This is a genomic window from Qipengyuania intermedia, from assembly GCF_019711615.1.
GTDB lineage: Bacteria > Pseudomonadota > Alphaproteobacteria > Sphingomonadales > Sphingomonadaceae > Qipengyuania > Qipengyuania intermedia.
This window is the reverse complement of sequence record NZ_JAIGNS010000002.1, coordinates 297501-412843: the sequence shown is the minus strand read 5'-3', so window position 1 is coordinate 412843 and position 115343 is coordinate 297501. Positions and strand designations below refer to the sequence as shown.

The window sequence follows — 115343 nt, the reverse complement described above, 5'->3', positions numbered from 1 at the left end:
CTCTCCTCTTCCTGCGCGGGCGGGAGCACGACCTCAACATTCGCGGCGCGTTCTTGCACATGGCAGCCGATGCGCTGGTGAGCCTGGGCGTGGTCCTTGCCGGGATCGCAATCCTTCTCACCGGAGCGCTGTGGATCGATCCTGCGGTCAGCCTGCTCATCGTCGCGGTCATCGCCTGGGGTACCTGGGGTCTCCTTAAGGACAGCGTTGCGATGAGCCTGCTGGCGGTGCCCAAAAACATCTCCGAAAAGTCCGTACGTACCTACCTCGCCTCGCTCGACGGGGTTGAGGCTGTCCACGACCTCCATATCTGGCCGATGTCGACCACCGAGACAGCACTGACGGCGCACCTTGTAATGCCGGCTGGCCATCCAGGCGATGAGTTCCTCTCAGAAGTCGCGGACGAACTGGAACATCACCACCGGATTCACCACGCCACTATCCAGATCGAGAAAACACGGTCACAGAGATCGAATTTCTGCGCCTAGAAAACCGCAGAATTTAGCCGTTTCTCCGGAACGTCAGTCCTGCCGGGTGCTTGTGTCACTGGACGGGCAGAAAATTCGGAGAGTTTCCATGCCTATTACTAAGAAAGTCAAAGCCGCTGCTGCTGCTTCGGTCCTCGCGATGGGCGGTCTCGCCCTTGCCGCCGGCGCGCCGGCCCTCGCCCACAATCACGGCGCGAAGAAATCCCAGCCCAACATCGTAGAAGCCGCTATGAGCACCGGCATCCATGAGACGCTGGTCACCGCGGTCGACACTGCCGGTCTCGTCGAGACGCTGTCGTCGCCCGGGCCCTACACCGTCTTCGCGCCCACCGACGATGCATTCGGCGAACTGCCGGACGGCACGGTCGAAAGCCTGCTGCTTCCCGAAAACCGCGACACGCTCACCACCGTCCTGACCTATCACGTGGTGGCTGGCCGCATCCCGGCAGCACGCCTGTCGCAGGCCATCCGCCAGGCTGGCGGAAGCTATGAATTCGAGACGCTGGCCGGCGAAACGCTGACTGCCAGCTTCGATGGCAGCGCAATCGTTGTCACGGATGCCGCGGGCCGCGAAGCCGAAGTCATCCAGGCCGACGTGAAGACCACCAACGGTGTCATCCACGTCACGGATAGCGTCTTCCTGCCCGGTTAAGGCAAAGCTCCCGGCACTGCCGAGAGCGTTGCATCCCCTTCGCGCCCAGTGCCGACTGTCCCGCCCGGTTCCGCAAAGCGCCGGGCGGGACTTTTATTTGCCCCTGAGCGTCAGTGACCAGTTCTGCGGAGCGGTCGAGGCGACACCGACCGGCGTTTTCGGCGAGTAGGGATTTTCGAGGCTTTCTACCTCTTCCTGCGTCAGGTCGAGCGACATCGCTGCGACTGCCGCTGCGATGTGACCATCCTTGGTCGCCCCGATAATCGGCGCTGTGATCCCGTCGACTGCGAAATGCCATGCGAGCGCCACGGTCGCCCGCGACACGCCCCGCGCCTCGGCGATCTTGCCGACCGCCTCTACAATCGCGCGATCGGCATCGACGTTCTGCGTGTAGAGCATCTTGCCGAAACCATCGGTCTCGCTACGCACGGTGCTTTCGTCCCACGCCCTTGCCAGCTTTCCGCGTGCCAGCGGCGACCACGGAATGATCCCGACGCCCTGGTCCCGGCATAGCGGGATCATCTCGCGCTCTTCTTCGCGGTAAAGCAGGTTCACGTGGTTCTGCATCGAAATGAACGGCGTCCAGCCGTTCGCGCGCGCCACCTCCTGCGCCTTGGCGAATTGCCATGCCGCCATGGAGGATGCGCCGATGTAACGCGCCTTGCCCGCTTTCACGATGTCGTGCAGCGCCTCCATCGTTTCCTCGATCGGCGTCGTCTCGTCCCAGCGATGGATCTGGTAGAGATCGACATAATCCATTCCCAACCGGTCGAGGCTGTCGTCGATCGCCTGCATCAGGCTCTTGCGCGAAAGCCCGCCGGCATTCGGTGCCTGCCGCCATGGCAGGAAGGCCTTGGTCGCCACGACGATCTCGTCACGCTTGGCAAATTCGGGCAGCAGCCTGCCGACCACCTCTTCGGACGCGCCCATCGAATACATGTTGGCCGTGTCGAAGAAGTTGATCCCCGCCTCCACCGCCTCGCGGATGAAGGGGCGGCTCTCCTTTTCGGACAACACCCAGTCGCCGTGCCAGCCCCTGCTGGTGTCGCCATAGCTCATGCAGCCAAGGCACAGGCGGGAGACCTTGAGGCCGGAGCGGCCGAGATTGACGTATTCCATGTTCACATCCTCGCCGGGTGACGAAGGCGACACTGTGTCGCCTTTGCAAATCGGCCTTTAATCCCTGTTTTAAAACGCATTTTCAACACTTCGACCAGTTGACACCTCGATGAACCCTTTCGTCCATCCCCACTCATCAGGACTGCCATCTACCCCCCGAGTAGGAAAGGCGAAGCGTCGGCGCGGTCAGGCCAGCGACAATCCGCCATCGACGCTGATCGTCTGGCCGACGACGTAATCGGCAAGCGGCGAGGAAAGGAACAGGGCCACCCCCGCCATGTCCTGCGGCAGGCCCAGGCGGCCCCGCGGCGTGCTTTTGATAGTGGCGTCGCGGAACTTCTCGTTGCCGAGGAAAGCATCGTTGATCTTGGTATGGACATAGCCCGGAGCAATGCCGTTCACGCGGATACCCTCTGCAGCGAACGCCACGCCCAGCGATTTGACCATGCTGATCGCAGCCGCCTTGCTGGCTCCGTAAGCCGGATTGCCGATCAGTCCGCGATAGCCTCCGATGGAGCTGACGATGAGGAGCGAGCCGCCCGTATCGGCCAGCTTCATGCGCACCGCATTGGCGCAGTCGAGCAGGGAATCGAGATTGACCGCCATCACGGCGTCCCAGCCTTCGCGGGTGAATTCCTCGCGATTGTAGCGGGCGATGCCCTGGCACAGTACTACCACGTCGAGCCGCTCCGGCCATTCGAAGGCATCGACCGCAGCGCGGTCGCTGACGTCGAGCGAATGGAAGGTCAGCCCTTCCATCACGCTGCCGTCAGCCTCTGCATAATCGTCTGCCTTGGCGCGGGTGCCAGTCACATGGACGTCCGCGCCGTGATCGCGAAAGCCGTGCGCGATACCGTTGCCAATCCCGCTCGTCCCCCCGATCACGAGGACGCTCTTGCCTGAAAAATCCAGCGGGTCGGTCATGCTATTCTCCTCAGATCGCGCGGCTGACGACTTCCTTCATGATTTCGTTCGTGCCGCCGTAAATGCGCTGGACGCGGGCATCGCGCCACAGGCGGGCAATGGGATATTCGTTCATGTAGCCGGCGCCGCCATGCAGTTGCAGTGCCTTGTCGCAGCATTCCCATTGCAGGTCCGTGTGCCACAGCTTCGCCGCGCTGGCTTCGTCCGTGGTCAGCTTCCCTTCGAGATGGCGCAGTATCGCCCAGTCGAGATGGGCCCAGCCGACCTGCAGCTTGGCAGCGAGATCTGCGAGCACGAATTTCGTGTTCTGGAATTCGAATACCGTCTTGCCGAACGCCTTGCGGTCCTTGGTGAAAGCCACCGCTTCGTCGAAGGCGCGCTGGGCACCGGCCTGCGCGCCGACCGCGATGGAAAGGCGTTCCTGCGGCAATTCCTCCATCAGGTGGATGAAGCCGCGCCCTTCGCCGCCGAGCAGATTGTCCCTTGGCACACGGCAGTCCTGGAAGAACAGTTCCGAGGTATCGGCAGCGTGCTGGCCGATCTTGTCGAGATTGCGCCCGCGTTCGAAACCGGGAGTATCGGCATCCACCAGGATCAGTGAGGTGCCTTTGGCGCCTTGCGAAGGATCGGTCTTGGCGACCACGATCACGACATCGGCATTCTGGCCGTTGGTGATGTAGGTCTTCGACCCGTTGATGACCCATTCGTCGCCGTCGAGGACCGCGGTGGTGCGCACGCCTTGCAAATCGCTGCCTGCACCCGGCTCGGTCATGGCGATGGCGGTGATGATGTCGCCCGAGACCATGCCGGGCAGGTACTTCTTCTTCTGCTCGTCCGTGCCGAGCCGTTCGAAGTAATTGACGGTAATGTCGTTCTGCAGCGTGAAGCCCGCGGACGAGCCGAGGTAGCTTAATTCCTCGGCAATCACGCAGTTGAAGCCGAAGTCGAGGCCAAGGCCGCCGTTCTCTTCGGCCACCGTTGGGCACAGCATTCCTGCCTCGCCCAGGGCCTTCCATGCTTCGCGCCCCACGATGCCCTCTTCCTCGTGCTTGTCGAGGAAGGGGGTCATGTGCTCGGCAAAGACCCTGCGAACCGTGTCGCGGAAAGCCTCGTGGTCCTCGTTATAGGCGAAGCGTTTGGCGGTATCGAGCATGGCGAGAGGCTCCTAGGCGTCGACGAAACCGGCGAGGCGCTGACGGATGATCTTGTCCGCATCGGCCATGATGCCGTCGATCAGTTCCTTGCAGGTCGGGATGTCGTTGATGAGCCCTGCCACCATGCCGCACGACCATGCGCCTGCATCCATGTCGCCTTCGGTCATGATCCGCGGATAGACGCCCGCGACCTGTTCGATGATGTCCTCGAACTTGAGATCGTCGCCCTTCTGCTTCTCGATCTCGAGCAATTCCTCGACCGCGTCGTTGGTCATCACGCGCTCGGTATTGCGCAGCGGGCGCATGACGAGGCGGGTGTCGAGCTCGCTCGCCGCGACGATAGCCTTCTTCACGTTCTCGTGCACCGGCGCTTCCTTGGTGGCGATGAAGCGCGTGCCCATGTTGATGCCGTCCGCGCCCATCGCGAGGCTGGCGACGAGGCTGCGCGCATCGGCCTGGCCGCCGCTGGCGACGAAGGGGATTTCCAGCTCGTCCGCCGCACGCGGGAGCAGGATCATGTTCGGGACATCGTCTTCGCCCGGGTGGCCGCCGCATTCGAAGCCGTCGACGCTGACCGCGTCACAGCCGATCGACTGGGCTTTGAGGCTGTGGCGCACGCTGGTGCATTTGTGGATCACCTTGACGCCTGCATCCTTGAAGAAGGGCAGGACCTGTGCCGGGTTGTTGCCGGCCGTCTCCACGATCTTCACGCCGCCTTCGATGATCGTGCGCACGAGGCCGGGATAATCGGGCGCATTGACCGTCGGCAGGAAGGTCAGGTTCACGCCGATCGGCTTGTCGGTCATGTCCTTGCAGCGCGCGATCTCGTTAGCCAGCTTTTCGGGCGTGCCCTGCGTCAGCGCGGTGATGATGCCGAGGCCGCCCGCATTGGAAACCGCCGCCGCCATTTCCGCAAAGCCGACGTAATGCATGCCGCCCTGGATGATCGGATGCTCGATGCCGAACATTTCGGTGATGCGCGTTTTCATGATGGCTGCCTCTCCTGCTGGTTGCTTTTCGCAACCGGTATCGGGGCAAGGGAGCCGAGTCTAGCGCTTCGACAGGCGCTGGAGCGCTTCCATCAATTCGCGCCCGCGTTCCGTAAGGGCAAGGCCGCCGGAAGTTTTCTCGGCCAGGCCTTCATGCTCGAGGTCTTCGCCGGTGGGCGAGCGCATCACGCGCCCGTAGCTGCCCGAATGATAGATCAGCGGTTCCGCATCGCGGCGTTCGAAATCGACCACTTCGCCAAGGAAGATGGCATGGTCTCCGCCTTCGTATTCGAACCTGGCCCGGCATCCGAAGCGCGCGGCATAGCCTTCGATGAGCGGGGCGCCTTCCGGCCCGTCTGCCGCGTCCAGCCCGTCGAACTTGTCCTGCCCCGGCCGGGCGAAGCGGTCGGACATCGGTTGCTGGTCTGCGGCGAGCACATGCACCGCCCAGCTCTTCGCTTCGCGGAATACCGGCAGGCTGCCGGAATGCAGCGACAGGCTCCACAGCACCATCGGCGGATCGAGGCTGACCGAATTGAAGCTGTTCGCCGTCAGTCCGATGGGGCGCCCGTCCTCGCCCCGCGTCGTCACGATGGTGACGCCGGTTACGAAGGAGCCGAGAGCGCTGCGGAAAGCCTGCGGGTCGAACATTGCCGGTGAGCGCTAACCCGCGTCGTGGCCAAGGGCAAGGATTACGCCGGAGCCGGGCTGTATTTCTGAAGGTACTGGCCGTGTCCGGGCATTCTTTCGACCAGCCAGCGGATGGATTTTTCCATTTCGTCGACCTCGCCCGCCATATGCGTTGCGACATTGTCGGCCATCGGGCTGTTGCCTTCCATCGCGATGCCCTGCCCCATCATGACCGCCGCCCAGCTGGTAGTGGTGAACAGCTCGTCCTCTTCGCGGAAGACCTGCCCGTTGGCCTTGAAGATCTCCACCTTCTCGGTGAGCGTTTCCGGCACTTCCATCGTCCGCACGTAATCCCAGAAGGGGGAATCGGTCCGGCGGGTGGCGTTGTAATGCAGTACGAGGAAATCGCGGATCCGCTCGTATTCCTTGCGGGTGAGGCGGTTGTAGGTGCTGATCTGGGCCTCGTTCACCCCGTCGAGCGAAAGGAGGGCGATCAGCTTGTTCACGCCGGTGTTGATGAGGTGGATCGAGGTCGATTCCAGCGGCTCCATGAAGCCCGAAGCAAGGCCCAGCGCGACCACGTTCTTGTTCCAGAACTTCTTGCGACGCCCGGTCACGAAACGCAGGAAGTTGGGCTCCGCGGTAGGTTTTCCGGCGAGGTTCCTGACCAGGATATCGTGCGCCTCGTCGTCGGACATGAATTGGCTGCAATAGACATGGCCGTTGCCGTTGCGGTGCTGCAAGGGGACCTGCCACTGCCACCCAGCCGAATGCGCGGTCGCCTTGGTGAACGGAGGCGGCGGGGACCCGTCGTCGCGATTGCACGGCAGTGCCACTGCGCGATCGCACGGCAGGAGATGCGTCCATTCCTCGTACCCCGTCTCCAGGGCCTGCTCGATCAGGAGGCCGCGAAAGCCCGAACAGTCGACGAAGAAATCGCCTTCGATCTTCTCTCCGCTCTGAAGGGTGACGGAAGTGACGAAGCCGGTTTCGGGATGGAGCGCGACGTCATCGACCCGGCCTTCCTGGCGCACGACGCCGTATTTCTCGGCGTACTGGCGCAGGAAGCCCGCATAGCGCGAGGCGTCGATATGATAGGCATAGTTCATCGGCGGCAGGTCGTCGCGATTGTAATCCTGCGTGCGCGAGAACCGGCCGAAATAGGCGGCCATGGTTTCGAGGTTGAAGGCCTGGATCGGGCGCTTGTCCCCCCGCTGGCGCATGGCATGCCAGACCTGGTGGAAATTGATCCCGCCGATATCGTAACCGTAATTGCCGAAGGGGTGGATGTAGCTTTCGCCGACCTGGCCCCAGTTGCTGAACTGGATCCCCAGCTTGAAAGTACCCTGCGTCGCCGAAAGCATCTCGCGTTCGTCGATTTCCAGCGCCTGGTTGAATTCGACGAATGGCGGGATCGTCGCCTCGCCCACGCCGACGGTGCCGATCTGCTCCGATTCGATCAGCGTGATCTTCAGGTTGCGCCCCTCGCGGATGCGCGAAAGGGCGGCGGCAGCCATCCAGCCAGCCGTACCACCACCGACGATGACGATATGTTCGATAGCCATTGAAACCCCATGCCACCAAAGGGCAGCTGTTGCCAGTCTGCCACGGATGATGTGAACGTTCATATTGCATGTTGTGAACGCTCACAAGTAACGATATATGACAAAATGAATGCAGGATTCGTCCTGACATATCGCTTGGGACCAGGGAGGATACATGTCTCGCACCAAATCAGGTGGCGCCACGTTCGGGCGCCGGATTGCCGCACTGACGACCGCGTCGAGCCTTGCGCTCGTCGCCGCGCAGCCCGCGTTCGCGCAGGACGCCGATGAAGATCTCACCGAAGAAAGTGCCGGCGGCACTCCGGAAGAGCTCGACCAGGAAAACGTCATCATCGTGACGGGTATTTCCGCATCGCTCAGCAGTGCGCAGGACTTCAAGGAACGCGCCGACACCGTCGTCGACGTGATTACCGCAGAAGACATCGGCGCACTGGCCGACCGTTCGGTCGCCGAAGCGCTGCAGCGTGTCCCGGGCGTCAACATCGGCCGCTTTGAGAAGACCTCGGACCCGACCCGTTTCTCGGTGGAAGGCACCGGCGTCATCATCCGCGGCCTGCCCGACAATTTCGGTCGTTCCGAACTGAACGGCCGTGACATCTTCTCCGCCACCGGCGGTCGCAGCCTGAGCTTCGAAGACGTCTCTCCCGAACTCGTCGGCCGCGTCGAAGTCTTCAAGAACGTCACCGCGGACATGATCGAGGGCCAGATCTCGGGCCTCGTCAACCTCGTGACCCGCAAGCCGCTGGACAAGCCCGGCCTCAACATCGCCGGCTCGATCGAGGCAAACTACGGCGACCTGCGCGAAAAGTGGTCGCCGACCTACAACCTCCTCGTATCCGACACGTTTGACAGCGCGCAGGGCACCTTCGGCGTCCAGCTGAGCTACTCGAACTCGAAGCTCAAGAGCCGCACGGACTCCTCGCAGGCGATCGACCCCTGCTATCGTCCGGCAGACCTGAGCGGCGGATGCCAGCGCGTATTCGACCTCAACTCCGGCGGCTTCGGTGACGAGCCGAACTACCAGCCGAGCGAATTCCCGCCCTCCGGCTCGGTTCTCGTGCCGCAGTATGCCGGTGTTCGCACCACCGACCTCGACCGTGACCGCGAAGCGATCTCGGGCGTCGCCCAGTTCGAATCCGTCGACGGCGGCCTCTTGATGACGCTGGAATACCTGCGTTCGGAAACGACTTTCTCGACCGAGGAATTCGCGCTCATCGGCCGCATGGACGACGGCGTATCCTCGCCCGAACCGCGTTCGGACAGCACCTGGCAGTTCGCAGACGGCAAGTTCGTCAGCGGCATCCTCACCGACAATGTCGGCGATGCCTATGCAACGCCCTTCGGCCTCGGCGGCATCCCGCTCGACAGCCTGCGCTTCCTGCGTGACACCAAGAGCGTCACCCAGGACATCTCGTTCGACATCGACACGATCTTCTCGGATCGCTTCCGGGGTAACTTCGAAGCGCAGTACATCAAGTCGGACCTGACCCGCGATTCCGTCTTCGGCGCGATGAGCACCTGGGCCGACATCGACCTCGACCTCTCGGGCGAAACCCCGAACGTCCAGTTCATCGCTCCGCTCGGCGCACCGGCAGACTATTTCAGCTCGGGCTTCTACACCTATTACTGGTTCGGCCTCGACAGCCGTGAAGACAACGATGCCGACATGTTCAGCCTGCGCGGCGATTTCGAATACGACATCAGCGAAGACGGCTTCTTCAAGAAAGCCCGCTTCGGTGCACGCTGGGCCGCTCGCGACCGTACGACGCGCAACACGAATTTCAGCACCTGGGGCAATTTGTCCGCACCGTGGGCCGGCCGTGGCGGCTGTGCGCCGTGGGGCGAAGGTCCGGGCTGCTTTACCGGTCCCCAGCCGTGGACGGCCGACTGGTCGGGCTTCACTCCGGGTCGTTTCTACACCGGGCTTCCGGGCCAGGAATTCGCCATCGCCGGCGGTGCGTTCACGGATGAATTCCCGAACTACTCGCAGCTGCGTTCGCCCTTCGCGGACGGTTTCCAGCGCGGCGAAGTCGCGACCCCGATCCCGGGCGGCGAAGCCTGGTTCTACGGCGGCGACGACTTCCTGCAGGATTACCTCGACGGCGTGATCGACGGCCAGTGGGACGAAATTACGACCTTCTCGCAGACGCCGGAACGCTTCAATCTCGGCGTCAACGGTCGCCAGCGCACGCTGCTCGACGGCACGGTCGTCGATTGCGATCCGTTCTGCCCCTCGGAAATTTCCGACGTCGCCGAAACCACCACCGCTGCCTATGCCCGTGTCGATTACGGCATGGACTTCGACAACGGTTGGTCGATTGGCGGTAACATCGGCCTTCGTTATGCGGACACGCTGGTTCGGACCGACTCGCTGGTCGCATTCCCCGATCCGGCACAGTTCGATGCAGTGGCCAACGGCGGCAATGGCGACGGGGTCGTCCAGCCGGACGAAATCTCGGGCTCCTGCCCGGTCCTCCCGCCGGATGCTCCGGTCGATCCGGACACCGGATCGGCGTTCGGTCCGCAGATCCTCTATTGCGATCTGGAAGGCGCGCGCCTGGCCGAATACGCTTCGCTGTTCACCGGCGAGGTCATCCGCGACAACCGCGACATCACATTCGATCACTGGCTGCCGAGCTTCAACATAAGGCTCGACACCGGAACCGGCTTCGTCCTGCGCGGCGCGGTTTCGAAGGGTATCGTGCGGCCTGACCTGAATAACTTCAGTGCAGGCGGCGTGTTCGGCTTCAGCGGCCGTGTCGACAGCGGTCCGCTGCTCTCGATCACCACGGGTAACCGCGGCGTTCGTCCGGTGGAATCGTGGAACTACGATATCTCGGCGGAATGGTACTTTGCCGAAGTCGGCTCGCTCACCGCGGCCTTCTTCCTCAAGGATATTACCGGCCTGATCGACCAGGGTACGGGTCTGCAGACCTATACCGCGGATAGCGGCACGACTGCCGACGTAATCGTTCGCGGTCCCGCCAACGATTACGACGGCACGCTCAAGGGCTTCGAACTGGCTTACCAGCACAAGTTCGACTTCCTGCCGGGTCCGCTCGACGGCTTCGGGGTGCAGGCATCCTACACCTATATCGACGCTAACGACTTCACGAACCCGACCCTGTCGGACATCGGCAACCCGTCGGTCGCCGACGGTGCCTCGCCGCAGAATGTCGGACCGTTCCAGGCACAGCTTCCGCTGCGCGGCTTCTCCGAGCACACCATCAACGGTGTCGTGTTCTACGAGAAGGGTCCGTTCTCGGCCCGTGCAGCCTACAACTGGCGCAGCGAGTTCCTGGTCACGCCGCGGGACGATCTCTTCCCGTTCTCGCCGACCTTCCAGGAAGCTGGCGGTCAGCTTGACGCGTCGATCTTCTACACGGTCAACGAGAACCTGAAGCTTGGCGTGCAGGGCGTGAACCTGCTCGACGAGGTTACCAAGCTCTCGACCGTGGTCGATTACGACGGCACGCGCTTCATCAGCAACGCCTTCCGTAACGACCGCCGTTACACCTTCCTCGCCCGGTTCAACTTCTAAGCTCCGGGGAAGAAGGCTGGAAATGAAGACGGGCCCCGGTTGCAAGACCGGGGCCCGTTTGCCTTCCACCTCTTGAAAAGAATGCCCGGTGCATTCCCAATCGTGATCCTCGCGATTAGGTTGGCGGTGGACCGGTCGATATCGAGTTGACCATTCGGGGGTTTTGTTATGGGCAGGCGCCGTCAGGCCGTGACCATCAAGCACGTGGCAGCAGACGCTGGGGTTTCGCTCCAGACCGTCAGCCGCGTCATCAACAACGAGCCCAATGTCCGCCCCGCCATGAAAGAGCGGGTGCAGGCGAGCATCGACAAGCTCGGCTACGTCCCCTCGATCGCGGCGCAGCGGATGAGCGGCTCGCGGTCCTACCTCATCCTAGCGATCAACGACCGCGACCTGACCATCGCCGACTGGCGCGCACGCGAAGGGCGTGACTGGGTCGACCAGATGCTGCTTGGCGGGATGCTCACCTGTGCAGAACACGGCTACCGCATGCTGATCGAGCTGGTCGATACGCACAACGACCATGTGGAACGCGAGCTGGGTGCCGCCATCGCGGCCCTCCAGCCCGACGGCGTGATCCTTACCCCGCCCCACTCGGGCAACCCGCTCATCACGGGCCTTCTTGCCGAACGCGGCATACCGTTTGCGCGGATCGGCTCGACCGACCCGGGTCCGGGCATCCCCATGACCATGGGCGATACGCACAACGCACGGATCGCGACCGAGCACCTGCTCGACCTGGGCCACGAAAGGATCGGCTTCATCGCCGGCCCCGAGGAATTCAGCCTCAGCGACTGGCGTATCGCCGGATGGAAAGAGGCGATGTTTGCGGCGGACAATCCCACGAAGGGCTTGTGCGAACGCGGTGACTTCGGCTTCGATAGCGGCTTAGAGGCGGCCGAGAAACTGCTTTCGCTGCCCGAAAGGCCGACCGCGATCATTGCCAGCAGCGACCAGATGACCTTCGCGGTCCTGCAAGTCGCGAAGGACAAGGGCCTGCGCGTTCCCGAAGACCTCTCGGTCGTCAGCTTCGACAACTCGCCGATCGTTCGCTTCACGCAGCCGCCGCTGACCGCCGTCGACCAGCCGATCGCGGCCACGGCTTCGCGCGCGGTGGAACTGCTGATCGACGCCAAGAAGGGCAAGGTCCCGACCGAACCCGTACGCGTGAAAGGCGAACTGGTCGTGCGCGGATCGACCGGACCGGCTCCTGCGGCAACGAATGCAGCCTAGCCAACCGCAGGTCGCCCAGACCGAACGCTTCCTGTGGCTTTATGCGCTGGCCGTAGCAGGCGGCGCCGTCGCCTATGTGCCCTTCCTGACACTGTTGCTCCCGGTCCGGGTCGGCGAACTGGAGGCGACCGATACGATCGGCGCCCTCGCCTATATCGCCTTTGCCGGAGCCATTTCGGCCAGCATCTCGAATATCCTCTTCGGCTGGCTCAGCGACCTGACCCGCAGCCGCCGCGGCTGGATTCTCGCCGGCCTCGCGCTTTCTTCGGTCCTGCTGATCGGCGTGCGGGCGACCGACGATGCGGCGCAGCTGCTCGGCCTTATCGTCGTCTGGCAGATCGGTCTCAACATGATGCTGGCCCCGCTGGCGGCATGGGCAGGCGATTGCGTACCCGACCGACAGAAGGGCAAGCTCGGCGGGCTGCTCGCCTTCGCTCCCGCGCTGGGCGCCTTGTCAGGTGCGCTGATCACGATCCCCGGTGTCGCGGATGCAGACACGCGCCTCGTCCTGGTGGCGTTAATCGTCGCCGGCTGTGTTCTTCCCGTAGTGCTGTTCGGCAAACCCGTCCCGATGCCCCACCTGATGGGGAGCGCGGATGCGGCCACCGATACCGCGCAGGATGCCGGGAGGCAGCCGCGCACCACCGTTGCGCGCATGTGGCTGGCCCGCCTCCTGGTCCAGATCGCGGAGGCGGCGCTGTTCGCCTACCTCCTGATCTGGTTTGCCACGATAGACCCCGATTTCGGCGACAACCGGACCGCCACCGTCTTCACCGTCGTCCTGGCCCTGTCGATCCCGCTGGCCATGCTGGCAGGGCGCTGGTCCGACAGGAACGACAGGCCGCTGCTGCCGCTGTCGATCGGGTCAGGCATCGGCGCGGTCGGCCTCGTCGTGATGGGCCTTGCCGACACGCTGACAAGCGCCATCGTCGGCTATGTCGTCTTCGGGCTTGCCACCAGCGTGTTCCTGGCCCTGCATACGAGCCAGACGCTGCGCTTCCTGCCGAAGCCTGCAACGCGTGGCCGGGACCTTGGCATTTTCAACCTCACCAACACCGTGCCGAGCCTGATCATGCCCTGGCTGATCGTTGCCCTCGTACCGCTCTTCGGCTTCGAGGCCCTGTTCTTCGTCCTTGCCGCCTTGGCCGCCATCGCGATGCTCCTCCTGGTGACGGCAAAACGCCACATCTGACGGCTTGATTTTACGTAGAAGTCGTGTCACTTCTCGCAGTTGATAACGTTCTCAATCCAATGGGAGCGCGGAGGGACACAATGAAGAAGGCGTTTTGGACGGCATCGGCGGCGGCCCTTGCCCTGGCAGGTTGCTCGGCAATTCCGGCAGAGGTCGCAACCACCCCGGTTGCAAGCGCGGACATGTCGGAAGACGCGCGCGTCGCCGACCTGATTTCCCGCATGAGCCTGGAGCGAAAGGTCGCCCAGCTTATCCAGCCGCAGATCAACTCCTTCACGCCCGAAGACATGCGCCGCTATCGCTTCGGCAGCTACCTCAATGGCGGCAATGGCGGCCCCTATGGCGACGAGCTTGCCCCGGCATCCGAATGGCTTCGTTACGCGGACGAAATGTACCTCGCTTCCGTACAGCCGCAGGAAAACGGCGAACCGGTCATCCCGACCATCTGGGGCACCGACGCGGTCCACGGACATACCAATATCGTGCAGGCGACCATCTTCCCGCACAATATCGGCCTTGGCGCGACCCGCGATGCCGACCTGCTGCGTCGGATCGGCCATGCCACCGCAGTCGAGATCGAGGTAACCGGCATCGACTGGAACTTCTCGCCCACCGTGGCCGTCGCGCGCGACGACCGTTGGGGCCGCACATATGAAAGCTATTCCGAAGATCCGAAGATCGTCGCCCCGCTCGGCGCGGCACTGGTGGAGGGTCTGCAGGGCGCCAAGGGCGATCCGAACCGGCTCGGCGCGGGCCACGTCATCGCCACCGCCAAGCATTTCTTCGGCGACGGCGGGACCGACCAGGGCGTCGACCAGGGCGAGGTCAACGGCGATATCGAGGAGCTGAAGGCGCTGCACGCCTATCCCTATCCGGCGACGATCGCGGCCGGTGTCGAAACGATCATGGCCAGCTTCAATTCGGTCAATGGCCGCAAGATGCACGGTAACGAGCCGCTGCTGACCGATTTCCTGCGCGGTGAGCTGGGCTTCGATGGCCTGGTGGTGGGCGACTGGAACGGCCACGGGCAGGTCAAGGGCTGCACCAACACCGACTGCCCGCAGTCGCTGCTTGCCGGGCTCGACATCTACATGGTTCCCGACGACTGGAAGGGCCTGCTCGAAACGCTGGTTGCACAGGTCGAGGACGGCACGATCCCGATGGCGCGCCTCGACGAGGCTGTCGGCCGCGTGCTGCGCATGAAGATGCGCGCGGGGCTGCTGGACGAGTTCGTGAAGCCGTCCGACCGTCCGAACGCAGGCAATTACGCGCTTCTGGGCTCTGCCGAACATCGTGCCATCGCGCGCGAAGCAGTCGCCAAGTCGCAGGTCATCCTGACCAACAACGGCGTGCTGCCCATCAAGGAAGGGGCGAATGTCCTCGTCGCCGGTAGCGCCGCCGACAGCATCGCGCAGGCTTCGGGCGGCTGGACGCTGACCTGGCAGGGCGGCGGGGACCTTACCAACGCGAACTTCCCGGGCGCGACCTCGATCTGGTCGGGTCTCGAAAGCGCTGTCGAAGCAAGCGGTGGCAACGCCACGCTGTCGCAGGACGGCAGCTACACGGCTAAGCCCGACGTTGCAGTCGTGGTCTTCGGTGAAGAACCCTATGCGGAATTCGCAGGCGACCGTAAGCACCTCGGCTTTCCGGACACCGAAGGGCTCGAACTGCTGCGCAAGTTCAAGGCCGAAGGCGTGCCCACCGTGGCCGTGTTCCTTTCGGGGCGTCCCATGTGGATGAACCGCGAACTCAACATCGCCGATGCCTTCGTGGCCTCGTGGCTGCCGGGCGGCGAAGGCGCGGGTATCGCCGACGTGCTGACCGGCGCGATGCCGGCCACCGGCAAGCTCGGTTTCAGCTGGCCCGCCACGTGCGATTTCGGTCCGCTCAACGGGCCTGACGGAGCGCTGTTCACCGTGGGCTATGGGCGCACGCTGGCAGACACCAGCGCACTGCCGACCCTCGATGAAAGCTGCGCTCCGCTCGAACAGGGCGCTGCGAAGGACTGGTACGTCAGCGGCCGCCTGGCCGACGGCGTGCTCGCCAACACGGCAACAGGCAAGCTCGACAACCTGCGCGGCTCGGCCGGCGGCATCACCGCACGCGGGATCGACCGCACCGCGCAGGAAGATGCGCGCGAATTGACTTTCGAAGCCGGATCGACCCTCGAACTCGTCCAGGGCGATGGCGATGATGGCTATGGCTACCGCATCGTCTACGAGGTCGAAAACCGTCCGCTTGCGCCTTTCTTCGTAAAGGTCGGCTCGGGTGAGCCCCTCGACATCACGCAGCAACTGGCTGTCGCTGCGGGCAAGGGTTATCGCGAGATGATCATCACTTCGGCCTGCGCAACGGACCTCGGCCCGACGCTGGCACTGGGTTCCGAAGGCGATTTCACGATCAATATCGGATCGATCGTGCGCGAAGAATTTGCAGAGGGGACCGACTGCTCGTTCTGACGGGCATTCGTATTTGCTTTGCGCAGCGGCGCTGTGCTGGCACACCGATAGGGATAACGGGTCGCACGGCGTTTGACCGGCGATCATTGGGGAGAAAATTGAATGGCTTTGGCACCTGACGTTGCGTCAAGCACCGATCCAAATCCGATCGAAATCGACGACGACACTCCCCCGGTAAACGCACCGGGGCTGCAATATTTCGTCTTCGGACTGTTTTTCATCTTCGGCGGGATCACGTCCCTCAACGACGTCATCATTCCGAAGCTGAAAGAGCTTTTCACGCTCAGCTGGACCGAAGCGATGCTGGTGCAGTTCTGCTTCTTCGCAGCTTACCTCATCATCGGCATTCCCGGTGCAAAGCTGGTCAAGAAATTGGGCTATATGCGCGGCGCGGTGGCGGGCCTCCTGACCATGATGGTCGGCTGCCTGCTCTTCATCCCCGCCAGCCAGACAGCGACCTATATCGTTTTCCTTGGCGCGCTGTTTGTCCTCGCCAGCGGGGTCGTGATCGTACAGGTCGTGGCCAATCCGCTCATCTCTCTGCTCGGCCCGCCCAGCACGACGCATAGCCGTCTTACTTTCGCCCAGGCGTTCAACTCGCTCGGCACGACCGTCTTCCCGATCGTGGGTGCGGTGGTGATCCTCGGCAGCCTTGCAACCGTGAGCGCCGACGAATTGTCGGGACAGGCGCTGATGGAATATCGCCAGGCGGAAAGCGAAGCGATCTGGCAGGGCTATCTCGGCCTCGCAGCCCTGATCGCCGTCGTGGCCATCGCAGTCTGGCTTTTCCGCAACCGCCTGCCGCACGATTCCAAAATCATGGGCGACGGGGAGCTGGTCACCTGGGGCCGTTACCTCGTCGGCCTCGCCCTCGTCATTGCCGGCGCTTTCTCGGCCATCCAGATCAGCCCCTGGCTCGGCATGGCGCTCATCCTGGCGGCACCTGCCGTGTGGCTCTATGACAACCCGCTGCTGACCCGCACCCGTTTCAGCTTCGGCGCGCTGTGCATCTTCCTGTATGTCGGCGCCGAGGTTTCGATCGGGTCGGTGATCATCAATTACCTGTCGCAGGAGCGCGTTCTGGGTGAGCCGGAAAGCGTAATCGGCTGGATGATCGGCCTTTACTGGGGCGGTGCAATGGTGGGCCGCTTCATCGGCTCTTATTTCCTGCGCATCTTCAGCCCGGGCAAAATCCTGGCCTTCAATGCGACGGGTTCGATCCTGCTGATCATCATCAGCGCGATGACCGCCGGCGAAGTGGCAGCTTACAGCCTGCTTGCAGTCGGCCTGATGAACTCGATCATGTTCCCGACCATCTTCTCGCTGGCCTGCGAAAAGCTCGGCCCGCGTGCGGCAGACGGCTCGGGCATCATCAATGTCGCGATCTTCGGCGGCGCGGTGGTTCCGCTGCTCTACGGTGTGGTGGCCGATGCCACCGGCGGCGACCTGGCCTTTGCCATGATCATCCCGATCATCTGCTACGCCATCATCGCAGCCTTCGGCATCTTCGCAAGAAGGCCTGCCGTAGCCTGATACCGGCCATGACCGGAACAATCGGGGGTTCGCATGGAGGCTTCGGTCTGCCATGCGGCCCCCGAACTGGTTTTTACTGACGGGATTTCGCATGACCGACGCCGAACTGGCAGCCCACCTCGCCGAATGCGCAGGCAAGATCCTGCTGGAAGTTCGGGCGAGCGGCATGTTCGAGGGAAAGGCACTGGGCACTGCGGGCGACGAAACCGCGAACCAGTTCCTGTGCCACGCCCTGCGCCACCAGCGCCCCGACGACGGCCTCCTTTCGGAAGAGAGCAAGGACACCAGCGACCGCTTGTCCAAGGAGCGCGTGTGGATTGTGGACCCCGTGGACGGCACCCGCGAATATGGCGAAGAGCGCAGCGACTGGGCAGTCCACGTCGCGCTGTGCGTGGGTGGCAGGCCGGAAGTGGGCGCGGTCGCCCTTCCCGGCCTTGGCAAGGTGCTCTGCACCGGCGAACCGGGCGAACTGCCCGAAATGGCTGCAAAGCCCCGCATGGTCGTCAGCCGCACGCGCCCGGCAGCGGAGGCAGTTGCCGTAGCCGAAGCGCTTGGCGCGGAACTTGTGCCGATGGGGTCTGCCGGAGCCAAGGCGATGTCCGTCGTGCGCGGCGAAGCGGAAATCTATCTTCACACCGGCGGCCAGTACGAATGGGACAGCGCGGCACCTGTCGCGGTCGCCCTCGCCCATGGCCTCCACGCCAGCCGGATCGACGGCAGTCCGCTCGTCTATAACCAGGCGGACACCTACATGCCCGACCTGCTCATCTGCCGTGCGGAATATGCCGAAACCGTGCTTTCCGAAGTGGCGAAGCTTTCCGCCTAACCCTCCACCTGCGCCAACAACTGGCGCGCGCGGGAGAGGTGCGGACGATCCAGCATCTTGCCGTTATGGCCGATGGTCCCTGCTCCCGGGTTCGCTTCGAACAGCGCTACAATTTCGCGTGCCTCGGCGATTTCCTCGGCGCTGGGCGAGAATGCCTCGTTGATCACCGGCACCTGCGCCGGGTGGATCGCCAGCATGCCGCGATAGCCGTCGCGGCGCACTTTCTGCGCGCGGTCCTTCAGTCCTTCGAGGTTGCGGAAATCCCCGTCGATGGTCTCGATGGCCGGGACCCCGGCCGCCGCAGCGCCGAGCAGCGTGAGGCTGCGCGCCAGTTCATAGGTGAAGGTATAGGCACCGTCCTCGCCAAGGTTCGACATGGCGCCGATGGAATCGGCAAGGTCCTCTGCCCCCCAGGTCATCGCTGCGAGCCGCGGGGCTCCGGAATAATCGCCGGTAGTGAACATGGCAGCGGCCACTTCGGTCACGAGAGCGATTACAGGGGTCGAGCCCGGTTCGATCCCCAGTTCCATTTCCAGCGGCGTCATCAGCGCATCGAGCGCCTCCACATCGTGCCGCCCGCGCGATTTCGGCAGCATGATCCCGCCCGGCCTGCCCGGCAGGATTGAGGCAATGTCGTCTGCCGTATGCGGTCCGTCGAGCGGGTTGACCCGCACCCACAGGCGCGAGCGCTCCTCTTCGCTGCGCGCCAGCAGGAAAGCGCGAATTGCCTCGCGCGCGGCGGGCTTAGCGTCCTCGGCAACAGCGTCCTCGATATCGAAGATGACAATGTCCGCCTCGGCCTCTGCCGCCTTGGTCATCTTGCGCTCGCTATCGCCGGGCGCGAAGAGCCAGGAGCGGAAGCGGTTGGGAAGCGATGGCTGGGTGGTCACTTGGGCAAACCTCTCATTTCGATCGTCGTTCTACAGGCCCAGCTTGATGCCGGCCCAGACGGTCCGCGGCACACCGAGGTCGATGGAGCCGCTCTGGTTTCGGGTCACGATTTCCTCGTCGAACAGGTTTTCGCCGCGCAGCACCACGGTAAGGCGCCTGGTCACGGGCACCTGTGCGTAAACGCCGAAGGTGGTCGTGGCCGGCAGCACATCGGTCTCGAGATCGTCCTCGAACTGGTCGCCGGTGTGGCGCAGTGATGCTGCCAGCAGCCAGTCCGTCGCGGGCCGCCAGCTTAGCGTCGCCCCGCCCGCCCAGCGCGGCGTTTGCGCAGGCCGGTTGCCGTCGAAAGCGGCGCCTGCATCGCGTGCCTCGGCATCGGTATAGGCGAGCGAGAGATCGAAGCGCAGCGTGTCGAGGGAAAGGCCAGCGGAGACTTCAACGCCGCGCGCCCTGATCTCGTCGATATTCTGGCGCTGGCGGGTAGTGGCATCAAGCGTGACGTTCGCGATAGCCCCTTCCACCTTGTTGTCGAAAACCGTGGCCGACAATTCCACGCCTTCCGCCGGGGTCAGGTCGAAGCCGGCCTCGACGCCTTCCAGCCGCTCGTTACGTAGCGAGGCATTGGCATTCGTCGTGACCGGAAACACGACGAAGGGCCGGTAAAGTTCGTTCAGCGTGGGCAGGCGCAGGCCGGTGTAGGCCGCTGCGCGCAGGCGCAAGGCATCTGAGGCCTTGAACAACACGCCGCCGCGATAGGAATCCTGCCATCCGGAGCGATCCTCGAAGCGGTCCGAACGGATAATATTGCCCGAAGCATCGCGCGCCTCGTAGAAGCCGTCCGAAATCGCATAACGGTCCACCCGCGCACCGCCTGTCAGCGTGACGGGGCCGAGCAGCCATTCATGCTCCACAAAGAAGCCGAGATCGGAATTGGTCCCGCCGGCATTGCGCCGCTCGTTGACCCTGCCACTGAAGGCACTGATCGCGGTTTCGAACAACTCCCCGTCGGAGCGGCGGTAATCCACCCCCAGACGCAGCACCTGGTCCTCCTGGACCGGCGGACGCACTTCCAGCTTGCCGCCCAGCCCGGTCGAGGGCGTGTTACGCTGGTCGAGGACCGGCACGAACCGCGTCGAGCTGATGACCGTATTGGTGAAATTGCGCGCCTGCACATAGGCGAGCGCTTCATACTGCCAGTCGCCCCGCCCGACGAGGCGAATGCTCGCATCCTGGCCGGAGCTGGAACTGTCCGCGCCATCGAAGCGCAAAGTGCGGCGGTCGTCATAGACAAGGCCGCGCACCTGCAGCTCTGCGTCCTCACCCGCGGGGATTACGCCGCGAAGCTGCGTGGACCAGCTGTCGTAAGCCGATTTGGCGCTGGCATCGACGCGGTCGGCCTCCGGCGTAGTGAAGAAGCCCGGACCCCGGTCCCACCGCGCCGAGATCACCGCGAACCCGTCAGACAATTGTGAAGATCCGTGGATTGCGCTTTCCGTACCGCCGCGATCATTGACGAGGACCTGGCCGCCGAAGCCGTCGAGATCGGCACCGCCCGCGCTCACCAGTTCGATCGTCCCAGCCAGCGCGCCTGCACCGAAGGAGCCGGCACCGCCCCCGCGCGTCACCCTGATTTCGCCCAGGCGTTCGGGGGCGATGGCCGTGAAAGGGATGAAGCCGAAGAAAGGGTCGGCCATCGGCACGCCGTCGAGCAGCACCAGCGCGCGACTGGTCGCATTGCCGCCGAGGGCACGCAAGGTCGCGCCCTGTGCGCTGGGATTGGACGAGCGGCTGTCGGACCGGCGGAATTGCTGGAACCCCGCGACCGAAGACAGCACGTCCTCTATCCGACCCGAGGGCGCCGAGACGATCTGCTCGCGCTTGATGGTCTGCGTGTCGTAGGCTGGGCTGGCAGGCGTTTCCTCCAGGCCTTCGCCGGTGACTACGATCACAGGTTCCTCGGCATCCTGTGCGATTGCAGGCGATGCGGCAGCGGCTGCCGCCACGAAAAGGCCTGCACGTAGCGGGAGAGAAGCTGGAGCGAGCAATTTCATCGGCGGTGCTTTCGGGGACCCTCGCCAGCGGGTCAAGGCAATGCTCTCAGTCTTCGTCCGATTCGAGGACCGCCGCCATCGGCGAGGTGCGCGGTAGGCTTTGGAAAGGTTGCTGGTCGTCGGCTGCGACGGGCGGAGCCGCCGCCATACGCCAAAGGCCGAACAGACCGCCGAGCAGCGCCATGGAACCGATGGCAAAGAACAGGCCGGCCGGTCCGGCAAGGCTCATCGCGGTCGACCCGATCAGCGGCCCTGCTACCGCGCCTGCCGAATAGGTCAGTACCAGTCCGCTGCTCGCCCCGATCCGCTCGTCTTCTTCGAGGTGGTCGTTGGTATGTGCCACGCACAGGGGATAGAGCGCGAAGGCGAAGCCGCCGAACATCGCACCGAGCAGGATCGTCCCCTCGTTTGGCAGTTCGAGCACGGCAAGCCCCGCACAGATCGCCGCCGCAATGAGGCTGCACCACACGATCACCTTACGCCGGTCGAACCGGTCGGACAGCAATCCGAGCGGGTATTGCAGCAGCACGCCGCCCGCGATCACGCTGAAGGTGAAGAAGGCGACCTGCGAGAGGTCCATACCGATGCGCTGTACGTAGACCGCACCCATGGCGTAGAATGCGCCCAGCATTGCGCCGGTCGTCAGCGTGCCGACGATGCCGAGCGGCGATGCGGTATACAGGCGCTTCAGCGAGAACGGCACGGTGCGTTCGATATGCGGCTGCTCCATCCGGGTCAGCAAGACCGGTAGCAGCGCAAGCGACAGCAGCACGGCCGAAACCATGAAGGGCAGGTCCGGCGAATTGTCGCCCAGGTTCAGCAGGAACTGTCCCCCGGCCTGTCCGCAATACAGCGCGATCATATAGGCCGCGAGGATCGTGCTGCGGTTGTGCGGCTGGGCTTGCTTGTTGAGCCAGCTTTCGAGGCACACGAAGACGCCCGCCATCGCAAAACCGTCCACCAGCCGCAGCGCGATCCACAGATAAGGGAAGTCCACGATCGCATAGGTCAGGCTGCTTGCCGAGAATACGGTGACAAAGGCGGCGAAGGCGCGGATATGGCCGATGCGGGCAATCAGGGCTTCCACTTTGAGCGACCCCCAGGTGAGCCCCGCGAAATAGCCTGTACCCACGATACCGATCAGCAGCGCAGCCGCACCCGCCTCTTCCAGCCGGATGGCGATGAGGGTCGAGAGGAAACCGCTTCCCGCCATCAGGATGAAGATGGCGAACAAGAGGGACCGGATCGGAAGGGCCGAAGATAACATCGAATCGCCCCTAACACTCATGGCACACGCTTCAAGGTGCTGCGGAAATCGCAGGTTTGGACCTAGCATAAAAAACGCGGCCCTGCGGGACTTCCCGCAAGGCCGCGCAAGGCGGGCCGGCTGGCGTGCGAGAGCCGGCCGATCCCGTCAAAAGCGGTAGGCGACGCCAGCGCTCAGCACCCATGGGTCGAGATCGTGTTCGGTCTGGATCGCCAGCGTGTCACCCGCATACCAGCTCGCCGTGGTACCGACGAAATAGCGCTTCGCATCAACGCTGAAGGCGAGGCCACTGTCATTGACCGGGACATCGAAACCGGCCTGCAACACGAAGCCGAATTCGTCCGAGAGGTCGGTCCTGGTCACACCCAGCGGCAGGGTCGCTTCGCCGGGGTCCACATCCACCCAGAGGAAATAGGTCGCGCCGGCGCCGAGGTAGGGCTTCGCACCGCCGAGATCGAAGTGGTATTTCGCGGTGACGGTCGCCGGGATGAGCTTGGCATCCGACACCAGCTCGGCACCCGTCAGGCCCGAGACGGAGTCGACATCGTGCTGCGTCATGCAGCAGATCGTCTCCAGCGAGAAATTGGGCGAGACGAAATATTCGATCGCGAGCGTCGGCACGACATTGTCGTTGGCCTCGGTCTGCGTCCCGGCGGGCAGTCCGACGATATCGGTTTTCACCTCGGTGATCTTGCCATCGGGGAGCACGGCCGTGCCCAGCAGCTTCACCTGGATGGCGCCCTTGGCGTCCTGTGCCTGCGCCTGGGCGGGGATGGCAAGCATCGCGAGCCCCGCGACGGTTCCGGCAAGCAGTTTCTTCATTTCGCATTCCTTGGCGCGGTGCAGCGGCCACCCCATGCGGCCCAGGTTGTTGCATCGCGTGGCAAGGCAACTGCACCACCTTTCCAAGGCGCTCCTTGATCTGGATCAATGAGATACGCTTTTAGCCGCGCGATAGGGCGTGCATGCACACTTGCACCGACGCCTTCGACTGCTTCGTAAGCCGCGTTCTGCCCAAGCGCACAGGGCCGGAGACCGTGCGCCTGTTCCGCACGCTCGGTTCGCACGTCCACCTCAAAGCGGACCGTCAGCTCCACTACCCCGAGGACGAGCCGACCCTCGTCTTCCTGTGCGACGGTGCGACGAAACTGGTCGCCCATGCTTCGGACCATCGCGAACAGGTGCTCGCCTTCCATTTCACCGGAGACCTGCTGACACTGCCCGCCCATGGCGCGCACAGCTACACGCTCGAAGCACTGATCGAGTGCGACCTCATGACTTTCCCCTACGCACAGTTCCTGCAAGCTGCCGAAAAGCACCAGCAGGTCCTCACCCAACTGCTGGAGCGCAGCACCGTCTCGCTGCAGCGCAGCCGAGAGAAGACACTCACCCTCGGGCGCAAGTCGGCGCTCGAACGCGTGTCCAGCTTCCTGCTCTCCATGGCAGAGCGGATTGGGCGCGGTGATGGGTCCGAGGTGAAGCTGGACCTGCCCATGTCGCGCAGGGATATCGCCGACAGCCTCGGCCTCACCATAGAGACCGTCAGCCGCCAGTTCACCTTGCTGCGAGACCAGGGGCTGATCCGGACCCAGGGCCGCTCCGGAGTGACGCTGCTACGCGTCGACGAACTCGATCGCCGCGCAGGCCACCTCAGGGTCGCTGCGTGAAAAATCCATCAAATTTGATCCACATCAATGCCGGATCCCGGTGGCCGCGTTAGGCGCGCAGGGATTGCACGGGAGGTAATATGCAAGCGGAAACCGCACTAGGCCGCACAATGCTGTGGTTTGTCCTGTTCCTGGTCTCGATCGTGGTTGTTGCCACGGCGGCCGACGGGGGCTTTGCCGCACACGCGGTAATCGTGGCACTGGTGTGCTTCGTCCTGATGTGGATGAGCGCATCGCGATACGACCCCGCAGGCAAGCTCAACAGCTTCTTCAAGATGCCCGATACGCCGTCGAAATACGACGACGACCCCATCCGCTGGGGCGTGCTGGCGACCATGTTCTGGGGCATTGCGGGCCTTGCCGCAGGCCTTTTCATCGCCTTGCAGCTGGCCTTCCCGCAGCTCAACTTCGAGCCCTATTTCAATTTCGGCAGGGTTCGCCCGCTCCATACCAGTGCAGTCATCTTCGCATTCGGCGGCAATGCCCTGATCGCGACGAGCTTCTATGTCGTCCAGCGCACCTGCCGCGCGCAGCTGGCCTTCCCCGGCCTCGCCCGCTTCGTTTTCTGGGGCTACCAGCTATTCATCGTTCTGGCGGCGACGGGTTACCTCCTTGGCGTCACGCAATCGCGCGAATATGCAGAGCCCGAATGGTACGTCGACCTGTGGCTGACCATCGTGTGGGTCGCCTATTTCATCGTCTTCGTCGGCACCATCGTCCGCCGCCGCGAACCGCATATCTACGTCGCGAACTGGTTCTACCTCGCCTTCATCGTGACCGTTGCGATGCTGCACATCGTCAACAACCTCGCCATGCCGGTGAGCCTGCTTGGCGCGAAAAGCTACAGCGCCTTTGCCGGGGTGCAGGATGCGCTGACGCAGTGGTGGTACGGGCACAACGCTGTCGGTTTCTTCCTGACGGCGGGCTTCCTGGCGATGATGTACTACTTCGTGCCGAAACAGGCCGAACGCCCGGTCTACAGCTACCGCCTGTCGATCATCCACTTCTGGTCGCTGATCTTCCTCTACATCTGGGCGGGTCCGCACCACCTGCACTACACCGCGCTGCCTGACTGGGCGCAGACGCTGGGCATGGTGTTCTCGATCATGCTGTGGATGCCCAGCTGGGGCGGCATGATCAACGGGTTGATGACCCTCAACGGGGCATGGGACAAGATCCGCACCGACCCGATCATCCGCATGATGGTCATGGCGCTCGCCTTCTACGGGATGAGCACGTTCGAAGGGCCCATGCTCTCGATCAAGAGCGTGAACAGCCTGTCGCACTATACCGACTGGACCATCGGCCACGTCCATTCTGGCGCGCTTGGATGGAACGGCATGATTACCTTCGCCTGCGTGTATTTCCTCGTGCCGCGCCTGTGGGGCCGGGAACGGATGTATTCGCTGCGGATGATCAACTGGCACTTCTGGCTCGCGACGCTGGGCATCGTTTTCTACGCTGCCACCATGTGGGTCGCCGGGATCCAGCAGGGCCTGATGTGGCGCGAATACGGCCCCGACGGATACCTCGTCTGGTCCTTCGCCGACAGCGTCGCCGCGATGTTCCCGATGTACGTGCTGCGCGCCTTTGGCGGCCTGCTCTACCTCTCGGGCGCCTTCGTGATGACCTACAACATCTGGATGACGCTCGCCGGGAAGCTGCGCGACGAAGCGCCGATGCGCGACGCCGCCTACGACGCGGAGAAAGACCGTCCGATCGTCGAGACTCCCACCAGCGCCGTTCCGGCCGAATAAGGGCTGACTGCCATGAGCATGACCGAACGCCACAAGAAACTAGAACGCAACATCACGCTGCTGGCGGTGTGCACGCTGATCACGGTTGCCATCGGCGGCCTGGTGCAGATCACACCGCTCTTCTATCTCGACAACACGATCGAGAAAGTCGACGGGATGCGGCCCTATACCCCGCTGGAACAGGCCGGGCGCGACATCTACATCCGTGAAGGCTGCTATGTCTGCCATAGCCAGATGATCCGCCCGTTCCGCGACGAAGTGGAACGCTACGGCGCATACAGCCTCGCTGCGGAAAGTATGTACGACCACCCCTTCCAGTGGGGCTCCAAGCGCACGGGGCCTGATCTTGCCCGCGTCGGCGGCCGCTATTCGGATGAATGGCACGTCCAGCACCTCGTCAATCCGCAAGCCGTGGTGCCCGAAAGCGTCATGCCGCAATACGGCTTCCTCGCCGAAACCGAGCTGGCCGTGGGCGACCCTTCTGCGACCCTCACCGCACTCAGCCGCGTCGGCGTGCCCTATTCGCAGGAAGACATCGACAACGCCCTGATGGACCTCTTCCTGCAAGCCGATCCGGATGCGGAAGGCGATTTGGAAGACTTCCAGCGCCGCTATCCCAAGGCACAGGTGCGCGATTACGACGGCGATCCCTCGCGCATCACGGAGATGGATGCGCTGGTCGCCTATCTCCAGATGCTGGGCACGCTGGTCGATGTCGACAGCGCCGCCGCACAGCAGGAACTCGCGCAGGAGAAAGGCCGATGACCTCCTACGAAAGCCTGCGCCACTTCGCCGACAGCTATGCGCTGATCGCCACGGTCGCGCTCTTCCTGTTGCTGTGCCTGTGGCCGTTCCGCCCAGGCGCCGGCAAGCGCAACGAAGAGGCAGCCAATTCGATCTTTGAAGGAAACGACGATGGCGAATAAGCGCATCGACCAGCCCACGGGCACCGAGACCGTCGGCCATGAATGGGACGGCATCGAAGAGCTCAACACCCCGCTGCCGCGCTGGTGGCTGTGGACCTTCTACCTCACCATCATCTTCGCCATCGGCTATGTCATCGCGTATCCGGCATGGCCGATGATCGACCGGGCGACCGCAGGCATGCTGGGCTGGTCCAGCCGCGGCGCGCTGGCTCAGGAGATGACCGCCGCCGACCGTGCCCAGCAGAGCTTCCGCGAACAGCTTGCCGCGATCGACGTGGTGAAACTGCGCGACAATCCGGAACTCATGCAGCGCGCCGTCGCGGGCGGCGCAGCGGCGTTCAAGGTGAACTGTTCGCAATGCCACGGATCCGGCGCGGCGGGCAGCCAGACATTGGGCTATCCCAACCTCAACGATGACGACTGGCTGTGGGGCGGCGATCTTGCGGCGATCCACTATTCGATCGACCGCGGCATTCGCCAGCCGGACGATAACGAGAAACGCCAGAGCGTCATGCCATCGTTCGACGGCGCATTCGACAGCGCGCAGCTCGAAGCCGTGACGCAGCACGTCCTGTCGCTAAGCGGCAATGCGGATGCCAGCGCGGCGGGCGCGCAGATCTATGCCGACAATTGCGCGGCCTGCCACGGCCCGGCCGGACAGGGCGACCGTGCACAAGGCGCGCCGCGCCTCAACGACCAGATCTGGCTTCGTGGCGGAACCGCTGCCGACATCAAACGCCAGATCCTCAACCCCAGGATGGGCGCAATGCCCGCATGGGGCGAGAGGCTGGACCCGGTGACGGTCAAGATGCTGACAGCCTATGTCTATTCGCTCGGGGGAGGCGAAGAGGCGCAAGCGGAGATTTCCGACAGCGCCGAAACCCAACCCGAAGCGGAAGCCGGAAACGATGGGCAACCCTGACCAACCGGACGATGCGAAACGCGACTGGGCGGTGACCGTCGAGGACGGCATCGCCAAGTCGAACGAGCCCGTATCCAGCGCGGTTGCCGATCCGGCGGCAGCCACGCGGCGCCACGAACCGCACGAACCGCCGCGCGAAACGCTGCCGGAAAAACTCTACGAAGCGCGCAAGTCGATCCATAACAAGCGTATCGACGGGCCTTTCAGGCGCTTCAAATGGTTCGTGATGCTGGTCACGCTGGGTATCTATTACGTCACCCCGTGGCTGCGCTGGGATCGCGGGCCTTACGCACCCGACCAGGCGGTGCTTGTAGATCTCGCTAACCGGCGGTTCTACATGTTCGGTATCGAGATCTGGCCGCACGAATTCTATTTCGTCGCGGGCCTGCTGATCATGGCGGGCATCGGCCTGTTCGTGATCACGAGCGCCGTTGGCCGTGCCTGGTGCGGCTATGCCTGCCCGCAGACGGTCTGGACCGACCTGTTCCAGCATATCGACCGCTTCGTCGACGGGGATCGCAATGCGCGCATCCGGCTCGAGAATGCGCCCTGGACCTGGGGCAAGGTCTTCCGGCGCGGCTTCAAATGGTCGATCTATCTCGCCATCGGTTTCGTGACCGGCGGTGCATGGATCCTCTATTTCGCCGATGCGCCCACGCTGTTTCGCGACTTCTTCGCGCTGGAAGCAGCGCCGGTTGCGTACGCCACCGTGGCGATCCTGACGCTGACCACCGTCACTCTGGGCGGCTTCATGCGCGAGCAGGTCTGCATCTATATGTGCCCCTGGCCGCGCATCCAGACTGCGATGATGGACGAGAAATCGCTGATGGTGACCTACAAGGACTGGCGCGGCGAACCGCGAGGCAGCGTGAAGAAAGCCGCCAAGAATCCCGGCCAGTTCGGCGATTGCATCGACTGCACGCAATGCGTCCAGGTCTGCCCGACGGGCATCGATATCCGCGAAGGTCCGCAAATCGGCTGCATCACCTGCGCCTTGTGCATCGATGCCTGCGACAAGGTCATGAAGGATATCGGCAGGCCGCGCGGTCTGATCGACTATGCCACGCTCGAGGATTGCGAGCGGGAAGCGGCAGGCGAGAACCCCAAGCCTGCGTGGCGTGCCCTGCTCCGCCCGAGGACGATGGTCTATTTCACGATCTGGGCAGGCATCGGCGCGGCCCTGCTGTTCGCACTAGGCGTGCGCACGCATACGGAAATGACCGTCGCGCCCGACCGCAATCCGCCATTCATGCTGATGAGCGACGGATCGATCCGCAATTCCTTCACGCTAAAAATCCGCAACATGGAAAGCCGTCCGCGCGACATGGAAATCGCGCTCGATGGGCTGGAGGGCGGCGTCATGTGGACCGATGCCATCGGCCGTGACGAGGCAGCCGCCACGCAGACCATAACGGTCGCTGCCGACCAGGTTCGCACCATCAGGGCCTATGTCATGGCGCCCCGCGATGCCCGGACCCAAGACTTTGCCTTCACCGTCACCTCGCTCGACGAACAGCGCGAAAGCGACCGTGTCGAGACCCGCTTCGATGCACCGGAGACCCCATGATGCAGAAGGAATTCACAGGCAGGAAAATGGCCGCAATCCTTGTGGCGGGCTTTGGCGTGGTGGTAGCGGTCAACTTCACCATGGCCGCCATCGCCTCGGGCAGCTTCAGCGGCGTCGTGGTCGAGAACTCCTATGTGGCCAGCCAGAAGTTCAACGGCTGGCTCGACCAGGCAGAGCGGCAGGAAGCGCTGGGTTGGAATGCCGAAGCCAGCCGTTCGGGCGATCGCTTGGCACTCGACCTCGCAAACGTGCCCGCCAGCGCAACGGTATCCGCACAGGTGCGCCGTCCGCTCGGCCAGGCCGACACGCGCGAGCTTACCTTCGTGCACACCGGCGAAGCGCGGCTGCTGTCGAGCGAAGCCCTGCCCGCAGGTCGCTGGATCGTGCGCGTTTCGATCGAACGGGGCGATGACCGCTGGGTTTCGGAGGAGCAGATCGGGTGACCGCGCCATTCCGCCAGCAAGATCTCAAGGATAGCGCGCTCGCCGACACGCGCCTGACCGTCCCGGGTATGCGCTGTGCAGGATGCATTGCCAAGATCGAGCGCGGCCTTGCCGAGATCGAGGGTATCGACGCCGCCCGCGTGAACTTTTCGGCCAAGCGCGTTGCGGTGCGGCACAGCCCGCGGCTGGATCAGGGCGATCTGGTCGAGGCGCTGCGCCATCTTGGCTTCGAAGCGCAGGCTCTCGCCGATAATCCGCTCGGCAGTGACGACAAGGAAAGCAAGGCCCTGCTCCGCGCGCTCGCGGTCGCCGGGTTCGGCATGATGAATATCATGCTGCTTTCGGTCAGCGTCTGGTCGGGGGCGGGCGGCGTCACCCGCGACCTGTTCCACTGGCTGTCGGCAATCATCGCGCTGCCCGTCGTGGCCTATTCGGGCCGCCCCTTCTTTGCTTCTGCCTGGATGGCGCTGCGCTACGGGCGCACGAACATGGACGTGCCGATTTCGATCGGCGTGCTGCTTGCGACGGGGCTGAGCGTATACGAAACCTTCGCGGGCGACGGGCACGCCTATTTCGACAGCGCCGTCATGCTGCTGTTCTTCCTGCTCGCCGGCCGGGCGCTTGATGCGACCATGCGTACCAAGACCCGCGCAGGCATCGGCGCGCTTTTGTCGAAGATGGGCAAGAGTGCGCGCGTGCTCGGCCGCGATGGCGGCACTTCCGAGATCAAGGCGGAAGACCTCCAGCCGGGGATGGTCATGCTCGTCGCTTCCGGCGATGCACTGGCCGCCGATGGGGTGATCGAGAAAGGGCGCGGGTCGCTCGACAACTCGATGCTGACCGGCGAGAGCGATCCGGAACACGTCGAGACCGGGTCCGTCGTTCATGCCGGCGCCATCGCCTTGTCCGGGCCGATGGAAGTGCGCGTGACCGCAGCATCCTCCGATACGGTGATTGCCGAGATCGCCCGCCTCATGGACGAAGCGGGCCAGAGCCGCAGCCGCTATACCCGTATCGCGGACCGCGCATCGCGGCTTTATGCACCCGCCGTCCATTCGCTCGCCCTGCTGGCATTCCTTGGCTGGATGCTGGCTGGCGCAGGCTGGTACCAGTCGCTGGTCATCGCGATAGCCGTACTGATCATCACCTGCCCCTGCGCAATGGGCCTGGCGGTACCGGCGGCGCAGGTCGTGACCTCCGGCGCGCTCATCAAGCGTGGCTTGCTGGTCAAGGACGGGAGTGCGCTGGAACGCCTGGCAGAGGTGGATATCGCGATCTTCGACAAGACCGGCACCCTGACGCTCGGCGAACCTCAGGCCGACATTTCCATTCTCGGCGAAAAGCAGCGTGAAGTAGCCTTGGCGCTCGCACAGGCCAGCCGCCACCCGCTTAGCCGCAGCCTCGCAAATGCTCTTCAGGGCGAGGGTGCGCGGCCTGCACAGGTCGAGGACATTACCGAAGCCGAGGGTCAGGGTCTTGCAGGCACATGGCAGGGCATGCCGGTGGCGCTCGGTCGCCCCGAGGAGGAGATCACCGGCATGGCCTCCCTCCTCCGCATCGGCCCCGCACAAACGATCATCACCTTCGCAGACGGCCTGCGCGCCGATGCGAAGCAAGCACTCGCCAAACTGGCGGAACAGGGCATTGCGAGCCGCATCCTATCGGGGGATCGCCAAAGAGCGGTCGAAGCGGTCGCGAAGGCTCTCGATGTCCCCGCGACCGCCGAGGCCAAGCCGCAGGACAAGCTATCCCTTCTCGAAGACCTGCAGTCTCAGGGGCGTAAGGTCCTGATGGTGGGAGACGGCATCAATGACGGTCCCGCGCTTGCCGCAGCGCATGCCTCGATTGCGCCGGGTAGTGCCAGCGACGTCAGCCAGCAGGCGGCGGACGCGGTGTTTACCGGCAAAGCGCTGATGCCTGTAGCTCTCGCTGTGGCCCACGCGCGGCGGTGCATGACGATTGTGCGCCAGAATTTCGGCCTTGCGGTGGTCTACAACATCTGCGCCGTGCCGCTCGCCCTTGCAGGGGTGGTGACGCCTCTGATTGCGGCCATTGCGATGTCGGGCAGTTCGCTAATCGTGGTTGGCAACTCGCTGAGACTGGCGAGGGTCAAGCAATGAGCGGCCTCTTGGTCCTGATACCCATTGCGCTGGGCCTCGGCCTGCTGGGCCTTGCGATGTTCTTCTGGGCGATGCGCGACGGCCAGTTCGAAGACCTCGACGGGGCCGCACAGCGCATCCTCATCGACGAGGAGGAGGAAGAGTGAACGGCGCGGCGCTTGGCTTGCTGGCGCTGGTGCCTGCGATTCTAGGCCCACTGCCAGAGGAGCAGCAGGTCATCTCCGCGCGCATTTGCGGCAATGGTGATGCAGTGCAGATCGATATTCCCCTGCCGCCAAGGAAATCCCCCCTGAACCAGCCGTGCCATGCGAAGGGATGCCGCAGCACTTCCCGCAAGCACAATTTGATCTGACGCAAAGACGCTCGGTCCGTGGTTCGGCAATCGGGTGTCATGTGGACCTATTATCCCGAGCTGCTCGCCACGCCCGTGCCGCGCTATACGAGCTATCCGACCGCCGCCGATTTCGGCGACCTTCCCGGCGATGCCTATCGCGAGGCGCTCGAAAGTGCGCATGGCGATGTGTCGCTTTACCTGCACATCCCGTTCTGCGAGCAGATTTGCTTCTACTGCGGTTGCAATACGGGGCGCGCCAACCGGCAGCACCGGCTCGCCAGCTATCTCGATGCCTTGCATGCGGAAATCGCGGCCGTCGGCGCCCTGTTGCCGAGCGATGCGCGCGTGCGCCGCATTTCCTTTGGCGGAGGCAGCCCCAACGCCATTGCACCGGCCGAGATGCTCCGCCTTTTCGATGCCGTTGCATCGCATTTCGATCTCGACACACCGGTGCTTTCGACAGAGCTCGACCCGCGCACGATGTCGCAGGACTGGGCCGACGGCATCAAGCAAGCAGGCTTCGACCGGGCAAGCCTCGGGGTCCAGACCTTCGCCAGCCACTGCCAGGAAGCGATCGGGCGGGTGCAGGACGAAGATCTCATCGTGCGCTCGGTAGACTGGCTGAGAGAGGCCGGGGTCACATCGATCAATTTCGACCTGATGTACGGGCTTCCGGGGCAGAGCGAAAACGACTTGCTGGACAGCCTCCAGCGCACGCGCGCCCTCGGAGCCGACCGTGTAGCGCTGTTCGGCTATGCCCATGTCCCGCATATCGTCCCGCGCCAGCGCGCGATCGACGCGTCAGACCTGCCCGGACAGGAAGAGCGCTTTACCATGGCCGCCCTAGGATATCGCTACCTGGTCACGCATGGGTATACGCCCGTCGGCTTCGATCACTTCGCCAAGCCGGGAGGCGACCCGTTGGCTTCAGCCGCACTCGCCGGAACCCTGCGACGGAATTTCCAGGGTTTCACCGACGATAGGGCTCAGAATCTCATCGGTCTGGGCGCATCCGCGATTTCATCCTTTCCCGGACTGCTCGCGCAGAACGAGAAGAACTCGGGCCGGTATCGAATGCGGGCTTCGCAGGGCCTGCTGTGCGCCGACCGGGGGATCCACCGTTCTGCCGAGGACCGCTACCGGGCAAGCGTCATCGAGGGGCTGCTGTGCGAGGGCCGCGCGCGGATAGGGGCGAGGCTGATGACAGAGGTGCGCGGCGCCCTGCTGCCGTTTCTCGAGCGCGGTCTCGCATCGCTCGATGAGGATCGGCTGACGATCCAGCCCGACGGGCTTCCTTATGCGCGCACGATCGCTGCCCTATTCGATTCCTACCGTTCTATCAGCACACGCCAATTCAGCTCGGCTGTCTGAACAAGGCAGTTCTGCAAGCATCCACTCAGGGTTAATAGGCTTGCAAGCAAACCTTCTATTTACCATCGTGTTGCAGCGTAGACGGTAATCAGCGTCAATCCGGCGTTGACGACTGCTTGAAATTGTTAGGAAATCCGGAACGGCGACGTTCCTGCAAGTGTTTTTATGGGCATGAGCCGCTTCAATCTTGCACGAAGAAAAACCGCTGTTTCAGCGGCTTGCGCGCTCATGTGCTTGTTCGCAGCATCCCCTGTCGCGAGCAACAGCCCCCAGGTTTCGGTGCAGAATCCGGCGGCCCTGCGCTTCGGCACTTTCGCAGTGCCGACGTCCGGCTTTCGCGAAGTGTCCCCCAGAGGCGGAATATCGAGCGGCGGGATCTTCGCGCTCGACAATACAGGCGTCGGCCCCGCGCAATTCGTCGTACAATACGATCGCGGAAACAACGGTAGGCGCGAACTCAATCTCGTGATCGAGATCGTCTTTTCGGCACCCGCAACCTTCGCGCAGGGCGGCCTGACCGCCCGCCTCTCCCGCTACCAGATCGATCTCCCCGGCTATGGTGCCGTACAGCCCGGCCAGGTAATCCGGATCGAACTGTCCAATTGCCGGCAACGCGTGTGTTCGCGCTCGTTCAATCTGGGCGGCCGTATCGATGTCGATCGCAATTTCGGCGGCGGGCTGGTGGAAATACCGATCATCGTCGACGCAGCCGTGATTTCGGTCAAATGAGACAGCTCTCTCCCCGCCTCCTTTCCGTCCTGTTCGTTGCAACCGCTGCTGCCGTTGCCCCCTCGGGCCTTGCGCTGGCACAGGAACGCGCCCAGGCATCCGGCACTGCGACGGCAAGCGTCGTGGCGCCGATCACCGTGCGGCAGGTCGAAGCCCTGCGATTCGGAACCGTGGCCACCGGCGATACGGGTGGCACACTGACGCTTTCGCCTGCGAACGGCGCCACGAGCGTGACGGGATCGCTGCGCAGCCTGTGTCCCGCAGGAAGCAGTTGCACGGCGCAGGCCGGCACCTTTGCGGTCCGGGGAGAAGCGGGGCGCAGCTACCGTATTTCCGCCCCGGGGCAGGCGCTTGCCGCGCGGACAGGTGGCGGCGGCATGCTGACCGTCTCGGAGATCACCGTCGCTACGCAGAGTATTCCCGGCACGGGCTTGCGCGGTGTGCTCGACGACGCGGGCACCGACAGTTTCAAGGTGGGTGGTACGCTCCAGGTGTCGCCCGGCACGGCAGCCGGGACCTACGTCGCGGAGATGGAGATGGTAGTCTCTTATGACTAACCCGAGGTAAAGGTGCCCCGTAAGATCACGTAGTTCCGCGTTGTTTTCCCGGTAATCTTTCCTTAAAGCCTAGGTTCTATCCCTTAGGTCGCACCGGCAATAGCTGGGCGCGCTATTGTACGAACCAGGGGACACCTAATGAAGAAGATCATCCTCGCGGCTGCCGCAGTCGCATTCGCAACTCCTGCGATGGCTGCTCCGGGCGACACCGCTCAGGATTCGGGTACCGCAGTTGCTGAAATCGTTGCTCCGATCGCTATCACCCACGATGGCGGCGCACTCGATTTCGGTATCATCATTCCCGCCACCACTGCCGGCACGGTTGTCGTGACGCAGGGCGGCGCTGGCTCCGTGACCGGCGACACGCTGTTCGTATCGGGCAGCACGAACGCAGCCGACAGCTTCACCGTGACCGGTGACGCAGGCCGTGCGTACAGCATCGTGACGACCGGCGGTTCGGTTACCTCGGGTGGCAACTCGATGACCTTCACTACCGACGCCCCGGCTTCGGGCACGCTGTCGGCTACCGGTAGCGACAACTTCTCCGTCGGCGGTACGCTGAACGTTGGTGCGAACCAGGCTGCTGGCTCCTACAGCGGCAGCTACGACGCAACGGTCAGCTACAACTAATCGGATCGGGCAGCCGCCGGCATGGTGCCAGCGGCTGCCCGCCGAACTTTCCTGACCGATGAGCCGGCGCATGTTCAGGACATATCTTTCGGGGTTCCTGGCCCTCTTTGCCGGCCTCCTGGCTCCCCAGGCGCTTGCGCAGTCCAGCGATACCATGACGGTATCGGGCAGTTCGCAGGTACGCGTGGTCGAGCCGATCTCGATCGTCAACATTTCCGACCTCAGGTTCGGCGCCCTGATGCAACCGGCTGCCGCGGGCATCGTCGACGTCAATCCCGATGGCTCGGTCTCGAGCAACCTGGACCTTTCGACCTTTCCCAACGGCAGGGCACCCGCCCGTTTTACCGTTCTCGGGGAATCGCGTCGGCGGTTCATCATTTTCGTGCCGAACCGGATTGATATCTCCAACGGCACATCCACCATGCGCGTCGATCGTTTCCGTACCAATCTCGACCTGGGGTTCGGCCGGTTCGATGCCGTGGGAAGCTACGACCTTTATGTGGGCGGACGCTTGCAGGTGAATGCGAACCAGGAACCCGGAACTTATTCGGGGACTTTCGAGGTCGCCGTTCTTTATCTGTAAATTAACCATGCCTAGGATATGACCCGGACTGGGCTTAACGCCCATGTTTTCAAGGGCAAGATAATGAAATCCGGGTCTAAATTCCTCGCATCGATGATTACCGGCGCAGCACTGGTGCTGGCGATGGGCGCTGGCAGTTCTACAGCGCAGGAAGCTTCAGCCCCGCCTCCCCCGTCCGCGCCTGCCGGATCGGTTGGCGGATTGGGGGACGTGAACCTCTTTCCCAAGCGCGTGGTGATCGATGGACGCCGCGCGATCGCGACCGTCGGGCTTTACAACAAGACGGTCGACGCGGGCGATTACGAGATCAAGATCGTCGACATGGCGATGACGCCGGAAGGCCAGCTGATCTCTTTCGACAACGGCCTCGACGAAGCTACGAAGGCCAAGGTCAGCACGGCCAGCCAGATGCTGCGCTATTCGCCGCGCCGGGTACGCCTTGGCTCGTCTGAATCGCAGCTGATCCGCGTCATGGCGCGCGGTTCGAGCGACTTGCCCGACGGCGAATACCGATCGCATTTCATGGTCACCTCCGTCCCGGAGTCCGAAGGTTTCAGTATCGAGGAAGCGACCGGCGCCGGACAGGCAGACGGGATCGGTGTCAGCATCCGTCCGCGCTTCGGCATCGCGATCCCGGTTATCGTCCGCGTAGGCGAAACCACGCTGAATGTCGGGATTACCGGCGCCACCCTGCTCACGGCGCGCGACGGAACGCAGGCGGTGGGCTTTGTCCTCAATCGCAGCGGCACGCGCTCCGCTTTCGGGGATGTCGTGATCAAGGCAGCCGGGCGCTCGGAGCCGATCGCTTTCTCGCGCGGGGTCGGCATCTATCCCGAAATCGACGCGCGGCAGGTCATTGTGCCGATCGATCCGGAAACCGATCCCAGCTTGCTGGCTTCGGGAGCTCGCCTGTCGATCGAATTCATCGACGACGACTTCGCCCCCGGTAGCAAACTTGCCGAGCATAGTTTCGTAGTGCCGTGAACAAGCGGATTATCGTTGGTGGTGCCGGAACCGCTTGCCTGATTACGGCAGCCGTCGGTTTCGGCCTCTGGCCGGGCCAGGACCAGCAACGCACGAAACTACCCCAACCCAAAAAGCAGGATGCCGAGGCGGACGCCCCTTCGGTCAGTCTCCGCAAGCCCTTGCCCACGCCGAGCTTCGGCCCGGCTGCGGCAGCAGCCGAGAAAGCTGTTCCAACGCGACCTCGCCTTTTGGGCTCGGCCAGCGCGCTGCCAACCGTTGCTAAAAGTCCGGAAGCGAAAGGTGGCGGCGCACCCAAATCCGTGCTGCCGAATGCAGCGAGCGAACTCGCCGACCTTACCCTGCCGGAGACCATCGAGCACTACACACCGCTGGTCCCCGGTTCCGCGTCGACGGCGCCTGCAGAACTGGCGAATACCGATGCCGCAAAAGTTGGCGACGATCCTCTTACGGCCAGTGTCGTGTCCGTCGGAACCGCGACGGTAGGCGAGCCGGCGCTTGCTCCTGCAACTCTGGCATCACCAGACGACGAACCCATACTTCTCGGCAGCGATCAGCGGCCCGCGATCTCGATCGGCACCGCGCGGCTCGAGCTGACCTCCGCACTTGCCCCGCTCACACTCGATGCCTTGCCGGAAATAGATGCCGGGCCGACGAAACTGGCCGAGGTTTCCGCGCCGAGCGATGACGGGACGATCGGCGACGGTTTACTCCCCTCGCCAAGTCCGCTCGCATCGAGCCAGATCACCCCCCTCCAGGTGGATATGCACACCTCAGCTCCAACCGGAACGGGCGCGGTCTGGGGCGAGGAAGGGCTGATTGTCGGGGATCGGGAACTGGCGGCCTCACCCATTACCGGCGCCGAGCTTCCCGGGCCGCAGGCGGAAGAACTTCTCTCCATCGCGCCGCTTGAAGAGCCTGCCTCTCCGGTGGCCGCGAGCGGAAGCGCGAAACCGGCCTCGCCTGCCTTGGCCGCACGCCCCGGCAGTTCCTCTGCCGCCCTCCTTCCGAACTTAGCGCCTACGTCGCCAGAACGTGTCGACGAGGCCGGGGTAATTGCCGCGCCGTCCAGCCCGGCATCGGTCACTCAGCCGTTGAGCGAAAGCCCGAGTGTGCCGGTCACGAGCACGAATACCGCTCGGCTGGAGCCACAGCCGGCAGCTCTTTCTGCCGCAGCCGTCGCATCTTACGCGCCGCTGACGGCTGCGCTCGTCAAAAGGCCTGCAGCCCAGGCGAAAAGCGGGCCAGTTCTTCCCGGGGTCGACGAAGCCGCGTCGCCCGCTTCGACTGCCAACACCGCTTTCGCATCTGCGCCGGGCCTCGGCGGAAATCTGGGCGATGACGGCCCCCTGATCTCGTACCAGGACGAATTGATCCTGGAGGTCCGCGTCAACAATGCGCAGGAAAGCGACACGATCATCGCTTACGGCACCCGTCAGGGCCTATACCTGCCCCTCGGCAGCATCGCGCGTATTCTCGATCTCGCGATTACCGTCACGGACGAAGGCCGCTATGCGCATGGCTGGATCCTCAGCGAAGACCGTACGCTGACGATCGACCTGCGCGACGGCACGATCCAGGCCGGCGACAAGACAATCGCGATAGACGGGATCCTTGCGGCGGATTTCGACGGGGAAATGTTCCTCCGCCTCGACCAGTTCGAGAGCCTGTTCCCGCTCGAGGTGAAGCCCGACCTGCGCACACAGACGGTCCACATAACCACGCTCGAGCGCTTCCCCTTCGAAGAGCGATCCGCGCGCGAAGCCCGCCGCGCCCGGCTGGAAGCGCGGCAGGGTAAGGCACTAGCGAAGGACTTCGAGCGGCTGGACCTTGCCTATGAACCGATTTCCTTTCCCAGTGCGGATATCGAACTGCGCGCGGTTTCCGATCAAACCTACGGAACGCGCGCGGAAGCCGACATGCTCTTTGCCGGAGATCTCGGGTACCTGACTGCGGAAAGCTATCTCAGTGGCGACACCGTCAACGGATTGACGGCATCGCTGTTCAAGGTCGGGCGCATGGATCCCGATGCTGACCTGCTCGGACCGCTGAATGCGACGTCCTTTGCGATCGGGGATGTCAGTTCGAACACGATGCCGCTCGGCCTGCGCAGCGTTGCGGGGCGCGGCTTCACGGTCACCAACGCCCCTTCCGACGTGGGCTCGGTGTTCGACCAGATCGACCTGCGCGGCATTCTGCCCGCCGGGTATGAAGTGGAACTCTACCGCAACGACATTTTGATCGGCTCGACCCGCGAAGCGGTCAATGGCCAGTACGAATTCCTGCAGGTTCCGGTCGATTTCGGTCTCAACGTGTTCCGGCTGGTATTTTTCGGTCCCCAAGGGCAGCGCAGCGAGAAAGTCGAACGCATCAGCGTGGGCGACGGACGCCTCGCCAAGGGCAAGCTGGTCTACAGCTTCGACGCCACGCAGCGCGAAAAGAACCTCCTCGGCGTCAAGGCACCCAACTTCTTCGAACCGCGGGACTACGGTTCGCTCCGCACATCGGCCCAGCTCTCCTTTGGCCTCACCTCCGACGTGACGACGGTCCTGGGCGGCGCATGGTTCGAACGCGATGGGGAACAGCGCTGGTTGGGCACCGCAGGCATCCGGACCGGCTTCGATGGTATCGCCGTGCGCGCCGACGCCGGGATTGCCGATGGCGGAGCCCTGGCGCTGACAGCCGGGCTCGGGGGACGGTTCGGACGCTCCGCACTTACGGTCAACCATACCGAATATACCGGTGAATTTCCGGACGAGACGGTCGCATTGGGCACCGAATACCTGCGCCGGGCAACCGAGGTGGATTTCAATACCACTCTCGGACTTGGCAGCGAAGGCGCGGGGCTAGCCATCCCGGTTAGCGCCCGGTTCCGCACCTACGAGACGGTCGATGGCCGCAATACGCTTGCCACCGGCCTTCGCGCCTCGACCCGCGCGGGCGGTCTCCTCGTCTCGAACAGCATGGAATTTTCCCGCATCAGCGGCGCCGGTCTCGAAGCGACCAACCGGCTCTTCGGCAACTTCGACCTTGCAACCCTCGGTCGGTCGAAGACGCGCGGGCGCTTGTCGCTGGGCTACTCTCTCATGCCCGATACCGATATCCTGAGTACCAGCGTCCAGATCGATCACGCGCTTGACGAGCGAACTTCGATCAGGGGCCAGGCGGGCTATGTCTTCGAAGAGGCCAAGCCCTTCTTCGGCGCATCGGGCATCAGGGAGTTCGAGGAATTCAGCCTGGCGCTCGATGCGAATTATTCGTTTGTCGACCAATCCTATTTCGTCGGCTTGCGGCTCGGCTTCAGCCTCGGGCGCGATCCGCTGAAACGCAGCCTGTTCCTGGCCCGCCCCGGGATGGCCAGCTCGGGCGGCGCCACGTTGAGGGCTTTCCGCGACATGGATGGAGACGGCATCTACGGTCCTCGCGACGAAACCATCGAGGGCGTGGACTTCGTGGCGTATAACCAGACCGCCACGTCCGACGATGAGGGCGTGGCCCGCCTCGTCGGGCTGGGCATCGGGCAGCGTGTCGGAATCCAGGTCGACAGCAGCACCTTGCCGGACATCGATCTCGCTCCCTCGAAACGCGGCATCGATGTTGTCCCGAGGTCGGGCCGCATCCATGCGATCGATTATCCGATCGTCGCGCTCAGCGAGATCGAAGGGACCGCGCGCTTCGTCGATGAAGGACGCGACAAGGGAGTTTCCGGTGTCCGGCTGAGGCTGCTCGACGAGGCGGGCGAAATCGTCAGCTACGCAAAGACCGAGCTCGACGGCTATTACTTCTTCGAGCGCGTCAAGCCCGGGCGATACCAGCTCCAGATCGATCCCGGCCAGGTCGAACGTCTGCGTCTGTGCCCGATTGGAGCCGAGTCCATCACCGTGTCCTACACTGGCGACGTCATCCAGCGCGATCTGGATATCCGCACATGCGCAGGGAATGTTGCTTCGGCCCGGAAGTAACCACGGTCCAGCGAGCGATGGCTACTGAAGCCCCGTTCGGGAAGCTGAAGATTGAAGCAATGCACCGGCTTTGAGGGGAAGTTTTCTTGACCACACCGTGTGGTCGAAGTTCCAACCGGGCCGTAAACAGCAAAAAGGCCGCCACCCTCAAGGGGTAAGCGGCCTCTTTCATGGTTGCGGGGGCTCGCATCGGACGGTGTAACACAAGGGCCATCGTAGAAATTTAGTAGCGTATTCGTTCACCATCGCTGACTGGAAAGGGGCCGCTAGCGGTCAGTCGGCTATTAGTGTTGTTCTCAAGCAGACAAGCCGTTCGGCCAAACTCTCAATCCACGGCAAAAAGCGATCAATCACCAATCGCTAGCAGTTTAGGTCTCCGCCTACGGATCTGCGATTGGCAGCGACTAGCAGCCCTTTTTGGCGGATATCCGTCTATTTCCGCGCTGGTTTTGCGTCTGAGATCGAATGAAATACTCTGCTCGTCGATTGGACGAATGCGGCCGTTCTACTTCGGGCTCAATCCATAGACGCTAAGTGAACCGCTTACCTTCGTCCTCCCAAGCCGACAACGCTCCGGCTTTTCCCGATTCCGACAGATGCGGTTGCTTTCATAATCATCGAGGCGATTTTCTGCGCGCTGCTCACATAGCACAATGCCATGCCGGCAAGCGCCTGGCACGGGGACAGCAAAGCCGGGCAAGCGGAACCCCGCGAGTCGGGTTGGGCTTCACGCGGGGTTCCTGGACGGCCCCTTGGGGGCACCTGCAACCCGCAGGGCTTCGGGGGGAGGCGGGGCCGTCCTTTCCTGATCTTGCGATGTTCGTTGCGGTTTCCTGCCCAGGGTATCTCCTGAATAGCCGTGTCACCGGGGAACGCGCCCGATCACATGCTGTCCATGTCGTGATCGGCCATCGAGGACATGTCATGGCCCGCATGGGGATCGGCGGGCGGGGTCGCCTCGCTCGCGGGTTGCGTGCGCGTTGCTGGCGCTGCGGGTGTGGCAGTTGCGCGTGATGCGGGCGGGACAGCGCGCCGTGACGCAGGCGTGGCGGCGCCAATTGTCGAAAGAGCGTCCTGACGTGCGGCCGCTGCCTCATTTTCGGAGGGAGAGGTTGCCGGGTCTGCAAGACCCGCCTCGGGTGCCGTGCCAGGCATCACCGCAGTTCCGCCCATAGGCGAAACCTCAGCAGCCGGTGTGCTCTCCTGCGCTTGGTCACAAGCGGCGAGAGCGAACGTCAATGGCGCGGTCGCGAGAAATGCTATCGCGGTGTTCGATTTCAGAATTCGCATGTTATTCAACTCCTTCAGAGCCACGAAACGCCAAGATGGTCCGGTCCGTGCGCGAGCTCGCCGCCAAGGAACCCCTGGATGAGAACGAGTGCCGCCATGGAGAAGATCGACGCGCGCAACCATGCGCGGCTCTGGCTCGGCCTGCTCGCGAGGTATGCCATCGCAATACCGAGAACCGCGATCAGCATACCGGTCCATCGATGGACTTGCATGACAGTATCGCCGCCGAACCACAGACCGGTGTGAATCCATCCGAACAGAACTGCGACGACTGCGCCGATTGCTCCGCCGTAGACGAGTACGCGCACCGCACTTTCCAGGCCCGCTCCTTTCCGGCGCATCACGAACAATTCGGTGGCCGCAGCCATGAAAAACAAGGCGATCGGGAAGTGGATCGTTGCCGGATGCAGCTTTTTCAGTACGGCCATGACGCCGGTTTCGCTCTCATCCGCATGGCCACCGGCCTCATCATGGGCTGCGCCCGCTTCATCGTGCGCGCCGGAGGACTCGCCAGCATCCGCAGTCTCGCCCATCTGTGCCATGGCCGCCTGGTCGTGCACATCGCCATTGGTGGCAGCAGGCGCGGCGCTCGCCTCTTCGCCGTGCTTTTCGTCGCCATGAGCCTGAACGGGTCCGACGAAGAGCAGGCTTGCGGCGAGCAGCGCCAGAAATGAGGGGGCTTTCATGTCTCGTATGTCTCCCGACCCTGCAGTTAAAGTGCGACCTATGTGCCTGATACGCACGGCAGCCGCGTGCCCCTCGCATTAATTTGATAGTTCAGCGCGACTGAAGTGCGCCCGGGTGGTCACGCTTGCTGGCGGCATCACCGCGATCGTCGAACGCATTCGGCTCCTGGCCGCGTTCGGCCTGGCGAACGAGGGTAAGGCGTTCGCCCACGCGAATAAGCCCCATGGGCTCAGGCGAGCTTGCTCTTCTTTGCGCGGCGGCGCAGCCTCGGCATCCGGTTCGCCAGCAGGACGAAACCCGACAGGGCTATGATCGTGCCGCCAATGCCGAACAGCAGCAGCCACCAACTGTTGATGCGGTCGCGCTCGGTCCAGTCCATGATGTGGAGGCCCCAGATGAAATCGAACAGGCGCCATGTATCGCTGCGCGCCGCCCCGAGCGTGCCGCTGGCGGCATCGATGTAGATGCGCGTCGAAGCCTCGTCAGCATAGGTGACCTGCCAGGCCGGAAAAGGGCCGCGAAACTCGGTTCCGATGGGGTCATCGACGATCCGTGCGGCCTCGATGGTCGTGCGCGGCCCGGTCCATGCGCGCAAGGCGATGGATTTTGCCGTTGCCGCCGAGATGGGGGAGAGTTTACGCCCAGTCACCGGATCGTGGAGGCTCACGCTACCGTCAACCTTGCGGACCTCGGTCACGGCATCGCCGTCGAGCGAACGTGTCGTTACCGCTGCAAGAGTACCGTCGTTTGCGACCCAGGCCGGGAGCGGGGCATCGGCGGGCAGCGCCTCTTGTTCACGCGAAACGACATGTTCGGAGCGAACTTCTTCCAGGTCGAGAAACGACATGAGGGCGCCGGTTCCCATCCAAAAGAGAACCTGGACACCGACGAAAATCGCCAGCCATTTGTGGATCTTGCTGCCGAGCACATGCAGGCGCAGCTTCAGCGACGGCGTTGCCAACCGGTGCTACCTCTTCGAAAGCCGTAATCAGTTGCGCGGCGCGCGCGACGAGGAATGGTACTGGACGATTCTCCACCCGTCCGCATCGTGAGCAAGCACCGATGTCGCCACGCCGTCGCGCTCGATCACCCGGCCATCGCTAAGTTCGATGCGATAGCCATACGTCTCATAGGCATGGGCCATGTGCCCCATCCGGGTGACGGTCAGCGTGGGGTCGGTAAAGGTGAAGCTCACAATCGCGTCGAGCTCGGGGCCCAAATGGTGCTCCATGTAATTGGCAAAGCTTCCTTCGGCCTTGCCATTCTCGAAGATCGCCGAGTCCTCGGCGAAGAGCGCGCGCATTGCCTGCGCGTCGCGCGCTTCAAGAGCGGTGCGATAGGCCTTGAGGGTTTCTTCAGCGCCCGCGACATCGTCCGCCGAAGCGTCCATCGCGTGCATCTGATGGTTCGCATGGGAAGAGTGGTCCATCTGCTGCGCGAAGGCTGGCAGCGGTATCAGCGTGGCAACAAGCGCAGTCGCCGCGATGCGTGTCAAAGTCTTGGTCATGGAAGTTCTATCCTTTTTGAGATTTCAGAACCAGAATCGCACACCGACGACATAATTGGTGACGCTCGGATCCTCTCCGGCGGCCCGCGCAAAATCCGCGCTGTCGCCGATGCGCCATTCCTGGGAAACGCCGACATAGGGCGCGAATTCGCGTGCGAACTCGTAGCGAAGACGCAGACCTGCCTCGATCCGGTCGAGGCCAGCGCCAATGCCGAGTTCGGGAATATCCTGAGCGGAAAGTGCGATTTCGGCACGCGGTTGAAGGATCAGCCGCTGCGTGATGCGCTGATCAAGTTCGCCCTCAAAACGCGCCGTCACATCGCCCTTGGTGGAGACGAAGGCCGCGGCATCGACCTCGAACTGGTAAGGCGCGATCCCTTGGATACCGATAACCGCGTGCGTGCGTTCCGGACCGGTCAGGTCCTGGCGAACACCCGCCTGGAAATCGAAGAAGGGCGCAATGGCGCGGCTCCAGAGCGCCTGGACATCGGCGCCTTCTATGGGTTCGCCGAAGCTGCCCTCACCCTCGGACTTGAACCAGAATTTGTCGATGTCGCCGCCATAATATCCCTGGATGTCCCACAGATATCCATCCTTCCCCTCGCGGGCGCGGTACTCGAGCCGGTCGCCCTGAAACCAGAAGCGCATTCCTCCGTCGGTCTCGCGGACAAGCTCGCGGCGCGCTTCGTTCATGGCTTCCTCGCCCCAGATGGCGACCGCCGCGCGCGCTGGGCCGCTCCCTCCTTCTGGAGGAGGCGGCAGCAGCGGGATATCATCGTCCGAGCCCATCTGCATCGCCGAATGGTCCATGCCCTGCCTGTCCTGCGAAGGCGTCTCCCCATGGTTCATCTGGCTGTGATCCATCTGCCCATGGTCCATCGACGAACTGGCCTCCGCCTGACCCATCTCGCCGTGATTCATCTGCGAATGATCCATCGCGCCTTCGGCGGGCTTGCCCTGCGGCATCGAGCCGTGATCCATTCCTTCATGACTTTCGGGCGATGCCTGTGGACGGGCAGCGTCCACAGGCATTGTCATGCCAGAATGGCCATCCTGAGCGGTCATCGCACCATGATCCATGGTTGAGTGATCCATCTGCGAGCGGTCCATGGCGGCTTCAGGTTGAGCAGCCGGTTCGCATGCTCCATCTGCAACCGGATGCCCCATCGCGCGATGGCGCTCGGCTTCTTCCTCGCACTTCGTCTTCGCGTCAGCCTGCGCCTCGGCGCTTTGCTGCGGCTCCGCCGGCGAATGACCGGCATGCTGCGCCGCCGCGGGGGAGGCGAGAACTGAGCCGGCTGCGACCGATGCGAGCAGGCTGACAATACGAATTTTCATGCTTCGCTCCCGTCGGGATTGGCGACCGTGACGATCTGAAACATCCCGGCATGCATGTGGTAGAGAAGGTGACAGTGGAAGGCCCAGTCGCCCGGCTCGTCCGCCGTCAGGTCGAACTGCGCGCTGCCACCCGGCTGCAGGTTTACCGTGTGCTTGAGCGGTTGACGATCGGCCGGCGCGCCATTGACCAGCTCGAAGAAATGACCGTGCAAGTGAATGGGGTGCGCCATCATCGTGTTGTTGACGAGCTTCACGCGCACGCGCTCGTTATAGGCGAAACGGATCGGCTCGTCTGAGACGGCGGAGAACTTCTTGCCGTCGAACGACCACATGTAGCGCTCCATATTGCCGGTCAGATGAATTTCCATTCGCCGGGACGGCGTGCGGCCCTCGCGGTGTGGAGTCAGAGCGCGCAGCTTGCGATAGTCGAGCGTACGATGCGGCACATCGGCGAGACCGATGCCGGGATCGCCCATGCGGTCGACCGGGTTCATCGAGACCGTGTCGAGACCGGGCCCGACCTTCACATCGGGCGGCAGAAGCGACGTGTCGCGCATCTGCATCCCCGACATGCCGGCCATGCCTGCCATCTCGGATTGGCCGGACGAACCATGATCCATCCCCGCCATGTCGCCGCCACTTCCATGGTCCATGCCCGACATGCCGGCATCGCCAGACGAGCCGTGGTCCATGCCGCTCATGCCCATGTCGGCCATGGTCAGAAGCGGCGGATCGCGCAGCGGCGGAATGGCGGCGCGAGCGCCGGGTGCGCTCGCGAGTGTGGCAATACCCATGCCCGAGCGGTCCATCGACTCCGCGACCAGCGTGTAGGCTTGTTGCGCGCCCGGCGTCACGACGACGTCGTATGTCTCGGCCACACCGATCTGGAACTCGTCGACCTCCACCGGCTCGACGTTCTGCCCGTCCGCCTGAACGATGGTCATCGGCAGGCCGGGAATGCGAATATTGAAGAAGGTCATGGCGCCGGCATTGATGAAGCGCAGCCGCACGCGTTCGCCCGGGCGGAAGAGGTATTCCAGATTGTCGAGCGGGCCATGGCCGTTCAGAAGATAGGTATAAGCCGCGCTCGACACGTCGAGGATGTCCGTCGGCATCATGCGCATTTTCGCCCACATCCGGCGATCCTCGCCCGAAAGCGGGTAATCGTCGGTCCAGGTGTTCTGGTTGTAGTTGAAGTAGCCTTCGCCCTTCTTGAGCTTGTCGAAAATCGTGTGGGGCGACATTTCGCTGAATTCGCTCAGCACCACGATATATTCGCGGTCTGCCTGGACCGGATCGGGTCCCGCGGGATCGATCACGATCGCGCCGTAATGCCCGGCCTGTTCCTGGAGGCCGCTATGCGAGTGCCACCAGTAAGTGCCCGATTGGCGCACCGGGAATTCTGCGGTGAAGGTCTCTCCCGGTTTGACGCCTGGGAAGCTCACGCCGGGTACGCCGTCTAGCTCGAACGGCACGAGCAGACCGTGCCAGTGTATCGAGGTATCTTCCTCGAGCTGGTTATGGACATTGAGCCGGACGGTCGTGCCTTCCTGCAAACGCAACAGCGGACCGGGGATCGTGCCATTGACGGCGATCGCGCCGCCGCGCCTGTTGCCGGTCGCGAAGGCCGATCGGGCAACGGTGAGGTCGATATTGGGGCCGGATATCTCGTCCAGCCCCTTGCGGGCGTTACCGGCGAGGATGTCCGCGCCCCGTGCCCAGGCAGGCATCGCCCCGGCAAGGCCGAGCAGACCCATTCCTCCTGCTCCGGCTCCGAGAAACTTGCGTCGATTGACGGCGATCATAAAGGGCTCCTGACTTGGCGTTTACCGTTACTTACGCGCGCGCCCAGCCAACCCCTCAAAGTTTTTCGAAGCGCTCCTTCAGCCTGTTGCGCGCGCGATATACGCGGGTTTCGATCGCCTTTTCGGTCGTTCCGAGAAGATCGGCCGCCTCGGCCTGGCTACGCCCCTCGATGGTCACGAGCACAAGCGCTTCGCGCAGCCTTACAGGCATTCGCGCGATCTCGGCCTGAACGAGATTGAGCTCTTCCCTGGAAACGGCCAACGCTTCAGGACCCGGCAAATCGTCGGCGATGGAATGGAGTTCGGCATCGCCCGACAGTCCGAAAAAGCCCGCGACCTTGCGCCTGCGCAAACGGTCCCGGCAGCGGTTGAGGACGACGGTTGTCAGATAGGGTCCGATCGGCTTGTCCGGATCGAGCCGATGGCGCGTCAGCCACACCGAAGCGAGGCTGTCCTGAACAACGTCCTCGGCCTGAGAAGGAGAGGAAAGCATGCGTGTCGCAAGCGCGAGAAGCCGACCGGTTTCATGCTCGACGAGTTGGCTGAAAGCCCGCTTGTTTCCAGCCCTCGCCTGCGAAACAAGGGCCTCATCCGGATTGTCGCCCGCCCCCGACATGGCGCTTCAGTCGCGCGGGTCGCGGGTCAGGGCGTCGGAGACCTTGCGGTCGAACTGGCGTTGCTGCTCGGGTTCGAGAATTTCACGCATGTCGAAGACATGGCGCACTGTTGCCTTCTGCAGATCGCCCATGCGTGCATGCACCTCGTCGATCGCGGCCGAGACCTCGGGGCCGTATTCATGCTCGTTTTCCATCGCCTGGGCGAGCCGGGCATTGGCTGCGCGCGCCGATCCTTCGAGCCGTGCCCTTTCGACAGCGAAACGGGCCTCGAGCGCATCGAGACGCTGCTCCTGGTCGGCCGTCAGGGTGAGCTCGTCGTGCACGAAATCGTGGAGGCCGGAGCCGGCCTCGTGATTGGCCCAGCGATCCGCGGCAATCGCGCCGAGGCATCCTGCAAGTGCTGCGAGAAGCACCGCGAGAACGATATGCGTCGTCTTCAAACCCTATTGCTCCACATGGAGGAGCGCCGATGGGGACAGCTGTTCGCCGAGGATAAGACCCTCGCCAAATGACGCGGAAGACGTGCCATAGCCGCCGGGCCAACCGCTCGTTCCGGCGCCAGCTCCAAGCCCGACGACGAACAGACCGACGAAAAGGGCCGTCCGGCGGCGTCGGTCGGCGATTTCGCCAAGCTGTCCGGCGCGCTGCCAAACGCCATCCATGAAGTCGGCTGGGACCTCGTTGGCGGCGGTGGTGGAAAGCGTTCCGAGCACCGCATCAAGAGAGTGATTGTCACGCATCCGAAAAACTCCTGTGGGTTGCACGTGTCCTATACGCGCTCGCCTGCACAATCCCTTAAACTTCTTTTTTTGAGGGAATGTCCAGCGCCATACGTAACCGAGACGGGTCTGTCAGAATCGGGTCGAACCCGGGATGAATGGGAACCAGCTCGTGAACAATATCACCGCACCTGAAGATCACGGCGAATTTACGCCTCTTCTTGGCAAGAGCTTTCTGACGCCGCTTTACGACCGGGCGATCGGTCTGTTCACCCGCGAACATCTCTGGCGCCAAAGGATTGTCGAAGAGCTGCACCTTGTCCCCGGCGACCGGGTGATCGATGTTGGCAGCGGAACCGGCACTCTTCTCAAGGCCTTGATGACGGATTGTCCGGAAGCGGGTCTGATCGGTGTCGAACCCGACCCGGATGCGCTCGCGCTTGCGCGGCGCAAGTTTGGCGCGGGAGCCGATCTCGTGAAATGGCACAATGGCTTTCTCGAAAGCCTCGAGCTGCCCGCAGGGTGGCGGCCGAACAAGATCGTCAGCAGCCTCGTCCTTCACCAGGTTCCCTTGCGCAAGAAGCAGGCAATCCTGGAAACCATCGAAAGCTTGCTCGTGCCAGGCGGAACCGTCTTGATCGCCGATTATATGAAGCAGGATAGCCCACTCATGCGGAGCCTCTTCCGGGCGACCGTCCAGTCGCTTGACGGCGTAAGCGACACGCAGCCCAGCGCCGACGGCGAGGTCGAAAAACTATTCGCCGAAATCTTCACCGAGCCATGCCTGCTCCACCGGTTCCCGACGGTGACCGGGACGATCTCGCTATGGCGCGGATACAAGAAAGGAATTGCACAATGATCTGGAAAAAGCCTGCCCTGTTCCGGCGATCGATTAGCGGCGCGGCCTTGCTCGTGCTGGCAGCCTGTTCGAACGTGGCACAGGCAGCGACCTATACGATGTTCCGGGATCCAGGATGTGGGTGCTGTCTCAACTGGGCAGGCCATGTCGAAGACGGGATGAACACGAAGGTGGCATCGGTCGACAGCAACGACATGGCGGCGATCAAGACCGCGCGGGGCGTACCCCAAGAGTTATGGTCATGCCATACGATGGAGGTCGATGGATACATCATCGAAGGTCACGTGCCTGCAGAAGCCGTCGCCAAGCTTTTGCGCGAACGGCCCGCCGGCGTTGCCGGCCTCGCGGTTCCGGGAATGCCGCTGGGATCTCCCGGCATGGAGGCAGGAGACCGGGTGCAGCCCTTCGAGGTCATCGCCTTTGGTTCAGCCGGACGGAGCGTCTTCGCGTCCTTTCCGTGAGTGTGTGGAACCACACCATGCGTCACCGTGAAAGGGATGAAGGTGATGAAGATTATTTGCGGGAAGCGACACAGAACCCGGTAAAACCGGGACAGGCGGTAAGAAGCCTATCGAATTCTCGCAGGGTCCGGGGCTGGCTGCCCCCACCGCCCCGGACCCGTCCAATTGCATGATTTCAGCACGCACGAAGTGGGAGAAATGCGATGGTAAAAGGATCAATCAAGAGCTCGATATTCGCATGGGGCTGGACGCTTAGCGTGTTCCTGCTTGTCAGCTATCTCCTTTGCATCGCCTTTGGAGTCCTCGCGCCCGAGCGTTTTCACATGCATGAAGCCTGGGCTCCGTTGCTGCCATGGTTCGAATGGCTAACGCCGCGCGGGTTCCTCGCCGGAGCGGTGGGGAGCTTTCTCTATGGCTGGTACATCGCACTCATCGCGGTTCCGCTCTATCGGTATTTCCGGAGACGAACTGGTAATTCGGTCTGATTTCCCGATGCCCTTCGCGGGACAAGACGTTTTGCATGCGAAGCCATTAGGCCGGTAGCCTGAAAAAACGAAAAAAGGGAATGCGCGATCTACAGGACAAAGCCTTCACATAGCGCTCGAACGCTAACCGCCCATGCGGTTCTTGGTGCTGCCCTCGGCATCACGATCCTCCATCCGGTAACCACCCTCGTCTTCTGGTACGAGTTCGGTCCGTCGCACGACACCGGCAGCAATACTGCCATTGGGTTCATGATCGGCCGGCTGGTAAATGCTTTCGCGTTCGAAATGCTTCCCATGAGCGCCATCTACGCGGTGATCGGCGGCGCCCTTGGTCTGGGATTTGGCATGTATCACATGCGGTTGGCGCGAGCTCAGTCCAAGGTACTTTTTCTCGAACGCGAACTCGACGAGGAATTGCCGCTTCTTATCGCACGCGGCGAGGGCGAGCGATTGGAATTCAAATCGTCCTTGCGGTGGGACAGGCGTGAGAACCGGGTCAACCGGTCACTCCAGCAGGTCGTACTCAAAACGGTTGCCGGCTTTCTCAACCATGAGGGCGGAACACTGCTTATCGGGGTTGGAGACGATGGGAACATCACTGGCATTGAAGCCGATATGCAGACACTCAAACATGCCAATCGGGATGGGTTCGAGCGCCTTGTGATGGACCTCGTGAAGGATGGTTTCGGCGGTCACGCGTGCGCTTTGGTCCATTGCCGTTTTCACGAAATGACAGAGAAGACGGTATGCCGGGTCATTGCTGAAAGGAGCGCTGATCCTGTCTACCTCGTAGAGGGAGGTACCGCGCGCCTGATGTTACGTATCGGAAACAGCACGCGTGAGCTCGACGTGCGCGAAGCGCAGGCACATTTGCGCAATCGATCCCCCGGTCGAGCTTAATCCGGCTGCTGGGCACGTCAGATTGGTCGAACAGGGCCAGTTACCTCTCGCGAGACCTGCTAGAGAAAATTCACAGTGGGCCACCCTGGCGATACGCGTCGCCTCCTATCGACGCACCTTGTGCTGAGAGAAGCCTCGCGAAAAGCGGACTCCCTATCTTGCCAAACCGCCCCCTGGGGCAGGCGCGCACCATGTCGAAACTTTTTTGAGGGGTGAGGCGCTACGCAACGTACTGTCTGGCGTGATGTTTCTCGGACGGGAGGACATCGACAGGGGAAAGACTTGCAGACAGATGGCGACGATCAACATAACGAGAGTGCGGCCTCGATAACATTGCTGGGCGGCGTCGCGATGGGAACCGGCGTCATGATCGGCGCCGGTATCTTCGCACTGACTGGCCAGATTGCCGAACTGGCTGGACCGCTATTTCCGCTTTCGTTCATTGCCGGCGCGCTGGTTACTTCGCTCGCCGCCTACAGCTACATCAAGATGTCGAACCGCTGGCCCTCCTCGGGCGGCATCGCGATGATCCTTCAGAAAGCCTACGGACCAGGCGTCGTGGCAGCCTCGGCATCGCTCCTGATGGCGCTGTCGATGGTCATCAACGAAAGCCTGGTCGCTCGAACCTTCGCGACCTATGCCTTGCGGCCCTTTGGGCTCGAGAGCAGCGGCATTCTGGTTTCCGTCGCGGCACTGGCGCTCATCGTCTTCGCCTATTTCGTGAATGCCGCCGGCAACAAATCGGTCAGCGGATTTTCGCTCATTATGTCGGCGATCAAGATCGGCGGCATCGCCCTGTTCGCGATTGCGGCGATCTGGGCCAGCGGATTTTCGGACGGTGCCTTCTCAGAGCCGGTCGTGCTTTCGGGCCTCGACGCGCTGCTCGCGTCGGTCGCCTTCTCGATCCTTGCTTTCAAAGGTTTCACCACCATCACCAACAGTGGCGGTGAAATCATCAATCCGCACCGGAATGTCGGTCGAACCATAATCATCTCGATCGCAATATGCGTGGTCGTCTACCTGCTTGTCGCGGCGGCGGTCGGTGCCAGCCTCAGCACGTCAGAAATAGCTGAGGCGCGCGATTATTCGCTTGCGGCGGCTGCGCGTCCCGCGCTCGGAGAGCTTGGCTTCTATTTCACAGTGGCAATCGCCATCGCCGCCACGACCTCGGGTGTCATCGCCAGCGTTTTCGCCGTTTCGCGTATGCTGACCATGCTGACCGAGATGAAGATGATCCCGCATAGCCATTTTGGCATGAGCGGACCGATCCGCAGTCACATGTTGGTCTATACCGTTGTTGTCGCAGGCACGCTCGCGGTCCTGTTCGATCTTTCGCGGATCGCCTCGCTCGGAGCGTTCTTCTATCTCGTAATGGACATGCTCGTGCATTGGGGCGTGCTGCGCGGTTTGCGGGAAGAGATAGGCGCGCGTGCCTGGATCCTCTGGTCGGCGCTCATGGCGGACGGCGTAGTCCTGACGGCTTTTGCCCTCGCCAAGCTCAAAACCGACCCTGCGGTCGTTGCCTATGCGGTCGCAGGTATTGCCGCAGTGTTCGGAGCCGAATGGTTCTATCTCCGTCGGAATCCTGCGCTGCGGGAAATGCCCGCCACACACGATGGAGATCATCGATGATCGCCGCACTAATTCTCGCCATTGCACTTTTCCTGGCCTCGGTCGGCATGCATCTGTCGATCCTCGGCGCCGGGCATCGCGTGCTCGACGCACCCGGAAGTTTCTCCGCCAAGCTTGGGGTCGCGCTTCTTGTCCTGGCATCGCACCTGCTTGTCGCGACGCTCTTCGCTGGCGGTTTCTGGCTGGGCGCGGAACTGGACCTCGGCGGGTTCGACAAGACGCCGGCGATGAGGGCGATGGACTATTTCTATTTCTCGCTGATCAACGTGACCACGCTGGGGCTCGGCGACATCTACCCGACCGAGCACCTGCGCGTCATTGCCGGCGTCGAAGCCTTGACCGGCTTCGCGCTCATCAGCTGCTCGGCACAATTGTTCTGGACCATGATGAAGGAAGGAGAAAACGCATGACTGAAAGCACATGCCACTCGGATAAGGGAGGGGGCGGCAACTACTGGCGGTTCATGGCCATGGTATCGACCTCGACCGTGATCATGTTCTTCCTGATGTATGCCAACAGCTTCGACATGGACGACGTTTTCTGGAGCGAGACGCGCTTCTGGATGATGTTCGTCATGGGCGCGATGATGATGGTGGTCATGCTTCTCTTCATGTGGGGCATGTACAAGGACCGGACCAAGAACTTCATCATCCTGGGTGTCGGAGCCGTCGTCTTCGCGCTCGCGCTATGGCTCGTACGCAGCCAGACCACGGTGGACGATACCGAATACATGGCCGCGATGATTCCGCACCACTCGATTGCGATCATGACCAGCGAGAGAGCGAGCCTGAAGGATCCGCGGGTTCGCGAACTCGCGCAGGCCATCATCGTCGCGCAGCGGCGCGAGATCGCCGAGATGAAATATCTCATCCAGGATATCGAGGAGAACGGTCCGCGCACCGAGGAACGTCTGCCCGAGGAGATGCAGCAATGAACAAGATCGCAATTCTGACGCTTGCAGCCCTCCCGCTGGCGGCCTGCAACACCAATACCGCGGTCGGCAATGATCGCGAAGCACAGCTCGATCCTCCGGCAACGGCGGCGCCGATAGAGAGTGCTGCGAGCGCTCTTGCCAATCTCAGCCCCGGCCTCATGCTGCCCGAGACGATGAGCGAGGCGGACCTCGCCGCGCTGGGAGCCGAGAACACGTGTCAGTTTCGCCTGACCGAGGTCGCGTTTCCGTCGTTCGTCTACGACAACAGCGGTCGCGGGGCGATCAAGATCAACGGCAAGCTGATCCCTGTCACAGCAAGCGCCTCGGGTGAGTATGCGAATGGTGAGCTTCGTATCCGCACGCGCCTTCTCGATGACGAAGGAGACGCGGGCCTGCAGATGCAGGAACTCATCGTCGCCGGACCTCGGATGAAGGACGAGTTCGGGTTCTGGGGGTACACGACCTGCGGCAACAGCGAAGCGTGAACACGAGCGAGCGGGCGCCAGCGTGCCTCGGTGCCCGCTCTATGATCATGTTCGGCCCGGCACGCGCGGCCGAATTTATAATGAGGTGCTACAGTGGAAGCTGAGCCTGTGAGCGATGCAGCCCCCCTTGCGGTCTTCGGTGCCGGAGGAAAGACCGGCACGGAAATACTGCGCCATGCGGTTCACAAGGGCATCGAAGTTCGAGCGTTCGAGCACACCTTGCCCGAACCATCGGACCGGGTCGACAACGTCGAGTACCTCCAGTGCGATGTACTCAATGACGACTTCAGCAGCGAGCTCGAAGGTTGCCGTGCTGTTATTTCCGCACTCGGTATAGAGTTTAGTCCATCTACGGCGATCGATCCGCCTCCGCTTTATACGGAGGGAACCCGCAAGCTGGTGGAAGCGATGTCGACGACCCGCATTTCCCGGATCGTCGTGATATCGGCGGCGTTTGTAGAGCCGCAGCCCAGCGTTCCTGCATGGTTCGAGCTCACGGCAAGACCAGCCTTGCACAATATTCTCGAACAGATGCGCGCCATGGAAGATCTTCTGGAGCGCGCGAAAGGCCTGAATTGGACGTCTGCGCGACCGGGCTGGCTCCTCGACGAACCCTATACGGGTGAAGCCGTCATTACCGACGAGCGTCTTGCCGAGGGTTGCTTTCGTTGCCGGCACGCCGACCTCGCGGCAGCCATGCTCGAATTCGTCTGTGAGAACACCTGGGTCAACGCCAAGCCCGCTATCGCCCGGCCAGAAGCAGACCGCTTCGAGAATGTCTCGGCACTCAAAGCCGAACTCGGGATCGACTAGATCGACGCGGTCTCACGGAAACACTCCAACAACGAGGCAAAACATGCTGCTCGAGAAGATAAAGACCCCCGGCCTCTCCCACCTTTCCTATCTGATTGGTTCGCAGGGCAAGGCAGCGGTCATCGATCCGCGCCGGGACTGCGAGATTTATGTCGAGCGTGCCCGCGCCGAAGGGCTGGAGATCACGCATATCTTCGAAACGCACAGGAATGAGGATCTCATCACGGGATCGCCGGTATTGGCCAAAATGACCGGTGCCCGCGTTCTGCACGGTCCAAACCCTGCGGACGAGATTGTTTTCGCCGACACCGCGCGAGAGGGCGACGTTTTCGAGATCGGGAAGTTGCGGATTTCGGTGCTCGAAACTCCCGGTCACACCGACGATCATCTCGCCTTCGTCCTCCATGACGACGATTTTCCCGAAGGACCGATCGGCGTGTTCACCGGCGATGCGCTCTTCGTTGGCGACGTCGGACGCACCGATTTCTATCCCGAGCGCGCGCGGGAGGTCGCGGGCCTCCTGTACGATTCACTGCAGAAGATTTGCGGTCTGGGTGACCAGACGATCATTTACCCCGCGCATGGAGCAGGCTCGGTCTGCGGTTCGGGAATGGCGGACCGGGAATTCTCGACCATAGGCCACGAACGTCGCAACAATCCCCGGCTCCAGATCGCCCATCGCGAGGAATTTATCGAGGCCAAGCTCGCCGAGCATCATTACCAACCGCCCTATTTCAGGCTGATGGAGCGCCTGAATGTCGAGGGAACATCTCCTGCGCCACGGATTTTGCGACCAAAATGTCTCATGCTCTCGGACATTCGCGAAATCGACCCCGATCATGTCGTCGACGTACGGGATCCGCTTGCATACGCAAGCGGGCATCTGCCTGGTTCGATATGCCTTCCGGTCGGCATGATCTCGGCGTTTGCGGGCTGGTTCATCAGGGAGGGTGAAACAATCGCCCTCGTCGGATCGGCGGAAGACCAGCTGGCTTCGGCCATGACACACCTTGTGAGGATCGGGCTCGACTCGATCGACGGCGGCTATGTCGGTATCGTCCCGGCTGCAGCGCAAGGAATGGACATGGCGAACCTTCCGATGATCGGGACGAGCGAGGTTCAGGATCGTCTCGAGCGCAAGCGCGACAACTGGACCTTGCTTGACGTGCGTGACCTCGATGAGCGGCGCAGCAGCGCGATCGAGGGATCGGAACACATCTACGTGGGCGAACTCAATTCCCGCTTCGCCGAGCTCGATCGCGAACGCGCCTATTCCGTCATGTGTGCCAGTGGCATGCGTGCGAGTGTGGCAGCGGGCTGGCTGCAAAGCAAAGGATTCGAAAAGCTCGATATATATCTGGGCTCGATGGGTGCCTGGCAGCACGCGTCGTGATGAACCATCGCACCCGATGCGAGGTCCTTGTCTTGCGCTCTTCAAAGCTTTACGCCTTTTTTATGCGAGTCTTGCGCACCCTTGGACTGCTACTGATCGCCTGCGGGCTGTTCGTCCAGTCGGCAGCGCATGCATCTGCCCTGCCTCAGGCGGTCGATGCAGGCAAACCGGCCTGCGCCGAGATGGAGATGATGGCGGGCGCAGCTTCCATGGACGATCATGACGGCGTGCCTTGCAAGAACCTTCGGCTGGATTGTCTCGTGGCATTCGGCTGCATCCCGCCCCTCGTTCCAGGGGGTGATGCGACCCTGGTCGGTGAAATACCGGCGCAGGCTTCTCAGTTCAGCAGATTAGTCTCCAATTCGCTCGCAGCCACAGGACTAGGGCCAGAGCCGCCACCTCCGCAACTTCCGGCATGACCCGTGTGCAGGCTCAAGCCTGCGCGCTCCTGCCTCTGGATGAACGGCCTGCGCTCGACGCGGGCCGGTGATCCGGAACGCGTGTCTGACGCGCTCCTTTTGCGGATGAACGATCATGAAACGAATAAGCTGGACCGCGCTTCCGGTCCTGCTGGCCCTCGCGCCGGCGAGTAATGCCCAGTCGGTGGGCTATGAGGAAGCTTTGCGAGCAGCAACGAGCGACCAGCCCCAGGTTCGAACAAGCGAGCTAAGACTGGACGCCCGGCGCGAGATCGCCGACGCTGCCGATGAATTGCCCGATCCGCGGCTTCGCGCGAGCATCCAGAACCTGCCGGTAAGCGGGCCGGCTGCGTTCGAGCTGAATCGCCAGCTCCCAACGCAGATCCAAGTCGGTATCGAACAGGAGATCCCCAATCTCGCGAAACGTCGGGCCCGGTTCGGAATGGCGGAGGCCGACATCGACCTTGCCGCAGCACAGTTGCGTCAAACAAGTTACAGGGTGCGCGTGGGAGCAGGAATGGCATGGATTTCGTTGGCTTATGCCCAACGGGCTCTGACCGTCGCCGACGATGCACTTGCTGAAATCGGGGGGCTCGTGCCACTCGCGCGCAGTTCTGTAGCCGCCGGTTCGGCCAGACCCGCCGAAAGTCTCGAAATACGCCGTGCCGTGCTCGAGGTCGAAGATATGCGGACCAGGATTGAAGCCGACCGAGAGGCCGCGCAAGCCATGCTGTCGCGCTATACCGCTCTGACGAACGCTATCGCGACCGGAACCACGCCTTCGCCCGATCTCGATCCCGAAGGTTTGCGGGCAAGTTTGCAAAGCAATCCGGAACTTGTCGTGGCGCTTGCGCAGGTTCGTCAAGCGGAAGCGCGAAGTGATCTTGCCCGATCGGAAAGGCGTCCGGATTTCGGCGTCAATGTGAGCTATGGAAGGCGCGATCCCGACTTTGGCGATGTCGTCTCGGTGATGGGTTCGATCACGCTCCCGATTTTCGCCGACCGGCGCCAAAACCCGCGTGTAGCCGCCGCCGACGCCGAGGCGGCGGCGGCGCAGTCGGCCAGAGCAGACCGGCTCCGTGAACTCGAAGCCCAGTTCGAGACCGATCTCGCCGCATGGCGCAGCGCTTATCGACAATGGCAGCGCGCGACGGACGAACTGCTCCCTCTTGCCGAAAGCCGCGTGGACCTCGAACGCGCGAGCTTTGCCGCAGGCCGCGCGGATCTGCTCGACATCATCGACGCCATCAAAACGCTCGCCATGCTGCGGGTGGAAATTCTGCAACGCGAAGAGGCGTCCGTCGAGGCCGCCGCGAACCTGCGACTGACTTATGGGGAGTATGGCCGATGAGACCCGCAATGGGAGCCGCGTGGGACAGGCTGTCGCCGCGCCAGAAATCCTGGATGATGGCAGGCACGGTCGCGCTCATCAGTCTTGCCGCCGGCTATGGTCTCTCGCAGCTCGGCGAAGGCCAAGGTGGTGCAAGCGACGCGGGCGGCAGTGCGACCGAATGCGAGGAGGTCCTTTACTGGTACGACCCGATGGTGCCGGGGCAGCACTTCGACGAGCCGGGCAAGTCGCCCTTCATGGATATGCAGCTGGTGCCCAAGTGCGCGGGCGAGGAGGCCACTGCAGGCGTCAGGATAGATCCCGGCCTGGTGCAGAATTTCGGCATCCGCACCACTGAAGCCGAGTACGGCGTCCTCGAGCCGGAAATAACCGTCACAGGCGTTCTGGCCTACAATGAACGCGACGTCGCGATCGTCCAGCCACGTGCCGGAGGCTATGTACAAAGAACCTACGGCCGCGCGCCCGACGATGTCGTTGGACGGGGCGCGCCGCTCGCGGATATCCTGGTTCCCGAATGGGGCGGAGCGCAGCAGGAGTATCTGGCCGTCCTGAACAGCGGTGATGAAGAACTTGCGCAGGCCATGCGCGAACGCATGCGCCTTTTGGGCATGCCTCCAGGCCTGATCTCATCGGTAGGGCGCAATGGACGTCCGCAGTCCACGATCACCGTTACCGCGCCGATTGGAGGTGCCATCACATCGCTCGGCGTGCGTCCGGGAATGACAGTCATGGCCGGACAGACGCTCGCCGAGATAACCGGTTTCTCACCGATCTGGCTCGAAGCCGCGGTGCCTGAAAGGCAGGCGGCGACTGTCCGCGTCGGGCAACCTGTCAGCGCGACGCTGACCGCATTCCCCGAGGAACGCTTCTCCGGGCCCATCATCGCTATCCTGCCGAGCGCGCAGGATGCAAGCCGTACGATCACCGTTCGTGCGCAACTGCCCAATGCATCCGGGCGCCTCAAGCCGGGCATGTTCGCACAGGTCTCGCTGACCCCGGACACACGCCGCGCGCTGCTGGTACCGTCCGAAGCGGTTATCAGGACCGGACGTCGAACCATCGTGATGGTGAAGCAGGACGAGGGCGGTTTCATGCCCGCCGAGGTCCGGATCGGCCGCGAAGCGGGTGGAAGGACCGAAGTGCTGGCCGGTCTGTCGGCAGGCGACCAGGTCGTGACATCGGGTCAGTTCCTGCTCGATTCCGAAGCAAGCCTCACCGGACTGGACGTCCGTCCGATAGATCAGGCAGATGACGCTTCCACCGGCGGCGAGGACGCACCAGCGACCTTCGGTGCCACCGGCACGATCCAGTCGATCGCCAATGGTTCGGTGACGCTGCGGCATGGTCCTGTGCCCCGGCTCGATTGGCCCGCGATGACCATGACCTTCCGCACGAAGAGCGCGGCGCAAATGCGCGGGCTCGAGACGGGAGACAGGGTGCGCTTCACCTTCACCCAGCAGGATGCAGGCCCCCGGATCGAGTCTATCACGAGGGCCGGACAATGATTGCTCGGATAATCGATGCCTCGATCGCCAACCGCCTGTTTATCGTTCTCGCCGCCGTCGCGGTAACGCTGGCCGGTTTCTGGGCGGTGCGCACGACGCCGGTCGACGCGTTGCCCGATCTGTCCGATGTGCAGGTTGTGGTCCGGTCAAACTATCCGGGTCAGGCCCCCCGGATCGTCGAGGAACAGGTCACCTATCCCCTGGCAACGACCATGCTCTCGGTGCCGGGGGCGAAAACCGTCCGTGGCTATTCGATGTTCGGTGACAGCTATGTCTATATCATCTTCGAGGACGGTACCGACCTCTACTGGGCACGCTCGCGCGTGCTCGAATATCTCAACCAGGTGCAGAACCGCCTGCCCGATGGCGTCACGAGCACGCTTGGGCCCGATGCAACCGGTGTGGGGTGGATCTACGAATATGCGCTCGTCGACCGGACCGGCGGGCACGACCTTGCCGGACTGCGCAGCCTGCAGGACTGGTTCCTGCGCTACGAGCTCAAGACGATTCCCGGCATTGCCGAGGTCGCCAGCGTCGGCGGAATGGTCAAGCAATACCAGGTCGTGCTGGAACCTTACCGGATGGCATCGCTCGGCGTGACTCACGCCGAGATCGTGAGCGCAATCCAGGCCGCCAACCAGGAAGCGGGCGGCTCGATCGTCGAGATGGGCGAAGCCGAATATATGGTGCGTGCCTCGGGCTATCTCGGCGACCTCGAGGATTTTCGGCAGATTCCACTACGCACTGCGAGCGGCGGCATTCCGGTCACGCTTGGCGACGTAGCGACAATCCAGGTAGGCCCCGAGCTGCGCCGTGGCATCGCCGAGCTCAATGGCGAAGGCGAGGTTGCCGGGGGCATCATCGTTCTGCGCCAGGGCGCGGATGCGCGAAGCGCGATCCAAGCCGTGGAACTCAGACTCGACGACTTGCAGGCAAGCCTTCCCGAAGGCGTCGAGATCGTCACGACCTACGATCGCTCTCAGCTCATCGATGCGTCTATAGAGAACCTCACCACGAAGCTCATCGAAGAGTTTATCGTCGTGGCGCTCGTATGCGCGCTGTTCCTCTGGCACGCGCGTTCGGCACTTGTCGCCATCATCACCCTGCCTTTGGGCGTGCTCGCGGCCTTCATCGTGATGCGCATCCAGGGCGTCAATGCCAACATCATGTCGCTGGGTGGAATAGCCATCGCGGTCGGTGCGATGGTCGATGCCGCCGTCGTCATGATTGAGAACGCGCACAAGCATCTCGAGCGATGGGAACACGAGAATCCCGATACCGCGCTCGCGGTGAAGGAACGCTGGCGGATCATCGCCGATGCATCGAAGGAAGTGGGACCGGCGTTGTTCTTCAGTCTGCTGATCATTACGCTGTCGTTCCTACCGGTCTTCACCCTGCAGGCGCAGGAAGGGCGGTTGTTCGCTCCGCTCGCTTTCACCAAGACCTATGCCATGGCGGCCGCGGCCATTCTGTCGGTAACGCTGGTGCCGGTAATGATGGGATGGCTGATCCGTGGGAAGATCCCTTCGGAGGATTCCAATTTTCTCAACCGCTGGCTGACGAAAATCTATCGTCCGGGGCTCGACTGGGTCATGCGGCGCCCAAAGGCAACGCTGGTGATCGCGGCGCTGATCTTCCTGACCACCGCGATCCCCTTCACCCGGCTTGGCGGCGAGTTCCTCCCGCCGCTCGATGAAGGCGATTTGCTTTATATGCCGAGCGCGCTGCCCGGCCTTTCCCCCGGCGAGGCTTCGGCGCTGCTGCAGCGCACCGATCGCCTGATCAAGTCGGTCCCCGAGGTGGAAACGGTGTTCGGCAAGGCGGGGCGCGCCGATACAGCGACGGATCCGGCTCCCCTGACGATGTTCGAAACGACGATCCGCTTCAAGCCGCGCGAGGAGTGGCGCGAGGGAATGACGCCCGATCTGCTGGTCGAGGAACTTGACCGGGTCGTTCAGGTGCCGGGCCTCGCCAATGTCTGGGTGCCGCCGATCCGCAACCGGATCGACATGCTCGCGACCGGGATCAAGAGCCCGATCGGGGTCAAGGTTTCAGGCGACGATCTCGATCAACTCGAACGCGTTGCACTCGATGTGGAGCGTATCGCCAAGACCGTGCCTGGCGTGAGTTCCGCCCTGGCGGAGCGCCTGTCGGGCGGTCGCTATGTCGATGTCGATATCGACCGGATGGCGGCCGCGCGATACGGGCTCAACATTGCCGACATCCAGCAGATCGTCTCTGGTGCAGTTGGCGGTGCCAATGTCGCACGGACCGTCGAGGGGCTGGCGCGCTATCCGATCAATGTGCGCTATCCCCGCGAAATCAGGGACAGCGTCGAGGAACTCAGGGCCTTGCCGGTTCTGACGCCGTCCGGCCAACAGATCACGCTTGGCACTGTCGCCCGTATCGCCGTCAGCGACGGTCCGCCCATGCTCAAGAGCGAACAGGGCCGACTGACCAGCTACATCTACGTCGACGTCCGGGGCCGCGATCTTACTTCGGTGGTCGCCGATCTGCAGGAGGTCGTCGCCGCGGGTGTCGATCTTCCTGCCGGCGTCAGCCTGTCCTATGCGGGCCAGTTCGAATATCTGACGCGCGCCTATGAGCGACTGAAGGTCGTGGTTCCCGCGACGCTTGCGATCATTTTCCTGCTGCTCTATCTCATTTTCCGGCGCTGGGACGAAGCCTTGCTGATCATGGGCACGCTGCCCTTCGCGCTGACGGGCGGATACTGGTTGCTCTATCTGATGGGCTACAACCAGTCGGTGGCGACTGCGGTCGGTTTCATCGCGCTTGCCGGCGTCTCCGCCGAATTCGGCGTAGTGATGCTGATTTACCTGAAAGCCGCACTGGAGCGGCGACGCGGTGATCTGAGCGCCGAAGAAGTAGACGAGGCCATCCGGGAAGGCGCGCTCCTGCGCGTGCGGCCCAAGGCGATGACCGTCGCAGTCATCCTTGCGGGTCTCTTTCCGATCCTGATCGGCACCGGCGCGGGCTCGGAAGTCATGAGCCGCATCGCCGCGCCGATGGTTGGCGGCATGATCACCGCCCCGCTCCTGTCCATGTTCCTGCTTCCCGCCGCCTATCTGTTGTTGCGGCGCCCCCGTCCGGAAAAACCGGCCAACCCTCAAGGAGAAGAAGAGTGCGTACCCCAACCTACATGATCCTGCTCGCGGCACCGCTGGCGCTTGCAGCCTGCGACGCTGCAGACGACAGCTCAGAGACCATGATGTCAGACGACATGGCGAACTCGGACAGCATGCCCATGTCAGGCGAAATGCCGATGGCGGAGGAGACCGGCGGCGAGCAGAGCGCCAGCGCGGAGGGAACGGTTACAGCCATCGATCCCGAGGCGGGCACGGTGACCATCGAGCATGGTCCGGTCGAAAGTATCGGATGGCCCGCGATGACCATGACCTTCGAAGCCGACGCGCAAATCCTCGAACAGGTCAGTGTCGGTGAGGGAATAGCCTTTGAATTTCGTACTGGAACCGAAGGCAGCGTCGTTACCTCGGTAACGCCGCGATAGGACGGTGGGTGGGAGGCGCTCGGTTGCGCCGGTGCCTCCCACGCAAAAACAGGTGAATATGCCAGGTATCGACAGGCCCGACTTTAAGGATCGCCGCGACTTCATCAAGAGCGCCGGCCTCGCGGCGACGGGTTTCGCCGCGCTGCCGCTGCTGGGTTGCGGTACGCAAAGCAGGATGTCGCTCGATCAGGGAGGCGAAAGCAATCCTCTTGCCATACCTCGGCTACAAGCAGGAACGATCGAACGGGGCGAGCGTGTCTTTCGCCTGTCCCTGACACCGGGCGAGAAAGAATTCGTGCCCGGCACGGCGTCACCGACGATCGGTATCGACGCATCCTATCTCGGCCCGACCCTCGAAATGCGCCGCGGCGAACAGGTTCGCTTTCACATCGACAACAAGCTTGCCGAAGATGCGACCGTTCACTGGCATGGTTTCGAACTTCCCGCCACAGCGGATGGCGGGCCGCACCAGCTCATACGGCCCGGTGAGCGCTGGAGCCCGTCCTTTGAAATACGCCAGCGCGCTTCGTTATACTGGTATCATTCGCATCTGCATCGCCGGGCCGGACCACAGGTCTATGCCGGACTTGCTGCCCCGATCTACGTGCGCGACGAGGAAGAGGATCGCCTCGATCTGCCGAGCCGGTACGGTGTAGATGACATACCGCTCGTCGTGCAGGATCGCGTGATCGACGGCGCGGGTCGCCTTGTTTACCCGCTCGATATGCACTCGCGGATGATGGGGGTGATGGGTGAGCGCATCTATGTGAACGGAACGGCCAATGCCGTTTTCGAGGCCGCCGCCGGTCCGCTGCGCCTGCGGCTTCTCAATGGATCGAATGCGCGGTTCTACACCTTCTCGCTCGAAGGTGATCGTCCGATGCAACTCATCGCAAGCGATGGCGGCCTGCTTGCCGCGCCAAGCGAGGTTCGCAGTCTTACCCTTGCCCCAGGCGAACGCGCACAAGTGATCGTCGATCTTTCCGAAGGGCGCCCGCTCCGGCTGATTGCCAGCAGCCCTGCTAACGCCATGGGCATGATGGGCGGGCAAGGCGGGGGTATGATGGGCGGCGGAATGATGGGAAACCGGGCCGATCGCGAGAGGCAGGGGCGCACGTTTTCGATCCTCGATATGCGCCCCTCAGGCGCGTCAACTCCAGTAATGCTCCCGCCCACTCTGGCCGCGCTTGCTGCGCCAGACCCCTCACTCGCCGTTAGCAGCCGCCGTTTCGTGCTCGATATGGGCATGATGGGCCGGGGCATGTCGATTAACGGCGAAACCATGGACATGGACGTCATCAATCAGCGCGTACCGGTGGGTCAGTGGGAAATATGGGAAATCGCCAACGCATCGATGATGGCCCATCCCTTTCATATTCATAACGTGCAGTTCCGCTTGCTCGACCGGGACGGTCGGCCTCCGCGGGCGGAAGAGGCGGGCTTCAAGGACACCGTAATCGTCAACCCGCGTGAACAGGTCAGGCTGCTGTTGCGGTTCGAAGAAAATACCGATCCCGACACTCCCTACATGTATCACTGCCATATCCTCGAGCACGAGGACGCAGGCATGATGGGGCAGTTCGTGGTGATGGCCAATTAGGGGAGAACGACAGATGAGCGATGGGCACAATGCAATCGAGGGTATGGCGACCGACCCCGTTTGCGGAATGAGCGTGAAGATGGACGGCGCCCGCTTCGTCGATCGACACGAGGGTGGCGACCATTACTTCTGCTCCTCGCGCTGCCTCGACAAGTTCCGCGCGGATCCGGAGATGTATCTTTCGAAGGCGCACCTCGATGCTGTCGAGGATGTCCCGGAAGGTACGATATACACCTGTCCGATGCATCCGGAGATCCGGCAGCCGAGGCCGGGCTCTTGCCCGATATGCGGGATGGCCCTCGAACCCGAAACGGTCACTCTGAACGAGGGCCCCGATCCCGAACTCGTCGACATGCGGCGAAGGTTCTGGTGGAGCGCGCTCTTCACGCTGCCGCTCTTCGCCTATGCGATGGGCGACATGATCCCGTCGCGACCGTTCGATCAGGTCATCGAACCCGCTATCGCGCAGTGGCTGCAGCTCCTGCTGGCAACTCCGGTGGTGCTTTGGGGCGGCTGGCCCTTCTTCACCCGCGCGCTGCAATCGGTCCGGACCATGAACCTCAACATGTTCACCCTGATCGGCTTCGGCGTCGCCATCGCCTATCTGTTCAGCCTTGTGGCAACCCTCGCCCCGGACATCTTTCCCGAGGCATTCCGCGATCATGCGGGCCGGGTCGGCGTCTATTACGAGGCCGCAGCGGTTATCACGACCCTCGTGCTGCTCGGGCAGGTGCTCGAGCTCAAGGCGCGCGGATCGACATCGAGCGCCTTGCGAGCGCTTCTCGAACTCGCACCCCCGACCGCGATGAAGATCTTCGGTCGCGGGGACGAGCGCGAAGTACCGCTCGATGAATTGACGTCGGGGGACCTGCTGCGCGTGCGTCCGGGCGACAAGGTCCCCGTCGATGGCACGCTCGAGGATGGAAGCAGTGCCATCGACGAATCCATGATCAGTGGCGAACCCATTCCCGTCAAGAAAAGCGCGGGCGATCCCGTGATCGGGGGCACCGTAAACCAGACCGGCAGCTTCACCATGCGCGCGACGCAGGTCGGCGCGGACACCATGCTCTCGAAGATCGTGCAGATGGTCGCGGAGGCCCAGCGCAGCCGGGCACCGATCCAGCGGCTCGCCGACCAGGTCACCGGATGGTTCGTACCCATCGTCGTCCTTGTCGCTATCGTGAGTTTTGTCGTCTGGGCCATCTGGGGACCGGCACCGGCCCTTGCCTACGCGCTCGTCAACGCGGTCGCCGTTCTGATCATCGCGTGTCCCTGCGCGCTCGGACTGGCGACGCCGATGTCGATCATGACCGGTACCGGCAAGGGCGCGCAGCACGGGATCCTGATCAAGAACGCCGAAGCGCTCGAAACGCTGGAAAAGATCGATACGCTGGTCGTCGACAAGACCGGAACGCTGACCCGGGGCAAGCCTGATCTTGTCGACGTAAAACCGCAGCCAAATTTCGACGAGCAGGAATTGCTGAGCCTTGTCGCTGCCGTTGAGAGAGGAAGCGAGCATCCGCTCGCCCACGCGATCGTGGAAGGGGCTCAAAACAGGGGCGCTGCCATTCTCGACGCTTCCGATATCGAATCCGTGACCGGCGAAGGTATCCAGGCAAATGTCGACAAGCGCCTGGTCGCGATCGGGAATGAAAAGATGATGGAGCGTATAGGGGCGCTCGAAGAAGGCTGGCGGTCAACGGCGGACGAAGGCCGAAGCCTCGGACAGACGGTGATGTTCGTGGCCGTGGACGGGGCACCGGCAGGCCTTATCGCGGTCGCCGATCCGATCAAGGCAACCAGCCGCACCGCTATTGCCGCGTTGCATGAGCGCGGCATCAAGATCGTGATGCTTACCGGCGACAGCGAAGCCACCGCGCGTGCGGTAGCAAGCCAGGTCGGTATCGACGAAGTCGAAGCGAATGTCTCGCCCGAGGACAAACATCGCAAGATCGAGCAGTTGAAGAGCGAGGGTCGCCGGGTCGCTATGGCCGGCGACGGCATAAACGACGCACCCGCGCTTGCCGCTTCGCATGTCGGCATCGCGATGGGAACGGGTACCGATGTCGCGATCGAAAGCGCGGGCGTGACATTGGTGCGCGGCGACCTCGTCGGCGTTGTTCAGGCGCTCGTCCTGTCTCGGGCCACTATGCGCAACATCAGGCAGAACCTGTTCTTTGCCTTTGCGTATAATGCGCTCGGAATTCCGGTCGCTGCAGGTGTCCTCTATCCATGGACCGGGTTGCTTTTGAACCCGATGATCGCGGCCGCAGCGATGAGCCTGTCTTCGGTATCGGTGATCGGCAACGCCCTGCGCCTGCGCGGCCTCGCTCTTCCCAAATTCGATACCTGAGCGGTGAGGGCGGGACGGAGATGGCGCGAGTAACGGATAAGACGATGCAGGATCAAAACCCAATCTCTGAGAAATCGCGCGAATGGCGCGGTGCTCATCCAGCCCTCTGGATCGCGATATTCGGAATTCTCATCGCTTTCGCCTGGGAGATGCTCCAGCTTCCTTTCTACCAGTCGGGAGGTCTGTCGCCTGCCGAGGCAGCACGTCGCTGCGGCCTGGCCTCGTTCGGCGATGCCGGGATCATGGTGGCCGCTTATCTCGGCGCCTCTGTCGGCAGTGGTAAAACGCCGTGGCTCGTAGACTGGCCGATCTCGCGTTTTGTCGTGTTCCTGGGAATCGGCCTGGCCATTACTGCCATGGTCGAAGTGCTGGCTGTCGGTGCCGACTGGGGGTGGTCCTATAGTGCAATCATGCCGCTTGTGCCCGGAACCAAAATCGGTCTCATACCGATCGCGATGTGGGTCGCGGTTCCCACAGCCTCCTTGTGGCTCGCGCGCCGTCTCGGCACCGGACCCCGCTGATCGCAAACCGGGATCACCTATCCCTCGACAGCTGCCGGCTGCGGTCCCGATGGTGATCGACTTATCCGAAATCCGGCAATCAGAGCGAGCAGCGTGAGCAATTGCGCGCCGATCGTCTCGACAGTCGGGAAGAAGCCGAGTTCGGCGAGGCGCGGCAAGCCGGCAATGAAAGTGGCGGAAAGAACTCCGGCCTCCTGGAAAGCGCCCACGCCCTTGCCCGCGAGAATGACCGCAAGGATCGCAATCAGGATAGCACTATAGCGGAAGAACTGGGTGATCGGCAGTTTGCGGCTGTAGCGCAGCATAACCCATGCGATGAACGCTAGCAGCGCGACTGCGGACAAGGCACCTGCCAATATGATGCCGCTGCTCTGCGGGTTCCACAGGGCAGCGTAGAACAGAATAGTCTCGAACGCTTCCCGGTAGACGACCACGAATGCAAGACCAAAGAGAAACCATGCCGATCCGCGCGAAAGCGCCTTGCCCATTTTTTCCTGGATATAGCGCCGCCACTCCTCGGCCTGGGATTTGCCGTGCATCCAGATCCCGACCGATACGAGAATGACAGCCGCAAGCAGCGCGCCGATCCCTTCGGTCATCTCGCGGCTCGCCCCGCTGATGCTTACGAAGTAGGTTGCTACGACCCAGGTGGCGACACCTGCGAAAAGAGCAGCGATCCACCCACCATGGATATAGGGCAATACCTCGGAGCGCTGCGACTTTTTCACAAAGGCGATCATGGCGATCACAACCAGAATTGCTTCGATCCCCTCGCGCAGGAGAATGGTGAACGCCCCGAGAAAGGTCGAGATTTCGCTGGCCGCCTCAGGAGCCAACGCTTCCTCGGCTCTTGCCAGCAGACTATCGATGCGAGCCCTTAGTTGCTGTAGTTCGGATGGATTCGCACCGGACTCTATTCCGGCCCGGAATTGCCCGAGCGCCTGTTCTACCTCCCGCATCAAACCGCCATCGCGCGTTGCCAGGAGGGCCTCCAGGGGTTCAAACCCGTCGAGATAGGCAGACAGGGCAAGCTGCCGCGCTTCCTCTCGGTTGCCAGCCCGATAAGCTGACAGGCTGCGATCGAGCGTATCGCGAACGAAGGCGAGCGAACCTGCGTCATTTGCCTGTCCCACCGCATCGGGATTGGCGCGAAGATAGGCCATGACGGCGAGCGCACGGTCCTCGCCGATCTGCTCGGCCAGACTTTCCGGTGTGAGCGCGGCGAGCGTCTCGAGATCGGGGACAAGCTGGCGTATGCCATCATCTTCCCGCCAAATACGCTCGCCCTTGGCCACATCTTCAAAAGCAATGCTGCCGGCATGGAATGCAAGCGCCCAGCGATCTTCGTCGGACAGCGATGCGAAGCTGGCCATGGACGTTCCTTCCAGCCCTTGCGTGATGACCTGGTAAAGCCCGAACGCACTGCGCTGCCGCGCCCGGTCGATATCGGTGAAGTCGATCGGCGGGGGATCAAGTGCCTGCATTGCGGCCGGTGGCGCACTTCCGGCGGCGCCGTGACACGAGGCGCAGTTCTGCGCGAAGAGAGTGCGGGCGCGGTCAAGGTCGGGCGCTTGCGAAGGGGCAAGCGGAACCGGGTAGGCTGTCAGCAACGAGGCTGCCAGCGCGCGCGCTAAGCGCCCAACTCGCTCGGCGGGTTCCTTATTGGCGATCAGAGCTCGCAGCTGGTCCGATCGGCGGATGAGTGCTTGATTGTCTTTAGTATCCGGCAATGCAGCGATCTGCCGCGCCACGACATCGGAAAACTCCACCATTTCGCGATATTCGAATTCGTCGGCAACACGTCCCTCGGAAACGGCGGAGGCGTAGTCGACCGCGATATAATCGAGCAGACGCCAGGTGGTTCGCACGTCGGGTTCTTCCGCGTTCGCGGTGACGGACAGACACAGCGCAAGCGCCAGCAGAATGAGCCGCAGTGCCGGATGGACGGTGGCGGAGACGATGCGATGCATGAGGGGTCTCTATATCTGTTGCAATTAATTCGCAATAGCAGGGTGTAGACGGAAATGTATTTCCTCCAACCCCCGATCGCGGGGATATTCTGGAGTTTAGGTAGAGCGCAGTTCGCCACGGGCCTGTTTGGAGACTTCGGCACTTCCCCACACCGCCAGTCCTGCCATGATGCTCGCCACAACCAGATCGGGCCACGCACGGCCGGTGCCGAAAACGCCAATCGCTGCCGCCAGCACGGCGATATTACCGATCGCGTCGTTGCGCGAACAGATCCACACCGAGCGCATGTTCGCATCGCCCGAGCGATACCGGAACAGCATCGCGGCGACGGCGAGATTTACCGCCAGAGCAAGAGAACCGATGGCGCCCATCGTTCCCGGGTCGGGCGACGCCCCGACAAAGAAACCCCAGATGGCCGAGCCGAGCACCCACAGGCCGAAAGCCAGCATGGTCGCCGCCTTTACGAGAGCCGCACGCGCGCGCCAGACGAGCGCCATCCCCGCTACACCGAGACTGATAGCATAGTTTGCCGCATCACCGAGAAAGTCGAGCGCGTCGGCCTGCAAGGCGCGCGAATCCGCAGCAATGCCTGCCACGATCTCCACGCCGAACATGATTGCATTAAGGCCCAGTGCGATCCACAGAATGCGCCGCCATGTCGGATCGTTGTTGTTTGCACCGGCCTCATCGGGGCCGCAGCAGGTCTTTCCCATTTACTCGACTCCTTGCGTCGATCCGCCCTATGCACCTTGTAGTAACTACAAGGTCAAGCGGCAGGAGCCTTTGTCATGAGAATTGGTCAACTTGCCCGGATAACCGGCGTCAAATCCGAAACAATCCGCTTCTACGAGCGTGAGGGTATCCTCGCTGCCCCTCCACGCACGCGGGCCAATTATCGCGATTATGGACCAGCAGAGGAAGCGCGCCTTAACTTCATACGGCGCGCGCGTGATCTCGGCTTCTCCATGGCACGCATCAGGGAATTGCTCGATCTCTCCGATGATGCCGACCGGTCCTGCGCGGGCATCGACGCTCTGGCCAGAAGCCATCTCGGCGAGGTCGAGCGCAAGATCGCGAGCCTGGAGGCGTTGCGGACGGAACTTGGGCGTATGATCGCTGCCTGCGAGCAAGACACTGTAGGCGATTGCCGCATCATCGATGCACTTGCGGGTACCGCCGAGCCTTGATGTCCGCGCCTCGTGCGCCAGTTCGGTCAGGCTCGCCAATGCACGGCTTTTGTCGGCCGCCCATAAGAGACTTAACTTCGGGAAAGGCCGACGAGTGCGAAGCTGCCCGTGTCGCCATCCCGGGTCTGTCGAACGGGCTATGATGCCGCCGCAGGCCAGTTCCAGACGGCCATTTTTTCAATGCTCATATCCGCCATAGTGTAGGGGATCCCGCCGACGCCAAGCCCGGAGCGGCGCAGCCCTGCAAAAGGCATCCAGTCCACGCGGAATGCCGTATGGTCGTTCACCATCACAGCCGATCCCGCCAGAGACTGTATGCAATGATTGGCGATTGACAGCCGATCGCTGAATACAGCGGCCTGAAAGGCGTAAGGCAGGGCATTGGCCTGCTCGATAGCCAGGTCGATATCGTCATAGCCATACACGCAGATCACGGGGCCGAAGATTTCTTCCTGGGATACCTTGGCACTTTCGGGAGGATCGACAATGACGGTCGGGGAGAAAAGAGTGTCACCCAGTCGGCTTCCCCCGCAGACCAGGGTGCCGCCTGCTGCAATGGCTTCATCGACCCAGCGTTCGACGCGGTCGACTTCCTCCGTTCGGATCAGGGGTCCGCATTGGGTTTCGGCATCGGCGGGATCGCCCACGACCAGCTTTTCGGCAGCTCGCCCTAGGTCATTGGCGAAGTCTTTCAATTCTGCAGCAGGGACGAATACGCGCTGCACGGAAACGCAGACCTGACCCGAATGATAGAACCCGCCTTTGAGCAACGAGGCGATCACTGCTGCGCGCTCCACGCCGCTGTCCACGATTACCGGCGCCGCGCCGCCGTGCTCGAGAGCAATGCGGGTTCCCGGCGCCAGCTTCGAGCGAAGCATCCAGCCGATCTTCGCAGAACCGATGAATGAGAAGAACGCCGTGCGCGGATCGGTTACCATTCTTTCGGCAATATCGTTGCCGCAAGGTGCGAACCGGCACCAGGCCTCGGGCAGGCCGGCTTCATGAAGAATGCTCACGAAGCTCTGGCATGACAGAGGCGTTTCCAGCGCAGGCTTGATGAGAACGGGGCACCCGGCTGCTACCGCCGGTCCAACCTGATGGACGATCAGGTTGAGCGGGTGATTGAATGCCGAGATCGCCACGACAGGACCGATCGGCTCGCGGAAGGTATATGCCGTCCTTCCCGCACCCGCTTCTGTCAGGTCCATGGGGATCTCGTGACCGCCGCCATCGCTGAGCGCCTGAACGCATAAGTCGACGCTGTTGATCGCGCGACCGGCTTCCACGCGCGCATCGACCAGCGGTTTGCCGCCCTCCCTGACGATCTGGAGAGCCAGATCCTCGGCTCGTTCGCGCATGATATCCGCAGCCCGCCGGAGGATGGCGACACGCTCGTGCACGGCAAGCCAGCCATGGCGGTCGCGGTGGAGCAACTGCGCTTCACTCAGCCATTCATCGATTTGAGGCCAGTCGACAAGCGGCACTTCTGCAACCGGCTCGCGGTCGAACGGATTGTGAACGATCGTCTTCATAGCTCGCACACCTTTGCGCCGAGTTCGTCGATCAGCACCTTCTTGTTTTCGGAGTAGTCGACGGGCAGATCGACAAGGTGCACGCCGCCCGCCTCGAATGCGGCGTTCAGGACCGCCACAAGATCTGCGCTCCGCTCGACCCGGTGACCGGTCGCTCCATAGCTTTGTGCGTAGGTGACGAAGTCGGGATTGGAAAAGGTTAGGCCGTAGTCCGGAAAGCCGAGCTGGTCCTGCTTCCAGCGGATCATGCCGTATGCTGCATCGTTCAGGACGAGTACGACGAGGTTCAGGCCCAGCCTGACGGCCGTTTCCAGTTCCTGCGAGTTCATCATGAACCCGCCATCGCCGCATACCGCGAGCACTCTGCGCCCCGGCGACAGCATCGCCGCCATCATGGCCGATGGAAGGCCTGCGCCCATCGTCGCCAATGCATTGTCGAGAAGGATGGTACCCGGTTCATTCGCAATGTAGTTTCTGGCGAACCAGATCTTGTAGACACCGTTGTCGAGCGCAACGATATCATCGCGCGCCATTACGCTGCGTACGTCGGCAACCACGCGCTGGGGGACCATCGGAAAACGTTCGTCATCGCTGGTCTCGGAAATGTGCGAAGCAATCTCGTGGTGCAGCACAGTGTAATAGCTGCGATCGCACTGCAGCTTGCCATCCAGACGGTTTCCCAGCCGCTCGACCGATCCGGCGATGTCGCCGATGACCTCGAGCTGCGGGAAGTAGACCTGATCGACTTCGGCTGCCTTGTAATTGATATGGATGACGGTCTGCCCGCCCGGCTCCATGAAGAAGGGCGGCTTCTCCACCACGTCGTGACCGATATTGACGATCAGATCGGCCTTTTCGATTGCGCAGTGAACATAATCGCCCGACGATAGCGCCGCGGTGCCCAGATAGAGCTCGCTATCTTCATCGACCACGCCTTTGCCCATCTGGGTGTCAAAGAAGGGAAAGCCCGTATCGGATACGAATTTGCGCAACGCCTTCGAAGCGCGGCGGCGGTTCGCTCCGGCTCCGATCAGTAGCAGAGGTCTCTGTGCAGCGAGGATACGTCTCGCTGCCTCATCTAGAGCGGCGTCACCCGCTACGGCATAGCGCCTGTCATGCGGCGGTATGACAGGTTCGACCGTTTGCTCTTCAGCAATGTCTTCGGGCAGCTCGAGCAGCACAGCGCCCGGCCTTTCTTCCTGCGCCAGGCGAAATCCCTCGCGAACGAGCGACGGGATGCGGTTGCCGTTCACAATCTGGGTCGATGCCTTGCACAGCGGGGTGAACAGGGAAACGACGTCGACAATCTGGAACTGGGCCTGTTTCGAGGTCTTGATCGGTTTCTGCCCGGTAATGATCACGAGCGGGAAGGCTCCGAGCGCGGCATAGGCCGCCGGTGTGGTCAGGTTCGTGGCACCTGGCCCGAGTGTTGCCAGGCACACACCTGCCTTGCCGGTCAGGCGGCCATAAGTTGCCGCCATGAAGCCAGCGCCCTGTTCGTGACGGGCCAGAACCAGCGTGATGGTGGAAGTTCGCAGCGATTCCAGAAGATCCAGGTTCTCTTCGCCTGGAACGGCGAAAACATACTCGACACCCTCTGCCTCGAGCGCGGCGACCATAAGATCGGAAGCTTTCATTCGTCGGTCCTCATTTACGAGTTGCAGGGCGGTTCATGCCGTGCGCTACCAAACTGCTTGCTTGCAGCGGCCGACCTGATCGCCGCGCTTGTCAATGGTCGTGATCATGGTCTTGGCATTGGTTCTTTTCGACCTGATGGCCCGGGACCATAACCGGATCACAGTTGGCAGCGAGGCAGGCTTCGAACGTTGCATGGGTGATGGCGTGCCGCGTCTCGAGCATACCGCGAGCCCGCGCCTTCACATCCTCGAAAGCCTGCAACGAAGATTCGGCAGGAACGACATGCGCCTCAAGCGCGCGATAATGCTCGCTGATGCTCCAGACTTGGACGTGATGGACGTCGGCCACGCCTTCTGCGTCACGCAGGTCGCTCACAATGCGATCGAACTCGCTTTCGTCCGGCACCGCGCCCATCAAGAGACGCACCGTGCGAGGCAACAAAGTAACGCCCTGCCAGATCACAAAGTCACCAATGACCACCGTGATGGTCAGATCGGCGATATAAAGTTCGTATCGCAGAATGAGCACGCCAGCCACGATCACACCGGCCGAAGCCAGCGCATCGGACACATTGTGCAGGAAGATCGAATAGGGTCAATTCCTCTTCTCGCCGTGTTTGGTTCCCGCATCGTCGTGGCTATCCATGTGAGCGTCGCGCAGAATCTCGATGCCGCCATAGAGAGCGATGCAAGCTACCGCGATGCCCACAACGAGGTCGGGCCAGTTGGTTCCGGTCAGCATCACAATGATGCCGGCGATAATGATCCCGCCATTAGAGATAAAGTCGTTGAAGCTGAAGGTGGTCGCCGCCCGCATATTGACGTCCTTGTTCTCCATCTTCTGCAGCAGGCGCAGGCAATAGAGATTGACCATCCCCGCGATGAACGCCATCGCCATCATCAATATCCCGCCCGGATCGGACCCTTCCACAAACCGTCGGTAAGCATCGAAGATAACCCCAGCAGAGAAGATCAGCAGCATGATGCCGGAAAAACGTGCGGCCCCGCGTTTCCAGGTCCGTGAGCGGGTCAGCGCGAGCAGGCTGAGCGCATAAACGATGGCATCGGATGAATTATCGAGGCCGTTCGCCAACAGCGCATTAGAATCGGCAAAATACCCGACCGCGAAAAAGCCGATCGCGATGGCCACGTTAAGCCACAGGACAACCCACAGGGTCTTGCGCTTTTCAGGCGACCCGACATCGACCTCATGTCCGCCACTCATGCTGCGTCCTCCTCGGTTTGTACCCAGCTTTCCGCATGACTACGCTGTGTTGGCCGGAAGAACTTCATTTCGGTGCGGAAGAGTGAGGATGACAATTTCGTGCCCCACTCTTCCCATTCGCTGTCGCCGATTATGGCGATCCGGCCGAAACAATCCTTATGCCGGATGTCGAACTTGAGATCGCGCCAGAGACCTCCGAAGTTCCAACCCGAAAAGTCAGGCGCGAGCTCGATCACCATCGGGACGGTACCGGCCTCGCGCTCTGCGATATGTTCGAATTGGGGAACAAAGCGGTCATAGGCTTCATCCCCCTGCCTGCCTCCGGCACGTATCCAGAGCAGTCCGTTCTTTTCCTTCAGTGCCAGCACCGTATTCTCCTTTCCCGATCGGTCATGTGATGTCCTTCAGCTCGCGCTGCTCATCGCTTGTCACATTGCGCCGCAGCCTGTCCCACCAACGCTGTCGCCAGGTCCGGTCATCTTCTCTGGTCCCGAAAACCAGCTTCAAGATTGCGGGCAAGACGAAAAGGGTCAGCGCGGTGGCGGTGATCAACCCTCCAATGACGACTGTCGCCAAGGGACGTTGCACTTCCGCGCCGGTCCCGGTCGCAATGGCCATCGGCACGAAGCCGAGCGATGCAACGAGCGCGGTCATGAGAACCGGCCTTAGGCGCGCCAATCCACCATCGACGATGGCGTCATCGAGCGCCATGCCCCTGTCGAGCCGCTGACGGATCGCAGTCACCATCACGAGGCCATTCAAGGTCGCCACACCCGACAGGGCGATAAAGCCTACCGCCGCAGATACCGAGAATGGCATCCCGCGTAGAGCCAAGGAGAAAATCCCGCCTGCCAGGGCCAACGGGATCGCGCTGAATACGGCGAGCGCCGGCACCCAGCCCCCAACCGCCATGTAAAGCAGCAAGAGAATGACCGCGAAAGCGATAGGAATGACTATCTGAAGTCTTTCCTGGGCAGCCTGGAGGTTCTGGTATTGACCGCCCCACTCGATAAACGCGGCAGCGGGCAGTTCGACCTGCGCCGCAACCCTTTCCTGGGCCTCTTCTACAAAAGACCCGAGGTCGCGTTCTCGCACGTTGGACGAAACGATCACCAGTCTGCGTCCCTGTTCCCGGCGAACCTCCGCGAGACCATCCACCACACGGAACTCGGCAACCGAGCGTAGCGGTATGGTTGCCCCGTTCGGGAGCAGCACCGGCAAAGCACCGAGCTGGTCGAAATCGTCGCGGGTCGCGTCCGACAACCGCACAACCACATCGAAGCGGCGATCGCCTTCGAAAACGAGGCCCGCAGGCCGACCGCCCAGTGCGATCGCCACCGATTGCGCAACGTCTTCGACCTTCAGCCCGTAACGCGCAATCGCTGGCCGATCGAAGGCAATATCGAGGGTGGGGAACCCGGTCACTTGCTGGACCTTGACGTCCGCGGCGCCGTCGACATTGCGCAGCACGCCCGCAACCTCGTTCGCCGCCGAGGTCATGGCGCTGAGATCGTCTCCGTAGATCTTGACGGCAACATCTCCGCGAACGCCTGCGATCAATTCGTTGAACCGCAATTCGATCGGTTGGCTGAACTCGTAAAGGTTGCCGACGAGACTGCTGAGGACGCTCTCCATTTGCGCGACCAACTCGTCCTTGGCGAGGTCGGGATCGGGCCATTCCTCACGGGGTTTGAGGATCACGTACGCATCGGAAGCGTTCGGCGGCATCGGGTCACTGGCCACTTCCGCCGTGCCCGTCCGCGAAAAGACAAGCTCGACTTGCGGAAATTGCTCGAGCCGGTCCTCTACCCGCCTTTGCATCGCGAGCGAACGTTCGAGCGATGTCGAAGGAATACGCAGCGATTGCACGGCGATGTCGCGCTCGTCCAATTGCGGTGTGAACTCGCTCCCGAGGAAGCTGAACACGAAGGCCGCAAAGGCGAAGATGCCGACGCCCATGCCGATGACCGGCCAGGGGCGGGTGATCGCCTTGCGGACCAGCGGTCCGTATCGCTCCTTGGCGATCCGGATCGGCTTGACCTCCTTTTCCGTCAGCTTCTTGTTGAGCAGGATGGCGATCATTGCCGGGACGAAGGTCAGCGACAACACGAACGCCGAGGCGAGCGCGAGCATGACCGTGATCGCCATGGGTGAAAAGGTTTTGCCTTCGACGCCGGTAAAGGTGAGAAGCGGTGCGAAGACGAGAAGAATGATCGCCTGGCCGTACACGGTTGGCTTGATCATTTCCTGCGCGGCAAGCCGCGTTTCCGTCAACCTCTCACCAAGTGTAAGAAGTCGGCCCTCGTGTTCCTGTCGAGCCGCGAGCCTCGCGACGCTGTTCTCGACGATGATGACGGCACCATCGACGATCAGGCCGAAGTCCAGCGCACCCAGGCTCATGAGATTGCCCGAAACGCCGAGCCGGTTCATTCCGATCGATGCCATCAGCATGGAAAAGGGGATGACCAGCGCCGCGATGATCGCTGCCCGGATGTTGCCCAGCAGCAAGAACAGGATCGCAATGACCAGAAGCGCGCCCTCGACAAGGTTCTTCTCGACGGTCGCGATCGTCGCATCGACCAGGGAAGACCGGTTGTAGACGATCTCCGCGACAATTCCTTCCGGCAGGGAGCTGCGGACTTCCTCAAGCCGTTCGGCCGCCTGGGCCGAAACGGTGCGGCTATTCTCGCCCGCGCGCATGAGCACGGTGCCCACGACCGCTTCATCGCCATTCAGCGACGCCGCGCCAGTTCGAAGGTCACCGCCGATGCTGACCGTGGCGATGTCCCCTACGCGAATAGGCACTCCCTCGCGGGTGGAAACGACCGCCTGCTCGATATCCTCGACGCTGCCGAGGCGCGCATCGACCCGGGCGAGGAGGGCTTCACCGGCCCGTTCGACGAAATTGGCCCCTTCGGCGAGATTGGCCGCTTCCAGCGCGTCGATCACCTCGTCGAACGACAAACCGTAACCGGTCAATCGTGCGGGATCGGGTTGGACGAGATATTGCTTTTCGAAGCCGCCGATGGAGTCGACACCTGCCACACCGTCGACCGACCGCATGAGCGGTGCAACCACCCAGTCCTGAATGGTTCGCAGATAGGCAGCCTTGGCAACATCGCTGTCGAGCCGGTCGCCACGTTCGGTCACGAAGCTCCCGTCGGACTGCCATCCGACCGCTCCGCCCCGCGGCGCTTCCTTGCCGTCAGGATATTCGTACTCGATGGTATACATGAGCACTTCGCCCAAGCCGGTCGAGATGGGTCCCATCACCGGTTCGGCACCCTCGGGCAGCGAAGCGCTTATGGGCGTCAGCCGTTCGTTGACCTGCTGACGCGCGAAATAGATGTCGGTCCCTTCCTCGAAAATCGCGGTCACCTGGCTGAACCCGTTGCGCGATATCGAGCGTGTCATTTCCAGACCCTCGATGCCAGCAAGCCCGGTTTCGACAGGATAGGTGACCTGCGTCTCGACTTGCGAGGGCGAAAGGGCTGGTGCCTCGGTGTTGATCTGCACCTGTACGTTGGTGATATCGGGCACAGCATCGATGGGCAGGCGGAGCAAATTCACCACGCCAAAGATTGCCACACCGAGGGTCAGCACGACCATCGCCCAGCGAAAGCGCACGGCGACGTCGAGGATCATGCCGATCAGGCCATGGCGGTGGGGGCGATCCGCGTCCTGCATGTGATCAGTGTCCATGCTCGGCCTCCTCCTTCTCGAGTTCAGCCTTCAGCAAGAAGGCGTTGGCGGTGGCTATCCGCCAATTTGCTTCGAGACCGGACTCGATGACCACCCGTCCTCCCGAACGCGCACCAGTGACCACTCGACGGGCTTGAAACCCGCGGCGCGTGCGAACGAAGACCACCTCTGCGCCATCGATTGTCTGGACGGCACTTTCCGGCACCGACATGCGGCCGGTATCGACCTCACCCGAGGGGCGGATACGTGCCTGCAAGAACGCACCGGGTTGCAGGCCGGGGATCGGCCTTGCCAGCGACAGGACCGCCGTAGCGCTGCGGCTTTCGGGATCGAGCGAGGGAGTGACGGATCGCACGCGCGCACCCACTTCCCGGTTGTCCGCGATTTCCAGCGTGGCCTCGTCGCCAGGCTGGATGCGGCTTGCTTCAGCCGACGGGAGGGCAACCTCGACCTGCATGCCGCTCGGGTTCACGACCTGGTAGAGTTCTTCTCCGGCCTCGACGAAGGACCCGAGAACGATAGGCGCCGAGGTCACTCGGCCCGCGAGCGGGCTCGTAACCGCGAGGGAGCGCCCGTCGCCGCTAACACCCGCCGCCGAGACTGCCGCTTGGGCACGCGCAAGTTCCGATTGAGCAACCTGCAGATTGGCTCGGGCGGCCTCGAGATCCTGCCGCGCGGTGACATTGGCTTCGAAAAGGCGGCGCTCTCGATCGTAGGCAGCAGACAATTCGTTGACCCGCGCGCCCGCTGCGCTGAGTTGCGCCGCAAGAGCAGCGGCGTCGGCGCTCTCGATGCGGGCAATCGTCTCTCCCTGCCTCACGTAATCACCCAGCGTTTTGCCGACACTGCGGACTACGCCCGCTGCGCGGGCATCGATGCGGGCACTTGCCGTCGGGCTTGCCGCGACGGTGGCCGGAAAGACCAGCTCGACCGCCGATCCCTGACCGACGGTTTCGACCTCTATCTGGGACGCTTCGATTTGTTCGGCGCCAAGCAGGACAAGCCCTTCGGGAAGCTCGGCCTCCTCGCTCGTTTCCTCAATGTGCTGGTCGGCACTGCCACTTGGCCACAGCATAAACACTGCAGCGGCGATTGAAACGATCACGCCGATAAAAACGGCCAGACGTCTACGGTTCATTTGGAAATACCTCATTGTGCGCCGAGCCAGATCAGCGTCGCCGCCAGGCGGCCACGATCTTCCTGGGCTTGAATCAATGCTTCACGGATGGTGTCGCGCGCTTCGGCCGCAGCCAGAACTTCGATCAGCGGAAATCTGCCGTTGCGGTAGCCAATCCGAACGAGGCGCAAGGCTTCCTCGGCTTGGGGCAAGGACGTCTCCGCGAGGGTCTCGACCCGCGCTTCGGCTGCCAGAAATTGTCCGCGAGCCTGCGTGACTTCGAGTTCGAAATCGGTGCGGGCAATCGCCTCCCGTGCCGTCGCGGCGCGAAGCCGCGCCTCGGCAGCAGCGATGTTTCCTTGGTTGCGATTACTGAACGGAAACGGGATCGAAACGCCTACGAGGAACGCCTGGTCTCTGCTTTCCTCGAACCGTCGGACACCGGCGGATATCGCCGGATCCGGAATGCCTAAAGAGCGTTCCCGGGCGATCGCGGCATCTGCAGCCTCGCGTTCGGCACGGGCGATCTGGAGACGTAAGGCCGAAGGCGAGGCGAGCAGCGTTGCCGGAGGTTCGATCTCGGGGAACACCGAAGGCACGTCCGCAGCAGGTGCTGCCTCGCCCCAAAGCGCGGCCAGCGCATTCCTCGCCGCACTGTCGGCAGCCAGGGCCGCTTCAAGCTCCGCGAGCGCCTCCGCAAGTGCCGCTTCGGCACGAAGCGAACGCAAGGGAGGCTCCCGCCCGACATCGACCAGTACCCCTGCGATCCTGGCAAGCTCGCGGTTGCGCTCGACTATGTCCCGCGCGAGTTCCAATCGGGCTGCCGCAGCGACGGCTTCCACATAGCGCTCGCGCACCGATCGCCCGAGCTGAGCAACCGAGAGCGCTCCTGAAAGGGTCGCGACGCGCGCCTCCGCCTGGGCGGCGCGGACGCGCGCTCCTCGTTTGCCGCCCAATTCGAGCCGCTGGCTCAGGGACAAAGTGTACTCGGTGGCCTGCAATCCCGAAAATGCGCCGCTTCCGGCAATGTTTTCGGCTTCGAAAGCAATTTCGGGGTTGGGCCGCAGCCGCGCCTGGTCGACCAGGGCCCGCGCCGCGTCGGCTTCGGCCCGCGGTCCGATCAGGCGCGGATTTTCTGGGGGCTCATCTGCGCTGTCGACGATGCCCGCACGAGCGAGCGCAGCTTCGAGCGTCAGAAGCTCACGCTCCTGCGCCGCCACGGTCGTGGCTTGAGCGGCGAGGAACAGCCCTCCAAGGAGGACCCCTCGCCAATGAATGGCTGACATTTTTCGAAAATTCCTCTGCTGACGATCCGAACTGCGCTGCGGCATGCAGCGCGGTGACGGTCGTCAGGCGCGAGGGGGGCGCTTCAGTCGCTCGGTAATGTCGGAAGCGAGCGCTTCGGCGGGAGGCGCATCGGGAACCACGACCAAGTGAGGGACCGAATCCTTCTGCACGGTGCCGGCAAAGCTCGCCCCGTGATGGCAATGGCCGTGTCCACACACGCCGTGTTGCTCGGCCGGCGCATCCGGATCGCCCGGCACTTCGTCGGCGGCTGCGGATAACGCAGAAGCGCTATCGAGCGAAGCCAGAACGGGCGTGCTTCCGGGCGCCACTTCGGCACCGCAAGCAGCAGCATCCGCCGCCGTCACGAACACCATCGCGACCAGCATGAGCAGGACGACGAAAGGGTGCAGGACAAGGCGACGATAGCTTGTAGTCATGGATTCCAACGGCTCCTAGCAAACCGCATCAAGATTGCAAATCCCGTAACACGATGAAGTATAAGTCTTTGTTACAGTATAACATTCCTCGAATACTGTTTCGGTCTTTAAGAACGGCGCGATCAGGCCGCGCGAAGCTCGGGATGCGGATGCTCGCAGCGATGAACTTCGATCGTGACGTGCACATATTCTGCATGCTCTGAAAGTCGGCTGGCATAATTGTCGGGCGCGAGCGGATCATCGGCGATGAGCGAGGCGATGACTGCATACTTGCCGGGACCGATCCGCCAGATGTGCAGATCGCCGATCGCGGCGTCCCGGTCCTCGAGCGCCTCGCGCACCTCTGTGTACCGTTGAGAGGCCGCTTCGGCGTCGACAAGCACGGCAGCGGTATCGCGCAGCAGTGACCATGACCAGCGCCCGATCACGAATGCACCCACCAGCCCCATTGCCGCGTCCATCCATGCCCAGCCGAGGTACATGCCGGCGAGAAGGGCCACGATAGCCAGGACCGAGGTCAGGGCATCGGCAAGCACGTGGAAATAGGCGGAGCGCAGATTGTTGTCGGCATGCGCATGGTCGTGGTGATGATGATGGTCGTGATCATGGCCATGGTGATGATCGGCACCAAGCAGCCAGGCACTCGCGAGGTTCACCACGAGGCCGAGCACGGCGATCCAGATCGCCTCGGTATAGGCAATCGTGAGCGGACTGACGAACCTTTGGGCCGATTCAACCGCGATCCCGATGGCGAAGATGGCGAGGACAAGCGCGCTCGCGAAGCCGGCCAGGTCGCCTACCTTGCCGGTACCGAATGTGAAACGCGGGTTGTTCGCATGGCGCCTGGCAAACCAGTAGGCGAAGGCCGCGACGCCCAAGGCACCTGCATGGGTCGCCATGTGGATACCATCGGCGAGAAGTGCCATCGATCCGGTCCACAGGCCAGCGACGATTTCGACCACCATCATCGCGGCGGTCAAGGCAACGACATAACGCGTGCGCCGCTCATGGGCGTCGTGCGAGGCGCTCAGGAAGTTGTGATCATGGGCGAGCGGATTGGAGTCGGCGTGATGCATGCGAGGCTGATACCCCGAGATGCCCTTTCCAAGAAATCCCCTCTCCAACCGAAAAGGCAATCGACGACGATTGTCTGTGATGATCGCCGCAGCCAACCGATCATAGAAATGCTGCGGCGACCAACAGACTATTATCCCTTAGTCTTGGATCGGGACGTGACGGCCCTGCGATCGACCACGGTGATTCGGCGCGTCTTGGCATCGATCACCAGTCGTTCGGTGACGCCATTGCCCGGAAAGGCGACGACGTAACGCGGATTGAGCGCGGCATCAAGATCGTGATGCTTACCGGCGACAGCGAAGCCACCGCGCGTGCGGTAGCAAGCCAGGTCGGTATCGACGAAGTCGAAGCGAATGTCTCGCCCGAGGACAAACATCGCAAGATCGAGCAGTTGAAGAGCGAGGGTCGCCGGGTCGCTATGGCCGGCGACGGCATAAACGACGCACCCGCGCTTGCCGCTTCGCATGTCGGCATCGCGATGGGAACGGGTACCGATGTCGCGATCGAAAGCGCGGGCGTGACATTGGTGCGCGGCGACCTCGTCGGCGTTGTTCAGGCGCTCGTCCTGTCTCGGGCCACTATGCGCAACATCAGGCAGAACCTGTTCTTTGCCTTTGCGTATAATGCGCTCGGAATTCCGGTCGCTGCAGGTGTCCTCTATCCATGGACCGGGTTGCTTTTGAACCCGATGATCGCGGCCGCAGCGATGAGCCTGTCTTCGGTATCGGTGATCGGCAACGCCCTGCGCCTGCGCGGCCTCGCTCTTCCCAAATTCGATACCTGAGCGGTGAGGGCGGGACGGAGATGGCGCGAGTAACGGATAAGACGATGCAGGATCAAAACCCAATCTCTGAGAAATCGCGCGAATGGCGCGGTGCTCATCCAGCCCTCTGGATCGCGATATTCGGAATTCTCATCGCTTTCGCCTGGGAGATGCTCCAGCTTCCTTTCTACCAGTCGGGAGGTCTGTCGCCTGCCGAGGCAGCACGTCGCTGCGGCCTGGCCTCGTTCGGCGACGCTGGCATAATGGTTGCGGCTTATCTCGTCGCCTCGATCGGCAATCGACAATGTCCGTGGTTGACCCGTTTTGAGGCTTGGCGCTTCGCCGTCTACCTTGCGACCGGCCTCGTAATAACGGCTTTCGTCGAAATCCTGGCGGTCGGCGCCGATTGGGGATGGACGTACAGCGAGAGCATGCCTCTGCTGCCGGGGACCGACATTGGCCTAGTCCCCATGCTGATGTGGATTGTGGTCCCTTCAGCGACTTTGTGGTTCGCGCGGCGAATGGGAACCGGACCCGCGCGATAGGAAGTTGATCAACTGGTTCAGCAGCAACTAGCCGAGGTGGAGCGCAAAATCTCCGATCTAATGGCTTTACGAGACGAGCTGGGACAGATGTTACGGTCCTGCGAGTCGGACAAGATCGGTGAATGCAAGGTCATCGGATGCCTCGGGCACCATAGCGTTGTGCAAGATCTCAATGGCTGTCCGCTTGTGGATCACCCATGGAAGGAGTGGAACGGCCGAAATGGGGGCGCGTTGCTGCCCGGCAGCTTTCGCCAAGAGCAGCCTGACGGCTATGGGGCCGGAAGCGGAAAGGCAGCTTTTATATCTTTGAGCGGATTAAGCGGACAGCGACTGCTGACCGAATCGCAAGCCGGTGCATTAGACAATGATCTGGAGAAACCCCTCTTGGTATAGACCTTTGCCGTCGTTAGCCTTGCAGGACAGCCAACACGGAGCCGAGAGCCACAAACTAAATCGGTTTACTATTTTGCGCGCCTTTCCTACCATCCAGAGATGGCGAGAGAAACCTTTACGATTGAGGGCGCAGGCGCGATTTCTCTTACAGCCGAGGCTGAGGGGGATGCCTACGCTAAACCCGTCCTTCTTGCGCACGGCGGCGGGCAGACACGGCGCGCGTGGAGAAGGGTGGTCAGCGAACTGGCTCAAGCCGGCTTTCGCGCAATCGCCTTCGACATGCGCGGTCACGGAGACAGCGATTGGTCGCCATGCGGAGCTTATGAAATGCGCGACTTCGCGGCGGATCTGGTCGCTGCAGCGTCGCGCCTGGACCAGAAGCCAGCGCTGGTCGGCGCTTCACTGGGCGGGCTCGCTGGACTGATTGCCGCAGGGGAGCTTGCTCCAGGTAGCTTTGCTTCACTCACATTGGTCGACATTGCCCCGCGCATGGAGCCCAGCGGTGTGATGCGCGTGGTTGGTTTCATGGAAGAGCATGTCGATAGCGGCTTCGCCTCACCAGAGGAGGCGGCCGACGTGATCGCTCGCTACATGCCGCATCGTCCCAGGCGGGGCGCGAGCGATGGTCTGAAAAACTATCTGCGGCAGAAGTCGGATGGGCGCTTCTATTGGCACTGGGACCCGGTGTTTATCCGTAATATAATGTCAGCCAGACAAGGCGACCCAGACAGCCAAGAACGTCAATCGGCAATGCTGAGCCAAGCTGCGGCGAATCTCACGCTTCCGCTTCACCTCATCCGAGGCGGCTCTAGCGATCTTATTTCCGAAGAGGCCGTTTTGCATCTGCGACAACTCGCCCCCCATGCAGAATACACCGATATTGCCGATGCCACGCACATGGTCGTGGGCGATGCGAACGATGCCTTTTCCGCCGCTATCGTCGATTTCCTAGGGCGCCATCACTCTCGCGATACGGCTCAGCCACAGGGGACAAGGGAGCTATGATCGATCGAGAGCGCTTGCAGGAAATGCTGCATATCGCGCCGTTTCACCGATGGCTTGGGCTTGAGATTGCGACATGCTCCGACCGGGGAATCGCGATCACCATGCCATGGCGCGAAGAGATCGTGTCGAACCCTATGATTGGGTCGGCGCATGGAGGGATCCTGGCTTCACTGGTCGACCTCACCGGGCTTTATACTCTGCTTGCGGGGGGCGTCGCGGCGAGAGCGACGGCCGATCTGCATGTCGATTACCACCGTCCTGCAACCTCAGGACCTCTCACTGCTCACGGACAGATCGTGAAGATCGGGCGACAGATTTCGGTGGCGGAAACCCGGGTTCTCGAGCCCGACGGCAAGTTGGTCGCCAGCGGCAGGGGCGCCTACTTCTCGTCAACCGGATCACTTGATCATCGCGGCGGGACTATTGATCTCGAACAGGCTCTTGCCACCCAAGGCCCAGCGACTTCTGCAGCGCGATCCACGCCAGCGTAAGGGCGCCTTTTGCCCGGACGAGGTCTGCTGAGGCCTGCTGCTGTTCTCGCAGGGCCCGGTTGAGGTCAGCCTTCGAGATCGCTCCTGCGGCAAAACGTTGGCGGTTCAGATCGGCGGCGCTATCCGCCTGGCTCTTGATCTGCGCGCTGGCTGCCAGCGCGACGCGTTGTTGGCCAAATCGTGCCAGAGCGCGCTCGGCATCCCGTAGCGCCGCGAGGACGGTTTGACGATAGTTGGCGACAGCTTCGTCGCGGACCGCCCCGGCGCGATCGACCGACGCGTCGACCCTTCCAAAATCGAGGAAGTTCCATTCCAGGCGGGGTATCGCCAATGCCGAAAATTCGCCTACATCGAAGATATCGTCGGGGGAAGATCCGCCAAGGCCCAGAATCCCCATAAAGGACAGCTTCGGGAACCTTGCCGCTTCGGCCACCCCGATCCTGGCCGTTGCAGCGGCGAGAGTGCGCTCAGCCGCCCTGATGTCGGGCCGACGCGCGATCAGACTCGCCGGATCGCCGACAGTAACCTCATCCGGGGGCAAAGGGATATCTCGCGGCGTCGAAAGGTCTTCGGCCGTCGATCCAGGAATCCGTCCCGACAGGATCGCAAGCGCGTCTAGCAGGACGGCTTTATCGGCCTCCGCCTCGGCGAATTGGGACTTGAGCACCTCCAGCTCCGCGTTCGCATTGCCCACCGGGAACAGCGGCAGCGCGCCTTGCTGATACCGCTGATAAGTTAGGGCCAGGACTTCTTCCTGCAGCTTGATCTGCGTCCGGTATTGGTCAGCGCGGAACTGGGCCTCCCGCAAGTTGACGTAGTTATTGGCAACCTCGGCGGTCAGCTGAACCTTTGCGTCCTCCGCATTGGCGACCGTTGCCGCAGCCTGCGCGTTGCCGGCCTCGATACGCCTCCGGGAGCCGCCCGCGAACTCCAGCTCCCAGTTGGCATTGAGACCAACATTGTAAAAGCTGAGGGCATCGTCGCTTCCCGCCTCCGGATCGGGTTGCTGTGAGGACGGGGGTGCCCCCTCCTGAATTTCAAGGCCGGGAAGCTGGCCCTGAATAATGGTGGCCTGGGTTCCGAGTGTCGGCATTCTGCCGGCCCGATCCTGCCTGACCGATGCCCGGGCCTGCGCGATGCGCGCCTGCGCTGCCTGGAGCGACGGATTTTCGGACAACGCAGTTTCGACCAGCCGGGTCAGTTCAGGATCGTCGAGCAGCACCCACCATTCGGCAAGGGCCGGGTCCATGACGCCTACATCCTCGCCAGCGCGGACAAACCGATGGCCCGTATCCGCCGACAATATTTCCGGAGGGCCTGCGTAGTCCGGCCCAGCCGTACAGCCAGCCAGCAAGGCGATGAGGAGAAGCGATGGTATCGAACGGCGCATCATATAGGGCTCAGTGCATCGAAAGGGAGACATTTTTTGGAAGCGGCCTCAGGAAGAGGACCAGCGGAACCGTCGCGAGGGTCAGAATCCCCATAACCAGGAACACGTCATTGTAGGTCATTATGAACGCCTCGCGTTGGAGGGTGCGGCTCAGGACGGCCATCGCCCCCTCCATGCCGCCGAAGTTTCGCGCCAGCCCTTCGAGATAGTCCTGTAGCGAAACGCTGTTCGCATTCAGGGTCTCTTCCATCCGCCGGCTATGATGCCAGATCCGCTGGTCCTGGAACGAAGCGAGGGCCGAGAGGGCGAATGATCCGCCAAGATTGCGGGCCGCGTTGAAAATGCCCGAGGCATCGCCCGCGTCTTCCTTGGCCACCGAAGCCACCGTTGCCTGATTCAGGAACATCATCGCAAGGATCATGCCGACACCGCGCAAGAGCTGGCTCTCGGTAAAAACGGCACCACCGGATTCTGCTGTAAGGCTGGTGCTGACAAAGCAGCTGACCGCCATCAGCAACATGCCGGCGCCGACGGCGATGCGAATGTCGATCTTCCGGATCATCAAGGGAAGCACAGGCATCAACAGGAAGGCCGGGACGCCCATCCAGAAGATCACCAGCCCGGTCTGAAGCGCGTTATAATCAGAAATGATCGCGAGGAACTGCGGGATGACGTAGGTCGAACCATACATCACCATACCCAGGGCGAGCGCCATGATCGCGACGCTGGCGAACTGTCGATTGAACAAGAGCTGCAACTTCAAGACTGGCTTGCGTGCCTTCACCTGTCCGTAGATCAGCGAGGCAAATCCGACGACTGTGATGATTGTGAGCCAGCGAATGAGAGAGGATTCAAACCATTCCTCGCGGTGGCCCTCCTCAAGGACGACCGTAAGTCCGCCCAGCCCCAAGATGAGCCCGACAATGCCCGCCCAATCCGCGTCAGTGAGATAATCCCACTTTGGCTTTTCGTGGGGCAAGCCAACGAACAGCAGGAGCAGCAGCAGGCCGCAGACCGGCACATTGACAAAGAAGGCATAGTGCCAGCTCAGATTCTCGGTCAGCCAACCCCCGATCAAAGGCCCCATCACGGGGCCGAGGATCACTGTCATGCCGAACAGGGCCATTCCGATGGGCTGCTGATGTGGCGGCAGCCTTTTGGCCACGATGGTCATTGCCGTCGGAATGAGCACGCCGCCCGTGAAGCCCTGACCCGTGCGGCCGATGATCATTGTCGTAAGGTCGGTTGCAATCCCGCACAGCACCGAAAAGGCGGTAAACGCGCTGACCGCGATGATGAGGAGGGTTCGCAGACCGAACAGCCGTTCCAGCCAAGCGCTCAGCGGAATGACGACAATCTCAGCAACGAGAAATGACGTAGCAATCCAGGTGCCTTCGGCGCCTGTGGCACCGATCTCGCCCTGAATGACGGGGAGTGCGGAATTGACGATTGATATGTCCAGCGTCGCGAGCATGGCGCCAAGCGCGCCCGCGGCCACAGCGACCCAGGCAGTAACGTCTGCGTTCTTTCGGCTCCCGGCCGGCCCGATCGAAGTGTCCTGCGCTGCCAGTATCTCGGTCATTGAGTCCGACTCGAGATCTCTTCCAATTCGCCGGCAGCATTCCGAGTGTCGACCGTAGCCACTACCGACATGCCGGGAACGAGCAGACGCCGCACTTCAGGGGGAGCATCGATAGCGATGCGGACGGGTATCCGTTGAACGATCTTGGTAAAGTTGCCGGTGGCATTTTCGGGGGGGAGGATGGAAAATTCCGCGCCCGTTCCCGGCGATATGCTGTCCACTCGTCCCGCGATCTCAAGGTCTGGCAGGGCGTCAACTTCGAGCCTGACGCTCTGGCCGGCCCGGATGAGGCCGACCTGCGTTTCTTTGAAGTTCGCGGTCACGTAGATCGCGCTCACCGGAACCACCGTCATCAAACGTTGACCCGGTTGCACGAACTGGCCCACCCTGACCGAGAGATCGCCGACGCGGCCGGCCTTGCTGGCGCGCAGCAAGGTCGATTCAACCGTAAGGTCGGCTGTTTCCAGCTGAGCGCGAGCAGCGTCCGCCTGCGCCTGGGTCTGGCTGATCTGCTCGAACAGGGTCCCCCGGCGAGCGGTCGCGGCAGCCACCGCCGCCTGCGCAGCGGCGAATTCGGCCCGCGCCTGCCGCGCCTGCGCCTCATACTGGTCTAGCTTTTCCCGCGGTTCGGCTCCTGTCGCGGCAAGGGGCCGATATCGCGCCACCTGGTCGTTCGCGAGGTCCAGTGCCGCGCTCGCAGCGGCGAGTTGGGCCCGCGCCTGGCGAATGGCTGCATCCTGTTCGGATACCTGAGAACGGATTGTGTCGGCACCGGCCAGGGTCGCAGCGATCTGTGCGCGCGCCTGCTGCGCTTGCGCCTGATAATCCCGCAGATCCAGTTGTACGAGGGCTCCGCCGCGAGCTACTTGCTCGTTCTCCCCTACGAAGACCTCTTCGACGTATCCCGCTACCTTGGAAGAGATAACGACGCTGTCGGCAGCGACATAGGCGTTATCGGTCGACTGCATGTACTGTCCGTAGGTTACGTGCCGGTAGTACCACCAGATCCCGCCAAGCAGCACGGCAAGACCAACGATGATTAGCACGATGCGCAAGCTACGCCGCGATTGCGGTTTCGTTGGGGTTGTGCCCTCCTGCTCCGGTTGGTTGGAGTTATCGGTCATCTGACTCTTTCGGCAGCCTCAGTAAAAGGTGAACGCGTCTCGCGCCCTATGAGCCGTGAGTCAGATAGTAAAGGCATTTAGCAGTTTGCATTTGGGCATCCGAGGCTATCCGACTACACAGCCCTATGGATGAAAAACCAGATACCATGTCACGGTCTCAGCGTCGGCAGAAGGTCATCACCGATGATGACCGCATTCTCTATCTTATGGACGAGATCAGTCGCGGCGCGCGCAGAATGTACGATGCGAGGGTCGCCAGGATCGGTCTCAATCAGACACAGTGGAGGATCATCGGACAACTTCTTCGCGATCCTGCCCTTACGCAGGCTGAAATCGCCAAGAAACTGGAACTGGAATCGGCGACCATCGGCCAGGCGGTTGCAGGTCTTTGCGCACGCGGGCTGATGAAAAGGCTTCGAGCTGAGACGGATCGGCGAGCGTGGCAGCTCATCCTCACGGAGCAGCTAGATGATATGCTGCCCGAACTGAGAGGCTCCGCGGATAGGCTTCATGATCTGCTTTGGCGCGACATTGCCGCCGACGAGAAGCAAACGTTGCAGCAGATTCTTGCAAGGGTATCGGAAAATCTGGACCAACTCCGGGCCGAGGCTGAGTAATATCATGGCATCGCCCCCGGAAAAGCCTATCAGCAGCATCGCTCGCGCCGCGGAGATTGGCCGAATCTTAATGAGGCACGGTGCGAAGACTCTCGCCGGAGCCCTCGGATTTATTCCCTCTTCGAGCAATGTCATCGATCCTCGCGAATTTCGTCCGGCCGCAGTTGTCGCGTTCCTCCGTGACATCGGGCCAGTCGGCATAAAGCTGGGGCAGCTCCTCGCCACCCGAAGCGATCTGTTTACCGAACACTGGATCACTGCATTCTCAACCCTGCACGATCAGGTGTCGCCGGTGCGCTTCGCAGATATCGAGCCCGTACTTGCTTCAAGCTGGGGTGAGGACTGGCGGACCGACTTTGCGCAGTTCGACGAACAGCCTCTGGCGTCCGCCTCGATTGCACAGACCTATTCCGCCAAGCTACGGGACGGTAGCGAGGTCATCGTGAAAGTTCGCCGCCCGGGCACCGCCGCGCGCATGGAAGCCGATGTGCGCCTGCTTGTGCGTCTTGCCGAGATCGCGGAAGCACGCTCGCCTGACATCGCGCGTTACCGGCCAGTCGAGTTTCTGCGGACCTTCGGCCGCAATCTTGCCTGGGAGATGGACCTCGCTGCGGAATCCCGAGCCTGCGAGCGGATCGGCGCATATCTCGAAACCATCGGCGTCAGGACCCCGGCCATCCATTGGGAACTGACCGGGCTGCGGGTGAACGTTCAGGAACGCCTGTACGGCAGGCCCGCGTCTTCGCTGGGCGCCTCATCGGGCGATCCGGAGGTGGCGGCGTTCGCCAAGTGCTATGCCAACGCAGTCCTGCGCATGATCATTCTGAACGGCGAATTCCACGGCGACCCTCATCCCGGCAATGTTTTCCTGATCGGCGAGCAGGATGTCGGCTTCATCGACTTCGGATCGGTCGGGACGCTCACCAAGGCCAGGCGCGACGAGATCGTCCGCCTCGTGCTTGCGATTGCTGGTGAGGAAACCAGCGATGTCGCGGATGTCCTGCTCGCATGGGCGGGGGAGCCGAAGGTGGATCGCGATGCGCTCGCGGTGGATCTGGATCAGTTGATTGGAGAGTTCAGGGGGACCGTGCTATCTGGCATCGAGTTCTCGCAGATTTTTTCCCGCGTTTTCGATCTGTTGCGGGATTATCGACTGGTTCTGCCACCTGATCTGGCCATTCTTCTGCGTACCTTGTTGACTGCAGAGGGCTTCGTCCGATCGCTGGCACCGGACTACAACATCGCCGAAGAGACACGGCCGATCATGACGGAGCTTCTCGCCGAGCGGTTCTCGCTCGGCAGCGCTCGGTCGGGTTTGAAGAGACTTCGCGGTCAGCTGCTGGGGTTGTCGGCGTCCTTGCCCGACATACTTGCCACTGCGAACTCGATCGCAAAGTCAGGATATGTGCCGGTTCAGCTCGATCCGCTCAGTATCGAGCAGCTCGCTGGACTTCGCAATGAGCGTCAGTCCTTGAAAGGCCCTCTAGCTGCCGCATTGATCATAGCTAGCGCGTTGCTTGTCGATCAATCCTGGCTTCTGGCTGGCGGCGCGCTTGTGATTGCTGGGGTGGTGCTCATCCGAAAGTCATAATGAAGGAGCAACTTAATTCGTGCACGGTCACGATACGGCAAAGCCGAACTTAACGAGGATTTGATGCGCCTCACTTCAGCGACCAAAACGCATCGCGAAGAAAATTTTTCGACCTATTGCGATTGAAGGCTTATTTTCCTCAATCAGACGAAACTTTGGAACGGCAGCTTTCAGGCTTGTCCTCGCCTGACTTTATGGCCGCTATGAGGGCGCAGTGCCGACCGGCAGCTTTGTTGCCACGAGCAGCCATTCGACTGTGAGTACACAAACGAACTGGAGCGGGAATTTGGACCGAGAGGTCGAACAATCTTCTGCTCGATGCTTTACTCGCGCCCAAAGTTCATACCGACCATCTGGCTCGATCAGCATCACCGGGGCAACGGACCTTCGCGCGGCGGAAACCCTAAGTGCGTCTCCATCAGTTTGGAAGCCAAACGTAAGGCATCTTCAGCTGCACGATGCGGTGGAACATGCTTCCCAAGCAGATACGCTAGATGGCGATGCTGGTCAGCGCTGAAGTCTCGCGTGAGGACCTGGAAGTCGAATATCCTGAACTTCTGCTCGCGACCCGCAGCAGCGAATAGCGTGTCGAGCCAATCCTGATCGTATCGGGGAGCATCCGTAGCGACGATTGTATTGCTTCCGAGCAGAGCATTGAGCCAGTCAGCAACGTCGTCCACAGATTGACCGTCTTGCTGCAAGCGTTCGAGAGAAATGCCGTGTACCGCTTCGGACGATTTCGACCACACGCCGGTATCGAGCCACTTCTTGGTCGGCCGGATGAGTTTAGCGCCGACACCAATCGGCTCGGAAGGTCCGCGAACGAGCGCCACCCCCACTTCGATGGGATAGCTTCTCGCCTCCAGCGCCGATGCTTCGACGTCGAGGATCGCAATGCGCCGGTCGCTTCGGTTCAGGATGTTCCTCATTTCTATTGTTCTCTTTCCTATCTCACGGGAATGCGTGGGCGTCCTCGCCCGGTCCTGCTGAACCAGGCAGAGAGCCTGCAGGCAGCAAGCCGTCACGCGCGATTTTCATGCCACTGACCGAGGTAGAAGAACCCCGCTGGCGCATTCCTGCCTTCATCGAACTTCTGGAGAGTCTGGCGAAGCGACGGCGAGATGAAGGTCTTGAATAGCGGAAAGTCTACAAGTCCCGCCTTAACACCCGCTCCATTGGCAAACGTGTGTCCAATGTGAGCTGCCAACTGCCGACGGAACTCGTCTTCATCCCGAGCGATGCCAGCCGCGAAGTAGACCGTGTGGCCGGTGCCCGTTGCCAGGTCACTCACCGTTCCAAGGAAGATACGCCTTGGAGCATTTCTTTGAACCTCGGTGATCTCCCAAGGATATGGAGGCAGTTCGAACGGGTTTTCCCCTTCCGCGTATTGCTCGACCTCCCCGCTCGCCAGTAGCTGGCGACCGAGGTCAATGGTGGCTTGCAACTTGTCGAGTTCTTCCGGTCCCTTGCGCGCCAGGTGCTCCGCAAGGAAGGCTGAGGGGGCAGGTTTTGCTTTGTCGCTCATGCTGCTTCATCCACCCAGCTCTCCTTGTGTTCGCGCCAGGCAGCGAGCGCCGCTTCATATCCACGATCGCTGCACAAGTCGGTGCACGCACCGCCGAAGCCATTGATGGTGATCTCGCGCGAGAGAACCGCGCAATGGATGTGATTGCCCTGCCCCTTGAGGCCAGCGAGCCCCGGGACATGTGCGATCAGGACCGTCGCGAAGCGATGCGCGAAGTGATGACGCGCGTAGCTGCGAACCCGTTCGAACCCGACATGCCAGGCCTCGGCCGGATTGAGCATGATCTTCACGTGGATCATCGCGTGCTGCTCATAATCCGGAAGCGTGTCATCGAACCGATTAACGAGGGTCCCGAACCGGCCGAGGTCTCCCGGGGCCATCGGAGGGAGAAGCAGATCGTATTTCGCCGCGCACCCAAACCGCTGATCGCTGCCAGGGAAAAGCTTCTTATTGAACCAAGGTTTTACGCCGACCCTGTTCGCCTCTTCCTTGTACCAATGGCGCGAGAACTCGAAATCGGGATGCTCGTCGCACCGATGGTGGATGAACACGCTCAGTTTGGTCTGCGGCGGTTCAGACGCATCCTCGCCAATGTCGATATCGTTGGAAGTGATCTGGGCCATGATTAGAACCCTCCGTCGAAAGAGGGACGCTCAATGGCGCGAATGATGCCGGCGTAGCGCTCCGACCCATTGGCGAAGGGAGCGCCTTCGCACGCTTCGAGCCCGTTCTCATTCAGGCAGAAGTACGGTCCCGAGGCCCGAGCGGGCACCAGCCACATGTCGCCGCTATCGCGGCGCCAGGCGAGGAAATCGCAGAGCCAGCCCTGGCTGCCTGCCATCAGCACATCGAACGACGCGCCCAGGAGCGGATCGAACCGCAGCAAGACAAGGTCCATCTGCAGGAACTGCGCAAGCGTTTCGCATTCGGGGAAGAACAGCGGCCTGTCGCAGGATGTGGCGGTAACCACCACGCCCGCTTCCTGGTCGGCATAGAAGCCTTCCCTGGTGCGAGCGCTCATATCTTCGCCCTCGCACGAAAGTCCGGTTGCGCTCAGGAACGCGCCGAACCGGCTTTGCGTCCTGAAGGTCCTGTAGGTAATAGGCGGCAGCACGGGTTCGCCCTCGAGGGGGCGATGCAGGCTAATCATAGTCATGTCGGATATTCCTTCGGGGGAGGCCGCTCTGGCCGAGCTCGCCCTCCCCCCTTATTTCATATTCTACTCGGCCTTACCGCCGAGCACTTGTTCTCTTGATGGCTCAGCCCTGCCGGTTATCGGCACCCTCCCCATCATCTGGTAGGAGCAACGTCCTGGCCAGCTCCAGACCGCGACTGCGATCGGCTTGGTCCGTCCACGGCTGCGGTGCATTGCGGAGACCCTTGTCGAACTGGAAACACACAGCCGGTTCCTCGCGGTCATTGGTATCAGTCAAGAGAAAGATACGATGCTCGCTATCGCACCACGCGCGCAGTTTGCCTTGGCGCGCGGCCTTTCCGTTTTTGGGCGTGAGAACCGTAAACTCGATCTGCTCGTCGCCTTCAGCATCGAGCGTCGACTTCACAGCGACGAATGTGGTCCCAATCTTGGCGACAGCCTCGACGGCACTTGCCGATACCTCGTTTACGACTGGCAGCAACACCAGGGGTCTTGGTTGCGATGACGTGCCCTCCTCTTCTTTGGGTAAGAGGACCTGACCGCCTATCAGTTCGTAGACGGTCAGTCTGGCCAGATTCTGGCATATCTGGATGGCGCGAGTGTAGGCTACCTCGCGGTTCTTGTTTTTCGATGACATGAGGAATCTCAGAGGCGGCGCGCAGCTGGCTGCAAGTCTGCACACCTCAGGTGGAATTTTCACCTTCCGGCGTCAGCCACCTTTTAACAAAGTTACCTTCGGATTCTTCGAATGAGCGCATAGTTCGTAGCCATGCGCTTTGCGCTGTCATCTTCGTCTGCTTCGCGCCCTATTCCGGACGCTAGATCGACCAAAATTGGTTCCCGAAAGCTGCCAAACCTGTACCTGCCTAGGTACCTAAGGGATCAACATGGTGTGAGTGCAAAGCTAGCCCTGTTGCCCTCGGAGTGCTGCTTCTGCCAGCAGCAAAGTTCCAGTCACGCCAGCCTTATCTCCGAGCGCCGGAGACACTATCTTGTGCTTTTCTCGGCTGGGGAAATAACCTGCCCCAAGTTCCTCCGCCCGTTTGACGACCTTGTCCAGTAGCCCCGGCGTTTTCATGACCCCTCCGCCCAGCACGATTATCTCTGTCGCCATTGAAGCATAAATACTGTGACACATCTGTGCGAGATAACCCGCCACAAGATCATGGGCTTCGTGGTTCGAGGATAGGTTCGAAAGGCTCGATCCCCAGCGCGCAAGAATCGCCGGGCCGCACGCCAGTCCTTCGAGGCAGTCTCCATGAAAAGGGCAAAACCCTGCAAAATCCTGATCGCCTGGGACACGTCGCGGGTAGATGTGACCCAGCTCCGGATGGCCTGCTCCGTGCACGAGGCGGCCATTTATGATGGTCCCGCCTCCTATTCCAGTTCCGACCGTAACGTAGGTGAGCGAGGACGCTCCCCTCCCGGCGCCGTGGTGATACTCTGCAAGCGCCGCGCCGTTTACATCGGTCTCAAATCCGATCGGGATGGAAAAAGCCCGTCCGAAAAATCCTGCGAGGTCGCAGTCAGACCAGTTGGGTTTAGGTGTCTTGAGGATATGGCCCCAGGCGGGTGACGCCTTGTCGAGTTCGACAGGCCCGAAGCTGGCAATGCCGATAGCGCAAAGCTTACCCTGCTGCTCAAACCATTCTCGCGCCTCCGCAAAGGTTGCGGACGGGTCACGGGTCGGGATTGTGTGCGTGGCGCGTACGCGGTTTGAACTTTCACCTACCGCAAGGACGAACTTGGTGCCGCCCGCTTCAATCCCTCCAAGCAGACCGTCACTCATCTTACCGCCTCCATCCGAACTGGCCGGGCATCTTTGGCCTCAGGTCCGATAGCCAGCGCACAAAAAGGCGCTGGAGCGCCTGCGAATTCGCTACACTCGTCATCTGCGCATTCGATGAAGCTGGATACAAGCAATTCCTTTGTCACCGACCAGCTATAGGCCTGTGTAGGGCGACCAGCAGGGTTGGCCAGTACCAGTCCAGACCCGTTCAATGGTGTGTAGGATCCACGAAGGGTCTGGGCGGACATTCCGTATAGCCCGGTCGGTGCATGCTGCAATTCCGGCGCGAAGGTACTCGACTGGGTGGCCCAGAACGCAAGATAGCGTCCCTTGTGAAAGACGATGTGCGCGCGCTCCAACTCGTTGTTCACTCCGCCAGAATGGATGATGGGTGGCAGCAAAGTCCATTTTCCATCGACCTTTTCGGCTAGTGCGATTGCGCCGGTATACTCGCTCTCGCCTGCTGGGCGCGATGCGGAAAACACCAAGTATTCGCGCTCATCCGCCGGATCCCTGAAATAAGCAGGATCGCGATAGGCTTTGATACGTCCCGCCTCACCTTCGTGAGCATCGGCGGCGATGTAGTCCGAGGTCAGTTCTGTCAGGATCGGTTGCGGGCTACTCCATCCGATTGGCAGACCGCTCGAGTCCGTATTGGCTTTGGTTTCGAACAAAGCCTGCTGGTAGCCACCCGGCGACGCTGCCAGTCCGGCCCCGGTGAACCAGAGCACGTATTTCCCCTGATTCCAGATCGAGGAGCCAGACCATTCCCGCTCATATGGTCCGCCGAAGTCGGGCAGGAGAGGACCGAGATCGACCCACTTGGCATCTTTTCGTTCAAGCAGGTGTATCTTGGCGTTGAAATGCCTTCCTGCAGGATCGCCGTTGTCAGGGGCAGTCAGGATCATCCAGAACTCGCGCCCAGCGACATCGGCGATGTTTCCATCACGATCCTGTACCGGCCACATGTCCCAGTAATAGAGTTCCGGCCGGGGTCGCACGACCTCGGTCGCAGCCAGCTTCGGCAGCTGCGCAACCTCCAGGTTTGCTACGGCTTCGACGTGTGTTCTGGTCCAGGCAGTGGTCACAAGTTCACCCTAGGATTGTCGTCGGAAGAAATTGGCCGGCGAACCGGGGAGGATCGGTTCGCCGGCCAGTCAATCTGATCGTAGGGAGGATCAGAAATCGATGCGAACCGAGGCCGTAACCGTTCGGCCTGCGATCGACCTTGCGCGCACGATGCCGTTACCCGGAATCGAACCTTCTTCGGCCTCGGTGTAGCCGAATGCGTCGAACAGGTTGCTCGCATTGAGCGACACTTCCAGACGCTCAAGCGGGCGCACGGCCAGGAAAGCGTTGACCTGCGTATAGGCCGGCAGGACGAGTTCGTTGCTGTCCTGGGTGAAGCTTTCCGTCGTGCCGATCATATTGATACCGGCGGTCAGGAAATCGTCTTCGTACTGAGCGGTGCCCTGATAGACGAAATCGGCCTGCCTGCGGGGCGTGTTGCCGATGACCGACGCGTTGAGCGCATCCACGATTTCAGAATCTGTGTAGGTGGCGCCGCCGGAGATTGAGAACGGACCAAAGAAATAGCTTCCTTCCAATTCGACACCGATTGCTTCGTAACGGTTATCGGTCAGTTCGAGCGGCGCAATCTCGACATTGGTTTCCGCGGTTTCGGCATAGAAGACCGTACCGTAGAGCCGCAGCCCGCCAGCTTGGTATTTCACGCCGCCTTCAAGCTGGTCGACTTCGGCGATGACGCCGCTGTCGTCGCCACCCGGCAGGCTACCATCCAGCGTACTAACGGCCGGCGAGAACAGGCTGCGGTCAGCGGTGTGCCGCCCGCCCTGGCTGTATCGCGCAAAGACCGAAAGATCGTCCGTCACAAGGTAATTGGCGCCGAGCGAAAAGCTGAAGTAATCGAAATCGTAATTGACCGGACGTGAATTGCCGAGAGGCAGTACCGCCGTCGAAGCTTCTGCGGGGCTGATCGTGCCGTCATTGTCGAAATCGAAGCTGGTTATACCACTGCCATAACCGCTGTCCGATCCGGTGATCGAGCCGTCCGCACTACCGTAGTCATACCGAATGCTGGCATCGAGCGTAAGCGCACCGCTTTCGAACGACAATGAGGCAAAGGGCGCATAGGTGTCGTAACGCACATCGTAGTTGCGGCGACAGCAATTGCCGAAGAAGCTTGCGCTGTAGCCGACGACGCCATTCTGCGTGACGGTGTTGCCGCTCGCGTCGACGATATCGACCAGCACGGCGTTGCCGTCACCTTCCACGGTCTGCACATGCGAAGTCCAAAGCCAGTCGGTGTCGACATTCTGGCGGCTGGCGTAGAACCCGCCAGTGAAGGTCAGCGCCCCTCCGCCGACATCGAAATCGCGCGAAATGCGAAGATCGTTCGCGATCAGACCGAGATCGTTCAATCGTGTGTTGAAGTTCACGATATTGGTCAGCAGCCCGTTGCCACCGATTGAGGATGCTGTGGCGGTTTGCCCAGCGTTCGGACCAGTCGCGAATACGATCGAAGAACCCGGACCGCCGATGCCATCGGCGATATCCTGCGCATCCCCCGCGCTGGCCGGGAACGGCGACAGGAAAGCTCCCGAATTATCCGAGTAACGGAAGCGGTTCGTGGCAGTCCATCCGGGGGCGAACTCGATTTCCGCTTCGACACCGAACGATTTCGATTTCACCGAGAGCCCGTCATGGAAGTCGTAGACGGCTGGATTGTTGCTGCCGTCAAGCGTCGCCACGGTATTGATGTAGCGGCTGTAGAGGGCATCGTCGCGCGGATCAAAGTTGGCGATGGCCTGATAGTCGGGGTCGGCGTTGGTGCCTCGGACGAACACCGGCTGCGGCAGGATTGTAGGGGTCTTGTCGTCAAGATACTTGCCGAAGAAGCGAATGTAGCCACCATCGAATTCCTGCGTCAGGTTCGCACGGATCTGGCCCCCATTGCTGCCGTTGTAGCCGATATCGCGCGGGCCTTCGCCGGTGCGATAGAAGCCGCCGACATGAAAGTAAGTGTCGTCGCCAAGCGGCGCACCGTAGTCGAAGTCGATCCGATAAGTCTCGTGGCCTAGCCCGATCGATCCAACGATCGAACCGCCCTGCTTCTGACCGGTTTTTGACACGAAGTTGATGATGCCGCCCGGCGAATTCGAAGCAAAGGTGGAGGCCGAACCGCCGCGAACGGCCTCGACGCGACCGACATTGCGATCGGCGCGAACGAAGTTGTCCGAGTTGCCGAAGATGATGTCGCCGAACTCGAGAACCGGCAGGCCGTCTTCCTGGAGTTGGATGTATCGCGCACCGCCGGTTGAAACCGGGATACCGCGCACGGCGATATTGGCATTGCCTTCACCGCCCGAAGCTTCCGAGCGGATACCCGGGATCTGGCGAACCAGGTCCGCAGCCGAGCGTGGGTTCACATCTGCAATGGATTCGGAGTCCAGCACACTCAGCGAAACTGAACTCTCGAGGCGGTTCTGCGCCCGCGCCACGCCGGTCACGATGATGACTTCATCTTCCAGAACTGGATCGCCATCTGCGGCAGGCGCCGCGTCCTGCGCATTGGCGGTGGTTGATAGGGCCGAGAGGGCAACGCCCACGGCCAGAACTGCACGAAACTTCATGGCATCCACTCCTTATCCCAAGATCGCGACGCTCTGTCGGCCCACGATTCGCTATAAGGCATAAGACGATTGCAAACGTTTGCAACCCATTTTTGCAAACGTTTGCAATATCGCTGGATTCGTGTCAGTCGATGGATGGGAGCAGGCTCGAGACCTGCCGGGGAAGAGGATTGGAAGGTATGCAAAGCATCGCAAAACCGCGGCTTTCGCTGTTGCGAATCATCGAAATGAACATCGGCTTCTTCGGCCTACAGTTCAGTTTCGGGCTACAGCAGGCAAACATGGGTCCGATCTACGGTTTCCTGGGCGCAGAAGAGGCGACGATGCCTTTGCTATGGCTGGCGGGACCGATGACCGGATTGTTGGTGCAGCCGATAATCGGCGCGATGAGCGACCGGACGTCGTCACGGTATGGCCGGCGCACACCCTACTTCCTGATCGGCGCGATCATCTGTTCGCTCAGCCTGTTCCTGATGCCGTATTCCAGCACGCTTTGGATGGCGGCCGGTCTGCTGTGGATCCTCGATGCGGGTAACAACATCACGATGGAGCCTTACCGCGCATACGTCGCAGACCGCCTCGTACCGGACCAGCGTTCGATAGGGTTCCTTACGCAAAGTGCCTTCACCGGCCTCGCGCAGACCCTGTCCTATCTTGCTCCCACCCTGCTTACGAGCTTCGTGGCGCGAGACGTACTGGATGCCAACGGTATCCCGGTGGTCGTGAAGATCGCCTTCATCATCGGTGCGATCCTGTCGATCAGCACTATCGCTTGGTCCGTCTGGCGCGTCCCCGAATTGCCGATGAGCGATGAAGAAAAGGCGACACTGGCCGACAGGCCCCTTACGCCAGCCGCTACTCTTGCAGACATAGTCAGTGCCATACGCGAAATGCCCAAGGCCATGCGTCAATTGTCGCTCGCCATGCTGTGCCAGTGGTACGCGATGTTTGCTTATTGGCAGTACATCACATTCGCCGTCGGGCGGTCGCTCTATGATACGTCCGATCCTTCGAGCGCGGCATTCCGCGATGCGACCCTGACGACGCAGCAGGCTGGTGCGCTTTACAATTTTATCGCTTTCCTTGGAGCGCTGCTCCTGATCCCTGTCGTAAGGAAGCTGGGCGCACGGTTGACGCATGCATTCTGTCTCACGGCGTCGGGAATAGCCATGCTGCTGATTCCAGGAGTAGAGACCACGGCCGCCTTGTTCATGTTGATGCTGGGTATCGGAATCGGCTGGGCAGGCATGATGGGCAATACCTATGTCATGCTCGCCGACGCCATCCCGCCGGAACGAAACGGCATATACATGGGCATTTTCAACATGTTCATCGTCATCCCGATGCTGATCCAGACACTGACCATGCCGCTGTTCTATGAGCCGCTGCTTGGCGGGGATCCGCGCAATGTGTTGTTGCTTGGCGGAGGCTTGATGATCCTGGGGGCGATCGCCACGATGTTCGTCGATGCAGGACGTCCGGTGCCAAAAGTGATGCAGCCTCAGGCTGGCTAGGCTAGGAGGCTAACATGCCCGTAGACCGCAAACCTGACGACCGACCCGTTCGCACGATTACCGATCTTGCGAAACTGGCCGGTGTCTCACCGGGCACTGTTTCGCGAGCCCTGGCGGGTAACAGCCTCGTCAATGATAAGACGCGTGAAAAAATCGAGGCCATCGCTCGCGAGCATGGGTTCCGCCCGAACCAGATGGCTAGTCGCCTGCGGCGTCAGAAAACTGGCGTGATCGGCGTCATCATTCCGCTCGGACACGAACAGAAGCAGCAGGTCTCGGACACGTTTTTCCTCACCCTGCTCGGGCACCTCGCCGACGAGCTGACAGAGAAAGGCTACGACCTGATGCTCCGCCGCGTGGTACCGGCGAGCAACGAAGACTGGCTCGACCCTTTTATCGGCTCTGGAATGATCGACGGGGTTATCGTCGTTGGTCAGTCGGATCAGTTCAACCACCTTGAAGAGGTGGCAGACGGATATCGGCCAATGGTCGTCTGGGGCCAGCACCGCGAAGGACAGCGCCATTGCGTGGTCGGATCGGATAACTTGCTAGGCGGCAAGCTAGCCATGCAGAGACTGGTGGCTGCGGGCGCTAAGCGAATGGCTTTTGTAGGGGATGCGAACGCCCCGGAATTCGCGGCACGATATTCCGGGGCTAGCCAAGTGGCCCAGTCCTTCGGCCTGACACTTTCCGAGCTTCCTGCCCATCTCGCGACTTCGGGTATGACAACCGAAATCGCCGCCCTGATGAAAGAGGCAGTCGAGAATTACGACGGCCTTTTCGCGGCGACCGACTTGCTTGCCTTGGCTTGCCTAGGAGAGTTGCGCAAACTTGGCAGGAACGTCCCGGAAGAGATGAAACTCGTTGGTTTCGATGATCTTCCAATTGCACAGCAAACCGCTCCACCGTTGACGACCATTCGGCAAGATATCGGAGGTGGCGCCCGTGCGATCGTTCAATTGCTTCTGAGACGAATTGCTGGCGAAGAGACAGAAAGCATCGTTATGCCGCCGACGCTCGTTGTCAGGGGCACAGCGTGAGCGAGTTGCGGCTGTTCTTCTAACAGAGGAAACTGCGGAGCGGCAAAGTGTGTAAAATGCACCAAAGCCTCGATTTGCAGGCAACAGCTTCTCTCGATATCCCGCCTCCAATCTCGATCGTTCGGATATCGTGGCTGTATTTTCAAGCAGGTCTCCGAAAGCCCCGTCCCAAGGTCTTGTTCAGCTCATTTTGGCGCGTAGCGTTGTCGTATTTTTTCGGCCAGTCGGACAAAACCTGATAGTCCGCAATCGGCCCCACCTAAGACTTAGCTCAAGTGGGAAAATGTCTTGGGTGGCCGACGATGTATTGCTTCAGCGCGGTACCGCCGCAAACCAAGCGATGTGACTGCATCTATCCACGTAGCGTGAGCAGATCAGTCCTCACCCCGCCCCCCATTTCCGTTCAAAAAGAACTGCATTTCTACTGCGCTCAATCCCGCCTCGGCCTCGCCCTGACCGTGCGTCCCACCTCGGTTTGAGATTCGGTTCAATGCCTTTTCTCTTACTTGCCGGAGCAACTCTTCAAAGTCATTGTCGCCGAGCATCACTTTCGCAGCACGTTGGAGCCGGTCATCGCCTCTCAGTCCCTCAAGTATGCTCGTAGCTGGCTTAAGGCTACGAGCGCAGTCAGTATCGGGACCGATCGACCGGATACTGTTGAGCGTTTCAGTCCGGAGTTCCTCAAGAACTGCTTGCACGCGCGAATCTGGATGGAAGAGCGCGTCCTTTCCCTTAGAATTCGGCGTCTGCAATACGATCTCGAGCGGCCCTCTCCGCCCTGTTTCGACCGTGTCGCCGCGCTTCTTTCGTCGACGCAAGGCCAATGTGGGGTGGCTTCGCAGAAAGCGAATGATCCGCTCGATCTCATCTTGATCGTATATCTGAGAGGAAGAGAGCGGCTCGGGAACAGCGGCTTTTTCCGATGATGCCCTAGGATCTTTTTCCGTTATTTCCGTTGGAACTCTCCCTTCCTGACCCGCTAACGGTATACCGAGTGCGAACGCACGCTCGGTGGCGAGCTTTACGAACGCTTCGGGGCCTTGGACTGAGATCTTTCCCCACCTCTCGGCTCCAATGCGAAGTGCTTCATCGATAGCATCAACCCGATCGTCGCGGTGGACCAAGATTACAATTCGGTGGTCTGTGAACAGCTCATCTCCGCGTTCATCCAGATAGGTAGTGGACCAGCCATCACTTCGGGTCGCAAACCGGCCAGAGATAGCCCACTCATTTTCCGCCCCTTCTCTGTTTGATGGTAAGAGCAGGCTCGGCATCGGTACCCGCTTATAAGGTGGCTGACCTGCCGCCTTCCATTTCTCCAGCGTCAGTCTTTGACTCGTGCATTGCTTAATCGCTTCCGCGAAGGCGGACTGTAGCGATTTCCTTGCCTCTTGAGTTTCCCGCCGAATTGCTGAGCGCAGCACCTCACGCCGCTTAAGTTGAAGAGTAGCTATGGTCGTGTTTGCCCATGTCGCAAGTTTCTCGGTCTCTTTGTCTCTGGCACTCCGCAAATCAGCAAGCTGCTTGTCTAAGTTGTATCGAAACGCTTCGTACTGCGGATCTAGACGATGGATATCAGGCTCGAAGGGCCCCCAATGTTTTTCCAGATTCACACGCGATAGTTTGGGGTGAACTTCCGATGCTTTGCAGGAGCTGTGCGATGTAGTAATTCGTGCTCCGCTTCCCTTTTTGTCATAGGTCATGTCGCAGCTGGCGCAGGCTTGGTGAAACTCCGACCAAGTCCGGCAGCGATCGACGGCCGCAATCAGCTCAACACGGCGTTGCCTGATCTCCGCGGAAACGCGAGAACGCTTTCGCCCCAAACTCTTGTGCCAACCGGCTTGGAAACGTCCGTTCTCATCGCGGACGAGAGTACCAGTATCGGAATCGTAGACCGCCCCGTTTTTCGCCACATAGAGGGCGCCCGGCTCCTTTGCACGGCCTTGGCGTTCCTCTATCAACGCTACCGATTGGTGGAGATCTTCAATAAGCCAATCGCTGCCGGCCACCTTTCCGGTTCGAGGATTTACTCTGATGATCGATAGATGAAGGTGCGGGTTGTTCGTATCGCAGTGTTCAGCCCAAACGACCGGGCAATTGGACAGGTCGAGCGTTGCGAGAACAATGTCCAGCGCTTCCTCGCGCTGTTCCGCGGTCCAGCTCTCGTCCTGCTTGAGCGAAAGGATCACATGTAAGACCGGAGACTTAACTCGCGGTGCTCGCGCAGCCACTGCAAGCATTTGCGCCTGCCAGGACGCAAGGTCGTTCGAGACGAGATTTCGGGATCCGTGGGCCGCGACCTTCTCCCCTGGTTCGACAGCGGCGCTCTGCGCGGCCAGTGCGTAATCGGAGAGCGACAGGATATCGTGCTCAACTTCCATTAATGAGAATGGGTCTGCATCGACGATGTATCTCGTCAGACCAAACACCGCCTGCCGCATTTCTCGGATGCGTCCTCGTTGAGCAGCTGCAAGTGTTCGACTCGCTCGATTGCGATTCATACGGATTAGTTTGACAATCACAGATCAATAACCTCTTGCCGAGCGGCAGCGGACAGCGAATCGACGAGCTTCTCAAGTTCGCGGAGCTGGTCCTCGGAGATTTTTCCCGAGTTCTCGACCGTCGCGTGAAGACTGACCAAAGCTCCCAAAGCCGCCAGTGCCGGACATTGTTCGGAGTCAGCTTCATCGATGATGAGGCCGACGTATGCCGACACACTCAACTGGCTTGCCAGTGCCTGTGCTTTCAGCTTACGCAGCCTTTCACTCGACAAGTGAAGGGTTATACTGCCCTTCCCTCTTCCGACTTTCTGTCCCCGCGCCGTCACAGTCGCGTCCCTGTGTGCGAGAAGGCTCTCCGCCGAGCAATCCCTTGTCGGTCATGCCGGTGAGTGCATGACCCATCCTGCTTCAAAAAAACCCTTTCCTTTCGGACGATCGCAGGGCTGCGACCGGACGTTGAGTAGTGCATGGGTCGGATCTTCTGAGGACCGCGTTCGGTAGCGTATGGGACACTTTGAGGGCGTGAGCGGCCAAGATTCGGGCAGATGAGGGGTTGAAGGACAGACACGGACACCAAGCCTCTTCGATGTAGGTTTGAACTCCATCGGTCATATTAAGTGACATCGGCGATGTCCTGCGGCCAAATCGAGCACTTGCTTCGAGCCTTTCATACCCAGCAACGCGTTCAAAGGCGCCAAAGCGGCCTGCGAACGCAAGTCTGTTTGATGCACCAAAGTTGTCCGGCCAATGACCGTAAGGGTCTGCTCGTGTCTTGGTTCAAGCTCCACTGAGGAGCAGCTAAGTGAATACCAACGAAAATGATGAGGTGGCGAAGAGGCTTCGCAAACCCGCACAGCGCCAAAATAAAAGCAAAGCGGGTTTCATTACTCAGTACCTGCCGGAGATCGCGGAAGCGCGCCGGAACGGCAAGACCTGGGAAATGATCGGACGGGACCTTTGCGAGGAAGATCCCTTCAAGGCCGATACCGTTCGGCGGGCGGTCGAGCGCGCCACCAAGGAGTCCGCGCACAAGCCGCGGGCAAGGAAAAAGCACAAGACTGCTAGCAGTTCTGCATCCCAGAATGGGGAACCACAGCTCACACTGCACATGGCCTCACCTGAGAACCCGTTCGGTCGACGGGTCGATCCCATCCGCAACCTGAAGTGAGAGACACGATATGCGTAAGAAGACAATCTGCTTGGTAGGCCAGCAAAAGGGTGGAAGTGGCAAGACGACCTTTACCGACATCCTCAACGCAACTTGCGAGGCAGGAGGAAACGAAACGTTGGTGGTAGACGTCGACGACGGGAACAGTGGGTACATTCGGCGATGTGGGCAAGGTTCTGCCCTGTCACTTTCGTGGGCCCAGCCAGCGGGCGGAGCTTCCACTTGGATCGACAGTCATTTGACGGGCAAAGATGTCGTGTTGTTTGACCTTGGCGCCAACCTCTTCGCCAGCGGTACTGCAGTGACGCAGTTTCTGGCTGAGGTCTTCTCAGATTTGCGGGCATCGGGTGCGCGAATTATTTTCTTTGCGGTGGCGTCGACGAACAGCCCCGGAACCGGGCGCCTGATTATGGACATGCGAAATGACTTTGGCTCTTTGGGCGAAGTGCGAATAGTAGAAACCAACATCGATGGCTCAGGTGCGTTTCCTCGAGAAATCCATACGCTCGGCCTGCCGCGAGTGCAGGTCGCCCACATCGATCCGGGCATCCAAGCAGCCCGTCTATTAAAGGAACTCCCTTTACTAGAGGCGCTGGAAAACCCTCCCGCAGGCTATGAGCTGGCCATGGCCCTCTACGCACAGCGGCTAGTAGAGTTTGCAAAGCAGGAAACTGTCTCGGATATCGCTGGAACGGAGGGCGTAGCTCGCATCCAGCGACTGGCTCGAAATGCGCCGAGTGAGAACGCTATAGTTCCGTGCCTCGCGAAGGCTGACAATTCTTCGATTCAGTCCAAATGTGCATTCATGACAGCTTTCTTCGAACTTTGCGAAATCAATCAATCTGACCACGAAGCGGTTTATCGAGCGGCTATCGCAATGCTGGCTGCGCGAGAACGCCATTTAACGTGAAGTTGGGTGGCGAGATTAATTCGAATTTGCCACCCTCGACTCATGATTCTGTATTCCGATTTTTCCTTCTGCCAAGACGAACCTTGCCTGCCGACCTAACCTCCCAAAGTTTGCTTACCCCCCAAGAGTGTCAAACCATAAGTTAGCCTGGCCGTCCAATCTCAGAAAGGACGACGAATGCTCGACGGAAATCCATATCAAATCAAAACCGACAAAGATGGTCTGGTACTCTACCAGGAGGTCCAGCGGGTCACCCGAATGAGCGCAAGCACGATCAAGCGCCGGATCAAAGAAGGTCAATTTCCCGCGAGCCTTCCCGGCCTCCCTCGCCCGCGCTGGGAGAGGACAGATATCGAGACCTACCTCGTATGGGCGCAGATCAAGCCTTGGAAACCTTGGCAGCCGCCAACCTGATCGCATTTCAAAATTCAGCTGGACAGTTGATCGGCGACGTACCATAAATGTTCTCGTTGTCGTATCCAGGCTGAGTGGCAAGAGGCCGATGCGACACATGATTATGCAGGTCGAAATATATCGACCTGACCACGACTAGGTCGTGGATGGCAGACACGGTGGGGCCCGCTCAGCCCCCATGGTCGACCCGGCGCAGCAAGTCCGGATCATCCCTTATTAGTTCACGCACCGCAGGTGCGTCTACCTGCCGTGCAACCGGCAGGTCTATCCACGTTATGGTCTGCCACGATGAAACATGATCCGAAACTGAAAATACCCGTCTCACAGAGGCCCAAGTTAACAACATGGGGAAAGCAGAAAGATACCAAACCCACTCCCGTAGGTCCCAATCCAGCGCTTGCCGCTCGCCTCAATGTCACGGGCCGAGGGCTTGAAAACGAGTTCTTTGTCGAGGCCACGCTACATCTGCTATCCGGGGGAGCTGGACAAACTCTTTCCTCGGCCATCGATGAACTTCGGACTAGGCGCATGACAGGAGAGCAGGTGCAGGAGGCGCTACATTCGTATCGCTACGATCTATCCAACCTGCCCTCCGCTCACTTTGAGCAAGCTTATGTCTTCCCACCGCCGAATTACCCCGGTCCTGTGTCCTGCGCGGGGTACGCTGCGCGTTTCCTATCGCGAAATGCGGACCCCAGCATCATTGACGTGTTCGAGAACAAACTGGCCGTCAGCCACGAAAGCCATGGAGACGATCTGAACAGACTTCGCTCCTGGAACCGAGAAATCTACGCGGCGCTGGTTGGTGGTTACCCAGTAGACGCGCTGAGGGTAGCAAAGCAGAAGGGCCGTGAGGCGGTCTCCTTCGTGCGGCCGATCGTCCAAAATCATACGATGCTGCTGTCCGTCGCCACTGCTCATGTGCGGATGGCGCAGCTGGCTCAATGCGCGAAGGCCCCCTTGGGCCGAGCGTGGACCGGGCAAGCTATTTGGCCGACAATGAGCTCGGTTGCGCATGCAGCGTTGATCGCGCCTACTCAAGCAATCAGTCGCCTCCTGACACTCCCCGCGGATAACGATGTCGCTGACGATGAAGCAGAGGAGCTTTTAAAGACCGCTGGCCTTCTCGATGATGATGCCTCAAGTCATGTTTTGATCTCGATGGCCAAGGATATTCAGAAGCGACTGCCCGAGCACAGTCTAACCTACGCACACTTCCGCCACACCGCACGCGAAATCCTCAAAGCCATTGATCCTTTACAGGCGATGACTGCAACGGACCTGTCCGGGGCTGGCTGGACACGTCGCTCTTTCGTTCGAGAGCGCTTTGGAGTTGATGCAACAGAGGGTGCCGCGCTCCTCGCTATGAATTTGCTAACACAGCGCGCCCGCATTCACGCCTGTATCGAAGCCTTGTTAAGCGAGAAGAAACTGCCAGAGTTCGAATTCAATCACGATCTTCAGTCGCTTGGCAAAAAATCCTTGGCTCGACTGACCGAAGCCCTTCGGATCGCATGCAAAGCCGACAGGGCGGCGCCGGATCAGCTAAGTGCTCCAGAAAACAACACTGCTAAAAAGCTGGTAAAGGACACTCTAGCGAAGGTGGAGCAGGGCCAAATTGATCGAGCTATCGAGATACTCCGAATTGATCCCGCCGTTTTCTTTCGTCGTAAAATGGCCCCATCCACTTCGGCCAATCGAGGATCCTCCCCACAGGAGCCGCAAGATTGATGGTTGGAGAACCAGTTTTTCAGCGAGATCGCAATCCAGTCGGCTTCACCTCGCCGATGAACTCAGCACAGCGATCGAGGACATTGCGTAGTTTGCTTACCCCCCGGACCGGCAACGTCTTGGTGCATCTCATGGAACATGAAACACCAACGCATAGCCGCAGACCAAACTGCCACTGGCGACGGACTCAACGACAGTGCCTCCGAAATGATCACTTCGACAGAACTGGATGTTTTAGTCGAGATAATAATTCGGTTCCTCGCGAAGCGGGAGGCAGCGTCCATGATCAGTCGATCAGCCAAACCGGTGTAATTGGTGCCCTAAGCGGCGACGTCCCCTCCAGTCACTTTCTCGTAGACGGCGCTCCTCGCAGTCCGAGCCTCGACCAAGATTTCATTAGAGATGGCCTGTGAGAATTCGCGCAATTGGCTATGGCCGGAAGAGTTTCGACGATCCGGAAAACCGCACTTCCTCTGTCCAAGATCAAGAGCTGTTCGCGCGCAACTACGCTGCGCAGCATGACTTTGACTTCGTTGGATTTGAAGGTGACAACGGCATCACCGGCGCCACCATGGAACGGCCGGGTCTTCAAGCGGCGCTGGCAGCGCTCAAGGCTGGCGAAGCGGAAATCCTGATCATTGAGGATGTGGACAGACTAGGTCGTGACCAAGAACACCTGTCCTATATGCGCAAGCTGTTCACCGCTTTTGACGTGACTGTGCACACTGTCGCGGCGGGTCGGCTTGATGATTTAACTTTTAGTTTCAAATCAATCATTGGTGAGCAACAGCGATCACGCATAGCGTACACTACCCGGCGCGGCCTTAAGGCGAAAGCAATGCGAGGAGGTTCGACGGGCGGGAAAGTTCTCGGATATCATAGGGAAGTCACGGGCTCCGACACTCAGGGTCGTCCAACCGACCGGCTGGCGGTCTGCCCGGAGGAGGCCGCCCTAGTTCGTAGGATCTTCGAACTTTATGCGGACGGTAAAAGCCTAAAAGCCGTCTGCAGTGTGCTGAACGGCGAGGACATTCCTTCTCCACGTGCGCGAGAAAGTGGTCAGTACAGCGCAGGTATTTGGAATCCCTCAACGTTGTCGGGCAGTATCGAATTGGGCGAAGGAATTCTCAACAACGAAATTTATATCGGGCGACGCGTCTTCAATAGGCGCCGCTGGGTTGAGATTCCCAATGAAAATCGAGGGTTTTCGCGCCGACCTCGTCTCAATCCCAAAAGCGAGTGGATTGTTAGCGACGTCCCTGACTTGCGCATTATTGACCAAGAACTGTGGGATCGCGTGAAAGCCCGACAGATCGAGGCCCGCGCTGCTCTCAACGCGAATTTCAAAAATACGGGCAATCCCCTCTCGGGGGCCAAGCGTCCGCAACATCTTCTGAGCGGTCTGGTCGGCTGCGGCATCTGTGGCCAACCCTACGTGAGTACCGGCGGGCGCTGGCGATGTAAGGGTTCGCTCCAGAAGAAATGCACCAACGGGTCCGTCGCGGGCAAGCATCTCGAAGAGCGAGCGCTAGCTGGGTTGCGTGATTGCTTGCTCACGCCAGAGGTCATCAGCCGATTTGCGCAGCACCTAGAACGCGAACTCTCTGCCCAACATCAGGCAACTGACAAGCGGCAAGGCGAAATCAAAGCTGAGTTGCGGGGAGTACAGAGTAAGATCGCAAAAATCGTGCGGCGCATCGAAGAGGACGATGAAGCGCCACGCGCTCTTACCAACAGGCTTAAGGAACACGAGGCTGCGGAAGAGCTCCTGAAGGAGGAACTTGCGACCATGCCGACGCGCACCGTGGTACGCCTACCGGCGAACTATGAAGCGGTTTACCGCACTGCGATCGCCGAACTCAAAGACCATTTGGAGAGCAAGGATGCTGCTTCATCGCGAGAGGCTATCCGCGCATTGATTGAGAAGGTCGTTGTCCATGCCGGCGACAGCCGCGGTGGCAAGGTTCGCCGCCTGGAACTGCATGGCGATCTTTACCGGATGCTGGAGTTCACAGAGGAGGCGGCCAGCGGCGGCGCCAAAAAACGAAAACAGCCCCAAGCGACTGGCGCTGGGGCTGCAAGTGTTACACCGGTGGTTGCGGGGGTTGGATTTGAACCAACGACCTTCAGGTTATGAGCCTGACGAGCTACCGGACTGCTCCACCCCGCGGCACCGTGTTGTCTTCCAGACATGGTGTCCAGAGACACAAAAACCGCCGCTCGGTTCACACCGGCAGCGGCTTTTGAAACTGTGAATGGGTTTGTTACCAATGTCCGCCGGCTGCAATGCCTGGCGACGACCTACTCTTCCAGTGCTTGAGCACTAGTACCATCGGCGCTGTCCGGTTTCACGGCCGAGTTCGAGATGGGATCGGGTGGGTCACAGACGCTAAGGTCACCAAGCAATGAAGCAGGCGGACATGGGTTTAAATCGATGCACGATACTGGGCGTTATCCGGCTAGAGTTTCCTCCACCTCGCGGACAACCCACAGGGCTGTCGTTGATGGTATGGATCCTACAAGCGCGAAAAGAACTATTAGGACCGGTTAGCTTCACACATTACTGCGCTTCCACACCCGGCCTATCAACGTCGTGGTCTACGACGGTTCGAAGATACCTTATCTTTAGGGAGGCTTCCCGCTTAGATGCTTTCAGCGGTTATCCCGTCCGTACATAGCTACCCAGCGGCACCCTTGGCAGGATGACTGGTACACCAGAGGTACGTTCACCCCGGTCCTCTCGTACTAGGGGCAACTCCTATCAAGTATCGACGCCCACGGCAGATAGGGACCAAACTGTCTCGCGACGTTCTGAACCCAGCTCACGTACCACTTTAATTGGCGAACAGCCAAACCCTTGGGACCTGCTCCAGCCCCAGGATGTGATGAGCCGACATCGAGGTGCCAAACGATTCCGTCGATATGAGCTCTTGGGAATCATCAGCCTGTTATCCCCGGCGTACCTTTTATCCGTTGAGCGATGGCCCTTCCACGAGGGACCACCGGATCACTATGACCGACTTTCGTCTCTGCTCGACTCGTCAGTCTCGCAGTCAGGCAGGCTTATGCCATTGCACTCTTGCAGACGGTTTCCAACCGTCCTGAGCCTACCATCGCGCGCCTCCGTTACTCTTTAGGAGGCGACCGCCCCAGTCAAACTACCCGCCATAGAGGGTCCCTGATCCGGATAACGGATCTAGGTTAGACATCAGAAAACAACAGGGTGGTATTTCACAGGTTGGCTCCACTCGGACTGGCGCCCAAGTTTCAAAGCCTCCCACCTATTCTACACAATTCTTTCCTAATGCCACTCTAAAGCTGCAGTAAAGGTGCACGGGGTCTTTCCGTCTAACCGCGGGTACTCCGCATCTTCACGGAGAATTCAATTTCGCTGAGCATATCCTGGAGACAGTGGGGAAGTCGTTACGCCATTCGTGCAGGTCGGAACTTACCCGACAAGGAATTTCGCTACCTTAGGACCGTTATAGTTACGGCCGCCGTTTACTCGGGCTTCAATTCGGAGCTTGCACTCCTCCTCTTAACCTTCGAGCACCGGGCAGGCGTCACACCCTATACGTCGTCTTGAAGCCGACTTAGCAGAGTGCTGTGTTTTTGCTAAACAGTCGCTACCCCCTGGCCTGTGCCCCCTGAAAAGAGTTGCCTCGATCCAGGGCCTCCTTCTTCCGAAGGTACGGAGGCAATTTGCCGAGTTCCTTCAGGATACTTCTCTCAAGCGCCTTGGTATACTCTACCTGACCACCTGTGTCGGTTTCGGGTACGGTCTATAGTGAAGAGGCTATTTCCTGGAACAGCTTGGCTGCCCAACCAATCCAATAAGGTTGAACAACTTCCACCATCCGTCACACATCTTCAGGCCCACGAATATTTACGTGGTTCCCATCGACTACCCCCTTCGGGCTCGTCTTAGGGGCCGGCTAACCCTACGCTGATTAGCATTGCGTAGGAACCCTTGGTCTTTCGGCGACAGGGCATCTCACCCTGTTTGTCGCTACTCATGTCAGCATTCGCACTTCCGATACGTCCAGAGTCGGTTACCCTTCTCCTTCACTCGCTTACGGAACGCTCCGCTACCGCTGCAGTAAACTGCAACCCTAAGCTTCGGTGCATATCTTTAGCCCCGTTACATCTTCGCCGCAGGAACCCTTATTTAGACCAGTGAGCTGTTACGCTTTCTTTAAAGGATGGCTGCTTCTAAGCCAACCTCCTGGTTGTTTTGGGATTCCCACATGCTTTCCCACTTAGATATGACTTGGGGACCTTAGCTGTAGGTTAGGGCTGTTTCCCTTTTGACGACGGACCTTAGCACCCGCCGTCTGTCTGCCGGATAAGACTCGATGGTATTCGGAGTTTGGTTAGGTTTGGTACCGCTCGCGCAGCCCTAGCCCATCCAGTGCTCTACCCCCATCGGCATACATCCGACGCTCTACCTCAATAGATTTCGCGGAGAACCAGCTATTTCCCGGCTTGATTGGCCTTTCACCCCTAAACACAGCTCATCCGAGAATTTTTCAACATTCACCGGTTCGGTCCTCCAGTGCGTGTTACCGCACCTTCAACCTGGCCATGCCTAGATCGCCGGGGTTCGGGTCTAATCCATCATACTCAGTCGCCCTATTCAGACTCGCTTTCGCTGCGCCTACACCTAACGGCTTAAGCTTGCATGGTAGATTAAGTCACTGACCCATTATGCAAGAGGTACGCTGTCACCCCCTATGGGGCTCCAACTGCTTGTAAGCATCCGGTTTCAGGTACTGTTTCACTCCCCTAATCGGGGTGCTTTTCACCTTTCCCTCACGGTACTGTGTTCGCTATCGGTCATGTGCGAGTATTTAGGCTTGGAGGGTGGTCCCCCCATGTTCAGACAGGATTTCACGTGTCCCGCCCTACTCGAGTCTTCTTCGATCATTTTCGCGTACGGGGCTGTCACCCGCTATGGCCACTCTTTCCAAAGTGTTCCGCTAATTAACGAAGAAGCACTG

At 61.4% G+C, this 115343-nt stretch carries 100 protein-coding genes, 1 tRNA gene, 2 rRNA genes and 2 pseudogenes (2 of these 105 cut by a window edge); 57 read left to right on the top strand and 48 right to left on the bottom strand.

All coding sequences use genetic code 11. From position 1 onward, the window contains the following. Positions 1-488: the 3' portion of a cation diffusion facilitator family transporter gene (locus K3179_RS08345; RefSeq protein ID WP_221563927.1), read on the top strand. 451 nt of this gene lie to the left of the window's left edge; 488 of the gene's 939 nt are visible here — the last part of the coding sequence; the start codon falls outside the window, past its left edge; it ends in the stop codon at positions 486-488. An 88-nt stretch (positions 489-576) separates the two neighbouring features. Further along, positions 577-1140, top strand: a complete 564-nt coding sequence (locus K3179_RS08340) for a fasciclin domain-containing protein (RefSeq protein ID WP_221563925.1) — start codon at positions 577-579, stop codon at positions 1138-1140. Positions 1141-1233: 93 nt separating this feature from the next. On the opposite strand, the gene K3179_RS08335 is transcribed toward K3179_RS08340, so the two are convergent. From K3179_RS08335 to K3179_RS08310, 6 genes are all read right to left on the bottom strand, one after another. Further along, positions 1234-2259, bottom strand: a complete 1026-nt coding sequence (locus tag K3179_RS08335) for an aldo/keto reductase (protein ID WP_221563923.1) — start codon at positions 2257-2259, stop codon at positions 1234-1236. A gap of 186 nt (positions 2260-2445) precedes the next feature. Beyond that, on the bottom strand, positions 2446-3183 hold the full coding sequence (locus tag K3179_RS08330; RefSeq protein ID WP_221563921.1) for an SDR family NAD(P)-dependent oxidoreductase: 738 nt from the start codon (positions 3181-3183) through the stop codon (positions 2446-2448). A gap of 10 nt (positions 3184-3193) precedes the next feature. After that, positions 3194-4336 carry an acyl-CoA dehydrogenase family protein gene (locus tag K3179_RS08325; RefSeq protein WP_221563919.1) on the bottom strand — a complete coding sequence of 381 codons (1143 nt, stop codon included), beginning with the start codon at positions 4334-4336 and terminating at the stop codon, positions 3194-3196. A gap of 12 nt (positions 4337-4348) precedes the next feature. Further along, positions 4349-5326 (bottom strand): NAD(P)H-dependent flavin oxidoreductase, encoded by a 978-nt coding sequence (locus K3179_RS08320; RefSeq protein ID WP_221563918.1) that lies wholly within the window; start codon positions 5324-5326, stop codon positions 4349-4351. Between the two features lie 60 nt (positions 5327-5386). Then, the gene (locus K3179_RS08315) at positions 5387-5977 is read right to left on the bottom strand and encodes a flavin reductase family protein (RefSeq protein WP_221563916.1); all 591 of its coding nucleotides are present in this window, start codon (positions 5975-5977) and stop codon (positions 5387-5389) included. A 41-nt stretch (positions 5978-6018) separates the two neighbouring features. After that, positions 6019-7521, bottom strand: coding sequence for a tryptophan halogenase family protein (locus tag K3179_RS08310; RefSeq protein ID WP_221563914.1), 1503 nt, complete (start codon positions 7519-7521; stop codon positions 6019-6021). 154 nt (positions 7522-7675) lie between these two features. Between K3179_RS08310 and K3179_RS08305 the strand changes: the two genes are divergently transcribed. The 6 genes from K3179_RS08305 (at position 7676) to K3179_RS08280 (ending at position 18305) form a co-directional block, all read left to right on the top strand. Continuing rightward, positions 7676-11062 (top strand): TonB-dependent receptor, encoded by a 3387-nt coding sequence (locus tag K3179_RS08305; RefSeq protein WP_221563912.1) that lies wholly within the window; start codon positions 7676-7678, stop codon positions 11060-11062. Positions 11063-11230: 168 nt separating this feature from the next. Next, positions 11231-12295 (top strand): LacI family DNA-binding transcriptional regulator, encoded by a 1065-nt coding sequence (locus K3179_RS08300; protein ID WP_221563910.1) that lies wholly within the window; start codon positions 11231-11233, stop codon positions 12293-12295. Then, positions 12285-13487 carry an MFS transporter gene (locus K3179_RS08295; RefSeq protein WP_221563908.1) on the top strand — a complete coding sequence of 401 codons (1203 nt, stop codon included), beginning with the start codon at positions 12285-12287 and terminating at the stop codon, positions 13485-13487. Before K3179_RS08300 ends, K3179_RS08295 begins: the two co-directional genes overlap by 11 nt. An 80-nt stretch (positions 13488-13567) precedes the next feature. Further along, positions 13568-15946 carry a glycoside hydrolase family 3 protein gene (locus K3179_RS08290; protein WP_221563906.1) on the top strand — a complete coding sequence of 793 codons (2379 nt, stop codon included), beginning with the start codon at positions 13568-13570 and terminating at the stop codon, positions 15944-15946. A 102-nt stretch (positions 15947-16048) separates the two neighbouring features. Next, positions 16049-17479 (top strand): sugar MFS transporter, encoded by a 1431-nt coding sequence (locus tag K3179_RS08285; RefSeq protein ID WP_221563904.1) that lies wholly within the window; start codon positions 16049-16051, stop codon positions 17477-17479. Between the two features lie 91 nt (positions 17480-17570). Continuing rightward, the gene (locus K3179_RS08280) at positions 17571-18305 is read left to right on the top strand and encodes a 3'(2'),5'-bisphosphate nucleotidase CysQ (protein WP_221563902.1); all 735 of its coding nucleotides are present in this window, start codon (positions 17571-17573) and stop codon (positions 18303-18305) included. Here the strand turns inward: K3179_RS08280 and K3179_RS08275 are convergent. From K3179_RS08275 to K3179_RS08260, 4 genes are all read right to left on the bottom strand, one after another. Continuing rightward, entirely contained in the window at positions 18302-19195 is an 894-nt protein-coding gene (locus K3179_RS08275) for an HpcH/HpaI aldolase/citrate lyase family protein (RefSeq protein ID WP_221563891.1), read from the bottom strand. The two genes, K3179_RS08280 and K3179_RS08275, sit on opposite strands and share 4 nt — an antisense overlap. A 30-nt stretch (positions 19196-19225) precedes the next feature. After that, positions 19226-21247, bottom strand: coding sequence for a TonB-dependent receptor (locus K3179_RS08270; protein ID WP_221563890.1), 2022 nt, complete (start codon positions 21245-21247; stop codon positions 19226-19228). Positions 21248-21293: 46 nt separating this feature from the next. Beyond that, positions 21294-22514, bottom strand: a complete 1221-nt coding sequence (locus K3179_RS08265) for an MFS transporter (RefSeq protein ID WP_221563888.1) — start codon at positions 22512-22514, stop codon at positions 21294-21296. 147 nt (positions 22515-22661) lie between these two features. Further along, on the bottom strand, positions 22662-23336 hold the full coding sequence (locus tag K3179_RS08260; protein WP_221563877.1) for an OmpW/AlkL family protein: 675 nt from the start codon (positions 23334-23336) through the stop codon (positions 22662-22664). A 143-nt stretch (positions 23337-23479) separates the two neighbouring features. On the opposite strand from K3179_RS08260, the gene K3179_RS08255 reads away from it, so the two are divergent. The 17 genes from K3179_RS08255 to K3179_RS13590 all read left to right on the top strand — a co-directional run bounded on the left by K3179_RS08255 (position 23480) and on the right by K3179_RS13590 (position 41066). Continuing rightward, positions 23480-24181, top strand: a complete 702-nt coding sequence (locus K3179_RS08255) for a helix-turn-helix domain-containing protein (RefSeq protein WP_221563875.1) — start codon at positions 23480-23482, stop codon at positions 24179-24181. A 110-nt stretch (positions 24182-24291) separates the two neighbouring features. Further along, a complete protein-coding gene (ccoN, locus tag K3179_RS08250; protein ID WP_247712911.1) occupies positions 24292-25938 on the top strand; it encodes a cytochrome-c oxidase, cbb3-type subunit I in 1647 nt (548 codons plus the stop codon). Positions 25939-25950: 12 nt separating this feature from the next. Further along, a complete protein-coding gene (gene ccoO / locus K3179_RS08245) occupies positions 25951-26703 on the top strand; it encodes a cytochrome-c oxidase, cbb3-type subunit II (RefSeq protein WP_221563871.1) in 753 nt (250 codons plus the stop codon). Next, positions 26700-26864 (top strand): cbb3-type cytochrome c oxidase subunit 3, encoded by a 165-nt coding sequence (locus tag K3179_RS08240; protein WP_090480486.1) that lies wholly within the window; start codon positions 26700-26702, stop codon positions 26862-26864. The genes ccoO and K3179_RS08240 overlap by 4 nt, the downstream gene beginning before the upstream one ends. Continuing rightward, positions 26854-27786, top strand: coding sequence for a cytochrome-c oxidase, cbb3-type subunit III (gene ccoP, locus K3179_RS08235; protein ID WP_221563869.1), 933 nt, complete (start codon positions 26854-26856; stop codon positions 27784-27786). Before K3179_RS08240 ends, ccoP begins: the two co-directional genes overlap by 11 nt. Beyond that, positions 27773-29353, top strand: a complete 1581-nt coding sequence (gene ccoG, locus K3179_RS08230; protein WP_221563859.1) for a cytochrome c oxidase accessory protein CcoG — start codon at positions 27773-27775, stop codon at positions 29351-29353. The genes ccoP and ccoG overlap by 14 nt, the downstream gene beginning before the upstream one ends. Continuing rightward, a complete protein-coding gene (locus tag K3179_RS08225; RefSeq protein WP_345722446.1) occupies positions 29350-29796 on the top strand; it encodes a FixH family protein in 447 nt (148 codons plus the stop codon). The genes ccoG and K3179_RS08225 overlap by 4 nt, the downstream gene beginning before the upstream one ends. Beyond that, the gene (locus K3179_RS08220; RefSeq protein ID WP_345722445.1) at positions 29793-31916 is read left to right on the top strand and encodes a heavy metal translocating P-type ATPase; all 2124 of its coding nucleotides are present in this window, start codon (positions 29793-29795) and stop codon (positions 31914-31916) included. Before K3179_RS08225 ends, K3179_RS08220 begins: the two co-directional genes overlap by 4 nt. Beyond that, the gene (gene ccoS / locus K3179_RS08215) at positions 31913-32062 is read left to right on the top strand and encodes a cbb3-type cytochrome oxidase assembly protein CcoS (RefSeq protein WP_221563856.1); all 150 of its coding nucleotides are present in this window, start codon (positions 31913-31915) and stop codon (positions 32060-32062) included. The genes K3179_RS08220 and ccoS overlap by 4 nt, the downstream gene beginning before the upstream one ends. Next, on the top strand, positions 32059-32268 hold the full coding sequence (locus tag K3179_RS08210; protein WP_221563846.1) for a hypothetical protein: 210 nt from the start codon (positions 32059-32061) through the stop codon (positions 32266-32268). Before ccoS ends, K3179_RS08210 begins: the two co-directional genes overlap by 4 nt. 39 nt (positions 32269-32307) lie before the next feature. After that, complete coding sequence (hemN, locus tag K3179_RS08205) at positions 32308-33621, top strand: oxygen-independent coproporphyrinogen III oxidase (protein WP_221565455.1); 1314 nt, start codon at positions 32308-32310, stop codon at positions 33619-33621. Positions 33622-33855: 234 nt separating this feature from the next. Continuing rightward, on the top strand, positions 33856-34350 hold the full coding sequence (locus tag K3179_RS08200) for a DUF4402 domain-containing protein (protein ID WP_221563844.1): 495 nt from the start codon (positions 33856-33858) through the stop codon (positions 34348-34350). After that, positions 34347-34907 carry a DUF4402 domain-containing protein gene (locus tag K3179_RS08195; RefSeq protein ID WP_221563842.1) on the top strand — a complete coding sequence of 187 codons (561 nt, stop codon included), beginning with the start codon at positions 34347-34349 and terminating at the stop codon, positions 34905-34907. The genes K3179_RS08200 and K3179_RS08195 overlap by 4 nt, the downstream gene beginning before the upstream one ends. A gap of 138 nt (positions 34908-35045) precedes the next feature. Further along, complete coding sequence (locus K3179_RS08190) at positions 35046-35537, top strand: DUF4402 domain-containing protein (RefSeq protein WP_221563840.1); 492 nt, start codon at positions 35046-35048, stop codon at positions 35535-35537. Positions 35538-35607: 70 nt separating this feature from the next. After that, complete coding sequence (locus tag K3179_RS08185; protein ID WP_221563838.1) at positions 35608-36120, top strand: DUF4402 domain-containing protein; 513 nt, start codon at positions 35608-35610, stop codon at positions 36118-36120. Between the two features lie 63 nt (positions 36121-36183). After that, positions 36184-37104: a fimbrial biogenesis chaperone gene (locus tag K3179_RS08180; protein WP_221563836.1), complete on the top strand. Its 921-nt coding sequence runs from the start codon at positions 36184-36186 to the stop codon at positions 37102-37104. Continuing rightward, positions 37101-41066 (top strand): SdrD B-like domain-containing protein, encoded by a 3966-nt coding sequence (locus tag K3179_RS13590; RefSeq protein ID WP_221563834.1) that lies wholly within the window; start codon positions 37101-37103, stop codon positions 41064-41066. Before K3179_RS08180 ends, K3179_RS13590 begins: the two co-directional genes overlap by 4 nt. Positions 41067-41948: 882 nt before the next feature. On the opposite strand, the gene K3179_RS08170 is transcribed toward K3179_RS13590, so the two are convergent. The 9 genes from K3179_RS08170 to K3179_RS08130 all read right to left on the bottom strand — a co-directional run bounded on the left by K3179_RS08170 (position 41949) and on the right by K3179_RS08130 (position 49050). After that, the gene (locus K3179_RS08170) at positions 41949-42221 is read right to left on the bottom strand and encodes a hypothetical protein (RefSeq protein ID WP_221563832.1); all 273 of its coding nucleotides are present in this window, start codon (positions 42219-42221) and stop codon (positions 41949-41951) included. Positions 42222-42370: 149 nt separating this feature from the next. Next, positions 42371-43042 carry a DUF2231 domain-containing protein gene (locus tag K3179_RS08165; RefSeq protein ID WP_009823986.1) on the bottom strand — a complete coding sequence of 224 codons (672 nt, stop codon included), beginning with the start codon at positions 43040-43042 and terminating at the stop codon, positions 42371-42373. Positions 43043-43272: 230 nt separating this feature from the next. Next, on the bottom strand, positions 43273-44004 hold the full coding sequence (locus tag K3179_RS08160) for a PepSY domain-containing protein (RefSeq protein WP_221563830.1): 732 nt from the start codon (positions 44002-44004) through the stop codon (positions 43273-43275). Between the two features lie 27 nt (positions 44005-44031). After that, positions 44032-44550 (bottom strand): YybH family protein, encoded by a 519-nt coding sequence (locus K3179_RS08155; protein WP_009823989.1) that lies wholly within the window; start codon positions 44548-44550, stop codon positions 44032-44034. A gap of 24 nt (positions 44551-44574) precedes the next feature. Further along, entirely contained in the window at positions 44575-45888 is a 1314-nt protein-coding gene (locus tag K3179_RS08150) for a copper resistance protein B (protein ID WP_221563828.1), read from the bottom strand. Then, entirely contained in the window at positions 45885-47693 is a 1809-nt protein-coding gene (locus K3179_RS08145) for a copper resistance system multicopper oxidase (protein WP_221563826.1), read from the bottom strand. The genes K3179_RS08150 and K3179_RS08145 overlap by 4 nt, the downstream gene beginning before the upstream one ends. Before the next feature lie 55 nt (positions 47694-47748). Next, positions 47749-48309 carry an RNA polymerase sigma factor gene (locus K3179_RS08140; RefSeq protein WP_221563817.1) on the bottom strand — a complete coding sequence of 187 codons (561 nt, stop codon included), beginning with the start codon at positions 48307-48309 and terminating at the stop codon, positions 47749-47751. Positions 48310-48315: 6 nt separating this feature from the next. Next, the gene (locus K3179_RS08135; protein ID WP_008603940.1) at positions 48316-48750 is read right to left on the bottom strand and encodes a Spy/CpxP family protein refolding chaperone; all 435 of its coding nucleotides are present in this window, start codon (positions 48748-48750) and stop codon (positions 48316-48318) included. Positions 48751-48753: 3 nt separating this feature from the next. Further along, complete coding sequence (locus K3179_RS08130) at positions 48754-49050, bottom strand: hypothetical protein (RefSeq protein ID WP_066761572.1); 297 nt, start codon at positions 49048-49050, stop codon at positions 48754-48756. A 151-nt stretch (positions 49051-49201) separates the two neighbouring features. Here K3179_RS08130 and K3179_RS08125 point away from each other — a divergent pair, with 151 nt between their 5' ends. The 18 genes from K3179_RS08125 (at position 49202) to K3179_RS08040 (ending at position 68269) form a co-directional block, all read left to right on the top strand. After that, positions 49202-49888: a class I SAM-dependent methyltransferase gene (locus tag K3179_RS08125; protein ID WP_486659992.1), complete on the top strand. Its 687-nt coding sequence runs from the start codon at positions 49202-49204 to the stop codon at positions 49886-49888. Next, complete coding sequence (locus K3179_RS08120; RefSeq protein ID WP_221563814.1) at positions 49885-50349, top strand: DUF411 domain-containing protein; 465 nt, start codon at positions 49885-49887, stop codon at positions 50347-50349. Before K3179_RS08125 ends, K3179_RS08120 begins: the two co-directional genes overlap by 4 nt. Before the next feature lie 203 nt (positions 50350-50552). After that, positions 50553-50834, top strand: coding sequence for a DUF5676 family membrane protein (locus K3179_RS08115; protein WP_054527892.1), 282 nt, complete (start codon positions 50553-50555; stop codon positions 50832-50834). A gap of 249 nt (positions 50835-51083) precedes the next feature. Next, positions 51084-51734 (top strand): AlbA family DNA-binding domain-containing protein, encoded by a 651-nt coding sequence (locus tag K3179_RS08110; RefSeq protein WP_123880436.1) that lies wholly within the window; start codon positions 51084-51086, stop codon positions 51732-51734. Between the two features lie 282 nt (positions 51735-52016). Beyond that, the gene (locus tag K3179_RS08105; protein ID WP_221563812.1) at positions 52017-53366 is read left to right on the top strand and encodes an APC family permease; all 1350 of its coding nucleotides are present in this window, start codon (positions 52017-52019) and stop codon (positions 53364-53366) included. Beyond that, a complete protein-coding gene (locus tag K3179_RS08100) occupies positions 53363-53776 on the top strand; it encodes a potassium channel family protein (protein ID WP_119511733.1) in 414 nt (137 codons plus the stop codon). Before K3179_RS08105 ends, K3179_RS08100 begins: the two co-directional genes overlap by 4 nt. After that, a complete protein-coding gene (locus K3179_RS08095) occupies positions 53773-54300 on the top strand; it encodes a DUF305 domain-containing protein (RefSeq protein ID WP_202389005.1) in 528 nt (175 codons plus the stop codon). Before K3179_RS08100 ends, K3179_RS08095 begins: the two co-directional genes overlap by 4 nt. Then, the gene (locus K3179_RS08090; protein ID WP_054527895.1) at positions 54297-54785 is read left to right on the top strand and encodes a DUF6692 family protein; all 489 of its coding nucleotides are present in this window, start codon (positions 54297-54299) and stop codon (positions 54783-54785) included. The genes K3179_RS08095 and K3179_RS08090 overlap by 4 nt, the downstream gene beginning before the upstream one ends. A 108-nt stretch (positions 54786-54893) precedes the next feature. Next, positions 54894-55598 (top strand): NAD(P)-dependent oxidoreductase, encoded by a 705-nt coding sequence (locus K3179_RS08085; RefSeq protein WP_221563811.1) that lies wholly within the window; start codon positions 54894-54896, stop codon positions 55596-55598. Positions 55599-55641: 43 nt separating this feature from the next. Continuing rightward, on the top strand, positions 55642-56991 hold the full coding sequence (locus tag K3179_RS08080; protein ID WP_221543380.1) for an MBL fold metallo-hydrolase: 1350 nt from the start codon (positions 55642-55644) through the stop codon (positions 56989-56991). Positions 56992-57053: 62 nt separating this feature from the next. Next, on the top strand, positions 57054-57410 hold the full coding sequence (locus K3179_RS08075) for a hypothetical protein (RefSeq protein ID WP_221563801.1): 357 nt from the start codon (positions 57054-57056) through the stop codon (positions 57408-57410). Between the two features lie 184 nt (positions 57411-57594). Then, positions 57595-58761 carry a TolC family protein gene (locus tag K3179_RS08070; RefSeq protein WP_345722422.1) on the top strand — a complete coding sequence of 389 codons (1167 nt, stop codon included), beginning with the start codon at positions 57595-57597 and terminating at the stop codon, positions 58759-58761. Positions 58762-58769: 8 nt separating this feature from the next. Beyond that, positions 58770-60266, top strand: coding sequence for an efflux RND transporter periplasmic adaptor subunit (locus K3179_RS08065; RefSeq protein WP_009824001.1), 1497 nt, complete (start codon positions 58770-58772; stop codon positions 60264-60266). Beyond that, the gene (locus K3179_RS08060) at positions 60263-63430 is read left to right on the top strand and encodes an efflux RND transporter permease subunit (protein ID WP_221563797.1); all 3168 of its coding nucleotides are present in this window, start codon (positions 60263-60265) and stop codon (positions 63428-63430) included. Before K3179_RS08065 ends, K3179_RS08060 begins: the two co-directional genes overlap by 4 nt. Next, positions 63409-63795, top strand: a complete 387-nt coding sequence (locus K3179_RS08055) for a copper-binding protein (RefSeq protein ID WP_345722420.1) — start codon at positions 63409-63411, stop codon at positions 63793-63795. Before K3179_RS08060 ends, K3179_RS08055 begins: the two co-directional genes overlap by 22 nt. Before the next feature lie 58 nt (positions 63796-63853). Continuing rightward, on the top strand, positions 63854-65395 hold the full coding sequence (locus K3179_RS08050; RefSeq protein WP_221563795.1) for a multicopper oxidase family protein: 1542 nt from the start codon (positions 63854-63856) through the stop codon (positions 65393-65395). A gap of 13 nt (positions 65396-65408) precedes the next feature. Next, positions 65409-67748: a heavy metal translocating P-type ATPase gene (locus K3179_RS08045; RefSeq protein ID WP_221563793.1), complete on the top strand. Its 2340-nt coding sequence runs from the start codon at positions 65409-65411 to the stop codon at positions 67746-67748. 44 nt (positions 67749-67792) lie between these two features. Next, on the top strand, positions 67793-68269 hold the full coding sequence (locus K3179_RS08040) for a hypothetical protein (RefSeq protein WP_221563791.1): 477 nt from the start codon (positions 67793-67795) through the stop codon (positions 68267-68269). Between the two features lie 17 nt (positions 68270-68286). Here the strand turns inward: K3179_RS08040 and K3179_RS08035 are convergent, their stop codons facing one another. After that, on the bottom strand, positions 68287-70239 hold the full coding sequence (locus K3179_RS08035; protein ID WP_054522849.1) for a cytochrome c/FTR1 family iron permease: 1953 nt from the start codon (positions 70237-70239) through the stop codon (positions 68287-68289). Between the two features lie 96 nt (positions 70240-70335). Continuing rightward, a complete protein-coding gene (locus K3179_RS08030; protein ID WP_010240550.1) occupies positions 70336-70953 on the bottom strand; it encodes a cation efflux transmembrane domain-containing protein in 618 nt (205 codons plus the stop codon). Between the two features lie 75 nt (positions 70954-71028). Here K3179_RS08030 and K3179_RS08025 point away from each other — a divergent pair, with 75 nt between their 5' ends. Next, positions 71029-71427 carry a MerR family transcriptional regulator gene (locus tag K3179_RS08025; RefSeq protein WP_060703638.1) on the top strand — a complete coding sequence of 133 codons (399 nt, stop codon included), beginning with the start codon at positions 71029-71031 and terminating at the stop codon, positions 71425-71427. A 137-nt stretch (positions 71428-71564) separates the two neighbouring features. Here the strand turns inward: K3179_RS08025 and K3179_RS08020 are convergent, their stop codons facing one another. From K3179_RS08020 to K3179_RS13450, 11 genes and pseudogenes are all read right to left on the bottom strand, one after another. Continuing rightward, entirely contained in the window at positions 71565-72959 is a 1395-nt protein-coding gene (locus K3179_RS08020; protein WP_221543374.1) for an aldehyde dehydrogenase family protein, read from the bottom strand. Continuing rightward, complete coding sequence (locus K3179_RS08015) at positions 72956-74596, bottom strand: acetolactate synthase large subunit (protein ID WP_221543373.1); 1641 nt, start codon at positions 74594-74596, stop codon at positions 72956-72958. The genes K3179_RS08020 and K3179_RS08015 overlap by 4 nt, the downstream gene beginning before the upstream one ends. 91 nt (positions 74597-74687) lie before the next feature. Beyond that, positions 74688-75176, bottom strand: a complete 489-nt coding sequence (locus tag K3179_RS08010) for a cation diffusion facilitator family transporter (RefSeq protein ID WP_263435099.1) — start codon at positions 75174-75176, stop codon at positions 74688-74690. A gap of 15 nt (positions 75177-75191) precedes the next feature. Beyond that, positions 75192-75821: a cation diffusion facilitator family transporter gene (locus K3179_RS08005; RefSeq protein ID WP_008603820.1), complete on the bottom strand. Its 630-nt coding sequence runs from the start codon at positions 75819-75821 to the stop codon at positions 75192-75194. After that, positions 75818-76189 carry a SpoIIAA family protein gene (locus K3179_RS08000; RefSeq protein WP_046904065.1) on the bottom strand — a complete coding sequence of 124 codons (372 nt, stop codon included), beginning with the start codon at positions 76187-76189 and terminating at the stop codon, positions 75818-75820. The genes K3179_RS08005 and K3179_RS08000 overlap by 4 nt, the downstream gene beginning before the upstream one ends. A gap of 22 nt (positions 76190-76211) precedes the next feature. After that, the gene (locus K3179_RS07995) at positions 76212-79475 is read right to left on the bottom strand and encodes an efflux RND transporter permease subunit (RefSeq protein ID WP_221565451.1); all 3264 of its coding nucleotides are present in this window, start codon (positions 79473-79475) and stop codon (positions 76212-76214) included. Between the two features lie 37 nt (positions 79476-79512). Then, on the bottom strand, positions 79513-80661 hold the full coding sequence (locus K3179_RS07990) for an efflux RND transporter periplasmic adaptor subunit (RefSeq protein ID WP_221563789.1): 1149 nt from the start codon (positions 80659-80661) through the stop codon (positions 79513-79515). Between the two features lie 11 nt (positions 80662-80672). After that, positions 80673-81926 (bottom strand): TolC family protein, encoded by a 1254-nt coding sequence (locus tag K3179_RS07985; protein ID WP_119595029.1) that lies wholly within the window; start codon positions 81924-81926, stop codon positions 80673-80675. A 63-nt stretch (positions 81927-81989) separates the two neighbouring features. Next, on the bottom strand, positions 81990-82364 hold the full coding sequence (locus K3179_RS07980; protein ID WP_221563787.1) for a hypothetical protein: 375 nt from the start codon (positions 82362-82364) through the stop codon (positions 81990-81992). 122 nt (positions 82365-82486) lie between these two features. Then, the gene (gene dmeF, locus K3179_RS07975; RefSeq protein WP_119595027.1) at positions 82487-83440 is read right to left on the bottom strand and encodes a CDF family Co(II)/Ni(II) efflux transporter DmeF; all 954 of its coding nucleotides are present in this window, start codon (positions 83438-83440) and stop codon (positions 82487-82489) included. Positions 83441-83571: 131 nt separating this feature from the next. Next, positions 83572-83703 (bottom strand): annotated as a pseudogene (locus K3179_RS13450) (chromosome segregation ATPase); the annotation flags it as partial. Between K3179_RS13450 and K3179_RS07970 the strand changes: the two are divergent. From K3179_RS07970 to K3179_RS07955, 4 genes and pseudogenes are all read left to right on the top strand, one after another. Beyond that, positions 83701-84225, top strand: a pseudogene (locus tag K3179_RS07970) (HAD-IC family P-type ATPase); the annotation flags it as partial. The pseudogenes K3179_RS13450 and K3179_RS07970 sit on opposite strands and share 3 nt — an antisense overlap. Before the next feature lie 44 nt (positions 84226-84269). Beyond that, positions 84270-84749 carry a hypothetical protein gene (locus tag K3179_RS07965; protein ID WP_221563785.1) on the top strand — a complete coding sequence of 160 codons (480 nt, stop codon included), beginning with the start codon at positions 84270-84272 and terminating at the stop codon, positions 84747-84749. Positions 84750-85241: 492 nt separating this feature from the next. Then, positions 85242-86147: an alpha/beta fold hydrolase gene (locus K3179_RS07960; protein WP_221563783.1), complete on the top strand. Its 906-nt coding sequence runs from the start codon at positions 85242-85244 to the stop codon at positions 86145-86147. Further along, a complete protein-coding gene (locus K3179_RS07955) occupies positions 86144-86638 on the top strand; it encodes a hotdog fold thioesterase (RefSeq protein ID WP_221563781.1) in 495 nt (164 codons plus the stop codon). Before K3179_RS07960 ends, K3179_RS07955 begins: the two co-directional genes overlap by 4 nt. Here the strand turns inward: K3179_RS07955 and K3179_RS07950 are convergent. The 3 genes from K3179_RS07950 to K3179_RS07940 are packed head-to-tail and all read right to left on the bottom strand — an operon-like array spanning position 86568 to position 90734. Then, a complete protein-coding gene (locus K3179_RS07950; protein ID WP_221565449.1) occupies positions 86568-88028 on the bottom strand; it encodes an efflux transporter outer membrane subunit in 1461 nt (486 codons plus the stop codon). The genes K3179_RS07955 and K3179_RS07950 overlap by 71 nt on opposite strands. Positions 88029-88038: 10 nt before the next feature. Further along, positions 88039-89610: an MDR family MFS transporter gene (locus tag K3179_RS07945; RefSeq protein ID WP_221563779.1), complete on the bottom strand. Its 1572-nt coding sequence runs from the start codon at positions 89608-89610 to the stop codon at positions 88039-88041. Further along, positions 89607-90734 (bottom strand): HlyD family secretion protein, encoded by a 1128-nt coding sequence (locus tag K3179_RS07940; RefSeq protein ID WP_039338698.1) that lies wholly within the window; start codon positions 90732-90734, stop codon positions 89607-89609. Before K3179_RS07940 ends, K3179_RS07945 begins: the two co-directional genes overlap by 4 nt. 125 nt (positions 90735-90859) lie before the next feature. Between K3179_RS07940 and K3179_RS07935 the strand changes: the two genes are divergently transcribed. Together K3179_RS07935 and K3179_RS07930 are read left to right on the top strand one after the other, a co-directional pair. Then, the gene (locus K3179_RS07935; RefSeq protein WP_221563777.1) at positions 90860-91351 is read left to right on the top strand and encodes a MarR family winged helix-turn-helix transcriptional regulator; all 492 of its coding nucleotides are present in this window, start codon (positions 90860-90862) and stop codon (positions 91349-91351) included. A gap of 4 nt (positions 91352-91355) precedes the next feature. Further along, positions 91356-92942, top strand: a complete 1587-nt coding sequence (locus tag K3179_RS07930; RefSeq protein ID WP_221563774.1) for an ABC1 kinase family protein — start codon at positions 91356-91358, stop codon at positions 92940-92942. Positions 92943-93310: 368 nt separating this feature from the next. Here the strand turns inward: K3179_RS07930 and K3179_RS07925 are convergent, their stop codons facing one another. The 8 genes from K3179_RS07925 to K3179_RS07890 all read right to left on the bottom strand — a co-directional run bounded on the left by K3179_RS07925 (position 93311) and on the right by K3179_RS07890 (position 101065). Beyond that, positions 93311-93871, bottom strand: a complete 561-nt coding sequence (locus tag K3179_RS07925) for a 3'-5' exonuclease (protein ID WP_221563772.1) — start codon at positions 93869-93871, stop codon at positions 93311-93313. A 92-nt stretch (positions 93872-93963) separates the two neighbouring features. Further along, positions 93964-94467: a hypothetical protein gene (locus K3179_RS07920; protein ID WP_221563771.1), complete on the bottom strand. Its 504-nt coding sequence runs from the start codon at positions 94465-94467 to the stop codon at positions 93964-93966. Then, positions 94464-95090, bottom strand: coding sequence for a hypothetical protein (locus K3179_RS07915; protein WP_221563769.1), 627 nt, complete (start codon positions 95088-95090; stop codon positions 94464-94466). Before K3179_RS07915 ends, K3179_RS07920 begins: the two co-directional genes overlap by 4 nt. 2 nt (positions 95091-95092) lie before the next feature. Next, complete coding sequence (locus K3179_RS07910) at positions 95093-95623, bottom strand: hypothetical protein (RefSeq protein WP_221563766.1); 531 nt, start codon at positions 95621-95623, stop codon at positions 95093-95095. A gap of 103 nt (positions 95624-95726) precedes the next feature. Beyond that, the gene (locus K3179_RS07905) at positions 95727-96260 is read right to left on the bottom strand and encodes a hypothetical protein (protein ID WP_221563764.1); all 534 of its coding nucleotides are present in this window, start codon (positions 96258-96260) and stop codon (positions 95727-95729) included. 267 nt (positions 96261-96527) lie between these two features. Continuing rightward, on the bottom strand, positions 96528-97412 hold the full coding sequence (locus tag K3179_RS07900) for an ROK family protein (protein ID WP_221563762.1): 885 nt from the start codon (positions 97410-97412) through the stop codon (positions 96528-96530). Beyond that, complete coding sequence (locus K3179_RS07895) at positions 97409-98500, bottom strand: glycoside hydrolase family 68 protein (protein WP_221563760.1); 1092 nt, start codon at positions 98498-98500, stop codon at positions 97409-97411. Before K3179_RS07895 ends, K3179_RS07900 begins: the two co-directional genes overlap by 4 nt. A gap of 90 nt (positions 98501-98590) precedes the next feature. Then, the gene (locus tag K3179_RS07890) at positions 98591-101065 is read right to left on the bottom strand and encodes a TonB-dependent receptor domain-containing protein (protein ID WP_221563758.1); all 2475 of its coding nucleotides are present in this window, start codon (positions 101063-101065) and stop codon (positions 98591-98593) included. Positions 101066-101244: 179 nt separating this feature from the next. Here K3179_RS07890 and K3179_RS07885 point away from each other — a divergent pair, with 179 nt between their 5' ends. Both K3179_RS07885 and K3179_RS07880 read left to right on the top strand, forming a co-directional pair. After that, positions 101245-102579: an MFS transporter gene (locus K3179_RS07885; protein WP_221563756.1), complete on the top strand. Its 1335-nt coding sequence runs from the start codon at positions 101245-101247 to the stop codon at positions 102577-102579. A 14-nt stretch (positions 102580-102593) separates the two neighbouring features. Beyond that, a complete protein-coding gene (locus K3179_RS07880; RefSeq protein WP_221563754.1) occupies positions 102594-103619 on the top strand; it encodes a LacI family DNA-binding transcriptional regulator in 1026 nt (341 codons plus the stop codon). A gap of 374 nt (positions 103620-103993) precedes the next feature. Here K3179_RS07880 and K3179_RS07875 read toward each other — a convergent pair whose 3' ends face one another. Together K3179_RS07875 and K3179_RS07870 are read right to left on the bottom strand one after the other, a co-directional pair. Next, positions 103994-106060, bottom strand: coding sequence for a relaxase/mobilization nuclease domain-containing protein (locus tag K3179_RS07875; RefSeq protein ID WP_221563752.1), 2067 nt, complete (start codon positions 106058-106060; stop codon positions 103994-103996). 77 nt (positions 106061-106137) lie between these two features. Then, positions 106138-106335 (bottom strand): hypothetical protein, encoded by a 198-nt coding sequence (locus K3179_RS07870; RefSeq protein ID WP_221563750.1) that lies wholly within the window; start codon positions 106333-106335, stop codon positions 106138-106140. A gap of 587 nt (positions 106336-106922) precedes the next feature. On the opposite strand from K3179_RS07870, the gene K3179_RS07865 reads away from it, so the two are divergent. From K3179_RS07865 to K3179_RS13625, 5 genes are all read left to right on the top strand, one after another. Continuing rightward, positions 106923-107288: a hypothetical protein gene (locus K3179_RS07865; RefSeq protein WP_221563748.1), complete on the top strand. Its 366-nt coding sequence runs from the start codon at positions 106923-106925 to the stop codon at positions 107286-107288. 10 nt (positions 107289-107298) lie between these two features. Beyond that, complete coding sequence (locus K3179_RS07860; protein ID WP_221563746.1) at positions 107299-108198, top strand: P-loop NTPase family protein; 900 nt, start codon at positions 107299-107301, stop codon at positions 108196-108198. A 177-nt stretch (positions 108199-108375) separates the two neighbouring features. Continuing rightward, positions 108376-108612: a helix-turn-helix transcriptional regulator gene (locus K3179_RS07855; RefSeq protein WP_221563744.1), complete on the top strand. Its 237-nt coding sequence runs from the start codon at positions 108376-108378 to the stop codon at positions 108610-108612. Positions 108613-109140: 528 nt separating this feature from the next. Beyond that, positions 109141-110343, top strand: a complete 1203-nt coding sequence (locus K3179_RS07850; protein WP_221563742.1) for a hypothetical protein — start codon at positions 109141-109143, stop codon at positions 110341-110343. A gap of 409 nt (positions 110344-110752) precedes the next feature. After that, complete coding sequence (locus tag K3179_RS13625; RefSeq protein ID WP_425594757.1) at positions 110753-112480, top strand: recombinase family protein; 1728 nt, start codon at positions 110753-110755, stop codon at positions 112478-112480. Here K3179_RS13625 and K3179_RS07835 read toward each other — a convergent pair. The 3 genes from K3179_RS07835 to K3179_RS07825 all read right to left on the bottom strand — a co-directional run. Continuing rightward, a tRNA-Met gene (locus K3179_RS07835) sits at positions 112437-112513 on the bottom strand. The genes K3179_RS13625 and K3179_RS07835 overlap by 44 nt on opposite strands. A 118-nt stretch (positions 112514-112631) precedes the next feature. Next, positions 112632-112746, bottom strand: a 5S ribosomal RNA gene (gene rrf, locus K3179_RS07830). A 114-nt stretch (positions 112747-112860) separates the two neighbouring features. Then, a 23S ribosomal RNA gene (locus K3179_RS07825) occupies positions 112861-115343 on the bottom strand (it continues 309 nt past the right edge of the window).

Excerpts from the sequence above, each read along its gene's own strand:
- K3179_RS07945 (WP_221563779.1), bottom strand. The coding sequence starts at position 89,610 with ATGACCGAGATACTGGCAGCGCAGGACACTTCGATCGGGCCGGCCGGG.
- K3179_RS08130 (WP_066761572.1), bottom strand. The coding sequence starts at position 49,050 with ATGCGTGACAATCACTCTCTTGATGCGGTGCTCGGAACGCTTTCCACC.
- K3179_RS08040 (WP_221563791.1), top strand. The coding sequence starts at position 67,793 with ATGCAGGATCAAAACCCAATCTCTGAGAAATCGCGCGAATGGCGCGGT.
- K3179_RS08095 (WP_202389005.1), top strand. The coding sequence starts at position 53,773 with ATGACTGAAAGCACATGCCACTCGGATAAGGGAGGGGGCGGCAACTAC.
- K3179_RS08075 (WP_221563801.1), top strand. The coding sequence starts at position 57,054 with ATGCGAGTCTTGCGCACCCTTGGACTGCTACTGATCGCCTGCGGGCTG.
- K3179_RS08110 (WP_123880436.1), top strand. The coding sequence starts at position 51,084 with ATGATCGGCCGGCTGGTAAATGCTTTCGCGTTCGAAATGCTTCCCATG.
- K3179_RS08340 (WP_221563925.1), top strand. The coding sequence starts at position 577 with ATGCCTATTACTAAGAAAGTCAAAGCCGCTGCTGCTGCTTCGGTCCTC.
- K3179_RS07900 (WP_221563762.1), bottom strand. The coding sequence starts at position 97,412 with ATGAGTGACGGTCTGCTTGGAGGGATTGAAGCGGGCGGCACCAAGTTC.
- K3179_RS08140 (WP_221563817.1), bottom strand. The coding sequence starts at position 48,309 with ATGTCGGGGGCGGGCGACAATCCGGATGAGGCCCTTGTTTCGCAGGCG.
- K3179_RS08185 (WP_221563838.1), top strand. The coding sequence starts at position 35,608 with ATGTTCAGGACATATCTTTCGGGGTTCCTGGCCCTCTTTGCCGGCCTC.
- K3179_RS07935 (WP_221563777.1), top strand. The coding sequence starts at position 90,860 with ATGGATGAAAAACCAGATACCATGTCACGGTCTCAGCGTCGGCAGAAG.
- K3179_RS07880 (WP_221563754.1), top strand. The coding sequence starts at position 102,594 with ATGCCCGTAGACCGCAAACCTGACGACCGACCCGTTCGCACGATTACC.
- K3179_RS08290 (WP_221563906.1), top strand. The coding sequence starts at position 13,568 with ATGAAGAAGGCGTTTTGGACGGCATCGGCGGCGGCCCTTGCCCTGGCA.
- K3179_RS08080 (WP_221543380.1), top strand. The coding sequence starts at position 55,642 with ATGCTGCTCGAGAAGATAAAGACCCCCGGCCTCTCCCACCTTTCCTAT.
- K3179_RS08100 (WP_119511733.1), top strand. The coding sequence starts at position 53,363 with ATGATCGCCGCACTAATTCTCGCCATTGCACTTTTCCTGGCCTCGGTC.
- K3179_RS08090 (WP_054527895.1), top strand. The coding sequence starts at position 54,297 with ATGAACAAGATCGCAATTCTGACGCTTGCAGCCCTCCCGCTGGCGGCC.
- K3179_RS07950 (WP_221565449.1), bottom strand. The coding sequence starts at position 88,028 with ATGCGCCGTTCGATACCATCGCTTCTCCTCATCGCCTTGCTGGCTGGC.
- K3179_RS07990 (WP_221563789.1), bottom strand. The coding sequence starts at position 80,661 with ATGAACCGTAGACGTCTGGCCGTTTTTATCGGCGTGATCGTTTCAATC.
- K3179_RS08030 (WP_010240550.1), bottom strand. The coding sequence starts at position 70,953 with ATGGGAAAGACCTGCTGCGGCCCCGATGAGGCCGGTGCAAACAACAAC.
- hemN (WP_221565455.1), top strand. The coding sequence starts at position 32,308 with ATGTGGACCTATTATCCCGAGCTGCTCGCCACGCCCGTGCCGCGCTAT.
- K3179_RS07885 (WP_221563756.1), top strand. The coding sequence starts at position 101,245 with ATGCAAAGCATCGCAAAACCGCGGCTTTCGCTGTTGCGAATCATCGAA.
- K3179_RS07985 (WP_119595029.1), bottom strand. The coding sequence starts at position 81,926 with ATGTCAGCCATTCATTGGCGAGGGGTCCTCCTTGGAGGGCTGTTCCTC.
- K3179_RS07960 (WP_221563783.1), top strand. The coding sequence starts at position 85,242 with ATGGCGAGAGAAACCTTTACGATTGAGGGCGCAGGCGCGATTTCTCTT.
- dmeF (WP_119595027.1), bottom strand. The coding sequence starts at position 83,440 with ATGCATCACGCCGACTCCAATCCGCTCGCCCATGATCACAACTTCCTG.
- K3179_RS08295 (WP_221563908.1), top strand. The coding sequence starts at position 12,285 with ATGCAGCCTAGCCAACCGCAGGTCGCCCAGACCGAACGCTTCCTGTGG.
- K3179_RS08240 (WP_090480486.1), top strand. The coding sequence starts at position 26,700 with ATGACCTCCTACGAAAGCCTGCGCCACTTCGCCGACAGCTATGCGCTG.
- ccoG (WP_221563859.1), top strand. The coding sequence starts at position 27,773 with ATGGGCAACCCTGACCAACCGGACGATGCGAAACGCGACTGGGCGGTG.
- K3179_RS08025 (WP_060703638.1), top strand. The coding sequence starts at position 71,029 with ATGAGAATTGGTCAACTTGCCCGGATAACCGGCGTCAAATCCGAAACA.
- K3179_RS08060 (WP_221563797.1), top strand. The coding sequence starts at position 60,263 with ATGATTGCTCGGATAATCGATGCCTCGATCGCCAACCGCCTGTTTATC.
- K3179_RS08315 (WP_221563916.1), bottom strand. The coding sequence starts at position 5,977 with ATGTTCGACCCGCAGGCTTTCCGCAGCGCTCTCGGCTCCTTCGTAACC.
- K3179_RS08145 (WP_221563826.1), bottom strand. The coding sequence starts at position 47,693 with ATGATCGCCGTCAATCGACGCAAGTTTCTCGGAGCCGGAGCAGGAGGA.
- K3179_RS08300 (WP_221563910.1), top strand. The coding sequence starts at position 11,231 with ATGGGCAGGCGCCGTCAGGCCGTGACCATCAAGCACGTGGCAGCAGAC.
- ccoS (WP_221563856.1), top strand. The coding sequence starts at position 31,913 with ATGAGCGGCCTCTTGGTCCTGATACCCATTGCGCTGGGCCTCGGCCTG.
- K3179_RS07860 (WP_221563746.1), top strand. The coding sequence starts at position 107,299 with ATGCGTAAGAAGACAATCTGCTTGGTAGGCCAGCAAAAGGGTGGAAGT.
- K3179_RS08310 (WP_221563914.1), bottom strand. The coding sequence starts at position 7,521 with ATGGCTATCGAACATATCGTCATCGTCGGTGGTGGTACGGCTGGCTGG.
- K3179_RS07925 (WP_221563772.1), bottom strand. The coding sequence starts at position 93,871 with ATGAGGAACATCCTGAACCGAAGCGACCGGCGCATTGCGATCCTCGAC.
- ccoP (WP_221563869.1), top strand. The coding sequence starts at position 26,854 with ATGGCGAATAAGCGCATCGACCAGCCCACGGGCACCGAGACCGTCGGC.
- K3179_RS07930 (WP_221563774.1), top strand. The coding sequence starts at position 91,356 with ATGGCATCGCCCCCGGAAAAGCCTATCAGCAGCATCGCTCGCGCCGCG.
- K3179_RS08150 (WP_221563828.1), bottom strand. The coding sequence starts at position 45,888 with ATGAAAATTCGTATTGTCAGCCTGCTCGCATCGGTCGCAGCCGGCTCA.
- K3179_RS07850 (WP_221563742.1), top strand. The coding sequence starts at position 109,141 with ATGACAGGAGAGCAGGTGCAGGAGGCGCTACATTCGTATCGCTACGAT.
- K3179_RS08155 (WP_009823989.1), bottom strand. The coding sequence starts at position 44,550 with ATGACCAAGACTTTGACACGCATCGCGGCGACTGCGCTTGTTGCCACG.
- K3179_RS08165 (WP_009823986.1), bottom strand. The coding sequence starts at position 43,042 with ATGAAAGCCCCCTCATTTCTGGCGCTGCTCGCCGCAAGCCTGCTCTTC.
- K3179_RS08280 (WP_221563902.1), top strand. The coding sequence starts at position 17,571 with ATGACCGACGCCGAACTGGCAGCCCACCTCGCCGAATGCGCAGGCAAG.
- K3179_RS08015 (WP_221543373.1), bottom strand. The coding sequence starts at position 74,596 with ATGAAAGCTTCCGATCTTATGGTCGCCGCGCTCGAGGCAGAGGGTGTC.
- ccoO (WP_221563871.1), top strand. The coding sequence starts at position 25,951 with ATGAGCATGACCGAACGCCACAAGAAACTAGAACGCAACATCACGCTG.
- K3179_RS07940 (WP_039338698.1), bottom strand. The coding sequence starts at position 90,734 with ATGACCGATAACTCCAACCAACCGGAGCAGGAGGGCACAACCCCAACG.
- K3179_RS08190 (WP_221563840.1), top strand. The coding sequence starts at position 35,046 with ATGAAGAAGATCATCCTCGCGGCTGCCGCAGTCGCATTCGCAACTCCT.
- K3179_RS08120 (WP_221563814.1), top strand. The coding sequence starts at position 49,885 with ATGATCTGGAAAAAGCCTGCCCTGTTCCGGCGATCGATTAGCGGCGCG.
- K3179_RS08050 (WP_221563795.1), top strand. The coding sequence starts at position 63,854 with ATGCCAGGTATCGACAGGCCCGACTTTAAGGATCGCCGCGACTTCATC.
- K3179_RS07875 (WP_221563752.1), bottom strand. The coding sequence starts at position 106,060 with ATGCGGCAGGCGGTGTTTGGTCTGACGAGATACATCGTCGATGCAGAC.
- K3179_RS08065 (WP_009824001.1), top strand. The coding sequence starts at position 58,770 with ATGGGAGCCGCGTGGGACAGGCTGTCGCCGCGCCAGAAATCCTGGATG.
- K3179_RS08180 (WP_221563836.1), top strand. The coding sequence starts at position 36,184 with ATGAAATCCGGGTCTAAATTCCTCGCATCGATGATTACCGGCGCAGCA.
- K3179_RS07980 (WP_221563787.1), bottom strand. The coding sequence starts at position 82,364 with ATGACTACAAGCTATCGTCGCCTTGTCCTGCACCCTTTCGTCGTCCTG.
- K3179_RS08320 (WP_221563918.1), bottom strand. The coding sequence starts at position 5,326 with ATGAAAACGCGCATCACCGAAATGTTCGGCATCGAGCATCCGATCATC.
- K3179_RS08335 (WP_221563923.1), bottom strand. The coding sequence starts at position 2,259 with ATGGAATACGTCAATCTCGGCCGCTCCGGCCTCAAGGTCTCCCGCCTG.
- K3179_RS08045 (WP_221563793.1), top strand. The coding sequence starts at position 65,409 with ATGAGCGATGGGCACAATGCAATCGAGGGTATGGCGACCGACCCCGTT.
- K3179_RS08020 (WP_221543374.1), bottom strand. The coding sequence starts at position 72,959 with ATGAAGACGATCGTTCACAATCCGTTCGACCGCGAGCCGGTTGCAGAA.
- K3179_RS08170 (WP_221563832.1), bottom strand. The coding sequence starts at position 42,221 with ATGCCTGGCACGGCACCCGAGGCGGGTCTTGCAGACCCGGCAACCTCT.
- K3179_RS08225 (WP_345722446.1), top strand. The coding sequence starts at position 29,350 with ATGATGCAGAAGGAATTCACAGGCAGGAAAATGGCCGCAATCCTTGTG.
- K3179_RS08285 (WP_221563904.1), top strand. The coding sequence starts at position 16,049 with ATGGCTTTGGCACCTGACGTTGCGTCAAGCACCGATCCAAATCCGATC.
- K3179_RS08035 (WP_054522849.1), bottom strand. The coding sequence starts at position 70,239 with ATGCATCGCATCGTCTCCGCCACCGTCCATCCGGCACTGCGGCTCATT.
- K3179_RS07915 (WP_221563769.1), bottom strand. The coding sequence starts at position 95,090 with ATGGCCCAGATCACTTCCAACGATATCGACATTGGCGAGGATGCGTCT.
- K3179_RS07890 (WP_221563758.1), bottom strand. The coding sequence starts at position 101,065 with ATGAAGTTTCGTGCAGTTCTGGCCGTGGGCGTTGCCCTCTCGGCCCTA.
- K3179_RS07920 (WP_221563771.1), bottom strand. The coding sequence starts at position 94,467 with ATGAGCGACAAAGCAAAACCTGCCCCCTCAGCCTTCCTTGCGGAGCAC.
- K3179_RS07905 (WP_221563764.1), bottom strand. The coding sequence starts at position 96,260 with ATGTCATCGAAAAACAAGAACCGCGAGGTAGCCTACACTCGCGCCATC.
- K3179_RS08255 (WP_221563875.1), top strand. The coding sequence starts at position 23,480 with ATGCACACTTGCACCGACGCCTTCGACTGCTTCGTAAGCCGCGTTCTG.
- K3179_RS08305 (WP_221563912.1), top strand. The coding sequence starts at position 7,676 with ATGTCTCGCACCAAATCAGGTGGCGCCACGTTCGGGCGCCGGATTGCC.
- K3179_RS08270 (WP_221563890.1), bottom strand. The coding sequence starts at position 21,247 with ATGAAATTGCTCGCTCCAGCTTCTCTCCCGCTACGTGCAGGCCTTTTC.
- K3179_RS07955 (WP_221563781.1), top strand. The coding sequence starts at position 86,144 with ATGATCGATCGAGAGCGCTTGCAGGAAATGCTGCATATCGCGCCGTTT.
- K3179_RS07855 (WP_221563744.1), top strand. The coding sequence starts at position 108,376 with ATGCTCGACGGAAATCCATATCAAATCAAAACCGACAAAGATGGTCTG.
- K3179_RS08330 (WP_221563921.1), bottom strand. The coding sequence starts at position 3,183 with ATGACCGACCCGCTGGATTTTTCAGGCAAGAGCGTCCTCGTGATCGGG.
- K3179_RS07965 (WP_221563785.1), top strand. The coding sequence starts at position 84,270 with ATGCAGGATCAAAACCCAATCTCTGAGAAATCGCGCGAATGGCGCGGT.
- K3179_RS08005 (WP_008603820.1), bottom strand. The coding sequence starts at position 75,821 with ATGAGTGGCGGACATGAGGTCGATGTCGGGTCGCCTGAAAAGCGCAAG.
- K3179_RS08260 (WP_221563877.1), bottom strand. The coding sequence starts at position 23,336 with ATGAAGAAACTGCTTGCCGGAACCGTCGCGGGGCTCGCGATGCTTGCC.
- ccoN (WP_247712911.1), top strand. The coding sequence starts at position 24,292 with ATGCTGTGGTTTGTCCTGTTCCTGGTCTCGATCGTGGTTGTTGCCACG.
- K3179_RS08325 (WP_221563919.1), bottom strand. The coding sequence starts at position 4,336 with ATGCTCGATACCGCCAAACGCTTCGCCTATAACGAGGACCACGAGGCT.
- K3179_RS08195 (WP_221563842.1), top strand. The coding sequence starts at position 34,347 with ATGAGACAGCTCTCTCCCCGCCTCCTTTCCGTCCTGTTCGTTGCAACC.
- K3179_RS08115 (WP_054527892.1), top strand. The coding sequence starts at position 50,553 with ATGGTAAAAGGATCAATCAAGAGCTCGATATTCGCATGGGGCTGGACG.
- K3179_RS07910 (WP_221563766.1), bottom strand. The coding sequence starts at position 95,623 with ATGACTATGATTAGCCTGCATCGCCCCCTCGAGGGCGAACCCGTGCTG.
- K3179_RS08265 (WP_221563888.1), bottom strand. The coding sequence starts at position 22,514 with ATGTTATCTTCGGCCCTTCCGATCCGGTCCCTCTTGTTCGCCATCTTC.